A 115,343-nucleotide genomic window follows, 5' to 3' on the forward strand; every position below is an offset into this window, starting at 1 on the left:
CCTCAAGGGCACGACCCTGACCGAGCTGACGACCCGCATGCTGCGCCGCATCCAGGCCCAGGGCTTCACGGTGGCCCGCCTGGAGGACTACCTCTGACCCGCCCGCCGGGCGGCCGTCACGGCCCCCGGTGCGCCGAGGCGTACGAGGCGAGGACCAGGAGTCCGAGGATGGATCCGGCGACGGCCTGGACCCCCGCGGTGATCGGCAGTCCGGTGCGCCCGCCGAGGGCGAAGGCCGAGCAGAAGACCAGCACGGCGAGCGCCAGGAAGGCCCACAGGGCCCCGGCCGCGGGGGTGCGTGCGGCCGGCAGCCACACCGACGCGGTCACACCGGCGATCACGTCCGTGAAGAGCACGAACACGGCGAGCGCGGCGTCTCCCCAGCGGGAGCGCGGCGTGCGGTAGTGACCGGCCATGCGCCGAGCCTCGTACGGAATCCGGTACTCCGCCCGGCAGGCCCCGAACCGGGATCCTTCCGTGCCCTGTCGCAGGCCGCGAGCGGCGCGGGCGCGGGGAGGAAATCGGCCGCCGCATCGCAGTCGATTGGCACTCCGCTTGACCGAGTGCTAATCGCAGTCATAGTCTCGGCTCTGGCACTCCCCACCGGAGAGTGCCAACAGCGACGGGCAGGTCCGGCACCCGCGACGACGGATCCACCTGGTCGCCACCTCAGACAGTTAACCCCGTGAGATCTCCGAAGGGGGAGGTCGGATCGTGACGACCACCAGCTCCAAGGTTGCCATCAAGCCGCTCGAGGACCGCATTGTGGTCCAGCCGCTCGACGCCGAGCAGACCACCGCCTCTGGCCTGGTCATCCCGGACACCGCGAAGGAGAAGCCCCAGGAGGGCGTCGTCCTCGCGGTGGGCCCGGGTCGCTTCGAGAACGGCGAGCGCCTGCCGCTCGACGTGAAGACCGGCGACATCGTGCTGTACAGCAAGTACGGCGGCACCGAGGTCAAGTACAACGGCGAGGAGTACCTCGTCCTCTCGGCTCGCGACGTGCTCGCGATCGTCGAGAAGTAAGACCCCCGAAGCAGCCCGGCTGCTTCTGAACTGCGCCCCTGGCACCCGCGACCTTTAACAAGCCGGGGTCAGGGGCGCGGTTCGTTTACACCGAGCTCCACACCCAGCTTCACCCCGAGTTTTCCGAGAGGGCTGAATCGCTCCCATGGCGAAGATCCTGAAGTTCGACGAGGACGCCCGTCGCGCCCTCGAGCGCGGCGTCAACAAGCTTGCCGACACGGTCAAGGTGACGATCGGCCCCAAGGGCCGCAACGTCGTCATCGACAAGAAGTTCGGCGCCCCCACCATCACCAACGACGGTGTCACCATCGCCCGCGAGGTCGAGGTCGAGGACCCGTACGAGAACCTCGGCGCGCAGCTGGTGAAGGAGGTGGCGACCAAGACCAACGACATCGCGGGTGACGGTACGACCACCGCCACCGTGCTGGCCCAGGCCCTCGTCAAGGAAGGCCTGCGCAACGTCGCCGCGGGCGCTTCCCCGGCCGCCCTGAAGAAGGGCATCGACGCCGCGGTCAAGGCCGTGTCCGAGGACCTCCTCGCGACCGCCCGCCCGATCGACGAGAAGTCCGACATCGCCGCCGTCGCCGGTCTGTCCGCCCAGGACACCCAGGTCGGCGAGCTCATCGCCGAGGCGATGGACAAGGTCGGCAAGGACGGTGTCATCACCGTCGAGGAGTCCAACACCTTCGGTCTGGAGCTCGACTTCACCGAGGGCATGGCCTTCGACAAGGGCTACCTGTCCCCGTACTTCGTCACCGACCAGGAGCGTATGGAGGCCGTCCTCGACGACCCGTACATCCTGATCCACCAGGGCAAGATCGGTTCGATCCAGGACCTGCTCCCGCTCCTGGAGAAGGTCATCCAGGCCGGTGGCTCCAAGCCGCTCCTGATCATCGCCGAGGACGTCGAGGGCGAGGCCCTGTCGACCCTGGTCGTGAACAAGATCCGCGGCACGTTCAACGCCGTCGCCGTGAAGGCCCCCGGCTTCGGCGACCGCCGCAAGGCGATGCTCCAGGACATGGCCACCCTCACCGGTGCCACCGTCATCGCCGAAGAGGTCGGCCTCAAGCTCGACCAGGCCGGCCTGGACGTCCTCGGTTCCGCGCGCCGCGTGACCATCACCAAGGACGACACCACGATCGTCGACGGCGGCGGCAACAAGGCCGACGTCGACGGCCGCGTGAACCAGATCAAGGCCGAGATCGAGAACACGGACTCCGACTGGGACCGCGAGAAGCTCCAGGAGCGCCTCGCGAAGCTCGCCGGCGGCGTCTGCGTGATCAAGGTCGGTGCCGCGACCGAGGTCGAGCTCAAGGAGAAGAAGCACCGTCTGGAGGACGCCATCTCCGCGACCCGCGCCGCGGTCGAGGAGGGCATCGTCTCCGGTGGTGGCTCCGCGCTCGTCCACGCCGTCAAGGTCCTCGAGGGCTCCCTCGGCAAGGAGGGCGACGAGGCCACCGGTGTCGCCGTCGTCCGCCGCGCCGCCGTCGAGCCGCTGCGCTGGATCGCCGAGAACGCGGGCCTCGAGGGCTACGTGATCGTCTCCAAGGTCGCCGAGCTCGAGAAGGGCTTCGGCTACAACGCCGCGACCGGTGAGTACGGTGACCTGGTCAAGGCCGGCGTCATCGACCCGGTCAAGGTCACGCGCTCCGCGCTGGAGAACGCCGCGTCGATCGCCTCCCTGCTCCTGACGACCGAGACCCTGGTCGTCGAGAAGCCGGCCGAGGAAGAGCCCGAGGCCGGCCACAGCCACGGTCACTCGCACTGACCCGAACTGAAGTCGAGGCCCGTCTCCCCGCTTCGGGGCGGCGGGCCTCGTCCCATTTCGGGGCGCGTCCGCTATCGGGGAAATGCGACGCGAAGCGTCTGCATTTCAGGGGCGCGGGGCTGTGTCATTAGCGGCTCCGCCGCGGGGCGCGACCAGCCCCTACCGAACCCGCAGCCGAAAACCACCTACTGCGGCCCGTACTTGCGCCCAGTCCGAGACGTGATCCCGCCCAGTACAGATCGCGGCGTCACCTTCACCACCCCCATCAGCGCCTTGTACCGCGGATCCGGGATCGACAGCGACTTGCCGCGGGCCAGATCGGACAGCGCCGCAGCGACCAGCTTGTCCGCGTCGAGCCACATCCACTTCGGAATGTTGCCGGTGCCCATCCCGGCCCGCTCGTGGAACTCCGTACGGACGAACCCAGGGCACAGCGCCATCAGCCGCACCCCGCTGCCCGCGAGATCCTTCGCCGCGCCCTGCGTGAACTGCACGACCCACGCCTTCGAGGCCCCGTACGTGCCGCGCGGCACGAACGCCGCGACGGACGCCACGTTCACCACACCGCCCCGCCCGCGCTCCCGCATCACCGCGGTCGCCGCCGACGTCAGCCGCAGCACCGCCTCGCAGTGCACCTTCAGCATGGTCAGCTCGTCGGCCATGGGGACTTCCAGATACTGCCCCTTGTTGCCGAACCCGGCGTTGTTGACGAGCAGATCGACCGGCGACCTGCGGTCGCCGAGCCGCGCCTCGACCGCCTCGATGCCCTCGTCCGTGGACAGGTCGGCGGTGAGCACCTCGGCCTCGATGCCGTGTCCGTCGTGCAGCTCCGTCGCCTGTTCCCGCAGCCGCTTCGTGTCGCGCGCGACGAGCACCAGGTTGTGCCCGTCGGCGGCGAGGCGCCGGGCGAAGGCGGCGCCGATGCCCGCGGTGGATCCCGTGATCAGTGCCGTAGTCATGCACCAAGGTTAGTGACGATCAGTGGTGCCCGTGATCACCGGAGCCCGGCGTGCGCGCCCGCTGCCCCTTGTCGACGACCACGAACTGCCCCATCATTCCGCCGTCTTCGTGGTACAGCAGATGGCAGTGGTACATGAACGGCACCTCGGGATCGGCGAACTCGGGGCCGCCGTCGAACCGCAGCGCCAGCTTCATCGTCGTACCGCTCGGCAGGAACACGGTGTCCTTGCGGCCGCGCAGTTCGGGCGGCGGCGTCTTACCGTTCACCTCGACGACCCTGAACTGCACGTCGTGCACATGGAAGTTGTGCGGCATCCCGTTGTCGTTGCGCACGGTCCACACCTCGGTGGTGCCGCGCGTGACCGTGTCGTCGATCCGGCCCATGTCCATGGCCCGCCCGTTGATGCCGCCCATCTCCAGGTCGAAGTTCCGCCCCCGTACGGCGTCCTCGGCGTTCGGCAGCTCCAACTCGCCCAGTCTGGAAGGGACTTCGGGGGAGGACCGGAGCCGGTCCGCCGCGCGCAGTTGCAGGACGTCGAAGGAGTCGTCGCCGCCCGCGAACCGCCGCTGCCACCTGTCCCCGTAGTTGTCCTGCGGGAAACTGCGCAGCACGGCCCGCTCCCCGGCCTTCATCCGCACCACGATCTCGGCCCGCTCCCCGGGCGACAGCTGGATCCGGTCCGTCGTGGCGGGCCGTTCGAGCAGCCCGCCGTCCGTCCCCACGAGCGCGACATCGCGGCCGTCCGAGAAACCGAAGTCGTACGTCCGTGCCGTCGAGGCGTTCAACAGGCGCAGCCGGACCCGCTCGTCGCGCACCACTCGGTACGGGTCCAGGGTGCCGTTGACCATCGTGCGGTCGCCGAGGAAGCCGGTGGCCCGCATCAGGCCGTGCCCGTGGTCGAAGTCGGCCCCGTCGAACGTCACGTCCTGCACGATCACCGGCAGGTCGTCGACCCCGTACCGCTTCGGCAGCGCGAGCCGCTCGCTGCGCTCGTCGTCCACGAGGAACATCCCGGCGAGCCCCCGCTGGACATGCGCCTCGGTCCGCCCGTGCGGATGCGGGTGGTACCAGAGGGTGGCGGCGGGCTGGTCCACGGTCCACTGCGCGGTCCACTCGGCGCCGGGCTCGATCATCCGGTGCGGGCCGCCGTCCATCCGGGCCGGCAGATGCATGCCGTGCCAGTGCACGCTCGACGCCTCGTCGAGTCCGTTGCGGACCCGGACCCTGACCTTCTCGCCGCGCCCGGCGCGCAGCGTCGGTCCGAGGTAGTCCCCGTTGAATCCCCATGTGGCCGTCCGCAGCCCGGACTTGAACTCCTTCTCGCCCGCGCGCATCCGCAGGTCGAAGACGCGGGCGCCGTCCTTCTCGTCGATGTGCGAGGGCGCGAGCGGCGGCACCGCCATCTCGTCGCGGAACTCCGCCTCGCCCACCGTGCTCACCTTCGCGTCGCTCCACAGCCACAGCACGCCGCCGCCCACCGCGAGCGCGAGGACGGCGGCGAGCGAGCCGAGCACGAGGAGGACCCGCCGCAGACGGCGGGACGCGGGCCTTTTCCGGGTCCTGGGGGTCATGCGTCGAGCGTCGTGCCACCCCCGGCCCGCCCGCATCGGGGACGGCCCCCGATCCGCCCCCGACCCAACCCCCGTACGGAACCCGGGACTTCCCCGAGCCGTCCCCTACGAGCCGTGCTTCGCCACGTACTCCCGCGCCTGCCGTACGGACTCCGGGTGCAGCGTGTCCGCCGCCACGAGCAGCCGGGGCAGCAGCGGCCGCTCGGTCGTCACGGCGCGGAACTGGAAGCCCACCGTCACCTCGTGATCGGGGCGGTGGATCACCTCGATCGCGTCGCCCGCGCGGATCTCGCCCGGCTCGATCACCCGCAGATAGGCGCCCGGAACGCCCTCCTGCGTGAACCGCTTGACCCAGCCGCGCTCGCCCAGATGCCCCTGGAACGTCCGGCACGGGATCCGGCCGGAGGTGACCTCCAGGACCAGGTCGGGGCCGACCCGCCAGCGCTCGCCGATCTTCGCGCCGGTCACGTCGACGCCCTCGGTCGTGAGGTTCTCGCCGAACGCGCCGCTCGGGATCGGCCGCTCGAGCGCCTGCTCCCAGGCGTCGAGATCCTCGCGCGCGTACGCGTAGACGGCCTGGTCCTCGCCGCCGTGGTGGCGGGTGTCGCACACCGCGTCCCCGGCGAGCCCGCTCGCGCCGGTGCCCTTGGCGCCGGGCGCGGACACCCGCACCGGGCCCTCGACCGGCCGCTTGTCGATGCCGGTCACACCCTCCGGCTGGTCGGTGTACTCGACGGCCTCGCGACGGCCCAGGTTGAGAGACAGAAGCTTCATGGCACCGCACGCTACGGGACCCCGATCAAAGCCGCCACGCATTATTGGGCGTGAGACCCAAGCTCCGCTTATGCTTGAACCATGATCGAGGCCCGTCATCTCCGTGTCCTGCGCGCCGTCGCCGCCACCGGCTCCTTCTCGGCGGCGGCCCGCGAGCTGGGCTGCACCCAGCCCGCCGTGAGCCAGCAGATGAAGGCCCTGGAGACCTCGGCCGGCACCCCGCTCCTGATCCGCACGGGACGCGAGATGCGCCTGACCCAGGCCGGCGAGGCCCTCGTGCGGCACGCGGCGGGCATCCTCGCCGGGCTCACCGCCGCCGAGGAGGAGGTCGCCGCGATCGCGGGCCTGCGCGCGGGCCGGGTCCGCCTGGTGTCCTTCCCCAGCGGCAGCTCGACGCTGGTCCCGACGGCCCTCGCCGCCCTGCGCGCCGAGCACCCCGGCACCCGCGTCTCCCTGGTCGAGGCCGAGCCGCCGCGCTCGGTGGAGATGCTCCGCGAGGGCGACTGCGACGTCGCGCTCGCCTTTCGGTACGAGGGTGCGCACGCGGCGGAGGAGTGGGACGACCTCGTCGTACGCCCGCTGCTCGCCGACCGTCTCGTCGGCCTGGTCCCCGAGGGGCACGCGCTCGCGGACGCGGGCTCGGTCACCATCGACGCGTTCGCGGACGAGCCGTGGATCGCGGGCTGCCCGCGCTGCCGCCGCCAGCTGGTGGAGGTGTGCCGGGGCGCCGGGTTCGCCCCCCGCATCGACTTCGCGACGGACGACTACCCGGCGGTGGTCGGACTCGTCGGCGCGGGGCTCGGTGTTGCCGTCCTGCCCGAACTGGCCATCGAGTCCGTTCGGCCCAAGGGTGCACGGACAGTAACCGTGGAGCCCGCCGTCCAGCGCGAGATCGTCGCGCTCACGCTGCCCGATCTGGCCCAGGTCCCGGCGGTCGCCGCGACCCTCGACCACCTGGCGAAGGCCGCCGTCAGGACCGCGACGCGCTGATCACGGATGCGGGGGCGCCTCGGCGCACCCACGCCCCGTCATTGCAGAAACGTTCCTTCAGTTGCGTCCCGCGCCGGCCGCGGAGGTTCCACCGCCCATCGCCGACGCCGTGACGAGCCGGTTGCGGGCCCGTCCCATGAGCTCTTCGCGCTCGTCCTCGGTGAGCCCGCCCCACACGCCGTACGGCTCGCGCACCTGTAGGGCGTGAGCAGCGCACTCCGCGCGCACCGGGCACCTCATGCAGACCTCCTTGGCCGAGTTCTCACGGGCGCTGCGCGCCGCTCCCCGCTCACCTTCCGGGTGGAAGAAGAGCGAGCTGTCGACCCCGCGGCAGGCCGCGAGGAGCTGCCAGTCCCACAGATCTGCGTTCGGTCCGGGAAGGCGGGAGAAATCTGCCATTGCGTTGTCCCCTTGTAGCCGTTGTGACGCGGATACGGTGCCCATGACCGTACATCTACTGTCTAAGGAGATGAAAATATGACTCATTGCGAATCTAGCTACAGACACCAGCAAAAGGGAAGAAAAGGCGCTAAATGGGGCATAGCTTGTGATGAAACCTTGAGGGTCTGTTGCGCTGCCCCCGCTGTGTCCGGCCCCTCACGTAGAGTGCCGAACGAGGCCGACCGACCCGTAACTCTTTCGAGTGACCGTCGTTGAGAGTGCGGAGGCGGTTGAAAGAACAAGCGCTCGGGCATCTGTCCGAGAGCGTCGACCGCACAGGTGACGATTTCGTACCAGCCTGGAGGCTCAAGGTGACGCGCATCAGCTGCGGAGGACGGTCATGACATCCGTCCTCGTCTGCGACGACTCCCCGCTTGCCCGAGAGGCGCTGCGCCGCGCGGTAGCGACCGTGCCCGGCGTCGAGCGCGTGACGACCGCGGCCAACGGCGAGGAAGTCCTCCGCCGCTGGGGCGCCGACCGCTCGGACCTGATTCTGATGGACGTACGCATGCCCGGCCTGGGCGGCGTCGAGACAGTGCGGCGGCTGCTCTCCGCCGACCCCGGTGCGCGGATCATCATGCTCACCGTCGCCGAGGACCTGGACGGTGTGGCGCTCGCCGTCGCCGCCGGTGCCCGCGGCTATCTGCACAAGGACGCCTCGCGCGCCGAACTGCGGGCCACCGTGACGCAGGCGCTCGCGGACCCGACGTGGCGGCTCGCGCCGCGCAGACTGCGGTCGGCCGAGATGGGTGCGGCGCCGACCCTGACCGCGCGCGAGATCCAGGTGCTCGAGGGCATGAGCCACGGGCGGTCCAACGCCGAGATCGGGCGTGAGCTGTTCCTCTCCGAGGACACCGTGAAGACGCACGCGCGGCGTCTGTTCAAGAAGCTGGGTGCGTCTGACCGGGCGCATGCGGTTGCCCTGGGTTTCCGTTGGGGTCTGGTTCGGTAGAGCGCCGTGGGGGCGTTGCGCGCCCGGCCGTCCGTCGCTTCGTCGTGGCTGGCCGCGCAGTTCCCCGCGCCCCTTCGGGGGCGCGGCTCCTCGTTTCCGGCGCGATGCCGCATCCTTGATGTGTGGAGTTCCTCGGGGACGACGAGTCGGGCGAGCAGGGTCAGCGAGAGGGGAGGGCGCAGGAGATGAGTTCCGGCGCACCTGTCCATAACGCTTCAGTGCACAACGACGGGCGCAGCGACGCGGACCGCGCTTCGGCAAGGCACCATGGTCCGATGCGCGACGACGAGGCAGCCACCCCGCAGGGAGGCATCGGGACGCTCGTCGGCGCAGCCGTCGACGGTGACGAGCAGGCCACGCACGATCTGCTCGCGCACGTCCATCCCCTCGCCATCCGCTACTGCCGCACCCGTCTGTCCCGGCTTCCCGGTGACGCGCGGCACTTCGTGGAGGACCTCGCCCAGGAAGTCTGTGTCGCGGTGCTGCTCGCGCTGCCGCGCTACAAGGACACCGGGCGGCCCTTCGAGGCCTTCGTCTTCGCCATCGCCGCGCACAAGGTCGCCGACCTTCAGCGTGCGGCCATGCGCGGCCCCGGTTCGACGGCCGTGCCGTCCGACGAGATGCCCGAGCGGCCCGACGACTCCCTCGGTCCCGAGGAGCGCGCGCTGCTGAGCAGTGACGCCGAATGGGCCAAGAAGCTGCTCGCCAACCTGCCCGAGAACCAGCGGGAGCTGCTCCTGCTGCGCATCGCCGTCGGCCTCACCGCCGAGGAGACCGGGCAGATGTTGGGCATGTCACCCGGAGCCGTGCGCGTCGCCCAGCACCGCGCCCTCAGCCGCCTGCGGGCGCTCGCCGAGCAGTAGCACACGGCCCCGGTCGCGTACGTGTAAACGTACAAAGAAGTCCGATGATCTTGATCGTGGAATGAGACACCCCGTCTGGCCGTTAGCATGGACATCCGCACCGATCAAGGCCATTTGGGGAAGGTGTCATGACTGCAAACGTCGACGGAGTGCCCGAGAAATTCGCGACACTCGGGCTGACCTACGACGACGTGCTGCTGCTGCCGGGCTCGTCGGACATGGCGCCCGACCAGATCGACACCGCCTCGTACGTCTCGAAGAACGTGCGGGTGAACATCCCGCTCCTGTCCGCCGCGATGGACAAGGTCACCGAGTCCCGCATGGCGATCGCCATGGCGCGGCAGGGCGGCGTGGGTGTCCTGCACCGCAACCTGTCGATCGCCGACCAGGCGAACCAGGTCGACCTCGTGAAGCGCTCCGAGTCCGGCATGGTCACCGACCCGATCACGGTGCACCCGGACGCGACGCTCGGCGAGGCCGACGCGATCTGCGCCAAGTTCCGCATCTCCGGTGTCCCGGTGACCGACACGGCGGGCAAGCTGCTCGGCATCGTCACCAACCGCGACATGGCCTTCGAGAACGACCGCAGCCGTCAGGTCCGCGAGGTCATGACGCCGATGCCGCTCGTGACCGGCAAGGTCGGGATCAGCGGCGTCGACGCCATGGAGCTGCTGCGCCGCCACAAGATCGAGAAGCTTCCGCTGGTCGACGACGCGGGTGTGCTCAAGGGGCTCATCACCGTCAAGGACTTCGTGAAGGCGGAGAAGTACCCGAACGCGGCGAAGGACGCCGAGGGCCGGCTGCTCGTCGGTGCCGCCGTCGGCGTCGCCGGTGACGCCTTCGAGCGTGCCCAGGCGCTGGTCGAGGCGGGCGTCGACTTCATCGTCGTCGACACCGCGCACGGCCACTCCCGGCTCGTCGGCGACATGGTCGCCAAGATCAAGTCCAACGCGAGCGGCGTCGACGTCATCGGCGGCAACATCGCCACCCGTGACGGCGCCAAGGCGCTCATCGACGCCGGTGTCGACGGCATCAAGGTCGGTGTCGGACCGGGCTCCATCTGCACCACGCGTGTGGTCGCCGGTATCGGTGTTCCGCAGGTCACGGCCATCTACGAGGCTTCGCTCGCCGCCAAGGAGGCCGGGGTCCCGGTCATCGGCGACGGTGGCCTCCAGTACTCCGGTGACATCGCCAAGGCGCTCGTCGCCGGCGCGGACACCGTGATGCTCGGCTCGCTGCTCGCGGGCTGCGAGGAGTCGCCGGGTGAGCTGATGTTCATCAACGGCAAGCAGTTCAAGTCGTACCGCGGCATGGGGTCGCTCGGCGCCATGCAGACGCGCGGCGACCGCAAGTCCTTCTCCAAGGACCGCTACTTCCAGGAGGGCGTCGCCTCCGACGAGCAGCTGATCCCCGAGGGCATCGAGGGTCAGGTCCCGTACCGCGGTCCGCTGTCGTCCGTCGTCCACCAGCTGGTGGGCGGTCTGCGCCAGTCGATGTTCTACGTGGGCGGGCAGACCGTGCCGCAGCTCCAGGAGAACGGCCGCTTCGTGCGCATCACGTCGGCGGGGCTCAAGGAGAGCCACCCGCACGACATCCAGATGACGGTCGAGGCGCCGAACTACAGCCGTAAGTAATAGCAGGTCAGACGTGGTGAGGGGCGGCCCGGGCATTGCCGGGGCCGCCCCTCGCACGCGTGTCGGGGATACTGGACACGCAGACCCAAGAGGGACCCAATGGAAAGGCGCCCCACAACGTGACTGAGATCGAGATCGGGCGCGGCAAGCGCGGCCGCCGCGCGTACGCCTTCGACGACATCGCCGTCGTACCGAGCCGGCGCACCCGCGACCCGAAGGAGGTCTCGATCGCCTGGCAGATCGACGCCTATCGGTTCGAGCTGCCGTTCCTGGCCGCTCCCATGGACTCCGTCGTCTCGCCGCAGACCGCGATCCGCATCGGCGAGCTCGGTGGGCTCGGCGTCCTGAACCTGGAAGGGCTCTGGACCCGGTACGAGGACCCGCAGCCGCTGCTCGACGAGATCGCCGAGCTGACGCCCGAGGCCGCGACCCGCCGCCTCCAGGAGATCTACTCGGCGCCCATCCAGGCCGACCTGATCAAGCAGCGCATCAAGGAGGTGCGCGACTCCGGTGTCGTCACCGCCGCCGCGCTCTCCCCGCAGCGCACCGCCGAGTTCTCCAAGGCGGTCGTGGACGCGGGCGTGGACATCTTCGTGATCCGCGGGACGACCGTCTCCGCGGAGCACGTGTCCGGTGCCGCCGAGCCGCTGAACCTGAAGCAGTTCATCTACGAGCTGGACGTGCCGGTCATCGTCGGTGGTTGCGCCACGTACACCGCCGCGCTGCACCTGATGCGCACCGGTGCCGCCGGTGTGCTCGTCGGCTTCGGTGGCGGGGCCGCCCACACGACCCGGAATGTGCTGGGGATCCAGGTGCCCATGGCGACCGCCGTGGCCGACGTCGCCGCCGCGCGCCGTGACTACATGGACGAGTCCGGTGGCCGGTACGTGCACGTCATCGCCGACGGTGGCGTGGGCTGGTCCGGCGACCTGCCGAAGGCCATCGCCTGCGGCGCCGACGCCGTGATGATGGGCTCGCCGCTCGCCCGCGCGACGGACGCGCCCGGCCGCGGTCACCACTGGGGCATGGAGGCCGTCCACGAGGACGTGCCGCGCGGCAAGAAGGTCGACCTCGGCACGGTCGGGACGACCGAGGAGGTCCTGACCGGGCCTTCGCACACGCCCGACGGGTCGATGAACTTCTTCGGTTCGCTGAAGCGGGCCATGGCGACGACCGGGTACAGCGAGCTCAAGGAGTTCCAGCGGGTCGAGGTCACGGTCGCCGACTCGCACCACCGTCGCTGACGCTGTGTCGTAGCTGGACATGGGTTGGGCCCCGCCGAATCGTTCGGCGGGGCCCAACCCATGTGTGGGGAGCGGGAGTTACGCGCTCGCCTTGCGCGCCGCGCCGACCGAGGCGATGGCCGCGATGACGAAGAACAGGTAGCTGATGAAGTCCGAGTCGGCCTTCCACGCCTCGTTCAGCAGGCTGAAGTGGTCGAGGAACAGATCGGTGACCGAGACCGGCAGCTGCTTGGCGCCGATGATGGCCTCGCCGAGCAGCTGGCCGAAGTAGACGCCTATCAGCGAGAAGACGACGCTGACGCCGAGCGTCACCGGGTTGTTGCCGCCGACCTTGCCGGTCACCAGGCCCACGAGGAAGCCGACGCCGACAGCCGCGTAACCGATCTCGTGCTCGGTCGCCCCGATGATGCCGCCGTAGGCGCCGGCGACGACCAGCATCGTCACGAAACCGGCCAGGATGCCGAGGCCCAGGTTCCCGCTACGGGCGGCGGGCGGCGGGAAGCCCATCGGGGCGCCGCCCTGCTGCTGCGGGAACGGGGCGTACGGCTGGGGCGGCTGCTGCTGCGGGTAGCCGTAGCCGGGCTGCGGGGGCTGCTCCTGTGCGTACGGGTTGTTGTCCTGTGGCTGCGGCGGCTGGGTCATGCTGTCCCCCTGGGGTGTGAACGGTGGCACGTGTGTGCGCAGAGGGGCCGCACAGTAGCAGTCAGAGACGGTGGGCCGCTCCTACCGGAGTCGCACCCCTGGTGTCCAGCAGGAGTTGAGCCTTTACGGCCAGGCCCTGGAGGTCGTACGTGCGGTGGTGCTGGAGCAGGATCGTCAGGTCGGCGTCGGCCGCGGCCTCGTAGAGGGAGTCGGCGCGCGGGACGGGGCGCTCCAGGACTTTCCAGGACGGGATGAGCGGGTCGTGGTAGCTGACGGCCGCGCCGAGTTGCATGAGGCGGGTCGCGATCTCGTCGGCGGGGGCGGCCTGTTGGTCGGCGAGGTCCGGCTTGTAGGTGATGCCGAGGAGGAGGACGCGGGCGCCGCGGGCGGACTTGCCGTGCTCGTTGAGGAGCGTGGCCGCGCGCTGGACGACGTATCCCGGCATGTGGTTGTTGACCTGGCGGGCCAGTTCCACCATGCGCAGGGGGCGCGTGGGGACGTGGGGGCTCGTGAGGTCCTGGGGGAGCGCGTGGCCGCCGACTCCGGGGCCCGGGCGGAACGCCTGGAAGCCGAAGGGCTTGGTCTCGGCGCAGCGGATGACGTCCCAGAGGTCGACGCCCAGGTCGTGGCAGAGCACGGCCATCTCGTTGACCAGGGCGATGTTGACGTGGCGGTAGTTGGTCTCCAGGAGGTGGACCGTCTCCGCCTCGCGCAGGCCCCGGGCCCGTACGACCTTGTCGGTCAGGCGGCTGTAGAAGGTCGCCGCCGACTCGGTGCAGGCCGAGGTGTAGCCGCCGATGACCTTGGGGGTCGCGGAGTACGGGTGCGCGCGGTTGCCGGGGTCGACGCGGCCGGGGGAGTGGGCCAGGTGGAAGTCGCGTCCCGCGCGCAGGCCCGAGCCCTCTTCGAGGAGGGGGAGCAGCGCCGTCTCCGTGGTGCCGGGCGGGACCGGGGACTCGATGATCACCGTGGTGTGCGGGCGGAGATGGGCCGCGAGGGTGCGGGTCGCGTCGATCACCGGGGTGAGGGTGGGGGTGCCGTCCGGGCCCGGGGGTGTGGGGGCGCAGATCACGGCGGTGCGGACGCGGGCGAGTTCGGCGGGGTTGGCGGTGGGGCGGAAGCCGGTGGCCAGCATGCGGCGGACGTCGGCGGCGGTCAGGGCCGCGCCGTCGGCGTCGCACGGGAGCCGGCCCGCCGCGAGGTCCTGGGCGCGGGCCGGATCGTGGCCGACGGTCGCGATCCTTGCGGACACGGCGGCCTGGGCGAGGGGCAGGCCGAGGTGGCCGAGGCCGACGACGGCGAGATCTGCGGGCATGGCGGTTGCCGTCCTTCCCGGGAGGCGGTTCCGGGGCTAACCGGAGCGGGACGAGTACGCAAGCCCGGTGGACAGAACGAGCGAGCGTCCTGTCAGGTTAGGAGTAAATATGACCGATATGCCGGATTGGTTTGGTGTGAGTTGTGGAGTGTTGTCCCCGCTCCGTCTGTGGCTGGAACGGGGCCGGGCCGTCACAATCGGGACATGGGGCGTGCGGCTTGCGCTCTGTGAGCCCGGGTACGTCTGACGGGTGAGGCCGACGCCGACGACAGCGGGAGGCAGCAGTGAAGGCAGCGACACTGGGACCCGAGCAGCGCGCACAGGCCCTGGCGGCCATGGCGGAGCGCGAGCTGGACATTCTCGTCGTGGGCGCCGGGGTGGTCGGCGCGGGCACCGCGCTCGACGCGGCCACCCGAGGACTCGCCACCGGGCTCGTCGAGGCGCGCGACTGGGCCTCCGGCACGTCGAGCCGCTCCAGCAAGCTGATCCACGGCGGACTCAGGTACCTGGAGATGCTGGACTTCGCGCTCGTACGGGAAGCCCTGAAGGAGCGCGGGCTGCTCCTCGAACGGCTCGCCCCGCACCTCGTGAAGCCCGTGCCGTTCCTGTACCCCTTGCAGCACAAGGGCTGGGAGCGGCTGTACGCCGGATCGGGCGTCGCCCTGTACGACGCGATGTCCATGGCGCGCGGGCACGGGCGCGGCCTGCCGACGCACCGGCACCTGTCCCGCAAGCACGCGCTGCGCGTCGCCCCCTGCCTGAAGCGGGACGCGCTGGTGGGCGCCCTCCAGTACTACGACGCGCAGATGGACGACGCGCGCTACGTCGCCACGCTCGTGCGCACCGCCGCCATGTACGGGGCCCAGGTCGCCAACCGGGCGCGGGTCACCGGGTTCCTGCGCGAGGGCGAGCGGGTCGTCGGGGCGCGGGTGCAGGACGTGGAAGGCGGCGGCGAGTACGAGGTCCGCGCCAAGCAGGTCGTGAACGCGACCGGGGTGTGGACCGACGACACGCAGGCCATGGTCGGGGAGCGCGGGCAGTTCCACGTACGGGCTTCCAAGGGGATCCATCTGGTGGTCCCCAAGGATCGGATCAACTCGACGACCGGGCTCATTCTGCGGACCGAGAAGAGTGTGCTGTTCGTGATCCCGTGGGGGCGGCACTGGATCGTGGGGACGACCGACACGGACTGGGACCTCGACAAAGCGCATCCCGCCGCGTCCAGTGCCGATATCGACTATCTGCTGGAGCACGTCAACTCCGTGCTCGGCGTGCCCCTTTCGCGGGACGACGTGCAGGGCGTCTATGCCGGTTTGCGGCCGCTGCTCGCCGGGGAGTCCGACGCCACCAGCAAGCTGTCGCGGGAGCACACCGTGGCGCACCCCGTGCCGGGGCTCGTCGTCGTCGCCGGCGGCAAGTACACGACGTACCGGGTCATGGCGAAGGACGCCGTCGACGAGGCCGTGCACGGGCTCGACCAGCGGGTCGCCGAGTGCGTCACCGAGGACGTGCCGCTGGCCGGGGCCGAGGGGTACCGGGCGCTGTGGAACACGCGGGCCCGGATCGCCGCGCGGACCGGGCTGCATGTGGTGCGGGTCGAGCATCTGCTCAACCGGTACGGGGCACTGGCCGAGGAGGTCCTCGAACTCGTCGCCGCCGATCCCGGGCTCGGCGCTCCGCTCGGCGGGGCCGACGACTATCTGCGCGCCGAGGTCGTGTACGCCGCCTCGCATGAAGGGGCCCGGCATCTTGACGATGTGCTGACCCGGCGGACGCGGATCTCGATCGAGACGTTCGACCGGGGGACGCGGTCGGCCCGGGAGGCCGCCGAGTTGATGGCGCCCGTTCTGGGGTGGGACAAGGATCAGGTGGAGCGGGAGGTCGAGCACTACGAGAAGCGCGTCGAGGCCGAGCGGGAGTCTCAGTTGCAGCCCGACGACCTCACGGCTGACGCGGCTCGGTTGGGGGCGCCGGACATCGTGCCGTTGTAGGTGTGCGGGTTCGCCTGGTCGCCGTGGCTTGGTGGGCTCGTTCGGCGAGTGCGGCCTGCGTCGTGGCTGGTCGCGCAGTTCCCCGCGCCCCTGAGATGCGCACTGCGTGCGGCATCTCAGGGCTGGCAGAACTCCGCGTTCAGTAGGCGGTGTTCCAGTTGTGTGCTGTTTGTCAGGGATGACGTCGTCGCTCGGTACGTCAGGACTCTGGAGCCGTCCGGCGTCGTGGCCGTGCGGATGTACGTGTGCGCCATGCGGCCGTTGTGGCCCCAGACCGTGAGGCCGCAGGAGAGCCGCTCCGGGATCAGGGCCATGCCGTAGCGGCCTTGTGCGGGGCGGGTGTTGAGCATGGCGGAGAGCGCTCGGTGAGGGAGGAGGCGTCCTTTCAGGAGGGCCTGGTAGAAGCGGTTCAGGTCGGGGAGGGTCGAGATCAGTTCGCCGGAGGCGCCGGCCGTGCGCGGGTTCAGGCGGACGGCGTCGGGGCCGTGCGGGGCGGGGACTGATCTCCGGGTGCCGGGGAACGCGGTGTCGGTGAGGTGCAGCGGCGTGATGATGCGGCGGCGGGCTTCGGACGCGTAGGACCGGCCCGTGACCTGACGGATGATCATGCCGAGGAGCACGTAGTTGGTGTTCGAGTAGTGGTACCTGCCGGGAGGGGTGGGGCGGGCACGGGCGGTGGCGAGGGCTGCCACCGCCGCGGGAGTGAGAGGGATCTCTCCTCCGGTCGTCGACGTGAAGTCGTAGAGGCCGCTGGTCTGGGTGAGCAGCGAGCGGACCGTGAGGTCGCGGAGGGGCGGGTAGGAGGGGAGGTAGGTGGTGACCGGTGCCGCCAGGTTCAGACGGTTCTCCGCTGCCAGTTGAAGGATCACCGTCGCGATGAACGTCTTGGTGATGCTGCCCGCGCGGACATGATCGGCGCGGGTGAGGGCGGGGTCCGTGGTGGCGAAACGGGCGGCCGTGCCCTCGGTGACCAGGAGCGCGGCCGACGGGGCCTTGCCCTCGGTGACGAGCAGCGGAAGAGTGACCTCCGCGGATGGTTCGACGCGGGGCGCACTGCCCGGATTCACGCACAGAAGGACCGCGGCCAGAGGTATGGCCAGGAGTGTCCGGAGTGCGGGCATGACGGTCCCTTCACAGGTGCGGTCCATCATGCGGGACGTTCCTGGACGAGGTGTCCGAGGGGCGACCCTGGGCGTCGGGCGATCGCCGCGTGAGGGACAATGAATGCTCTGTCAGGGCGGGTTGCAGAGGGGAAGCATGTCGGAGGCGGAGCGGGCGGGCGAGGCCCGTCAGGACAAGAGCGCTCGTCAGGACTCTTCCGTTCAGGACGTATCGGAGGCTCCCGTTCAGGACACCAATGGCCGGCTGCTCGCGGGGCGCTACCGCCTCGGCGAGGTCCTCGGCCGCGGCGGCATGGGCACCGTGTGGCGCGCCAAGGACGAGACGCTCGGCCGTACGGTCGCCGTCAAGGAACTGCGCTTCCCGTCGAGCATCGACGAGGAGGAGAAGCGGCGCCTGATCACGCGGACGCTGCGCGAGGCCAAGGCGATCGCGCGGATCCGCAACAACGGCGCCGTGACCGTCTTCGACGTCGTCGACGAGGACGACAGGCCGTGGATCGTCATGGAGCTCGTCGAGGGCAAGTCCCTCGCCGAGGCCATCCGTGAGGACGGGCTGCTCGAACCCCGCCGGGCCGCCGAGGTCGGACTCGCCGTCCTCGACGTGCTGCGCTCCGCGCACCGCGAGGGCATCCTGCACCGCGACGTGAAGCCGTCCAATGTGCTGATCGCCGAGGACGGGCGCGTCGTACTGACGGACTTCGGTATCGCGCAGGTCGAGGGCGACCCCTCCATCACGTCCACGGGGATGCTCGTCGGCGCTCCCTCGTACATCTCGCCCGAGCGGGCCCGCGGGCACAAGCCAGGACCCGCCGCCGACCTGTGGTCGCTCGGCGGTCTGCTGTACGCGGCCGTGGAGGGCGTGCCCCCGTACGACAAGGGGTCGGCGATCGCCACGCTGACCGCCGTGATGACCGAGCCGGTCGATCCGCCCAAGAACGCGGGGCCGCTGGAGCCCGTGATCTACGGGCTGCTCGCCAAGGACCCCGACCAGCGGCTCGACGACGCCGGCGCGCGGGTGCTGCTCAACGACGTCATCCACGCGCCGGAGCCGAAGGCCGCGCCCCAGCCTGAGCCGGTCGACGCGACGAAGGTCGTGCCGCTGCCGCCCGTGCCGGAGCCCGCCACCTCGCTGCTCAAGAAGCGCCCCGGCAAGGGGAGTTCGGCCGCTGCCGCCGGTGCCGCGAGTGTCTCTGCCAAGGGCGAGGAGGCCGCGGAGAAGCTGCGCGGCGCCCTGAAGTCCGTACGCAAGGCCGCTGCCGCCGCCACCGCGACCCGCGAGAAGACCGCCGAGACCGGGGCCACCGCGCCCGCCGGGCCCGCGGCCTCGACCGCGCGGATCCCCGCGCAGCCGGGGACGCCGCCGCGCGCTCCGGGGGCCGGCCGCGCCTCGATCACGGACGTGGTGCCGCGCCGCACGCTGGTGATCGCGGCGATCGTGGTGGTGCTGGCGTTGCTGGGCACCATTCTGGCCGTCGCCCTCAGCGGTGGGGACGACAAGGGCTCCAAGGGTTCCGAGGGGGCGGGGGCCGACAAGTCCGCCGCCTCGTCCGCCGGGTCCGGGTCCGACTCCGGTGAGAAGGACAAGGACAAGAACAAGGGCGAGGGCAAGGCGAGTCCCAGCCCGTCGCCGAGTGCCTCGTCCGAGCCGGGGCAGGGGGCCTCGCCCAGCAGTGACGGGAAGGGCTCCGACCTCGGGTCCGGGTCCACCGCCGTACGCACGTACAAGCACTCCCAGGGGTTCAGCATCGGGCTGCCCAAGGGGTGGAAGTACGGGTCCACCAGCGCGGCCGGCGCCCGCTTCACCGGTCCGAACGGGCAGAAGCTGCTGGTCGGTTGGACCACCACGCCCAAGTCCGACCCGGTGGCCGACTGGCGCAGCCAGGAGCAGTACATGCGGCGCTCGCAGTACGACCGGATACGGATAGCCGGGGTGGAATACCGCGGCTGGAACACGGCCGACTGGGAGTTCACCTACGTCGACGGGGGCACCAAGTGGCGCTCCATAGACCGGGGGTTCGTGGTGAACGGCTCGCTGGGGTACGGGCTGATGTACACCGCGAAGGACGGTGACTGGGGCGGCACGCTGCGCAAGTCGACCTGGAAGACGTTCACGAAGACGTTCACGCCCAAGTCCTGAACCTGAGCGGTGTTCGGCACGTATCGTGAGTGCTTGCGAACCGTACGCAACCGTGCGCATCGGAGTGCGTCAGTTTGCTCAACGGGGCACATTACGAACGGAATTGACCGCCGGACCGGGTAGGGGGCGTTGTGGACGAGTATGCGGGGCGGGTGCTCGCCGATCGTTACCGCCTTCCCCTGCTGCCTTCCGACGCCTACGAGTTCGCCGCCGAGACCCGGGCCTTCGACACCTACAGCGGGCAGGAAGTCCTCGTCCGGCAGGTGCCGTTGCCGGAGGTCGTCGAGGCCGAAGTGCTCGACGCGGACGGGCTGCCGGAGGGGTTCAGGCCCGGGGGCTCCGCCGTGCGGGCGTCCGCCGAGCCCGCTGTCGCGCGGGCCATCGAGGCCGCGCAGGCCGCCGCCCAGATACCCGACCACCCACGGCTCGACCAGGTCTTCGACGTGTTCGCCGAGGGCGGGTCCCTGTGGATCGTCAGCGAGGTCGTGGCCGCGCGGCCGCTGGCGGCGCTGCTCTCCGAGGGGCCGTTGAGCCCGTACCGGGCCGCCGAGGTCGCCTCGGATGTGGTGACCGCGCTGCGGGCGCTGCACGCACATGGGTGGGTGCACCGGAACATCACCGCGCGGACCGTGCTCGTCTGTGACGACGGGCGGGTGGTGCTGACGGGGCTGGCCGCGGGGGCGGCGGAGGAGGCGTTGTGCGGGTACGACCCGCGGCCCCGTGCGGAGTCTTCCGAGGGTGCGGGGGGCGCGCCCGAGCCCGAGCCTGCGCCTCGGGGTGCTCCTGTGGTGCCTGCGCCTGCTGCGGCCCCCGAGCCCGGGGACTACCGGGCGGCCCGGGCCGGGGCGATCGCGGCGTATCGCGCGGGGGCGCGGGCCGCGGTGGGGCGGATCGATGATCCGTACGGGGTTCGGGGGGCTGGAGGTGTGGGGGCCGGGGGTGTGCAGCCTGCTCGGTGGCATGAGTTGATACCTGGGGATGATGCGTCCGCACCCGGTGACAGCGCTGAGGTCTCGGGGCTCCGCCCCGGGCCCCGCTCCTCAAACGCCGGAGGGGCTGAGAATGCGCTGGCCGGGGCTGGAAATGTGCTGGCCGGGGCCGGTCAAGGGGGGCTTCTTGCCGAGCGGGCTCGGCAGGTTCGGATGACTGTGGTGGGGCCCGTCACCGAGCGGTGGGCGCCCGAGCAGGCGTATCCCGTGCAGGAGAGCTGGCAGTTGGCCGCTCCCGTCGGGCCCGCCACCGATCTGTGGGCCCTCGGCGCGCTGCTCTTCCGCGCCGTGCAGGGGCATGCCCCGTATCCGGAGGAGTCCACCCCGGACCTCGTGCAGATGGTGTGCGCCGAGCCGCCCGCGTTCGCCGAGGAGTGCGGGCCGCTGCGGCCCGTCGTCGAGTCGCTGCTGCGGCAGGACCCCACCGAGCGGCTCGACTTCGAGGAACTGCGGGGCTGGCTGCGGTCGTTGGTGCGGTCGGCGCCCGAACCCGAGGCCGGGATGAACGTCGTGCCCGCGCCTCCCTTCGACGCCGCCCGGCTCCCTGTCGTACGGCGTCGGGGCGAGCTCGTCCGCAAGCGGCGGGGACGGGTTCCCGCGACCACCCGGCACGCGCGGCACAAGCACAAGCGCGGCCGTGTCGAGCCGCCGGTGCGTGAGCGGCGCGAGCGGCCGGTGCGGCGGGAGGCCCCGGGGCGCAAGCCGCGGGCGCTCGGGCGGTGGCTGGTCGTCCTGGTGCTGCTCGGGCTCGCCGGAGCGGTGGCGTACGCGATGGTGTTCATGCCGAAGGCCGGCAGCAGCGGGGCGGGGACCGGGGGCGCGGCGCGGGAGAACGCCAACTCCGTGGGCGGGGCACCGGAAACCTCCGCCACTCCTTCGTCCGGGGCTCCGTCGAAGCGGGCCTCCAAGTCGCCCGAGGGGCGCAGCAGTTCCAAGCCGTCCACCACACAACCCCAGTCGGACGTCGCCGCCGGGTTCACCCTGCGCAAGGACCCCGAGGGGTTCCAGGTCGCCGTCGCCAAGGGCTGGGACCGGCAGGGGAAGAACGGGCGCGGGCAGGTCCTGTACACCCACGGCGACTTCGAGCTGCTCGTCGTGCCGGGGCGGGACTCCACCGCCTCGTACGGCAGCGACCCGATGAAGTACCAGCGGGAGGACGAGCGCGAGTTGCAGCCGTTCCGCGACTCCACGTGGGCCACGTCGAGCGGCATGAAGAGCATCGACGTCGGCGGAAGGCCCATGGCCGAGGGCCAGTTCACGTGGCAGGGCGGCGACGGGCGCGAGGTGTTCGTGCGCAATCTCGCCATGGTCGTCGGCGGCAAGTACCACGTGGTGCAGGTGCGCGGTCCCGAGGCGGAGCGGGACGAGGTGTCGCGGCTGTTCGAGCAGGCCTCCGACACGTATCGGTACGGGGGTTGAGGCGGCCCGGGGCCTGAGCGGGCGGGCGCGACAAGCGTCACAGTGCTGTCTCCGTAGGCCCCCGCGTGTTCCCCGGGTGGGCCCTGCTCCCTAGTGTGACCCTGTCAAGACCATTGCGGGGTAACGTGAATCAGATGCAGGGCCAGCTGCTCGCGGGCCGCTACCGGCTCGGCGAGTCGATCGGGCGCGGCGGCATGGGCCGGGTGTGGCGGGCGCACGACGAGGTGCTCCACCGGGTCGTCGCCGTCAAGGAGCTGACCGCGGCCCAGTGGGTGGCGGAGGCCGATCGTGCGGTGCTGCTCGCCCGGACGCAGACGGAGGCGCGGGCCGCCGCCCGGATCAATCACCCCGCTGTCGTGACCGTGCACGACGTGCTCGAACACGATGACCGGCCGTGGATCGTCATGGAGCTGGTCGAGGGCCCTTCGCTGGCCGACGCCGTGAAGGAGCACGGACGTATCGTGCCCGCCGAGGCCGCCAGGATCGGGCTGTGGACGCTACGAGCGCTGCGCGCCGCCCACACCGCCGGGGTGCTGCACCGCGATGTGAAGCCGGGGAACGTGCTGCTCGCACGCGACGGGCGCGTCAAGCTGACCGACTTCGGGATCGCGCAGGTGGAGGGCGACTCCACCATCACGCGGACCGGCGAGATCGTCGGGTCCGTCGACTATCTGGCCCCCGAGCGGGTCAGCGGCGCCGAACCCGGACCCGCCTCCGACCTGTGGGCGCTGGGCGCGACCCTGTACACGGCCGTCGAGGGGCGCTCCCCGTTCCGCCGGACCTCGCCGATCAGCACGATGCAGGCCGTGATCGAGGAGGAGCCCGAGGTCCCCGAGTACGCGGGGGTGCTGGCGCCCGTCATCAGCGCGCTGCTGCGCAAGGAACCCGGCGCCAGGCCCACCGCCGACGAGGCCGAGGCCATGCTCGCGGAGGCGGCCGAGGGGCGGCGGTCCAGCGCGGCGCAGGCGTATGTGCCGACGCAGGTGCACGGGGCGACGCCGACGGCCGTGTCGCCCGCTCCGCCGCCGTCCTCGCACACCGTGCCGACGGGGGTGAGCGCCCCGCGCCGCCGAATATGGCCCCGGGTGGCCGGGACGGTGCTCGCCGCGCTGCTCGTGGGCGGCGGGGGCGCGTTCGGCGCCGTGTACTACCTCGACCACCAGGGCGACGGGGACTCCTCCGCCCGGCAGGACGTCGGCGGCAAGGACGGGGGCAGGGGGAGCGGGGAGAGTGGGGAGAGTGGGGAGAACGGCGGCGCGGGGAAGACCACCGCGCCCGTCGCCGGTGCCATCCCCGACGACTGGGTGCGGGTCACCGACGTCGAGGGGTTCAGCCTGATGCTGCCGCCCGGCTGGAAGCGGGAGCAGAACGGCTCGCAGATCGACTACACGCCCGACGGCGGGCAGCGCTTCGTGCGCATCGCCATCGACAGACAGTCCGACTGGCAGGACTCGTACCAGCACCAGCTCGACCTGGAGAAGGGCGTCCAGGGCAAGCTGCCGGACTACCAGCGGGTGCAACTGCAGTCCAACACCTTCCGGGACCGGCCCGGTTCGCAGTGGGAGTTCACCTGGACCGCCGGGAACAAGGACACGACGTCCGGGCCCCGGCACGCCATCGAGCAGACGTACCGGGACGAGAGCGGCACGGAGTACGCCATCTATCTGTCGGTGCCCGAGGCCCAGTGGCCGGCCGCGCGCCAGCAGTTCGACGCGATCAAGCGCGGCTGGCAGCCGCCGGCGGGCTGACCGGAAGGTGACCGTCCCGGTCCGGGGGCGTGCGGCATGATGGGGCGCATGGGGACCGAGGGGGGCAACGTCCGGGTGATCGCCGGGCGTTATCGGCTGGAGGCCAGGATCGGGCGGGGCGGCATGGGGGTCGTCTGGCGGGCCGCCGACACGCTGCTCGGACGGCAGGTCGCCGTCAAGGAACTCGCCGTCGACGAGACCCTCTCCGCCGACGAGGCGCGCCAGCAGCGCGAGCGGATGCTGCGCGAGGCGCGGGCCGTCGCCCAGCTGCGGCACCCGAACATCATCGTCGTGCACGACATCGTGGTGCACGACGAACACCCGTACATCGTCATGGACCTGGTGCGCGGCGGCTCCCTCGCGGACGTGATCGCGCGCGACGGGCCCGTCGACCCGCTGACGGCCGCCAAGGTCGGGCTCGCGCTGCTCGGCGCGCTGCGCGTCGCACACGCCGCAGGGGTGCTGCACCGCGACCTCAAGCCCGCGAACGTCCTGATGGAGGACGGCACCGGGCGCGTCGTCCTCACCGATTTCGGGATCGCGCAGGTAGAGGGCGCGACGACGCTCACCGAGACCGGCGGCTTCGTCGGCTCGCCGGAGTACACGGCGCCCGAGCGGATGGCGGGCGAGCGGGCCGGCGCGGGGGCCGACCTGTGGTCGCTCGGCGGGCTGCTGTGTGCCGCGCTGGCCGGCGAATCCCCGTTCCGCCGCGACTCGTTGGGCGGGATTCTGCACGCCGTCGTCTACGAGGAGATACACCCGCCGCAGGAGGCCGCGCCGCTGCTGCCCGTCATCCGGGGCCTTCTGGAGCGGGAGCCCGCGCGGCGGATGGGCGTCGACGAGGCCGAGCGGCTGCTGCGCGCGTACGTCGCGACGGGCGCGACCCCGCAACCCGCCGTCCCGCACGGCCCGTTCGCGGCGCATGCGCCCTACACGCCGACGCAGCGCGACGTGCCCGCGAAGCCGGCCGCCCCTCGTAGGCCGTCGACGCGGGTGCTCCTGATCGCGGCCGCGCTGGTCGCGGCGGTCGCCGGGGCCGGGATCTCGGCGGCCGTGCTGATCTCCGGGCGGGAGGACAACCCGCCCGGGACGCCGGTGAGTTCGACCGCCCCGTCGTCCCCGTCCCGTACCCCGTCCGCCTCGCCCACCCCGACCGTGACCGTCACCGAGCAGCAGACACGGACCGAGACGGCGCGCGCCCCGGTCCCCGCCGGGTACCGGATGGCCGAGGACAGCGCGGGGTTCCGGCTCGCCGTGCCGAAGGGGTTCACGCGCTCGCCCGACGGGCCGCGGATCTTCTACATGTCACCCGGCAAGACCTTCCGTATCGGCATCAGGGTGTCGCGGGCGGAGAGCGGCGGGCCCGGCGAGGTGCAGCGGCGGGCCGACGCCAAGGGGCCGACGTCCAACCCCGGTTACCGCGCGGGCAAGGTCACCGACACCTCGCACAACGGGCAGCGGGCGGCGCTGTGGGAGTTCACCTGGAACGGGTTCAGCGCGGCCGAAGGCGCCCGGCACACCGTCGACCTGTGCTGGGAGGAGGACGGCAGGCTCTACGACGTATGGGTGTCGGCCCCCGTCGGGCGGACCGGTGAGGCGCGCGCGTACTTCGACACCGCGCTCGACACGTTCGGGGCTTCCGCGGCTTCCGCTGCTTCTACGGGAGAATGACGGGCCCGCGCGCATCAGCGCGGTCACAACTGCGTGACCCGGGTGGAACCGGGAGCGCCCCGCACGGTACTGATGGGGACATGAGTAACAACGGGGGAGCCTTCCACGGCCCGAACGATCCCACCAGCTTCGGCCTGCAGCCACCGCAGCAGCAGCCGCACACGCCGCAGCAGGGGAACCCGTACGCCCAGGCCCCGCAGCCGACGCAGGTCGTGACACAGCCCGAACCGGGCGCGGGCCGGCTCGTCGCCGGGCGCTACCGGCTCCTGAGCAAGCTGGGGCACGGCGGCATGGGCACCGTGTGGCGGGCCAAGGACGAGACGGTCGACCGGGAGGTCGCGGTCAAGGAGCCGCGCATCCCCGACCACCTGCCCGCGCAGGAGCGGGCCAACGTCTTCGAGCGGATGCGGCGCGAGGCGCGCGCCGCGGCCCGGCTCGACCACCCGGCGGTGGTGAACGTCCACGATGTCGCCGTCGAGGACGGACAGCCGTGGATCGTCATGGAGTTCGTGCAGGGACGTTCCCTCGGTGACGCGCTCCAGGAGGGCACGCTCGGCGCGCGCGACGCCGCCCGGATCGGCCTCCAGGTGCTCGGCGCCCTGGAAGCCGCGCACGCCGCCGGCATCCTGCACCGGGACGTGAAGCCCGACAACGTCATGCTGGGCCGCCACGACCGCGTGATCCTCACGGACTTCGGCATCGCCCAGATCGAGGGCGAGACGAATCTGACCGACACCGGCGGCTTCGTCGGCTCGCCCGAGTTCATCGCCCCGGAACGGGTGCTGGGGCAGCGTCCCGGCCCGGCCTCCGACCTCTGGTCGCTGGGTGTCGTGCTGTACGCGGCCACCGAGGGCGTCTCGCCGTTCCGCCGCAACAACACTCCCGCGACCCTCCAGTCCGTCCTGAACGCGACCCCGGCCGCGCCCGCCGCCGCGCAGGGCCCGCTCGCCGAGGCCATCAACGGGCTGCTCCAGAAGGACCCGGCCCGCCGGCCGAACGCGGCACAGGTGCGCGCCCTCCTGGAGCGCGCCGCCGAACCGCCGGCCCCGCAGCCCACGCAGGTCGTGCGGATCGGCTCGGCGCAGGGCGGACTCCGCCTCGGCCGCAAGGCGCTGATCGGGATTGGTGCGGCGGTGGTCGCCCTGGCGGTCGCGGCCTACCTGGTGATCGCGAACCCGTTCGCGGGGCCGCTGCCGGACGGCTGGAAGAAGCGCCCGGAGAACGCGCTCGGCGTGACCGTGGCCGTGCCCGACACCTACCAGGTGGGCAGGCCCGAGGACACGGACACGTACAAGGACTGGGTCACGTACACCGACTGGAGCGGTGCCATCAAGGTCGGCGTAGAACTGCGGCGCAAGAAGGACGACACGCTGCACGAGATCAAGGACTCGGCGCGGTCCCAGATGTACGCCGACGACGAGAAGTTCAAGGCGGACGGCGACAGCGGCCGTGACATGCCCGAGGGCGCCAAGACCTCTCCGGACGACAAGTCCACGTACAAGGAGAAGCCCGCTGCCGAGAACACCGTCACGTACAAGACGGACGACATCGACGAGCCGAAGCCGCGCGAGCTGAAGGTCTTCTACTTCAAGACCACGAAGGGTGACATGTACCGGGTCACGATCGAGTACCCCGGCGACGGCGACTTCACCGAGCGCGGCCGCGAGGTCGCCAAGACGGTAATCGCCAACCTGGACATCGCGACACTCTGAGATGGCGTACACGGGGGAACAGGAGCGCGGCCGGCTCATCGGTGGCCGCTACCGGCTCGTCGAGCGGATCGGCTCCGGCGGCATGGGCACCGTCTGGCACGCCGTCGACGAACTCGTCGGCCGCGACGTCGCCGTCAAGCAGCCCCGGCTGCCCGGCGACCCGCACGGTGAGGCCCAACTGCGCGCCTACGCGCGGTTGCAGCGCGAGGCGCGGGCCGCGGCCCGCGTCGAGCACCACTCGGCGGTCGCCATTCACGACGTCGTCGTCGAGGACCAACTGCCGTGGATCGTGATGGAGCTGGTGCGCGGCGAGTCGCTGCACGAGGCGCTCAAGCGCGGGCCGCTCGCGCCGCAGGAGGCCGCCCGGATCGGTCTCGCCGTCCTCGGCGCGCTGCGCGCCGCGCACGCCAAGGGCATCGTGCACCGCGACGTGAAACCGGCGAACGTGCTGCTCGGCCCGCACGGCCGCGTCGTCCTCACCGACTTCGGCATCGCGCACATCCAGGGCGAGGAGTCGCTCACGGTCAGCGGCGAGTTCGTCGGCTCGCTGGAGTGCATCGCGCCGGAGCGCATGTCGGGCGAGGGCGCGGGGCCCTCAAGTGACCTGTGGTCCCTGGGAGTTCTGCTGTACGCGGCCGTGGACGGCTGGTCGCCGTTCCGCCGTACGACGCTGGAGTCGACGCTCGCCGCGATCCTCTCCTTCGATCCGCCGACGCCCGAGCGGGCCGGGGCGCTCGCCCCGCTGATCGCCCGGCTGATCGCCAAGGACCCGGCGGCGCGGCCGGCCGCGGCGGACGTCGAGGCGGGGCTCGCGGCGGCCGTCGACGGGCGCCCGCTGCCCGAGCCCTTCGGTGAACTCCCGGCCCAGGGCCGGTCCGGTGTCAGGGAGTCGGGTGAGGACGCGGGGACGGTACGGCTCAGGCGCGGGCCCTCGGAGCCCGGTACCGCCGCTGTGCCCGTACCGGCCGGCAAGCGCGGGAGCAGGCGCGCCCTCGCGGCCACCGTCCTGGCCGGTGCCGTGCTGATCGGCGGCGGGGTCTGGTTCGGTACGTCCCTTGCGGGCGGTGACGGGGACGGGAAGCCGCAGGGCGGGGAGTTGCGGGCCACCTTCCACGCCGCCTCGTCGGGCCGGGCGGCGGACCCGGACAAGGGCTGGACCGTCCACGACGAGACGGACCTCAAGGCCGTCATCGCCGTCCCGGAGAGCCTCACCGACGTCTACCACGACCCGTCCAAGGACGGCGTGCGGTACACCGACCCGAAGAGCGACGTGACGCTGAGCCTGAAGCGCTGGGCCCCGGCGCGGGGCGGCTCGTCCGCGCACGCCTGGGCGACGAGCGTGGCCGCGTCCTACGCCGCCAACGACTACAGCGACATCCACAGCACCGTCACGAGGACCAGCTTCCACGGCAAGGACGCCGCCCAGCTCGACATCACGTACACGGACGCGACGCAGAGCGGCGTCATGCGCGAGATGCGCCTGTACGTCGTCGACGCCAAGGGCCGCTACGACCTGGGCGTGGTCATGCCGAAGGGCGTGGCGGAGTACGAGAAGCAGGGCACCGCGACCTTCAAGGGGGCCCGGGACCGCCTCCGCCTCGAAAAGAGTTGACGGGCGGTTCGGCGCCCGGCCGGCTGGCAGCAAAGCCCCTGATCAGCGGCTTTGCTGCCAGCGATCACTGGCGCGGTGTGTGTAGTCGGTGAAGGCCGATTACCGATGGGTACCGAAAGTGTCCTCTTCGGCATACGCTCCCCTCCATGACGGACTCGCAGGCCAAGGCTCAGACGCAGGAAAAGACCGGCACGAACCCGGTCGCCCCCGCCCCCGAGGGTGCGCGCACCGCCGCCGACGTGGTCACGCCGGAGCTGGTCGCGCAGCTCACGCGCGGCGTCGTCGGCTCGGGCCGTACGGCGAACCACACGCCGTTCACCGGCGAGAAGCTGGCCGACCTGCCCGAGTCGACGCCGGAGGACGTGGCGACCGCGTTCGAGCGGGCCCGCGCCGCCCAGGAGGTCTGGGCGAAGACGCCGGTGCGGCAGCGCGCCGCCGTGCTGCTGCGCTTCCACGACCTGGTCCTCGCCCGCCAGGCCGAGGTCCTCGACCTGATCCAGCTGGAGACCGGCAAGGCCCGCCTGCACGCGCACGAGGAGGTGCAGGCCGTCGCCGTCGCGGCCCGGCACTACGGCCGCAAGGCCCCCGCGTACCTGAAGCCCAAGCGGCACACCGGCGCCGTCCCGACGCTCACCAAGGTGACCGAGCTGCGCCAGCCGCGCGGCGTCGTCGGCCAGATCGCGCCGTGGAACTACCCGCTGGAACTGTCGGTCGGCGACGCGCTCCCCGCCTTCGTCGCGGGCAACGCCGTCGTGATGAAGCCCGACACGGAGACCTGCCTCACGGCGCTCTGGGCCCGCGACCTGCTCATCGAGGCGGGCCTTCCGGCCGAGGTCTTCCAGGTCGTCCTCGGCGAAGGCCCGGTCGTGGGCCCCGAGTTGGTCAAGCACGCCGACTACGTCTCCTTCACCGGCTCCACCCGCACCGGACGCGAGGTCGCGCAGGGCGCCGCCGCGCGCCTGGTCGGCGTATCGCTCGAACTCGGCGGCAAGAACGCCATGCTGGTGCTCAAGGACGCCGACGTGGAGAAGGCCGCCGCGGGCGCGGTGCGGGCCTGCTTCTCGTCCGCGGGCCAACTGTGCATCTCCATCGAGCGGTTGTACGTCCACGAGTCGATCGCCGACGCGTTCCTGGAGCGGTTCGCCGCCCGGACCAAGGGCATGCGGCTCGGCAAGTCCCTCGCGTACGGCGCCGACATGGGCTCGCTCGTCGGCGAGCGGCAGCTGGAGACCGTGACGCGGCACGTCGACGAGGCCGTCGCCAAGGGCGCCGTGCTCGTCGCGGGCGGGGTCGCGCGCCCCGACATCGGCCCGTACTTCTTCGAGCCGACCATCCTGGACGGCGTCGAGGCGCCGATGGCGGTGTGCGGCGAGGAGACCTTCGGACCGGTCGTCTCCGTCTACCGGTTCACCGACGAGGACGAGGTCGTCGACATCGCCAACGCGACGCCGTACGGCCTCAATTCGTCGGTCTGGACGAAGGACGCCAAGCGCGGCCACGAGGTCGCGGCCCGCCTGCGCACCGGCACAGTGAACATCAACGAGGGCTACGCGCCCGCGTACGGCAGCGTCCAGGCCCCGATGGGCGGCATGAAGGACTCGGGCCTCGGCCGCCGGCACGGCTCCGAGGGCATCCTCAAGTACACCGAGGCGCAGACGGTCGCGCACCAGCGGGTGATGCCGATGGCGCCGTCGTTCGGCATGGACGACGAGAAGTACGCGCAGTTCATGACGCGGAGTCTGGCCGTGATGAAGCGACTCCGGCTCAAGTAGTCACCGCCAGGGGCGCGGGCCGTGTCGATCAGCGGCTCCGCCGCGGGGCGCGACCAGCCACGTACCAGCCGCACACGCACACAAGGAGAACCATCAATGGCGATGGGCGATGACGCCTCCGCGTACGACTACGACGTCCTGGTCATAGGCTCCGGCTTCGGCGGAGCCGTATCCGCCCTGCGCCTCACCGAGAAGGGCTACCGGGTGGGCGTGCTGGAGGCGGGACGCCGTTTCGCTCCGGGCACGCTCCCCAGGAACTCCTGGGACCTCAAGAACTACCTCTGGGCGCCGAAGCTCGGCATGTACGGCATCCAGCGCATCCACCTGCTCGGCAACGTGATGGTGCTCGCCGGCGCCGGTGTCGGCGGCGGTTCGCTGAACTACGCCAACACCCTCTACGTGCCCCCGAAGCCGTTCTTCGAGGACCCCCAGTGGAAGGACATCACCGACTGGGAAGAGGAGTTGAAGCCGTACTACGACCAGGCCGAGCGCATGCTCGGCGTCCGGCTCAACAGGACGATGACCCCGGCCGACGTGCACCTGAAGGCGGCGGCCGAGTCCATGGGCATCGGCGACACCTTCCACATGGCGCCGGTCGGCGTGTTCTTCGGCGACGGCGACGACGCCGACGGGACCGTGAAGGCCGGACCGGGCGAGCAGGTCGAGGACCCGTACTTCGGCGGCGCGGGGCCCGCCCGCAAGGCCTGCACCGAGTGCGGCGAGTGCATGACGGGCTGCCGCCACGGCGCGAAGAACACCCTGAACGAGAACTATCTGTACCTCGCCGAGAAGGCGGGCGCCGTCGTGCACCCGATGACCACGGTCGTCTCGGTGACGGACGACTCGCAGGGCGGCTACGCGGTCGCGACGCTGCCCACCGACAACAAGAAGAAGGACGCGGGCCGCACCTTCAAGGCCCGCAAGGTCGTCGTCGCGGCCGGCACCTACGGCACGCAGACGCTGCTGCACCGGATGAAGGCGGGTGGCCAACTCCCGTACATATCGGCCAGGTTGGGCGAGCTGACCCGGACGAACTCCGAGGCGCTCGTCGGCGCGCAGACCACCGACCGGCGCTACCGCAAGAAGCACGGCGCGGCGAAGGTCGACTTCACCAAGGGCGTCGCCATCACGTCCTCGATCCACCCGGACGCGCACACGCACATCGAACCGGTCCGCTACGGCAAGGGCTCGAACGCGATGGGCGGCATGTCCATCCTCCAAGTCCCGTACGCGGAAGGCTCGTCGAGGGTCGCGGGCTGGCTGGCGAACGTCGCGAAGCACCCGAGCCTGATGGTCCGCTCGCTCTCCAACCGCCGCTGGTCGGAGAAGACCATCATCGGCCTCGTCATGCAGTCCATCGACAACTCGCTGACGACGTACCTGAAGCCGGACGGCGTCGGCAAGGGCCTGCTCACCGCCGAACAGGGCCACGGTGCCCCCAACCCCAAGCAGATCAAGGCCGCTTCGCGGGGCGCGAGTGCGATAGCCGCCGAGATCAACGGCTTCGCCGGATCGAACGTCGGCGAGCTGATGGGCACCCCGCTGACCGCGCACTTCCTCGGCGGCTGCGCCATCGGCGACAGCCCCGAGACCGGCGTCATCGACCCCTACCACCGGCTCTACGGGCACCCCGGCATCTCGGTGGTGGACGGCGCCGCGGTCTCCGCGAACCTGGGCGTCAACCCGTCGCTCACCATCACGGCGCAGGCCGAGCGTGCGATGTCGTACTGGCCCAACAAGGGCGACGAGGACCCGCGCCCGGCGAGCGGCGAGGCCTACCGGCGGCTCGCGCCCGTCGAGCCGAAGAACCCGGCGGTCCCGGCGGACGCGTTCGGCGCGCTGAAGCTGCCGTTCCTCGGCATGCCGGCGGTACCGCCCAAGAAGTAGCCCCGGATACGCGAAGGACCCGCACCCCCCTCCGAGTGCGGGTCCTTCGCGTAGCGGCGACTGCTGGGGTCAGCTCACCTTGCGGCGGCGCACCGAGTAGACGACACCGGCACCGGCGACGACGGCGATCCCGCCGACGAGGCCGACGGTCGGCAGCATCGAGCTCGAACCGGTCTCGGCCATGGAGCCCGACAGCGGGGTGCTGCTGGACTGCGGCGCCGGCGTGTTGCTCGACGACGGCGTCGGCGCGGGCGTGGCCGGCGGGACCTTGCCCGGCTTGGTGCCCGCGGCCAGGATCTCGAAGCGGTACTCCTGGTCCTCGGGAACGCTGAAGCCGCAGACGCCCTCGGCGTTCACGCTGGTGGCGAAGGCCACCGAGCCGCCGATCCCCTTCGGGGCCTTGGCGTCGACCTGGATGCGGAGCTTGATGTCCGCGTGGGCACCGGCCGCGAGAGCACCGGAGGCCGGGAACGACACGTCGTCCGGGGAGTCGATGGAGGTGTCGAGGTCGTGCCAGCCGGCGCCGTCCTCGTACCACTGGACGTGCAGGTACTTGCTGATCTCGGTGGTGTTCGCGTCGTAGGCGTACGCGAACGCGTACATCTCCGCGGAGACGGACTCGAAGTCCTCGCCGGTGAAGTTCGAGACGCGGAAGGTGAAGCCGTGCCAGCCGGAGCCCGCGACGATCTTCGAGGGCAGGCCGCGCAGTTCGGCGAGCGTGCCGGGGCTGTCCTCGTAGTCGGTGCACTCGTCGTCGGTGGGCGACGCGGTGGCGGTGGCCGAGTCCGTGGCGCTCGGCGAGGTCTCCGCGGGCTTCGTGGTCGGGGCGACCTCGGCCGGCTTGGTCGTCTCGCCGGCGGTCGGGGGCGTCTCACCCGGCGTCTGTACGGGCGAGGTCGTCTCGGCGGGGGTGGTGCTCGCGGGCGGCGTCACCTCGGGGGACGTCGTCTGCGTCTCCGTGGCGCCGGTGTTCGGCGTCGCGTCGGCGAACGCCGCCGGCGCGGACAGGAGCGCGATCGGGGCTATGGCGGCCGTGGCGGCAGCCGTCACCAGTGCGCGGCGAAGCTTCATCAAGACCTCGGAAGTCTGGGGCACCGCCGCCGTGATGGGCGATGCGGGCGTGACCGTTGGTTCGATACGTGTGACCCGCCATGGCCGGAAAGGGTTGTGCCGCGCTTCACAGAATCTTTATGTGAGCTGAGACATAGCCGTGTGGGGGCAACCCTTTCGCCGATCTCCGATCGTTATGCGGAGCGGTCCTAAAGCAGTGGCAAAAGGCGCAGGTCACCGGCTTTGATTGCGCCTCGTGAAAACGAACATGAAGTCAGGCCTGGGGCGTGCTCTGGCCGGTGTCTGTGTGGCGGCGGCCCTCGCCGCCACGGCCGCGTGCGGTGCGGGGTCGGCGGACGACGCCGGCAAGAGCGCGGACAAGAGCGCGGACAAGGCGGCCGGGAAGCCGGCGGCGAAGACCGAACCGAAGCCGCTGACGAAGGCGGAGCTGACGCAGGCCGCCCTCACCAAGGCGGACGCGAAGGGCTACCGCGTCGGCACGACGCCCGACGACGAGATCCCGGACGTCAGCGTGCCCGCCGATCCCGCGTCCTGCCAGGCGCTCGCCGACATGACGCTGGTCGGCACCGAGCCCGACGCGAAGGCCCGCGTCTCGCGCTCGCTGACGAGCCTGACGGCGACGGACGCCACCGTGCTCCGGGTCGCGCTGCTCGCGCACGAGGAGAGCGACGCGAAGAAGGTCGTCGCGGACCTGCGCACGCAGAGCGAGAAGTGCGCCTCCTTCGAGCACGCCGAGGTCGAGTACGCGAAGGTCGCACCCCTGAAGGCCCCCGCGGCCGGCGACGAGGCCGTCTCGTACTCGCTGATCGGCAAGGTCGACGGGGACACCGTCCCGGCGACGTACACCGTCGTGCGCAGCGGTTCGACGCTGGCCGTCTTCTACGGCGCGAACCTGCTGAGCCCGAAGAAGGCGCTGATCCCGCAGAAGATCATCGACGCGCAGATCGCCAAGGTCGAGAAGCAGGCCTGACGGCGTCACGTCCGTACGCGTGAAGGGCCCCGCGGGAACGATCCGCGGGGCCCTTCACTGTCGGCTCCGACATCAGGGCGGCGTCGGAACCGTGGGGGGAAAGCGGCGCCGGGGGGGGGTAGCGCCGCGCTCTCAGGTTCGTGGTGGTCGTCAATTCATGTGTGGAGCAGGGGACTTGAGGCGCGGGCGTGGGGAGTTCCCGTGCTTCGTGCTCGGTGATGCGGGGGAGTGGGATACGGAGGCCGGCCGGCCCCGGGCGTCCCCGGGACCGACCGTTCTCTTGGGTGACCGGGCTGCTGTCCCCTGCCGTCCGGTCACTGCACTGGAGCGAGGTCCCACGACGTACGGCGTGACCGTGACGTCTTCATCGCTCCAGCGGAGCCACGCGTGGTTCGGTTGAGCCCGCCCCTGGCTGGCACGGACACCGGGACCAACGAAGCCCGCGGCGACCGGTCACGCGCCGTACGGGTGAGGACGGAACCGAACTGGGGTACGCCGCTCAGATCCGGCCGCGGCACAGCTCGAGGAGCGTCATCGCGAGGGCGGTGCCCGGCTTGCCGAGGGCGTCGCTGAAGTGGTTGAGGATCTCCATCTCGCGCGAGAGGTTCACGCGGCGTCCGCCGGAGGTGATCCGGGCCTCCTGGATGACGGCCGAGACGGCCATCCGCTCCTGGACGAGACCGATGATCCGGTCGTCCAGGGCGTCGATGCGGTCGCGGGCGCCGGAGATCAGATCGGCGGCCTCGGGGGTGCGGGCGCCGGTCGACTCGATGGCGGTGTCACTGGTCATGAGACTCATGGTGGGCTCCTGTCTGCTGGACGGCAGCCCCGGATCGGCAGGACCCGGACAACGCAGACGCCCCGGGCCTTGTCGGCCCGGGGCGCCTGGGAAGTCGCTTGTCAGTTGCTCAAGCAGCACGACCATGGCACCCGGCGGACCGGTTGCCATAGGTAAAGACGTACATCGCCTGAGAGAACATGCGGGCAACTATAGCCCCTCCGGCGATCGAGGAGCGGGGTCCGGGGCGGAGCCCCGCGACCTGAGGGCCAGCCGCCCCGAACCGTTAGAATCACTGGCACGACCCCCTGCTAAACGCCGCCGGAAGGCATCCCGTGTCATCAGCGACTTCCGCTGCCGCCGCCCCCGACACCGTCCTGGTCGTCGACTTCGGTGCGCAGTACGCCCAGCTCATCGCCCGCCGAGTCCGTGAGGCCCGGGTCTACAGCGAGATCGTGCCGAGCACCATGCCGGTCGAGGAGATGCTCGCCAAGAACCCGGCGGCGATCATCCTCTCCGGCGGCCCGTCGTCGGTCTACGCGGAGGGCGCCCCGCGCCTGGACCGCGCGATCTTCGAGGCCGGCGTCCCCGTCTTCGGCATGTGCTACGGCTTCCAGCTGATGGCCACGACCCTCGGCGGCACCGTCGACAACACCGGCGCCCGCGAGTACGGCCGCACCCCGCTCGCCGTCTCCAAGGCCGACTCGACCCTCTTCGAGGGCACCCCGGCCGAGCAGTCCGTGTGGATGTCGCACGGCGACGCCTGCTCCGCCGCCCCCGAGGGCTTCTCCGTGACCGCCTCCACCGAGGTCGTCCCGGTCGCCGCCTTCGAGAACGACGAGAAGAAGCTGTACGGCGTCCAGTACCACCCCGAGGTCATGCACTCCACGCACGGCCAGCAGGTCCTGGAGCACTTCCTGTACCGGGGCGCGGGCCTCAAGCCCGACTGGACGACCGGCAACGTGATCGAGGAGCAGGTCGCCCTCATCCGCGAGCAGGTCGGCGACAAGCGCGCCATCTGCGGTCTGTCCGGCGGCGTGGACAGCGCCGTCGCCGCCGCGCTCGTGCAGAAGGCCATCGGCTCGCAGCTGACCTGCGTGTACGTCGACCACGGCCTGATGCGCAAGGGCGAGACCGAGCAGGTCGAGAAGGACTTCGTCGCCGCGACCGGCGCGAACCTGAAGGTCGTCGACGCGAGCGAGCGCTTCCTGAACGCGCTCGCGGGGGTGTCCGACCCGGAGACCAAGCGCAAGATCATCGGCCGTGAGTTCATCCGCGTCTTCGAGCAGGCGCAGCTGGAGATCCTCCAGGAGGACGGCCCCGAGGTCGCGTTCCTGGTCCAGGGCACGCTCTACCCGGACGTCGTCGAGTCCGGCGGCGGCACGGGCACCGCGAACATCAAGTCGCACCACAACGTCGGCGGCCTGCCCGACGACATCGAGTTCGAGCTCGTCGAGCCGCTGCGCAAGCTGTTCAAGGACGAGGTCCGCATGGTCGGCGCCGAGCTCGGCCTGCCGGACGAGATCGTCCAGCGCCAGCCGTTCCCGGGCCCCGGCCTCGGTATCCGTATCGTCGGCGAGGTCACGCGCGAGCGCCTCGACCTGCTGCGCGAGGCCGACGCCATCGCCCGCGAGGAGCTGACGGCGGCGGGCCTCGACCGTGACATCTGGCAGTGCCCGGTCGTGCTGCTCGCGGACGTCCGCAGCGTCGGCGTCCAGGGCGACGGCCGCACCTACGGCCACCCGATCGTGCTGCGCCCGGTCTCGTCCGAGGACGCCATGACGGCGGACTGGACGCGGATGCCGTACGAGGTGCTCGCGAAGATCTCGACCCGGATCACGAACGAGGTCGCGGACGTCAACCGCGTCGTGCTCGACGTGACGAGCAAGCCGCCGGGCACCATCGAGTGGGAGTAGTCGGATGAAGGGGCCGTCCATCGTCACTGATGGACGGCCCCTTCTTCGTGCCCCCTTCTTCGTGCCCCCTTCTTCGTGCCCCCTTCTTCGTGCCCCCTTCTTCGGGCCCGCGTCTTCATGCCCGCTTCATCGTGCGCTCCGGTTCGCCCGGGTTCCAGACCTGCACGACCAGGTACGTCTCGTCCTCGACGTACGTCCTGGTGACCTCGGTCAGTTCGGTGCGGAACAGGTGGAAGTCGTTCGGGTCGGGGACCTCGACCTGACCGGTGTAGCGGGCGATCGTCGCCGGGTCCTCCACGAGGAGGGCGCGGCCCGAGATGCGCACGTCGCCGCCGCCCATGGTCTGGCCCTCGCCCGGGTTCGCCTGGATCGCGAAGCGCGGGTCGCGCAGCAGGTCGCGGGCCTTGAGGGAGTCGGGCATCATGCCGAGCCACAACTCCCCGTCCAGGAACCGGACTTCGAGCCCGGAGGTGCGGGGCGAGCCGTCCTTGCGCAGCGTCGCGAGGACGTGGTGGGTGTAGGCGGTGAAGCGGGCCTCGACGGTCTTGGCGAGGTCGGGTTCGGCGGCGGTCAGGGTTGCCCAGTTCGACGTCATACGTCGAGTCTCCCGCCGATACCCGACATCTTCTGTCGGGTATCGGCGGGTGTCCCCCGTGTCCTCCGTCCGCATTCCCTTCACGATTCTCTTCACCGCCCGGCTCTGTCGTCTTCGCGGCCGCGGAGGTACCTTCCGCTGCATGTCGACGCAGAACCCCACTCCCGTACCCACCGACCAGCTGCACTTCGCGATGCCGCCCGTCCACGCGTCCGCCGCCGACGAACGGCGCCACCGCAAGGAACGGCTCGCGGGCGCCCTGCGGATCTTCGGGCGGCTCGGGTACGAGGACGGGGTGTCGGGGCACATCACGGCCCGTGACCCCGAGTTCGAGGACTGCTACTGGGTCAACCCGTTCGGGATGCCGCTGCGCCACATCACCGTCGGTGACCTCGTCCTCGCCAACGGGGACGGGCAGGTCGTCGAGGGCCGCCACCACGTCAACCAGGCCGCCTTCACCGTGCACGCCGAGGTGCACCGGGCCCGCCCGGAGCTCGTCGCCGTCGCGCACTGCCACTCCACGTACGGGCGCGCCCTGTCCGCGCTCGGCGAGCTGATCGAGCCGATCACGCAGGAGGCGTGCGCGTTCTACGAGGACCACGCGCTGCTCGACGAGTACACGGGCGTCTCCGTCGACGCGGACGAGGGCAAGCGGATAGCGGTCGCGCTGGGCGCGTTCAAGGCGCTTGTGCTGCGCAACCACGGCCTGCTCACGGTCGGCGACTCCGTCGACGCGGCGGCCTGGTGGTTCATCGCGCTCGAGCGGTGCTGCGAGGTGCAGCTTGCGGCGCGCTCGGCCGGGCGTCCTGTCCTGATCGACCGGCGCAGCGCCGTGGAGACACGCGACCGCAGCGGCAGCGACCTCGTGGCCTGGATCAACTTCCAGAGCATGTGGCAGGACGTCAGCCGCAGCGAGCCGGAGCTGCTCGGCTGACGTCCGGTCGGGTCAGCGGAAGTCGCGCAGCACGACCCGCTTCGTCATCTCGAACTCCTCGTCGGTCAGGACGTGTTGGCGGTGCAGTTCGCCCAACTCCCGTAACCGGCGCAGCAGTACGTCGTGGTCGGCGTGCGGCAGGGCCGGGGGAGTGCCCGGCGGGGCCGACGGGTGCGGGAGGCGGGCCGTGACGGCGGCGGCGACGAGGGCGGTCAGCAGGTCCCTGCGGGTGTTGCCCCACAGGTCGAGGGCGTACGGGTCCTTCTCCGGCGGCAGCTTTCCGTGGGCGGAGCCCTTGACGAGGAAGCGCAGGACGCCGTCCTCGTAACCGGAGTTGGGTACCCAGTCGACGCCGTCCAGCTCGTCGAGGCCGATGACGCGCGGCCCCGTCGAGCGCTTCACGCGGTCCGAGGTGTCGCTCCAGTCGATCCGCACCCGGCTGCCGTCGAAGGAGACCATGCCGTCGCTGGAGCGTACGGAGACGGGGACGGCGGGGCCCGGCACCAGGTACGACTCGGCCGGGCCCGCCGGGAGTTGTTCGAGGAGGAGCGCCTGGCGGATCTCCTCGGCGACGTACTCGGCGACGCCCGAGCGGTCCGCGTCGACCGCGAGCCGGTACGGGTCCGCCGGGTCCGGCAGGCGTCCGCCGGTGGCCTGGAGGAGCGGGTCGGCGGCCTCGCGCAGGGTCAGGCGGAGCCGGCCGCGGCGGCGCTCGGGCTCGTAGGAGACGCCCGCGACAGCGGTCAGCGGCACGTCGATCTCGCCGTACGTCTGCCGCAGCAGGGCCACGCTGCGGTGCAGACCTGGGGTGATGCGGATCGTGCTGCCGTCGAAGGCCCAGGTTCCGTCACGCTGGATGATCTCGGCCATGGGGAAATTCTCCCAGCCGGGTCAACAGTCCGGTCAATGCGGACGAAAGCCGTTCACCCCGTGGGGGTGGCCCTGCGCGCCGGAGTGTGCGCCGCGTACGGCACAATTCCCTCTCATCACACGGAAGTTGACGACACCCACGGGAACCACGACATCTGAGGGCGGGGGCGCGGCGGTGGCTGTGCAGGAAGCGCGACAAGGGCAGGGCACGCACGGGGGCGGGTGCACCTGCGGCGACTGTCCGCACGGGGCGCGCGAGGGGCACCGCAGGGCAGTCGCCGCCTTCCTCGCCAAGCGCGACGGGCTGGCGTCCGGCGACGGTCTCCCGGCGGCCGTCGCGCACTCGGCGGGTGCGTCCCGGCAGTGGATCTCCGACGAACTCACCCAGTCCGCCCAGGCGGTCGCCGACCGCGGCCGCGAGGAGGGCGCCGCCTGGCTCGCCGGCCTGTGGCCGCGCACCCTGTACGCGGTGTGGGGCGGCGTCGGCGTCCTGCTGCTCGTCCAGGCGCTCACCGCGATCGGCGCGGGCTGGACCGCGGCGCGCACCGCCGGGCTCGTCGCCGCGGTCGTCGTCGGCGGGCTGCTCAGCGGCGCCGCGTATCTGCACCGGGCGCGCGGCGGCGTCCTCGCGCCCGTCATCGGCGAGGACAACCGCCTGTCGACGTCGCGCGCGGTGGCCGGCGGCGTGGTCGTCCTGACCGTGTACGCGGTCCTCGTCCTCGCCGGTGAACTGGCCCTGGCGTCGGCGCCCGGCCGCCGCGACGCCCTCATCGACGCCCTCGAACTCGCCAGGGGCGCAGGCCTGTTGACCGTACTCGCGGTGGTCTGCGCGGTCGCCGTCCTGGTCCGCAGGGTCGTCGGCCTGCGCGTCCTCGGACAGCGGCTTCAGAAGGTGCGGGCCGCCCGGCCGCGCGCCGCCGACCTGCTCACCGACGACTCCGGGCGCGGCAGCTTCACCGACACGCAGTACGTCGCCGTGTGCGCCGCCGCCGTCATCTGGTCGTGCGCCCGGCTCGCCCGCCGCCCCGACCAGCTGCCCGACCTGCCGTGGGGCCTCGCCGTCCTCGTGGCCGTCTCCGCGGCGACGTATCTGACCGGGAAGTACGCGGAGGGCGGCCGGCCGGTCGTGCTCTCCGTCGTGCGCGCCCGCGAGGCCGGCGACCTGGACGCGCCGATCCGCACCGGCGACGACATCGAGATCCGCGGTGCCGGGTTCGTGCCGCCGGGCGCGGGCACCGCCGACCAGCTCGCCCGGCTCGCCGTGCGCATCGGCCCGGTCCACGTCCACGTCCCGCTCGTCCCCGTCCCCGGCGGCTTCACCAACCCGAGCGACGCGCTGCTCACCGTGCCGGTGCCGGTCGACGTGGAGCCGGGGCGGGTCGAGGTGCAGGTGATCACGGCCGCCGGGGTGGAGACGAACCGCTGCGCGATCGACGTCGTCGACTGAGCGGTTCGGCTCAGTGATTGAGCCGGTCCGCACTCACGTACGTATGGTCAGGTAAAGGTCCCTGGTACCAGGCGCGAGAGGCGGCGGGTCGGCGATGGCGCACGGCATCCGAAGCGGCATGCACACGAGTTACGTCGAGGGGGGCGGTGACTGGCGCGAGACCGCTCAGCGGTACGCCCTGGTGCCGCTGCGGATCTTTCTCGGCGTCACGTTCATCTACGCGGCCTTCGACAAGCTCACGGACAGTGCGTTCTTCAAGGCGACCGGGGACGGGTCGATCGGGGCGCAGATGTCCGGGGTGCGGGACATCTCCGCGTTTCCGGAGCTGGTGGATCTGGCGTTGAAGGCGCCGGTCGGGTTCGGGTACGCGATCGCTCTCGGCGAGCTCGCGGTGGGGATCGGGACGTTGCTGGGGGTGCTGGCGCGGGTCGCCGCGCTGGGCGGGGCGTTGATCTCGCTGAGCCTGTGGCTGACGGTGAGCTGGGCCACCGAGCCGTATTACCTGGGGAACGATCTGGCTTATCTGATGGCCTGGGTGCCGTTGGTTCTGGCGGGGGCGGCTGTGTGGTCGGTGGATGCGTGGTGGCTCCGCCGGAAGGGTGGGGTCGCGCCGTAGGTCGGTGGGTTCGTTGCCGGGTGCGGCGCGCGTCGTGGCTGGTCGCGCAGTTCCCCGCGCCCCTGAGATGCGCACTTCGTGCGCCATCTCATGGGGCGCGTTCGCGTGGGGGAAATGCGACGCGAAGCGTCTGCATTTCAGGGGCGCGGGGAACTGCGCGAGCAACCCCCACCGGGCCGCAGACGCCCGACCTCAGGCGGACCTACGGCGGCGGGCCCGTACCGCCCCGGTGACCGCGCCGACCACCCCCGCCACGATCAACCCCCCGCCCACCAACGGGACGACGACGAACCACGGAGTCTCCCAGGCCCCGCCCGCGTCGCCGAAGTAGACGACCGCCGTCAGCATCAGGACCAGGCCCGCGATCAGCCGCCCGGGAGAGAAGTCATGCCGCACGGGACACCTCCACCTGGCCGAGTCCGACCTCGACCGTCAGTTCCAGCGTGCCGACGTCCTTGCTGCCCGCGGCCGGCGCGAGCGTGACCGTCTTCGACTGGTCCGGCTGGACGTCCACGTCATGGGACGTGTCGTCGGGGAGCTTGATGTCGCCGACACCCACCTCGATGTGCAGCTTCACCGTCTCGTCCTTCGGCAGCACGATCTTCGCCTGGCCCGCGCCGACCTCGACGTGCGTGTTCCGCGTCTTGCCCTCGGCGACGTCCACCTTCGTCAGGTCGAGCGTGCCGACGCCGGTGCCCAGTTCGTACCGCGGCCGCAGGTCCGTCGCGCTGGCCGGGGTCCAGTCCGTACGGACCCAGTCGGTGCTGATGTTGGCGGGCAGTGCGGCGGCGCCGGCGAGGAGGCCCGCCGTGAGCAGCGCCAGGATGATCGACCCGCCACTGGTGCGGCCGCGGAACGCGCTGATCGCGATGCCCAGGCCGAAGACGCCGAGGGCGCAGGCGAGCCCGGTCTGGAGGCTGGTGCCGAGTGTGCGGTCGTCCCAGGTCAGGCCGGTGCCGAGGGCGCCCGCGACCAGCGCGCCGAGGAAGGTGAGGGCGCCGATGCCGCGGGGTCCGCGCGGGGCGGGCGGGCCCGCGGGCCGGCCGGGTGCGGCGGGGCCGCGGGCGGCGGCGTACGCGGGGGAGAGGTCCTCGCTGCCCGCCGGGCCCCAGAAGTAGCCGGTGCCGCCGATGTGCGAGCCGTCCTTGACGATCGGGTCGCGCCACCACGACGGTGCCCCGGTGACGGGCGGTGCCTTGGCCTCCGGCGGCGCGTCGGCGACGGCCTGCGCGGCGGCCGGGTCGGGGACGGCGGTGCGGCGCTGCTGCGACCAGTAGCCGGCGCCCGCGAGCAGCAGGGCGAGGACGACGGCGAAGGTGAGGGCGCCGCCGTTGTTCAGCATGGAGAGGAAGACGCCGCAGCCGACGAGGGCGGTGACGATGGCGGCGAGGCCGGGTCCGTCGACGCGTCCGGTGAGCAGTTTGCGGAACTCGTTCTCGTCCTCGTCGTCGTACGGGACGAAGAGCCACGCGAAGCCGTAGAAGATCAGGCCGACGCCGCCGGTCACGGCGAGCACGGCCAGGCCGATCCGGAAGATCACCGGGTCCATGTCGCAGTGCCGGCCGAGCCCTGAGCAGACCCCGCCCAGCGTCTTGTACCGCCGGTCCCTGCGGAATCTGCGCGGCGGGGCGGGCGCTTCCTTGTCCGGCGCGGCGGGGTGGGCCGCCACCGCGTCCTGAGGCTCCTGCGTCATACGTCCATGGTGACGGTCCCGGTCCGCCGGCGGCAGTCGGGACAACCCTGGCCGAACCCTGAGATCGCCCCGGAGGCGGGCACGGGGATCAGGGAAGTTTCCGGGGTCGACCCTGATGCCCCGGCTCGTACCGCATGTGACGATCGGTGGCATGCCGGAAGCAGCCACCGCCCCTCTCACCGAAGACTCGCGAGACCCGCGGCCGCCGCGCAAGCTCTACCGCAGCAGCGACGGACGCTGGCTGGGCGGGGTCGCGCGGGGGCTCGCCGGGCATCTCGGGCTGCCGGTGGTCTGGGTGCGGCTCGTCTTCGTGGGCCTGTTCATGGCGGACGGGCTGGGGGCGCTGCTCTACGCCGCGTTCTGGTTCTTCGTGCCGCTCGGGCTCGGCGGTGTCGGTGAGGACCGCCCCACGGTCCTCACCACGGAGACGGCCCCCGACGGCCGCCGCCGACTGGTCGCGCGCCGCCCCGACAAGGGCCAGATCCTCGCGCTGCTCCTGATGGTCGTCGTCGCGATGATCTTCGTACAGAACGTGAACCTCACGGGCAACACCAAGGCGTACCTGGTCCCGACCGTCCTGGTCGGCGCGGGTGTCGCCCTGGTGTGGCGGCAGGCCGACAATGCGCGCCGGGCCCGCTGGATGGAGGCGGGCCGCCGACGGCGCACCCTGAGCGTGGCGCGCGCGGCGGCCGGGATCGTGCTCGTCGGCGCCGGGATCACCGGCATCTTCGTCACGCAGGGCGCCACCGAGCACCTCGGCCCGATCCTCCAGGCCGCGCTCGCGGTCCTCGTCGGCATCGCGCTGCTCGCCGGCCCCTACCTGGTGCGGATGACGCAGGACCTGTCCGAGGAGCGCCTGATGCGCATCCGGGCGCAGGAGCGGGCGGAGGTCGCGGCCCACGTGCACGACTCGGTGCTGCACACCCTCACGCTGATCCAGCGCAACGCGGACAGCGCCGCGGAGGTACGCCGCCTCGCCCGCGCCCAGGAGCGCGACCTGCGGGCCTGGCTGTACAAACCGGCCGCCGCGGAGGACCCGCAGGAGCCGCAGACGGTCGCCGAGGCGGTCAAGCGCAACGCCGCCGAGGTCGAGGACAAGCACGGCGTCCCCCTGGAGGTCGTCGTCGTCGGCGACTGCCCGCTCGACGACGGCCTCGCCGCACAGATGCAGGCCGCGAGGGAAGCGATGGTGAACGCCGCCAAGTACGGTGGCGAGGGTGGCGCGGTCCAGGTCTTCGCGGAAGTCGAGACAACATCGGCGGGCGACGAGGTCTTCGTCTCCGTACGGGACCGGGGCCCCGGCTTCGATCTCGACGCGATCCCCGCGGACCGTATGGGCGTAAGAGAATCGATCATCGGCCGGATGGAGCGCAACGGCGGGACGGCCCGGCTGCGGGCGGTCCCCGACGGTGGCACCGAGGTCGAACTGACCATGAAGAGGGCGGAGAAGACGTCATGACGGAACAGACCGAGGCAGTGGAGCAGGGGCCCGGGCGCCATGTGCGGGTCGTCCTGGTCGACGACCACCGCATGTTCCGCACCGGCGTCCAGGCGGAGATCGGCCGTACGGAGACGACGGGCGTCGAGGTCGTCGGCGAGGCGGCCGACGTCGACCAGGCCGTCACGGTGATCACGGCGACGCGACCGGAGGTCGTGCTCCTCGACGTTCACCTCCCCGGCGGCGGCGGGGTCGAAGTCCTGCGCCGCAGCGCCCAGTTGATGGCGGACGCGGAGAACCCGGTCCGCTTCCTCGCCCTGTCCGTCTCGGACGCGGCGGAGGACGTCATCGGCGTCATCCGCGGCGGCGCCCGCGGCTACGTCACCAAAACGATCACCGGCACGGACCTCGTGGACTCGATCTTCCGCGTCCAGGACGGCGACGCGGTGTTCTCGCCGCGGCTGGCCGGCTTCGTCCTCGACGCGTTCGCCTCGACGGACGCGCCGCCGGTCGACGAGGACCTCGACCGCCTCACGCAGCGCGAGCGCGAGGTGCTGCGCCTGATCGCCCGCGGCTACGCGTACAAGGAGATCGCGAAGCAGCTCTTCATCTCGGTGAAGACGGTCGAGTCGCACGTCTCGGCGGTGCTCAGGAAACTCCAGCTGTCGAACCGGCACGAGCTGACGCGGTGGGCTACGGCGCGGCGGCTGGTCTGAGCCTAATCGGGCGGCGTGAGTCCGAGTTCGAACCACACCACCTTGCCCACGCCGCCCTCGCGGACCTCCGCACCCCACTCATCCGCCAGCATCTCCACCAGCGCCAGCCCTCGCCCCGACTCCTCCTCCGCGGACGCCGTACGCGGAGCCGGGAGCGCGCCACTCGCGTCCGTCACCAGGACCCGGAGCCGGTCCTGCGTCAGGACTGCTCGGGCCCTGATCTCCCGGCCGGCCGGGACCTTCGCGTGGCGGTAGGCGTTGGTCATCAGCTCGCTGAGCAGGAGTTCCGCCGTCTCCGTAACGTCCTGCGGCAGCTCCCATGAACCCGCCTGTTCCCGGAACAGCATCCGCGCCCGGCCCACGCTCCGTGCGTGACGCGGCAGGCGCCATTCGATGTCCTGCGGGGGCTTCACCGTCTGCGTCGTGTGCATGCGCGCTTCATTTCCTGGGGGTGGAGATCCGGGTGGAGATTTCGGCGTTTGCCACGTTCACCTTCCCGACTCGTGCCTACGCTCGGGAGTAACAACCCCTGTACGGTGGGTAGTTGTACCTGCCGTGTACACGGTGATCCGGCGGAGGCGCGCGTGACGACGTCAATGGAGACGAATCTCGCCTGGCGGTACTGCGGCAACCAGATCAAGATGTGGCGCGAGCAGGCGGGCGTTACCAGAGAGGCCCTGGTCAAGGAGACCGGCTACGGCCACGAGTACGTCAAGTCGATGGAGACCGGGCGACGCAAGCCCACGATGCGGTTGCTGCAAACCGCCGACCAGATGTGCGGGGCGGGTGGAAAACTCATCGCCGCGCAGGAGTTCCTGAAACCGGAGGCGCACCCGCAGCGGGCCCAGGAGTTCATGGCCCTGGAGAAGGACGCGATCGCGATCAGTTCGTACGAACCGCTGCTCATCCCCGGGCTGTTGCAGACTGAGGAGTACGCGCGTGCGTTGATTGGCGAGAGCATTCCGCTCCTCGATGACGAGACGGTCGAGGAACGCGTGGCGAGCCGCCTCAAGCGGCAGCGGATGCTGACCGAGCGCCAGACGGTCATGTTCAGTTACGTGCTGTACGAGGCGTCATTGCGGACGGTGGTCGGTAGTGGCGAGGACATGAAGCGACAGCTCCAACAGATCTTGGACTTCGCGAAGTTGAGGAACGTCACGATCAAGGTGCTGCCGTACGGGAGAGTGTCCGGGGTGGCACTCAACGGGGGCATCACGCTCCTGGAGACCACCGACCATGAGCACTACGCGTACGTGGAGGCGCCGAAGACCAGCGCCCTGTACGCCGACGGAGGCAAGGCCAGTGAGCTGGCCCTGGCCCATGACATGATCCGCATGCACGCCCTCAGCCCCGAGGAGTCGGCCGAGTTCATCAGAAAGGTGGCGGAGGAACTGTGAACGCCCGCCTGACATGGTTCAAGTCCAGCTATAGCGACAGCGAGGGCGGCAACTGCCTCGAAGTCGCCCTGGATTGGCGCGAGTCCGCCCCCCGCGCCATCCATATCCGAGACTCGAAGCTCGGCCCCCAAAGCCCGACCTTCGCCGCCGCCGCACCCGCCTGGAACGCCTTCCTGGCGCACGCTCGTACCGTCTGAAATCGCCTGAGCTCCGAGCCGCGAAATCCGAGCTCTGCTTGTAGGGAATGGGTGGATGGGTCTCTACCCACCACCCACCCGCCCCGCTGCCGCGCGCCCAACTCCCGCCGCAGCCAGCGCACATGACTTTCCGCGATCGAGTTGCGACGCACGGTCGCGACCCCTTAGCGTTCGCGGCAACAAACAACCCCGGCCGGGTGTTACCAGCACCCGCCGGGGTCTGACCGCCAAGATCGAACAGGACGATCCCGTGGCTGCTGAAGAGCTTAGTCCCGCCCTGCCTTCCCCCGCACACCCCATGGCCAGTCCCGGCTACGGAAAACGCGGCACCCCCGACCAAGACCCGCTCCGCCGCGACACCTTCGCCCACCTCCCCCTCCGCGCCCGCTATCTCGCCGGTTTCATCGACGCGCTCTGCGAGAACGCCGCCATGGACGCGAAGACCCTCGCCAAGGAGCAGCCCCTCTACGGCCAGGCCGCCGTCCGCTCCGCGCTCAACGAACTCTCCGTCGCCGGACATCTGCGCCGCGTGCGCCGCGTATCCGACACCGGCACCGAGGACGGCACCACCCGCTGGGTGTTCCACACCTACTGGTCCCGCACCGCACGCAGCAACGAATGGTGGACCCGCTTCCTCAACGGTGACGTACCAGAGCCAGAGCCAGAGCCAGAGCCAGAGCCAGAGCCCGAGGCGTCCGCGCCCGTGCCGCCCGCCCGCTCCGACGCCTACCGTCGCCTTGCTCAACTCGGGCTGCATGACCCACGATTGACCCTCTCGGCGGCCGACTGTACGGCTCTGGAGGCGACGGCAGCCGAGTGGCTGGCCCGCGAACCCGACCCGCAGATCTTCACGCGGGCCATGACCGGTGGGCTGCCCGACGCCGTCCACTCACCCCGCGCCTTCGTCGCCTGCCGCCTGCGCGACAAGCTGCCGCCCGAGCGGCCCAGGTTCACGAACGCGATGCCCCCGGCGGAGCGCCCCCGCAACCTCGTCGAGTGCACGGACTGCGGTGTCCCCGGCCGACCCGAAGCGGTTCCCGACGGCCTGTGCCGGACGTGCCGACCCGCCACCATCCGGACGCCCGCCCGGATCTAGCACGGCGTCTGGTGTGATCTCCTGAACGACCTGTCGGATCGCGTGACTTGAGGGGGATTCATGGCGCTGGAGATGCGTGACGTCTGTGAGCGGTGCGAGACGGCGAAGCTGCCGTGGGACGCCGCCGCCCGGATCTGTTCGTACGAGTGCACCTTCTGCGTGCCGTGCGGCGAGGCCATGGGCGAGGTCTGCCCGAACTGCGGCGGCGAACTCGTCGCCCGGCCCACCCGCGCGCCGCAACAGGCGGGGTGAGCGGTTCACGGCGTGTGCAGGGTCCTGCGGTACGTGGCCGGAGGCGCTCGGTAGCGCGTGCGGAAGATGGTGTCCCTCGTCGTGGTGTTCTGGATCGGCAGTCGGGAGTGCGCGGGCGTCTGTGCGGGGCGCACTTTCACAGGTGGGTGTCGCTCCCTGAACAAGAGGCGGGCCACCCGGCCGCGGGGGAGCGGTGGCATGGCTCCCCGCTACCAGTCAACTGAGCGCGTCGGCGATCTTCTGGATGCGGACCCCGAGGTGACGCTCGCCCGGCGGACCCGCTCGTTGGGCCTCTTCGAATTCGACCGCTGCTCGGGCCCTGCCCCGGATGCGCGGCGAGCGATCGCCGACCGAACTTCCGGCCTGTCGTGTGTTCTTGATCACTAAAACTGGAGGGAACCACTCCGTAAAAATCTCTGTTCACAGCTACTTCACATCAGGTACGTTCCGTCTTCACTGATCGTCTTCTGTGGTGAGTGCAGTCCGTGCTGGGGAGCACGCCCGCTACATCGGCCGACAGTTTCTTCATTGGACTGCGGCGCGTACCCGGCTTGTTGGGCGGCCGCTTGGGGCGGGAGTTCGGGTGTCAGCTCGGCGTGCGCGTGTGGTGCGCTATGTCTCGACGGGTGTGGCGAGTGCGTTGCTCGCAGGCCTGTTGTCAACGTTCACGGTGGTGTCTCCGCAAGAAGCGGGTGCGGCGGATGATCCGACGCCGGTGGTGCCGTCGCAGTCGTTGGGCTCTGTGCCCGCCCAGCAGGCCGAAGAGGTTGGCAAGACCTTGCCGACACCCGAGTGGCCGTCCGCGGCCGAGGCGAGCGTGGACCTGTCGGAAGCCGCGCCCGGCGTGGCGGGCGAGGTCAGCTCGTCGCCGTCGGCGTCGGCTAGCGGTGACACTCCTACGCAGGTCGGCGGAGTGGTCGAAGTTGCGCCGCCTCCTGCCGAGCAGGCCGCTGAGCCTCAACTAGGCGGCGCCCAACGGCTGGACGGTGAGGACACTCCGTCGCCCAGCGCGAGTACCTCCGTGAGCGCCGAGCCGTCCCCCAGCGCGAGCGCCGGCGAGGCATCGCCCTCCGCGTCTGGGTTGCCAGAGGCCTCTGCCTCTCCGTCGGACGAGCCGACAGATGATGTCGCGGACACGATCTCGCCGGACCAGGTCGACGTACGGATCCTGGACCGCAAGGAGGTTGAACCCGCGGGAGGCGTGGGCCTGGGACTGCAGGTCCTGCGCACCGACGGTGCTGAGGAGCCCGGTCAGGTACAGGTTGACATCGACTACTCCGGCTTCAAGTACGCCTACGGCGGTGACTTCGCCGACCGGCTGCGCCTGGTGAAGCTGCCCGCCTGCGCCTTGCAGACGCCCGAAGCAGCCGAGTGCGCGAAGCGGGAGTTCGTCGAGGCCGACAACGACACCGCCAAGGGCACCCTGACCGCGACGGTCACTGCGGAGCCCGACACCCAGGGCGCCACCACCCAGTTGGGCGGCGCGGAATCCGGGGCGGGGGTGAGCGTGTACGCGCTGACCACCGGCTCGTCCTCGGATCAGGGCGACTACCGTGCTTCTACCCTGCCGTCGACCGGCTCGTGGAGCGTGTCGACCGGGTCGGGTGCGTTCACCTACAACCTGCCCATCCAGCTGCCTACTCCACCGATGGGTGAGGCGCCGCAACTGGCGATGACCTATAACTCGCAGTCTGTGGACGGCCGTACCTCGGCCTCCAACAACCAGGCGTCGTGGGCCGGCATGGGCTGGGACCTGAGCGTCGGCTTCATCGAGCGGCGTTACCGCAACTGCTCCGATGACGGCCTCAAGACCATCGGTGACCTGTGCTGGGACTCCCCGAACAGCACCAAGGAGCCGTCGGGCGCCGTCTACGTCATCAACCTCAACGGGGTGTCCTCGGAGCTGATCCAGGACAACACCGGCACCGGCTCGTACCACGTCAAGGACGACCCGGGCTGGCGCGTGCAGCGCCTGACGGGCGGTTATGGCGCCGGCCGCGATGGCGAGTACTGGGTGATCTCTTCGCAGGACGGTCACCGCTACTACTTCGGCTGGGGCCGCTCCGAGCGCACCACTACCGCGACCGCCTCCGTGTTCACCGTCCCCGTCGTGGGCAATGACGCCGGGGAGCCGTGCCACGACCAGTTCCCCGAGCCGTGTACCCAGGCCTGGCGCTGGAACCTCGACCGCGTCGTCGACAAGGACGAGGTCGAGTCGATGTACTTCTACGACAAGGAGTACAACCACTACCGCTCCGTCGCGAACGCTGACAAGGCCCGCTCGTACGTCTCCTCCGGCTACCTGAAGGAGATCCAGTACGGCTGGGCCTCCCAGATCACCGATGGCAAGGTCCCCGCCAAGGTTGAACTGTCCCATGTCAACCGGTGTATCGAGCGGATGGCGCAGAACGATCCACTGCGCAATGCGGTCGCGGAGTGTCCGACGTTCAAGGACAAGCCCGGATCATATCCGGATGTACCGATCGACTTGATGTGTGACGGAACGTCGGCTGACTACAACTGCGCGGGCAAGACCTACTACCCGACGTTCTTCTCTACCGACATGCTCTGGGACATCAAGACCTACGTCGCGGACACCGCCGGGACAGGCTGGGACCTGGTGGAGCAGTTCCAGACCAAGCACGGCATGCCCAACCCTGACGGGGCGATCGGCAAGACGCTGTGGTTCGACTACCTGCAGCGTGAGGTCTATGGCAACGACCCCGACCTGGTGCTGCCGGTGATCAACTTCAATGGTACGGATCTGGATAATAAGGTCGGTTCCACTGAGCTCAACTTCCGTCGCGTGTCCGAGATCCACGGCGACACCGGTGCCACCACCACGGTGAACTATGGCTCGGCGAATCCATGTGATGCGGACGCTCTGCCTTCCCAGTCCGGCAACGGCACGGACTGTTACTGGCAGAAGTGGACGCCCGAAGGGGCGACCGAGGCGAAGACCGGCTGGTTCCGCAAGTACCTGGTAAAGAAGGTGGAGGTGGACCCCACGGTCACCACCAACCAGGACGGCGCCCCGGTCATGACCACCACCTACGACTACGTGGGCCAGGCGGGCTGGCGTTTCACCGCCGATCCGCTCACCCCGGACGACGACGAAACGTGGTCGGACTGGCGCGGCTACCAGGAAGTCGAGGTCACCTCCGGTGCCGGCACCAACAAGCACTCCACCAAGACTTGGCTCTACCGCGGCCTCGACGGCGACCGCACCTCTAAGACGGACCCAGCGGCAACGAAGTCGGTAACCGTCAACGACGGCTACACCGCCACCAAATACACCGACTCCGACTGGCTGGCCGGCAAGACCATCTCCACCACTAGCCGCGACGACGCGGGAAAGGGATGGGCCCACACGCTCTACTCGTACTGGAGTCACAACACTGCCCAGTACGACGGCCTGCCCGATGCCCGGTTCGTGCGTGAGTCCAAGGCCCTGAACTACACGCTGCTGTCGGACGGCACCTGGCGTGAGCACGGCGTGGAGCAGGAGTACGACGATTCCGAGGGCGCCTCGACCACCTTCGGCCTGCCTATGCGCACCGACGACTGGGGCGAAAGCAGCGTTTCCGACAATCGGTGCACCGCGTACGGGCGTGCCTACAACACCGACAACTATGACTCCACCGGTGCCCAGCGTTGGACCGTCCTGCAAGACCAGGTCAAGCACTACAGCGTGGGATGCTCCAGCATCGCCGACACCAACCAGGACGGCTACACCACCACCCTCTACGACAACTCGACTGCGGTCGCGGACAACCACCCGGCCGACGGCGATCCCACCGAGGTTCGTACCTACACCAAAGCCGGCACGTACAACACTGTAAACACGGGCTACGACAACGCGGGCCGCACCGTCTGGAAGGAAGACGGCCAGCACAACCGCACCACGCTTGTCTACAGCCCGGCCAACTCCTGGCCGGTGGACGGCATCACCACGACGACGCCCGACCCCGACGGCAGCATCTCCGCACGAGGTCCATTGGCGTCCACGCAGTGGATATCCCGGTTCTGGGGCGTGCCCTATCAGAGCCGAGACGTGAACGGGAACCTGACCAAGATCACGTTGGACGCGGCCGGTCGCATCACTGAGGTTTGGAAACCGACCGAGACCGGATCGAACCCGTCGATGAAGTTCGGCTACCGGATCCCGACATCGACCAACGGCTCTGGTGTTCCCGACAGCGTGGACGGCTACCCCCACATCACGACCAGCCTGCTGCAGTCGGGCTCCACCTACCTGACGTCGCACGAGTTCACCGATGCGCTTGGTCGCACCCGTGAGAAGCAGGTCGCACTGCCCGATGACGTGCCGCCGAACGGAACCGATCCGGTGGCGTACCGACAGGCGTCGGTGACTCGTTATGACTCCTCCGGCAATGTCGCTGGTACCTCGGCGGTCTTCCGTAATCAGGGTGTCGCGGGTGCCACTGGCCCCTCCAGCCCGCTGGTCAAGGACATTCCCTCCTACACCGATGTCGCCGTCGACTGGGCCGGACGCACCACGCTCTCCCAACTCCAGGCACTTGGCGTCCCGCAGGAACAAGGCAAGGTGGCGACGACCTACGGGGGGGAGAAGACCACGGTGAAGACCGCGGTGAAGCCCGCACCGGCCGGGACCACCGAACCTGTGGGCGGGACCACCGACACCTACACCGATGTGTACGGGCAGACGTCCAAGATCGTCGAGCACAACGGCACCAGCCTGTACACCACCAGCTACGGGTACACCGGCAAGGGCGAGCTCGCCAAGATCACCGACGGTCGCGGGAACAACACCCTCTACGGGTACGACTGGGCTGGGCAGCGCACCTCGACCGATGACCCCGACGCGGGCGTCTCGTCCACCACCTACGACGTGAACGGCGGGATCGACACCGTCACCAGCAACGCTGGCAAGAACGTCGTCTCCTACGGTTACGACAATCTGGGCCGCAAGACCAGCATCCGTTCTGGCAGCGACGAATTGGCCACCTGGTCCTGGGACGGCATCGGCATTACCAACGGCAAGGGCAAGATCTACCAGAGCACGAACAAGGACACGCTAGGCAACATCTACACCACCAAAACAAGCGCCTTCGACACCCGGGGCCGTCCCACCTCGACCACGACCACGATTCCGGCGAACGTGACCGGTCTTGTGGGCAGTTACACCACCACCCTCGGATACGACGCCGCCGACCACGTCACCACTGTCGGCTATCCGGCCGCGGGTGGCCTGGCAGCCGAGACGGTCACCACCGCCTACGACGTGTACGGGCACCCCAACCGCACCACCTCCAGCCTGAACGGCACCGTCTACGTCGACAGCACCGCCTACGACGCCTACGACCGCATTTCCGAGCGCCTCTACGGCCAGGAGATCGGCGGCAACGGCGTCAACGCCATGCGCACCTACGACTACGACGACGCCAACGGCACCCGCTGGCTGAACAAGATCGCCACCACCACCAGCATCAACGAACTGGTCAGCTCGCAGCAGGTCGACACCTACAAATACGACCTCGCCGGGAAGATCACAGAGGTGCGGGAGCAGGCGGGCGGCCAGACGGCGACATCCCAGTCGCAGTGCTTCACGTACAACGACATTGACATGCTCAAGAAGGCCCTGACCACCACCGCGGCCTCCTGCACCGGTGTGACGGCCTCCGACTTCAAGGGCACCGCGCCCTACCAGACCACCTACAACCACGACCTGCTTGGCAACCTACAGATCGTCACCGACACCAACAGCAGCGGCCAGACAACGGACCGCGACTACCTGTACCCCGGCTACGACGACAACAACAACTGGACCACCGCCAACGCTGACCAGCCCCACGGCGTCCGTGCCGTCAAGAACCTCACCGACGGCACTCTTACCTCGACCGACACCATCACGTACAACGCCGACGGCACCATGCTCAAGCGCACCGAACCTGGTACCGGCGCATCCACGGCCAAGACCACCGACTACACCTGGACCAAGCAGGCCCAGCTCGCCACCGTTACGACCACCAAGTCCACAGGCAGTGAGCTGACCCGCTACGCCTACGACGCCGACGGCAACCTCCTGGTACGCACCAGGCCGGCCGAGACGGTTGCCTACCTCGGCGGCACCGAACTCACCACCACCGACGGCAAAACTGCCACCGCGACCCGCTACTACACCTCCGGCCCCACCACGATCGCGATGAGGACCACCAACTCCGGATCCGGCAAGGTCACTTACCTCACCGCGGACACCCAGGCATCCACCCAACTCGCCATCGACGCGGGCACCGGAGCCACCACACGGCGCCGCTACACGCCCTTCGGCGACGAGCGCTCCGGCAATCTCCCAGCAGGAACCGACCACGGTTTCCTCGGCAAATCCGAAGACAAATCCACTGGCCTCTCCCTTCTCGGCGCCCGCGCCTACGACCCCGCCCTCGGCCGCTTCCTCAGCCCCGACCCCCTCTCCACCCCCTACAACCCCCAGAACCTTTCCGCTTACAGCTACAGCAACAACGATCCTGTCAACAACAGCGATCCCAGCGGCCTGCAGTACCAGGCTGATGGCACAGGGTTCGAGAAGTGCACGAAGCCCGGTGGTTGCGTCCACGATGTACCTGACGGCGTATCAAATCTTCCGGAACCGATATGGACCTATGAAAGCGTCACCGGCGGAGACGTGAACAATGACGGTGTCGTATCCGTTTACCCCGGCGTGGATATACCCGCAACATGGGCAAAGGGCGATCAGTTCATTCAGGCATTCCATATCGTCCAAGAGGAATGGCCGAATGGCTGGACTGACCCCGTACCCGGGTCCGCATATTCTGCAGGACAGGTTGCCGCGGCAGTCAATGAAGCATGCCTGGATGTCGGCGGCTGCCCGAAGCAGATGATGGTCGAGGCAAATCTCATGTCTGCCGCGATCAACGCTGAGCTCACCTATGGAGGCGGAACCGGGCACTCAGGGCGAGCGAAGAATGGGAAGGAAAAGGGCAGAGGCAGCTGCAACGGCAATAGCTTCACGGAGTCAACGCAGGTCCTACTCGCCAACGGCAAGCACAAGAAGATCAAGGACATTAAGCCGGGCGACAAAGTTCTGGCGGCAGATCCAGATACCGGATCGAAGGAAGCGAGACAAGTGTCCGCCACCATCATTGGATCTGGCACCAAACATCTTGTTGATCTGACGATCGCGACCAAGAAGAATCGCCGCTCAGTTATCACAGCCACGGACGGACACCTCTTCTGGATTCCAGAGCGAGAAGCCTGGATCGAAGCTGGCCACCTTAAGGCGGGCGAATGGCTGGAGACTCCCTCGGGTGAGCAGGTAAGAATTGATTCGCTCGCTCACCGCACGAAGCGAAACGTTGTGGTTCGGAATCTAACCGTTGACGGGCTGCACACGTACTACGTCATGGCGGACGAGACGCCGATCCTTGCGCACAACGCAGGAGAATGTCCCGAGGATGGTTTGCCGCATGGTGCCCTGGGTGAAGCTGCCACCCTTGATCGACTTCAGAATGAGGGATACACGAATATCACCAGAGAGGTCCGCTTCAAGAACAGTAACGGCGACGTCTTCCGAGCTGACTTCGTGGCACAAGACCGCACGGGAACATGGGTAGCTGTAGAGGTGAAGACAGGTAAGGGCGCTAAACTGACCGACAATCAGTCGCTGGGATATAGTGAGCTTGGGGCCAGCGGTGCCGAGTTGAACAGCAGTAGACTGCCAGGACTGAAGAAGGGTTCAACGGTCATCATGAAGGTTCAAATTGACCTTTGGAGTTGCGGCGTTTGCAACATGTAGGAAATTTCGTGAACTAAAAGGCACGCCTCTGCGGAAAGGGGGAAATCGTGGGATCAAAAGCTGCCATGGTCGCCTTCATCGGGAATGGGAGCAAAAAAGCTTTCCAGGATTCGATGATCGATCATGTAAGCTCAAAGCGTCTCGCAGGGCGAGCCTTCGGGGGGGCACCCAGCGAAGCTGGCCTTCTCCCGCTTGATCTCGCTGTCTGGCCTGACGGTGGAAATGTGTGCGCTGCGAGCATGCCCGAATGTGAGGTTGTCTGTTCCCGCGACCTCGCCAAATATAGGCCTAGCGAAATGAGTGATTGGGTAGCTCGCATTGCAGGCGAGCGAGATGCTTTTGCGGTCTTCATGCAAAGCGCTGAAGACTGGGCTGCATTCGCCGTTTGGTCGGGCGGGAAATTGGTTAGGTCGCTGAGCCTCAATCCAAGTTCTGGCATCATCGAGGATGTGGGTGAACGGCTAGCTTTCGAAAACGATTTTTGGGCAGGCCGGAAGTCGGTGCGTTCTGCTGAGAGCTACGATCTCCCATTCCATCCGATCGATCTTGGCAACGAGGCGCTCAGGGAGTTCTTTGGGTTCATCTTGGAGGGTCGCGAAGACGAGTCCTGTATTGATCCCGAAGAGGTGGAGATTCCGGCATTTCGAATTCTCTGAAGATTCGTGCTGCTGGCCTGGGTGAGTACGGATGCGACGGCGTGCTCGGCCAGGCCTGCGGTGCCAGCGGTGACGATTATCATCGGCCCGTCCTCGACTGTGTCGCTGACGAGCTGTGTGCGCTCGGCGGCGGTGCTGGTGGACAATTCGGCGACGGCAGGCACGGCACTCTCGCCAGAGCATGGGTACGGACCGGTCCAGTGCACCACCGGACCGGGTGGCGGGGTACGGGAACTGTGCAGGCGGCCGGGTACGCGCGAGCGGTTTGACAAGGTGAGGTGTTGAGGGGCGAGTTGGTCGAGGTCGGTGCGGCGCCGGTGGTGAGTTTTATCGGCGCAGCGGCCTACCTATCAGCCGCTGCTCATTCCGGGGTTGTTGCAGACGCAGGAGTACGCGCACTCGCTGATCGGTGCGAGCGTCCCGTCGCTCGACGATGAGGTCGTCGAGGAACGCGTGGCGGGTCGCCTCAAGCGGCAGGAGGCGCTGACCGAGCGCAAGAACGCCATGTTCGGCTTCGTGCTGTATGAGGCGACGTTGCGCACGGTTCTCGGGAGTGGCTGGCCCGCGAACCCGACCCGCAGATCTTCACGCGGGCCATGACCGGTGGGCTGCCCGACGCCGTCCACTCACCCCGCGCCTTCGTCGCCTGCCGCCTGCGCGACAAGCTGCCGCCCGAGCGGCCCAGGTTCACGAACGCGATGCCCCCGGCGGAGCGCCCCCGCAACCTCGTCGAGTGCACGGACTGCGGTGTCCCCGGCCGACCCGAAGCGGTTCCCGACGGCCTGTGCCGGACGTGCCGACCCGCCACCATCCGGACGCCCGCCCGGATCTAGCACGGCGTCTGGTGTGATCTCCTGAACGACCTGTCGGATCGCGTGACTTGAGGGGGATTCATGGCGCTGGAGATGCGTGACGTCTGTGAGCGGTGCGAGACGGCGAAGCTGCCGTGGGACGCCGCCGCCCGGATCTGTTCGTACGAGTGCACCTTCTGCGTGCCGTGCGGCGAGGCCATGGGCGAGGTCTGCCCGAACTGCGGCGGCGAACTCGTCGCCCGGCCCACCCGCGCCCCGCAACAGGCGGGGGGAGCGGTTCACGGCGTGTGCAGGGTCCTGCGGTACGTGGCCGGAGGCATGCCGTAACGGGTGCGGAAGGCGCGGCTGAAGTGGAAGGGGCTCGCGAAGCCCGACGCGGCGGCGACCCGGTCGACCGGCAGGCCGGTCGCTTCCAGGAGGTGCGCGGCGTGCGCCAGGCGCGCGTCGCGCAGGGTCCGCATCGGGGTGGAGCCCAGTTCGCCGGAGAAGAGATGCGCCAGCCGGGACGGGGAGAGGGCGACCGTTGCCGCGAGGGAGGCGACGGTGTGCTCGGCGCCGGGGTCGGCGGCGATCACGTCGAGGACGTGGGCGAGCCGTGGGTCGAGCGGGCCCCGGGGCCGGTCCGTGGCGAGCAGCACGGCCTGTTCCAGGCGCCCGAGGGCGAGTTCGCGGGCGGTCTCCGTACGGGCGACGGCGACCCGGGCCGGATGCGGGCCCGGGCCCGGCGCCACCGGATACGACGCGTCGGCGTGCGCTTCCCGGAAGGCGGCCGTGATCCGGTCGCGGACGGCAGCGGACAGGGTGCCGGTCACCTGGACCCCGTCGCCCAGGTGGTGATCGCGCAGGCGTCTCGTCCACAGGGGGCGCAGTCGGCAGTGGGCCCACCACAGGGTCCAGTGGCCGGCCCCGGACGCGATCCGGTAACGCTGCGGGACGTCGGGGCCGAGTACCGCGAGCGTGCCCGGTTCCAGTACGCGGTGCACCGCGCCCTGCCACACCTCTCCCGCGCCACCCGTCGTCCACAGGAGCAGCGCACTGCGTGACCCGTCGGGCCGCTCGACCCGGTACCCGGGGCGCTCGTCGAACCGGGCCACCGTCACCAGGCCGGCCGGCGGCGAGTCCGCAGCAGGGACAGGCAGATCGTCAGCACGCACGGACATCCCCTCCGCTCAGCCGCCCCTTCTAGCGTGGTCACGGCCTGCGAACACACCGGCCACGAGCGGCCTTTGGAGGAAGCGGAGACATGACCGTCGACGGCAAGGACACGGTAAGGGACGCGGCTGGTGAGCCGGTCGGGCAGTCGTTCGGTGAGCCGGTCGGGGAGGCGTTCGCCGAGCAGGGGTACGTCGTGCTGCGCGCCCTGTTCGACGCGGACGAGATCGCCGCGCTGCGCGGCCGCTTCGACGCGCTGCCCGCGCAGGGCCCGCGCCCGGGACTCTTCGAGCCCGACCCGGACGCCGCCGACCCGCTGCGCCGCTGGCCCCGCGTGATGCACCCGCACCGTTTCGACCCGCTCGCACGCGGCGTGCTGCTCGACGCCCGGCTGCGCGGGGTGCTGCGCGCGCTGCTCGGGGAGGAGCCGCTGGCCGCGCAGAGCATGTTCTACTTCAAGCCGCCGGGCGCCCGCGGCCAGGCCCTGCACCAGGACAACTTCTATCTGCGGGTCGAGCCGGGCACCTGCGTCGCAGCCTGGCTGGCCTGCGAGCCGATCGACCGGGACAACGGCGGCCTGGAGGTGGTCCCCGGCACCCACCGGATGGACCTCTTCTGCCCCGAGGAGGCCGACCCCGAGGTGTCCTTCGCCCGCGAGTACGTGCCGCCGCCGCCCGGCCTCGCCCCCGTCCCGGTCGACCTCTCCCCGGGCGACGTCCTCTTCTTCAACGGCAGCCTGGTCCACGGCTCGGGCCCCAACCGCACCGCCGACCGCTTCCGCCGCTCCTTCATCTGCCATTACGTGGGGGAGTCGGCCCGGAGCATCGGACGCTTCTACGACGCTCTGACGATGGATGACGGCACGGCCGTGGAACTGGCGGAGAGCGCCGGGGCGGGACCGTGCGGCACGGAGTTCACCGCGGCGGGCCCGCACTGAGCGGCGTCAACTGCTCGATGTCGTAACGGAGTCGAAGCTCGGCGACCGCGTCCGGAGTGGGCGCGCCGGACGCGATGAGCTCGCCCATCTCGGCCAGGTACTGCTCGTGCCCGGCCGGGGCGACCAGGAACAGCAGGCGGGCGGGGGCCGGGCCCGGGTTCGCGAAGGCGTGGGGGCAGCCGGCCGGGACGTACATGGCGCTGCCCGGGCCGCCGCGCAGCGCCTTCGTGCCGTCCCGCGACTCCCAGGTCTGCCAGTCCGCGCCCGTGCGCCGCAGGGGCTCGAAGGCGAGCAGGTCCAGTTCCCCGTCGAGGACGTAGAAGACCTCCTCGGCCTCCCGGTGCAGATGCGCGCCCACGTCGAACCCGACCCCGATCTCGGCCTCGAACATCGACCACCGTGGCGTCTCGTGCGCGCCGACCTTGAGCGTCATCCCGGCCGTCTCGATCCTGCGACCGGCGCCGGGGGAGAGCAGAAGTCCGTCGGTCATGCAGGGCAGCGTGCGGGCGGGCGGGGGCGGTTGGCAATGCGCAGGGGTACGTAAATTCGATGCCCTCGGAAATGGTGGTGCGGCCGGGCGCCGGGCTGTGGCTCCATGGACTCATGATGTCCACCGACAGGCTGCTCGCCTTCGCGGCGATGTCCTTCCTCCTCATCGTGATCCCCGGACCGAGCGTCCTCTTCGTCATCGGGCGCGCCCTCGCGCAGGGGCGTCGCGCGGCCCTGACGACGGTCGCGGGCAACACGCTCGGCGCGTACGTCCTCGTCGTCGCCGTGGCGCTCGGCGTCGGGTCGGTCGTGGAGCGTTCGATCGTCGTCTTCACCGCGCTGAAGCTGCTGGGCGCGGCGTATCTGATCTACCTCGGCGTGAAGGCGTTCCGTCAACGCCGGGCGTTGCAGGAGGTGTTCGCGCGGACCGGCGACGGGGAGTCCGAGGCGGTCGGGGGTCTTCGCACGTTCTGGGAGGGGTTCGCGGTCGGGGTCGCCAACCCGAAGACGATCGTGTTCTTCGCCGCGGTGCTGCCGCAGTTCGTCGACCGGGAGGCGGGCCACACCGTGGTCCAGATGCTCGTCCTCGGCCTCGTCTTCAACGCCATCGCCGTCGCGTCCGACAGCGTCTGGGGCCTCGCCGCGTCCACGGCCCGCTCCTGGTTCGCCCGCTCCCCGCGCCGCCTCGCCGCGGTCGGCGGCACGGGCGGACTTGCGATGGTGGGGCTCGGAGTGAGCGTGGCGGTCACGGGGCGGGCGGATTGACCGGGGAGCCGCTGGCGGGCGGCCTCGCCAACGCGGGGGCCGTCACCCGGCACGGCTCGGTCGTCGAACGCCCGGCACCACCGCACGCGCCGGCGCTCCACGCCCACTTGAACGGCCTGCGCCGCAGGGGCTTCGATGGCGCCCCAACTCCCGTATGCCTTACGGCAGATGGGGTGAGGGAGCGGCTCACGTACATCCCCGGTGACGTCGCACTCCCGCCCTTCCCCCACTGGTCGATGACCGACGACGCCCTCCGCTCGGTCGGGACGCTGCTGCGGCGGATGCACGACGCGGCGCGGGCGTTCCCGGCGGGCGAGGAGTGGTCCGGGGAGTTCGCGGACCCGTCGGCGGCGGACGCCGAGAACCTGGTCCTGTGCCACAACGACGTCTGCCCGGAGAACGTCGTCTTCCGCGCCGGACGCGCCGCCGCCCTCATCGACTTCGACATGGCGGCACCGGGCCGCCCCCTCTGGGACGTCGCCCTGACAGCCGGCTACTGGGCCCCGGTCCTCGACCCGCTCTCCGCATCCCTCCACTACCCGCCGGGCCTCGACCCCGTCCACCGCGTGACGGTCCTCGCGGACGCGTACGGCCTCACCCCGCCCGACCGCGCCGCCCTCCCCGCCACCATCGAACAGGCCGTCGCCGTCTGCCGCGCCTTCGTGGAACGCCGCCTCGCGGCCGGGAACGAGGCATTCGTCAACGTGCATGCGGAGAAAGGGGGTTGGGCGCGGTGGGACCGACGGCAGGAGTGGCTTGCGGGGCGTCGGGGGGAGTTCGAGGCGGCGCTACGCCGGTGAGCTCGCCGTCAGCCGCCGGGTCAGCTCGGTCAGTTCCGGCAGGCGCAGTACGCGGTCGTCGAAGCCGGGCAGCGGTACGTGCAGCGGGTCGGTCCAGCGTCGGGGGATCGCCTCGGCCCCGTACACGGCGCCCGCGAGCGCGCCGGTGACGGCGGCGACCGTGTCGGTGTCGCCGCCGAGGTCGATCGCGGCGCGCAGCGCGTCCTCGTACGAACCGGTCGTGCGCAGCGCCCACACCGCCGAGCCGAGGCACGGCCAGACCGCGCCGTTGAACTCGGTGGCGTGGTCCGGGTGCCAGTCGGCGGCGAGGACGGTGGCGTAGCGGTCGCGGTGGTCGGGGTGGACGAGGCCGACGACGTCGGGGAGGCCGGCGACCGGGTCCGCGCCGTTGAGCGCGCGGCGCACCAACTCGTGCAGGACGGCGGTGCCTTCCCAGGCCGCGCGGTCGCCGTGGGTGAGAGCGGCGATGCGGCGGGCCGCGTCCATGGTGACCTCGGTGCCGTGCGGCGCGAAGTACACGGCGGACGTGGCGGCGCGCATCAGGGAGCCGTTGCCCGCGGCGCGCCCCGTGACCTGGAAGTGGATCGCGGCGGCCAGGTCCCACGGGTGGCCGTTGGCCAGGACGTCCTCGGTCTGCAGGCCGATGTCCTTGGGGTCGGCGGCCGCCCAGCGCTGGAAGCGGGCGAAGAGGTCGGCGGGGTCGAGGCCGCCGCGGTCGAGCAGCGACTCGGCGACGATGACCGCCATCTGCGTGTCGTCGGTCGCCTCGCCCGCGTCCCAGCCGCCGCCCCCGCACATCTCGTTCTCCGGGGAGCCGGGCCCCGCCGGGAACCGCGCGGAGAAGACCCCTTCGGGGCCGAACTCGAACGGACCGCCCAGAGCGTCGCCGACGGCGGAGCCGATTACGGTGCCGAGGGCGCGTTGCGGACGGGGGACGGTCATCGCGGCAGTCTGGCAGATCTACTCACCCGTACGGCCGATATGTCCGTTACGCTCCATTCGTATGGCTGTGAGGAGCGACACACCCCCGACCCCCTGGCTGACCCAGGCCCTGCCCCGGCTGCGCGGGCTCGAGCCGACGCGTAGTTACGGGTACGCCGGTGAGCTGCTGCACGACGACGGGCGCGGTGACATGCAGGCCTACGGGGCCCGCGTCGGCGATCTCGCGTTGCGGCTCGGGGAGGCGTTGCTCGCGTACGGGGGGTCCGCCGAGGAGGCGGTTGCCGGGATGCTCGTCGTCGCCGAGACGTACGGGCTGAGCTACTGCGAACCCGGGGTCACCCTTGCGACCGTGTCGCTGTCCGGGTACGCGCCCGGCGAGCTCACGCCGCTGCACGCGAGCCGCGTCATCCGCAAGCACGCCACCGACTTCCGCACCCTGAGCCGCATCCACCGGCTTGTCGACCGGATCAGCGCGCGCGAGCTCGATCTGGACGAGGCGCGCGCCGAGACCGCCCGGGTGCTCGACGGGCCGCCCGCGCCGGGCGGGCGGTGGCGGGTGCCGGTGCAGACCGGGCTCGTGGCGGCGGGTGGCAGTGTCGTGTTCGGGGGCGGGCCGCAGACCTCGCTGGTGTCGTTCGTCGCCGGGCTGCTCGGGGCGTTCCTCGCCGGGTGGCTCGGCCGCCACGGAGTCCCCGCCTTCTACCGGTACGCCGTCGCGTCGATGCCCGCCGGAGCACTCGCCCTCGCCGTCAGCGGGACCGCGCCGCCGTCCGCCGTGCAGGCCATCGTGGTCGCGGGGGTGCTCGGGCTGCTGCCCACGGTGACCTTCGTGAGCGCCATCCAGGACGCGCTGACCGGCCACTATCTGACCGCCCTCGGCCGACTGTGCGACGCGCTGCTCGTGTTCGCCGCCGTCGTCACCGGTGTCGTGGTGGTCCTCGGGCTCGGCGATCTGGCGGGCATCAAGGTGCCGATCGTGCCGACCACCGTGCGCGCGGACTACCTCGGCGCCCCGGCCGTCGGCGCCGTCGTCTTCGCGGTCGCCGTGGCCGCACGCGCCCGCACCCCGCGCCGCGACTGGCTCCCGGCCGCCGCGCTCGGGCTCGGCGCCTTCGTGGTCTCGGTCGAGTTCCGCGCGTTCGGCTTCTCGTCCCTCGTCGGTACGGCCCTGGTGGCATCGGTGGTCGGCGGCGCCGGCTACCTGGTGGCCCGCCGCCGCAGGGAGTCCGCGCTCCCCCTCGTCGTCCCCGGCATCGCCCCGCTCCTACCGGGCGGCGCGCTCTACGCCTCCCTGAGCGCGCTGGCCTCAGGCCGCACCACGGTGGGCATCGCGGGCCTGGTGAACGTCGCGGCCGTCACGCTGGCGCTGGCGGTGGGGGTCGGCCTTTCGGGCGAGGTGGGGCAGTTGGTGCGGCGGGTCCGGGGGCGTGCGGCGTGACCGGGCGCCCCCGAAGCGCGGCAGGTTACGCGTGGCCGCCGTACGCGAAGCTGCAGGACGAGTAGTCGCCGTTGACGGCGCAGAGCTGGATGTAGACCGTGGTGCCCTCCGCCAGGTTTCCGCTGTTCCACTTGCTGTAGTAGACGGCCGCGTACCCGCGAGTGGTGGCGGTGCGCGACGAGGTGGGAACGATCATCGAGGCCTCCATCCCCCATCCGTCGGTCGCCACGTCCCCCACCTGGAACGCGTCACCGGGGATGTCCCCGACGGGGTCGGCGTTCCACACCATGACGCCCGCGTAGGAGCCGTTGTGGTAGGCGGCGATGGTGAAGCCGCCCTCGGAGTCCACGGGGCTCTTGCTGAACGTCCAGTCGGATTCCGCCGCCGCGTCGCTCGCCCCGAGGGTGAGGGAGGTTCCGCCGATGAGGGCGCTCGCCGGTCGGGGAGTCACGCCCCGCCGGCGGTCACCGCTTCCAGCCCGCCCACGCCGACGCCACCATCTCCCGTACGTCCCGCTTCGCCCGCCAGCCCAGTTCCTCCGCGATGCGGTCGGCCGACGCGACCACGCGGGCCGGGTCGCCGGGGCGGCGCGGGGTGGTGACCGGGGGAGTGGTGTGGCCTGTTTCTTCGTTGATGAGGTCGATCATCTCGCGGACCGAAACGCCCACCCCGCGGCCGATGTTGAGGGTCAGGTCCGTGCCGGCGGGGGCGGTGGCGAGGCGTTGGGCCGTGGCCACGTGGGCCTCCGCCAGGTCGGTCACGTGGATGTAGTCCCGTACGCACGTGCCGTCCGGGGTCGGGTAGTCGTCGCCGAAGATGCGGGGGGCCGCGCCCTCGGTGAGCTTCTCGAAGACCATGGGGACCAGGTTGAAGACACCGGTGTCGGCGAGGTCGGGGGATGCCGCTCCCGCCACGTTGAAGTAGCGCAGGGACGCGGTGCGCAGGCCCGTGGCGCGGCCCGTCGCGCGGACCAGCCACTCGCCCGCGAGCTTCGTCTCGCCGTAGGGGCTCATCGGCACGCACGGCGTCTCCTCGGTGACGAGGTCGACGTCCGGCATGCCGTAGACCGCCGCCGACGAGGAGAACACGAACGAGCGCAGGTCCGTCGCCGTCGCCGCTTCGAGCAGGACTCGCAGGCCCTCGACGTTCTCCCGGTAGTAGCGCAGGGGCTGGTCGACGGATTCGCCGACCTGCTTCTTCGCCGCCAGGTGGATGACACCCGTCGGGGCGTGCTCGGCCAGCGTGCGGTCCAGGAGGTCGCGGTCGAGGGTCGAGCCGGTCACCAGGGGGACGTCGGAGGGGACGCGGGCGGCCACACCGGTGGACAAGTCGTCGTAGACGACGGCCTGTTCGCCCGCCGCGCGCAGCGCGTGCACCACGTGCGCGCCGATGTAGCCCGCCCCGCCGGTGATCAGCCAGGTCATGTCGGTGAGGTCCCCTCGTTCGTGGTGATGGGTGCGTGCGAGTCGCACACGAATGGTCAGTGAAGCAGGCGGGCCGCCCTGCGGCGCACCACCGACGCCACCCCGCGCGGCCCCGACGCCGTGCGCAGCGCGAGGGCCCCGGAGTGGGTCGCGTACGGCTGCGCGAGCAGGATGCCGTGGCGGCGGCTCGGTACGGCGACGCGGCGCAGCAGGCCGGGGCGGCGCACCGCGTGGGCCGTGCAGTCGCGGACGCTGCCGTCGGCGAAGCGCAGGCGCAGGCGGATGTCCCAGGTGCCGGCGCGGCCGAGGGCGGACAGGTCGAGGAGGGTCGTCGCCGTCCAGAGGTCGTCGTCGTCCGGGACGGGGGCGAAGGCCGTCGTGCGGCGCTGGGCGATCGTGCCGTGTTGCCGGTCGACCACCTCGACGTCCACCGAGCTGGGGCCCGCGTCGGCCACGCGGCCGTACAACTCGTGCAGGACGAGGCGGAGTCGGGTGCCCCGCGCGCTCGGGCGCAGTTCACCGTCGACGGCCAGCGGGAGCAGGGACATCGGGCGGTGCAGGAGGTGGTCCAGGGGCACCTGGGGGAGGTCCGCGGACCAGACGGGCGTGCCGTCGGGGGTGCGCGCGTACGGCGGGCGCAGTCGGGCCGGGCGTGCGGCGACCTCCCTGACGCGCGGCAGGTCCCGGGGCTCGGGCGCGGCGAGGATCAGGCGGCCGACGACGCGGCCCGGCGCCGGGGCCGCCTCGAAGTCGGCGGTGTCGAACGTCTCCAGGTAGGCGCGGGTGCGGCGCCACCACTCGGCGGTGTACTCCGGTCCGCGCAGGTCGAGTTCACGTGCGTACATGCGCAGCGAGTGGTCGAGGAAGTGGGCCCGCGCCGCCCGCGCGAGCCGCTTCTGCGACGCCCCGAGGAACGTGTCGACGGCGATGCGGTGGGCGTCGAGGCGGGCCTGCCAGTTGTCGATGCCGGCCCGGTCGAGGGAGAGGGAGAGGCGGGCGGCCGAGCGGCGTACGTGCCATACGTAGACCGGGTCGGGGACGAGGGCGAGGCGCGGGCCCGCGGCCAGGACGCGCGCCGTGAAGACGAAGTCCTCGTAGACGAACCGCCCGTCGGGGAAGCGGATGCCGTGCTCGCGCAGGAAGTCCGTGCGGTACAGCTTGTTGACGCAGAGCGTGTCGTGGACGAGGCGCGGGCGGCGCGTGGGGTGGGCGACGAGGGACGCCTTCGCGTACAGCTCGGGCTGCCACGGGACCTCGCGCCCGGACGGGAGTTCGCGGCGCACGCACAGCCCGGAGGCGACCTCGGCGTCGTGCTCGACCGCCGCGTCGAGCAGCGCCCGCACCGCGCCCGGCGGCAGCACGTCGTCGCTGTCGAGGAACATCACGTACGGGGACGAGGCGCGGTCGATCCCGTCGTTGCGGGGGGTTCCGCAGCCGCCGCTGTTCGTCGGGCGGTGCACCACCGTCAGACGCGGCTCGTGGGCGGCGAGGGCGTCGAGGAGCGCGCCGCTGCCGTCCGTCGAGCAGTCGTCGACCGCGAGCACCTCGCGCACCTCGGGCCCCTGCGCGAGCGCCGAGCGGACCGCGTCGGCGACATGGGCCGCGTCGTCGTACCCGATCACGACGACGGTGACCGAGAGGGTGGTGGGCTGTGCGCGGGGCGTGATCGGTTCGGGGTCCACAGAGTGAATAGTAGGGGTTTCTGTTAATTGTCCGGTAAGGGGGGTCGTGCCCGATTTCTTTTACTCTTTCGTGGCCTTCCAGAGGGAACGGAAGGAGATCAACGCCCCTCCGAGGAGAAGGACGTTGCGTACGGTCATCACCGCGCACCCCAGCCACGTACCGGCCATCACGTCCTCGTAGAGCACCGGATACGCGAGCGCGCTCACACCCGCCGCCGCGACGATCAGGAACGCGACCGCGCGCTGCGTCGTGCGCCGCGAGGTGAGGCAGACCGCGGCCAGGCCGAGCAGCCAGATCAGGTACTGCGGGCTGATCACGCGGCTGGTGACGGTGAACATCAGGACCGCGCACAGCGCCGCGTCGAACGGCGTCGCCTCCGAGTAGTGGTGCGCCCGGACCCGCCACCACAGCAGCGCGCCGAACGCCGCGGCCGTCAGCGCCACGGAGACGGTCGCGACCAGGTGCACGTGCGGGCCGACGAACTCCATCGCCCCGTACCGGTAACGGACCTCGCCGGGCCAGCCCGCGAGCCGTGCGTACGACAGGACCGTTCCGCCCAGCGACTCGATCTGCACGCCCCGCTCGCCCTGTTCGCGCAGGAACGAGAACGGCGCGCGGAACGCGACCGCGAGGACCAGGAGCATGGCCGCCGCCGATACGAGGGCCGAGCCCCAGGCCTGCCGTGTCGTGCGGCCGCGCGGTGTGCCGAGGAGGGTGAGCGCCGGCCAGACCTTCACCAGCGCGCCGAACGCCGCGAGGGCGCCGCTGACGCGGGGTGCCCGGCGCATCGTGAGCAGCGCGAGCACCGCGAACGCGGTGACCTCGACGTCGTAGCGGGCCAGCGGGATGTGGAGGAGGAGCGGGAGTCCCGCCGTCCACAGCCAGGCGCCGCGCGGGTCGTGGTCGCCGCGCGCGAGGGCGTACGTGATGACGGCGTCGGCGGCGAGGGTGAGCGCGACGAACGCCTGGAAGTAGGTCAGGCCCGGCAGGGCGCCAGGGGCGAGGAGGAGAGGGCCCGCGCCCGGCGGGTACTGCCACAGGGGGTCGTCCTGCGGGAACGTGCCCTGGGCGAGGATCGCGTACCAGTGGGCGTACAGGCCGTGGACCTCACGGGTCACGCCGCCCACGCCCAGGCCGTCCCGGATGAGCAGGTACAGCATTCCGGCGCGGGTCAGGAGCCAGACCGCCGGGAGCGCGAAGCGGGTGCGTCTGCCGGTGGGGATCCAGGTGGCGTGGACCGGGGTGTTGGTGGTGGGGCGTTGCTGGGCGTCGAGGGTCACGGTTTGGGAGGTTATGTCCCAGTTGTTGCGCCGTGAGGGTTTCGGCGGGTGTGTTGTCCGACGGTTGTGCGTGGCCGGGCGCGCAGTTCCCCGCGCCCCTGGAGGCTAGAGCTCTGCCCCGTCCAAGGCTTCCGTCAGGCGGTTGAGGCGTTCGCGCAGGTCCTCGATCTCCTTGAGGTCGAAGCCCGTCGCCTGGGCGATCTTCAGGGGGACCTGGGCCGCCTGCGGCTTGAGGGTCTCGCCCGCCTCCGTGAGCGTGATCGTCACCGAGCGTTCGTCCTGCGCGCTGCGCTCGCGGTGCACGAGGCCGTTCGCCTCCAGGCGCTTGAGGAGCGGGGAGAGCGTGCCGGAGTCGAGGCGGAGGAGTTCGCCGAGCCGCTTGACCGGGAGGCCCTCGTCCGCGGGTGCCTCCCAGAGGGCCAGCATGACCAGGTACTGGGGATAGGTCAGGCCCAGGTCCTTGAGGAGCGTGCGGTAGACGCCGCCGAACGCGCGCGACGCCGCGTTCAGGGAGAAGCAGATCTGCCGGTCGAGCCGCAGCTGGTCGTAGTCACTGGCCATGCCCTCAGGGTACCCCTTCGCGTCATTGAGTTGTGCGCAATTGAATTGCGTGCTCTACTTGTGGTCGTAGGGACGAGCACACAGCAGCCACCACCGAGAGGCAGGTCCTCATGGACGCCATCTACACCGCCGTCGCCACCGCCACCCACGGCCGCGACGGACGCGCCGTCTCCAACGACGGTGTCATCGACCTTCAGCTCGGCATCCCGACGGCGATGGGCGGCAACGGCCAGGGCTCGAACCCGGAGCAGCTCTTCGCCGCCGGCTACGCCGCCTGTTTCGGCAGCGCGCTCGGCCTCGTCGGCCGCGCCGCGAAGGTCGACGTCGCCGACGCGGCCGTCACCGCCGAGGTCTCCATCGGCAAGCAGGGCGAGGGCTTCGGCCTGGCCGTCGTGCTCCGCGTCGAGCTGCCCGACTCGGTCGACGCCGAGACCGGCCGCAAGCTCGTCGAGCAGGCGCACCAGGTGTGCCCGTACTCGAACGCGACCCGCGGCAACATCGACGTCGACCTCGTCATCGAGTAGTCGTCCGCTCAGTTGCCGATGCAGGCTTCAACCGCGCCTGGGAGAGCCCCCGTTGATCCGTGCGAGCACCTCGCCGGTCCGGGGGCTCCATGCGACCAGGACCGCTTCCGGCGGCAGCTTCTGGCTGCGGTCGAGCAGCAGCCAGTGCACGCCGTAGCGGTGCGCGATCGTCATCCGCTCCGAGCGCGTGGAGTCGGGGGCGAGGTAGGCGCGGACCGCGGTCAGGCGGCGCTGCCGTTCGTGCTCGTCGAGCGCCGGGTCCGGCCAGGCCGGGGCGACCAGGTTCGGGCCGAAGCCGGGCAGCGAACGGGTCGGCCGGTAGCCGTTCGTCAGGACCACGTCGCCGGGCGGGATGTGCTGCGCCGCCCACGTGTACGTCGGCCACATCGGCGGCTGGTCGAAGACCCGGGGGACGACCGCGCCGGCCTGCACCGCGAGGAAGCCGATGGCCGCGCCCGCCGCCGCGACGGCACCGAGCGCGCGCCGCGGCCAGGCCCACGGGCGGGGGGCCGCCAGCGCGATCGCCAGCGAGAACTGGAGCGGGATCAGGGCGAGGCCCATGATCCTGCCGTACGTGTAGTGCCCGGTCGCCCAGCCGTACGCGATCACGGCGACGTCCGCGGCGAACATGAGGGCGAGCGGGTCTCGGGGGTTGCGGCGGAAGCGGAGGCAGAGGGCGGGGAGGCCCAGGGCGGCCAGCCAGAAGTGGGCGGGCATGTCTGTGTAGAGCTGGCGGTGGATGCTGTCGACGCTCGGGTCTCCGACCAGGGACAGGACGTTGTAGTAGGGCCAGATCAAGGTGATGGCGGCTGTTGTGGAGAGCGCCGTTGCCCAGCGGGTGAGTTGGTTGAGTGTCGCGCCGTCGTGCCTGGTCGCGCAGTTCCCCGCGCCCCTAGCCGCGACTCCGATCACCGCCGCTACAGAGGAGATGGGATGGATCAGCAAGATCGCGCCCAGTAGTGCTCCCAGGCCCGCATAACCCCAGTACGAGCCGGCCGGTCGCAGCCGCGCCGTCCAGGCCCAGGCCCAGAACGACAGGCCGATCGCGAACGTCGACGGGTAGCCGAGGTTGCCCGTCATCGACAGGAGGCCCAGGTAGCCGCTCCACCAGGCCGTGCGCGTGCCCCACAGCAGGGTCATCGCCAACAGGGCCAGGACCGGCGCCCATTGACGGGGTGTCAGGGTGCGGACGAAGCGGTTGAGGCCCGTCAGGAGGACCAGGAGGTTGACGGGGCCCGCCAGCTTCACGACCTCCCAGCCCGCCAGGCCCGTCACGCGGGCGAAGACGCCCTGGGCCACCGCGTACGGGGAGTAGTACGGGCTGCCCGCGCCCGGCAGGTCGGCCATCGGGTGGCGGGGGTGGAGCAGGCTCGCGCGGAGGCGTTCGACGACCGCCGCGTGCTGGCCGAAGTCGCAGCACATCGGGACCCGCCAGTACGCCAGCGTCATCACCAGCCAGAACAGGCCGCCGAAGACGAAGAACGGGGTGGGGCGCCAGGCGCGGCCACCGCGCAGCGCGGTGGCGCCGCGGACCACGCGCCCGGCGAGTGTGGTGACGGTCATCGCATCAGCCGTTCGGCGACCCGCGCCGCCGCGCGCCCGTCGTCCAGGTCGCAGTAGGCGGTACGGAATCTCTCGTACGCCGGCGCGTGCCGGTCCCGTACGGTCTCCAGCTCCCGCAGCGCGCCCACCACTTCGTCCGTGGAACGGAGGAGCGGACCGGGGGCGCTCCGCTCGAAGTCGAGGTAGAAGCCGCGGACCGTGTCCCGGTAGTGCTCCAGGTCGTACGTGTGGAAGAGCATCGGGCGCCCGGTGTGCGCGAAGTCGAACATCAAAGACGAGTAGTCCGTGATCAACACGTCGGCGAGGAGCAGGAGTTCGGCCGCGCTCGGGTGGCCGGTGACGTCGTGGACGAAGGGGGCGCGGGCGCCCGGGAGGCGGCCCGTCGACTGCGGGTGCTTGCGGACGAGGAGGACGTGGTCCGCGGCCAGTTCGCGTTCCGCCGCCGCGAAGTCGAACGCCGGCTCGTGGCGGAAGCGGCCGGGGGAGTGGGCGAGGTGGTCGCGGTAGGTCGGGGCGTACAGGACGACGCGCTTGCCCGGGTCGATGCCGAGGTCGCGGCGCAGCCGTTCGGTGCGCTTGCGGCGGTCGTCGGGGGCGGTGAACAGGACGTCGTTGCGCGGCGATCCGGCCTCCAGGACCTCGCCGTCGTAGGCGAGGGCGCGCGACAGGTGCGGCGCCGACCAGCGCGTCGGGGCGACCAGGACGTCCCACTGGCGGGCCAGGCGCGGCAGTTGGGCGAGGTGGTCGTGGTCGGCGTAGAGCGTGTCCGTGAGGTCCGTGCCGATCCGCTTGAGCGGCGCGCCGTCCCAGGTCTGGACGACGGTCTGGCCCTCGCGGCGCTCGAAGAAGTCGGGCAGCTGGTGGGCGGTGACGATACGGCGGCAGCGGGCGAGGGCCGCGTACCAGTGGGCGGAGAACTCCTCGACGCCGCTCGCCGAGGCCGGGACCTGCGTGCGGCCGTCCCTGGTCACCCACAGGTGCTCGACGTCCGTGCCGCGCCGCACCAGCTCCTCGTGGATGGCGCGCGGCGAGTCCCCGTCCACGTAGAGGATCGCGTCCCGCAGCGGGAGTTCGCGCTGCGCCGGGTAGAACTCGGTGCGCAGGCGGTGTCGGCGGTAGGCGCCGCGGTCGGCGGGCGGCAGGGCCGGGCCCGCCTCGACGAGCAGGCGGTCGCCGAAGCGGCGGTCGAGGGTGAACTCGCGGGCGCCGGGCCGGTCGCCGGACGGGCGGTGGCGGGGCAGCCCGCCGGCCACCGACGTCAGGACGCGCACCGGGACGCCGTCCCCGTGCCGGTCGTCGGCCTCGCGCAGGAACCCGTACCAGCGGCCCTCCCAGAGCGCGGACGGTGCGACGACCGCGCGGAAGCGGTCGCCGTCGCGGTCGACGGGGACGGTCAGCTCCTCGGTCGTCGAGCTGTGGCGCAGCACGAACTCCGGCTGGCGCCAGGAGAGTTCGGGCGCGGTGCCCTCGACGACGAAGGAGTCGCCGCCCGACCAGCTGACCAGGTCGGCGATCGGCTGCCGGGTGAGTTCGACGACGAGCTGCCCCTGGTCGTTGGCGGTCGCGCACAGCTCGCGTCCGGCCGCCGTGTACCGGGCCGGGGGCAGGTCGAGGGCGGCGGCCACGGAGCGCGTCTTTCCGTCCGGCAGCACGAAGTTGACCTGCCAGCGGTCGCCGTGCGGCGGCTCGACCTCCTTGGGCGCGCGGTGCTCCGGCGCGGGCACCCCCGCGAGGTCCGCGAGCGCGATCCGCACCAGGAACCGGCCGCCCGCACACGTCACCGGATACGCGAACTCGGTGCCGGAGTGCTTGTGCGTGAGGCGCAGCGTGCGTGGTTCGAGCCCGCCGAGCAGGCGGCCCGCGAGGACCATCGAGCCGTCCTCGGCGTGGTGGTCGTCGGCGAGCGCCGCGTACGCGACGACCTTCAGAACCAGGCGCCCCTTGGTGTGTCCGACGACGAGACGGGTGCCGTCGCCGAGGTCACGGACCAGGTTCTGCTGGGCGGAGCCGTCGAGTGCGCGCAGCGCCGCACGGCGCAGCCGGCCGTGCCCGGCGACGACGACCCCGAGGTTCCAGGTGCCGGGCCGCCACTGCCCCTTCACCTTCAGCTTCTCCGGGTCGATCGTCATGGTGAAGCCCGCGTGGTCGTAACTGTGCAGCTCCTGGCGGGAGTTGACGGTCGCGGAGGGGTCGGGCCCGGTGCGGGTCGGCACCCGGCGGACCTGGGTGCGGCTGTTCGCCGCCTTCAGCAGGCCCGTCTTCACCGAGTGGCCGGGCTTGGCCGCCGCCAGGTTCTGGACGTACGCGTATCCGCTGATCCGCAGTTTCCCGTCGGCGCCCCACGCGCTCTCCCGCACCCGTGCCACCACCGGCAGCTCGCGCTTGCCGACCTTCACGAGGTGCTCGGGGACGCGGGTCACGCCCGGGTAGGAGGCGGTGCGGCGCAGCGAGCCGCGGACGTGGAAGGCGGTGCCGTTGCGGCGCTCGAAGGAGAGCAGCCGCACCAGGTCGTCGAGGCGGCGCTCGCGCACCAGGTGCCACTTCACGCGCAGGTCGAGCGGGAGGCCCTCGGCGATGTCCGCGTCGGCGCGGCGCAGGAACGCGGCCGTGTCGTCGAGGAACGCCTGCCGGTACTCGGGCCCGCCCATCGGCAGCCCGTCGAGGAAGTAGACGAAGTCGTCCCGCAGGCAGGACGCGTCGTACGTGCGCTTCAGCTCGGGCCGGTCGGGGAAGTGCCCGGCGAGGAACCGGCTGACGTGGTCGCAGGCCGCGATCCGGTCCCGTACGCCCTTCACGTCGGTGCGGCGCCGGGTGATGCTGCCCTCGCGGACCCGCCAGTAGTAGACGTGGTCGCGGAGCACGTCGACCGCCTCGGCGAGGAAGTGGGCCGGGATCATCACCGGCGTGTCCTCGTACAACTTCCCTTCCGGGAAGGTGAATTGGTGCTTGTCCCAGAAGGAGCGCCGGAAGACCTTGTTCCAGGCGACGCGGTCGGAGAGCAGTTGCCGGTCACGGGTGATGTGGGTGCGTTCGCGGCTGCGGGCGAGCCATTTGTACTGCCAGGCCTGGGAGCGGCCGCGCTCGTTCAGGCGCCAGACGTTGCCGGTCGCGAAGTCGGAGCCGGTCCGCTCCAGGCTGGCGGTCATCCGCTCGTACGCGTCGTGCGGCACGATGTCGTCACTGTCGACGAACGTCAGGAACTCGGTGCCGGGGGTCGCGTGGCGCACGCCGGTGTTGCGGGCGGCGCTCAGCCCGGCGTTGTCCTGCCGGACGTAACGGAACCGGGGGTCGCTCGCGGCCCGGGCCCGCGCGATCGCCGGGCCGGAGTCGGTCGAACCGTCGTCGACCAGGATGACTTCGAGGTCCGTGAGGGTCTGGGCGGCGATGGAGTCGAGGCATTCGGGCAGGTAGTCCTCGACGTTGTAGACGGGCACGATGACGCTGAGGCGGGGGGTGCGAGGCTTTTGCGGCATTCATCTGATCTGCCCGATTGCGTCAACTGTTTTGCCTTGCCTAACCCTTCTGGGTGACGTGGCGAGCCCCTTCGGTGCTGGGGGAGTGGGCCTGGGCACATCAAGCCCCTGCGGCGATTGAGCAGCGGGGTCTGGGGCAGAGCCCCAGGCCTCAGTGCCGTTGCCGGTTGCGCTTTGTCGGCGGGCGCGACGCCGTCGTGGTTGCTCGCGCAGTTCCCCGCGCCCCTTACGGGGCTCCCGGCGAAGCCCCAGGTACCGTCGACCTTTATGTCCCGATTCTCCGTAGTCATCCCCGCCTACCGCGCCCAGGGCTACCTCCGTGAGTGCCTGGACTCCGTACTCGCCCAGAGCCACCGCGACTGGGAGGCGATCGTCGTCGACGACGGCTCGCCCGACGCCTGCGGCGCGATCGCCGCGGAGTATGCGCAGCGCGACCCGCGCGTGCAACTCGTCCGCCAGGCAGAGCGCACCGGCCCCGGCGCGGCCCGCACCGCCGGCATCGCCCGCGCCACCGGCGGCCACCTCCTCTTCCTCGACGCCGACGACATGCTGCTGCCGGGCGCCCTCGCCGCGATCGACGCCGCGCTCACCGCCGCCGGCGACCCCGACCTCCTGCTCTACGGCCACGACCGCACCGACTGGTGGGACAAGGTCTGGTCCCCGGCCGACGCCCTCGACGCCGAGGACCTCGACCCGCTGACCGTCACCCCGGCCGCCTGGAACCGGGCCGTACGCCGCGACTTCTGGACGCGGCAGGGCCTCGCCTTCACCCCCGATGGCCCGTACGAGGACGTCGTCGCCGTGCACCGCGCCGTCCTGGAGGCGGACACCCTCGGCGTGCTGCCCCGCACCTGCGTCCGCTGGCGCAAGCGCCGCGCGGGCAGCGTCAACGGCACCCCGGGGCGCCGGCACTTCGCCGTCGTCGAGCGGTACGGGGACCTGCTCGCCGCGTCCGCCGCCGACCGCGACCGGCTCTTCCCCGTCGCCGTCGCCCGGGTCCTCGCCGTCCTCGACGACACGGGCCGCGTGCCCGCCGCCGACCGCCCCGAGTTCTTCCGCCTCGCCGCCGAACTCCACCGTGCCCACCGCCCCGCCGGGCACACCCCCGAAGGCCCGCGCGAAGCGGCCCTCGCGGCCGGGTCCTGGTCCTCGTACCAGAAGCAGGAGAAGGTCAACGACCGCAAGAAGACGGTGACTTCACGCCTCGCCCGGCAGAAGAAGAAGCTGCGCTCCCGGCTGATGAAGGCCGCCTACCGCACCGACCTGCGCACCGCCCGCCTCGACCCCGACCTCGCCGTCTACGGCGCGTACTGGAACCGCGGCGTCAGCTGCAACCCGGCCGCCATCCACGCCAAGGCCCGCGCCCTCGCCCCGCACATCAAGGGCGTCTTCGTCGTCTCGTCCCGGCACAAGGACCGCGTCCCGAAGGGCGTCCCGTACGTCATCGAGGGCTCGCGCCGCTACTGGCAGACGATGGCGACGGCCACGTATCTCATCAACAACTCGTCGTTCCCCGGCGGCTTCACCAAGCGGCCCGGCCAGATCTACCTCCAGACCCACCACGGCACCCCGCTCAAGCGGATGGGTCTCGACCAGCGCCGCTACCCGGCCGGCACGCACGGCATCAGCTTCGCCAAGGTCCTCGCCCACACCGACCAGTGGGACTACAGCCTCTCCAGCAACCCGCACTCCACGCAGGTCTGGGAGCGGGTGTACCCGTCGGCGGCGTACGCCCCGCTGGAGGCCGGCTATCCGCGCAACGACGTGTACTTCCACACGCCGGACGAGGAAATCCTGCGCATCAGGAGGGAGTTGGGGATCGCCGACGGTCAGCGCGCCCTGCTCTACGCGCCCACCCACCGCGACTACCAGAAGGGCTTCCTGCCCCGCCTCGACCTCGCCCGGTTCGCCGACGCCCTCGGCGACGACACCGTCGTCCTCGTCCGCGCCCACTACTTCTACGGCAGTGAGGCCGGACTCGCCGACACCCATCCGCGCCTGATCGACGTCACCGGACACGACCGCGTCGAGGACCTCTGCCTCGCCGCCGACGCCCTGGTCACCGACTACTCGTCCCTGATGTTCGACTACGCGTGCCTGGACCGCCCGATCGTCACGTACGCCCCCGACTGGCAGGCCTACCGGCTCGCCCGCGGCACCTACTTCGACCTCCTGTCGGGGCTGCCCGGCGACACCCCGGGCGCCGTCGCCACCTCGGAGGACGAACTGATCGCCCACTTCCGGGACGGCACCTGGGACACGGCGGCGACGACCCGGCTGCGGTCGGCGTTCCGCGAGCGGTTCTGCGCGTACGACGACGGCGGCGCGGCGGAGCGAGTCGTGCGGAAGCTGTTTCTGAACGGGTGACGTTCGGGCGGCACGGGACGGGCACACCGGGCCTTTCGTTACTAGTCGTACAAACTCGCCCCATGCTGCTGAACTCCCAGCCGGGGCCCGCCCGCGCCCGGGCCCTGGCCGTCGCGGTCCCCGGCGCCACCGCGCTCGCCCTGGCCCTGTGGCACCTGGACCGGGGCACGATGTGGCGGGACGAGGCCGCCACCGTCATGGTCGCCTCCCGGTCGCTGCCGCAGCTGTGGCACGTGCTCGGTTCGATCGACGCCGTGCACGGGCTCTACTACCTGCTGATGCACTTCGTGCTGCCGCTGCACCCGGGCGAGTTCATGCTCCGCCTGCCGTCCGTCGTCGGCGCGAGCGTCACGGCCTGTCTGGTCGCCGCGCTCGGCAGCCGCCTGGCGCGCCCGCGCGTCGGCCTGTGGGCGGGCCTGCTGTACGCCGTCGCGCCCTTCGCCCAGTACTACGCGCAGGAGGGCCGCTCGTACGCCCTGGTCGCGGCCGGGGCGGCGGGCGCGACGCTGCTGCTCACGCGCTGCGTCGAGCGGCCGGCCGCGCGCCGCTGGGCCGCGTACGCGGCGGCCGTCACCGTCACGGCGTGGCTGCACGAGTTCGCGGTCCTGCTGCTCGCGGCGCACGCCGTGACGCTCGCCGCGACCCGGGTGCCGTGGCGGACCTGGCGCGGCTGGGGGTGCGCGGCGGGCTGCTCCGCGCTGGCCCTGCTGCCGCTCGTCGCGCTGACCCGCGGACAGAGCCGGCAGGTGGCCTGGATCCGGCGGCCCGGCTGGGCGGACGCCGAGACGCTGCTGCGCGCGGCGACCGGACGGCACGGACCGCTGTACGTGATCACGCTCGCCCTCATCGCCGTCGCGGTGTCGCGCCCCGTCGCCCGCAGGGCGCGCGGCGCGTGCGGCCTGGTCGCCGTCGCGCTGCCGCTCGCGCTCGTCCCGCCGCTGGTCCTCTTCGCGGTCTCGCAGTGGCATCCGCTGTACGCGTCCCGGTACGCGCTCTTCGCGTTCGCCGGGGTGCCGCTGCTCGTGGCGGCGGGCGCGGAGGCCGTGCTCGCCCGGCTGCCCAGGCCCGCCGCCCTCAAGTCCGGCACGGCACCGGCCCTCGCGGGCGCCGGCCTGGTCGCCGTCGCCTTCCTCGCGCAGCTCCCGCTCCAGGAGCAGCAGCGCTCGGCGAACGCCCGGCGCGACGACCTCGGCGCGGTGGCGCGCATGCTCTCGGACCGACTCCGGCCCGGCGACCCGCTGTTGTACCTGCCGAAGACCGGACGCCGCTACACCGAGGCGTACCCGTCCTCGGTCGCGGGCGTCCGCGACGTCTCGCTGCGCACGTCGGGCGCGGCCTCCGGCACCCTCTACGGCATCGACGTCCCCCGCGGCGAACTGGCCGCCCGCATGGACTGCCTGCCCCGCGTCTGGGTCCTGTTCGATGCCGAGGCCGGCTACCCGGGCTGGCGCACCCGCTCCTGGGGCGAGCGCGCCAAACTCGACATCCTGCAAAGGGAGTTCACGCCCCTGAGGGACGTGCGGCGCAAGAGCGGGCGGCTCGTGCTGTACGCGCGGGTGGGCGGGCCCGTGGCGGGATGTTCACCACGGTGAGCGGGCTGTTCAGCACTGTGACAGGAAGGGCAGCTCGCCCAGATGGTCGCGGACGACCGCCGCGTCGGGCCGCAGATTCTCCTGCCGCGCCAGCCGCGCCGCCCGCTTCAGGCCGGGAGCCGGAGCGCCGGGCCTGACCAGGACGCTCTGCCAGGCCGTGTCGGTGAACTGAAGGCGGCCCGCGGGCTCGAACCCGGCCGCGTACGCGTGCTTCACCAGGGGGAGCGACGTGGGCGTGGTGGCGCGCAGCCCCTTGGGGTCGTACGGGCGGCCCACCGCCACGACCATCTGCACCTTGCGGTCGAGGAGTTCCGCCGGGAGCGGCCCGCGGCCCAGATACGGGTCGGCGAGGCCGCGCAGGTCGTACACGTCGTGCCGGGCGCCCAGGCAGAACGGCATGATCCCGGCGTCGCCGATCGCGACCGTGCCCCGGAACTCCTTGTCGTCCGCGACGGCCCGGCCGAGCGCCTGGTGCGCGTACTCCAGGCGGTAGCGGTAGGCGGCGATGGCGGTGAGTTCGCGCGGCGGGGTCACCGAGACCAGGGCCACGGCGACCGCGGCGAGGGCGAGGACCGCGGGGACGCGCAGCCGGGCGCCGCCGAACACGGCGGCCGCGCCCGCCAGCGCCCCCGCCGCCGCGAGGACCGGATGCCACTCCAGGGACAGCGCGGTGGCCGCCGCGAGCGCGCAGGCCGCCGCCGACCAGGGCGCGGTCCGGGCCGTGAGCGGCCGCACCAGGGCCACCACCGCCACCGGGAAGAGGATCTGCCAGGAGAACCGGTCCGCGTAGTTCATGGCGAGGACGGACGCCTGGTAGAGCCCCAGGTGGATGACGGCGGCGCAGACGGCGAGCACCAGCGGCGTCGCGTCGCGCAGCCGTTCCCGGTCCGCGCGCAGCAGCCACCGACCGGCGAGCGCGGCCACCGCGAGAACGGCGGCGCCCACCGGCAGCCACACCACCGGGCCCGCCCCGAGGGCGCCGTCGATCCAGCCGCCGTGCCCGGTCGACTTCTGGTAGAAGGTGTTCGGGAAGAACCGGCCGAAGTACCAGGCGCGCAGCAGCCAGTACGCGGCCAGCGCGCCGCCGAGCGCGAGCGCGCCCCACAGATCCCGGCGCCGCCGCCCCACCACGAGCCCCCACGCCTGCGCGGCGGCCGCGAGCGCGATGCCCTCGGGACGGCTGAACGCCAGCCCCAGACAGGCGAGGTGACCGAGCCGGCCGAGCCGCCCGTGCCGGGCGACGAGCGCGAACGGGGCGGCGGTGAGCAGCGCGAACGACACCGTCTCCAGACCGCTGAAGAGATGCACGAAGAACACCGGGCTGAGCAGCGCGAACGCGCACAGCGCGAGACGCTGGCGGCGCGGCACGTCGAGCCTGACCACCGCGACGACGTATCCGGCGAGCACCCCGACCGAGACCAGCTTGAAGAACAGCTCGACCGGCATCCCGAGCAGCGCGGGCACCACGGACAGGGCCGTGTAGAGCGGATTGGTGTACGCCTCGACGCGCACCGCGGACGGCGACGGGTTCCAGTTCCAGACGCCGGAGCCGACGAGGTTCGCGCCGTAGCGCCAGGAGATGAAGGCGTCGTCGACGGTGTACGGGGCGAAGCACAGGGCGAGGGCCGCGCCCGCCGCCGCGAGCGCGGCGAACAGGGCGGGGGCGGTGTAGCGGTGAAGTCTCACGGAGGCACTGTGCGGCCCCGTCGCAAAAACGGCCAAATCCCTTAATCGGATACATCAGTCGATGGGGTGATTGCGTAAAGCACCGGAAAACCCCGCCCGAGGCTCGGGAGTTGAGATCGCGCCAAGTTGTCACCTCCGGACGGAGTGATGTTCATGAGCGGGGCTCCCGCACCGATCCCGCCCGCACGCCCGGTCATCGGAGAAGCCGAGATCCAGGCGGCCGTACGCGTCCTGCGCAGCGGCCGTGTCGTGCAGGGCCCCGAAGTCGCCGCCTTCGAGGAGGAGTTCGCGACCCTGGTGGACGGCCGCCACTGCGTGGCCGTCAACTCGGGCACCTCCGCCTTGCAGTTGACACTCCTCGCCCTCGGCATCGGGCCCGGCGACGAGGTGATCGTGCCGTCGTTCTCGTTCGCCGCCACCGCCAACGCCGTCCGTCTGGTGGGCGCCGATCCGGTCTTCGCGGACATCGACCCGCGCACGTACTGTGTCGACCCGCGCGCGGTCGCCTCGCTCATCGGCCCCCGCACGGCGGCGATCATGCCCGTCCACCTCTACGGTCACCCCGCCGCGATGGACGAGCTCACCCCGCTGGCCGAGCGGCACGGCCTTGCCGTCGTCGAGGACGCCTGCCAGGCGCACGGCGCCGCGCTGGACGCCCGCCCGGTCGGCGCGCACGGCACGGCGGGCTGCTTCAGCTTCTACCCGACGAAGAACATGCACGCGCTCGAGGGCGGCATGGTCACCGTCGCCGACGCCGAGCTCGCCCGCACCCTGCGCCTGTTGCGCAACCAGGGCATGGAGGCGCGCTACGCCAACGAGATCGTCGGCGCCAACATGCGCATGACCGACGTGAACGCCGCCGTCGGCCGCGTCCAGCTCGGGCACCTCGCGGAGTGGACCGAGCGCCGCCGCTCCCACGCCAAGCGCCTCGACGCGCTCATCACGACGGACGCGGTGACGACGCCGTACGTCGCCGACGGCGCCCGGCACGTCCACCACCAGTACACGGTGCGGATCGGCGAAGGACTGCGGGACGCGTTCCGGCGGGAGCTGGAGGTGCGGGGCGTCGGCAGCGCCGTCTACTACCCCACCCCGATCCACCGCCTCACCCCGTACGAGACGGGCGACCGGCTGCCCGAGACCGACCGGGCCGCAGCCGAGGTGCTCTCGCTGCCGGTCCATCCGACGCTGACGGACCGCGAGATCGAGCGCGTCGCCGAGGCGGTCGACTCCGTCGCCGGGAGCCTGTGATGAGCAAGCTGACAGCGGTCCTGATCGGCCTCGGCGCCATGGGCCGCAACCACGCCCGCGTCCTCGGCCTCCTCGACGGCGTCGACCTCGTGGGCGCGATGGACCCGGCGGGCGGCACCCTGCCGAGCGGGGCCCCGGTGGTGCGCGCCCTGGACGAACTCCTCGCCCTGCGCCCCGACTACGCCGTCGTGGCGTGCCCCACCGCGCTGCACGAAGAGATCGGCATGGCCCTGGCCGTGCACGGGGTGTGCGCCCTGATCGAGAAGCCGCTCGCGCACTCCGTGGTCGCGGCCCGCCGTCTCGTCGACGCGTTCGAGACGGCGGGCCTGGTCGCGGGCGTCGGCCACATCGAACGCTTCAACCCGGCGCTCCAGAACCTGCGTTCGCGCCTGGAGGCCGGCGAACTCGGCGAGGTCTTCCAGGTCGTCACCCGCCGCCAGGGCCCCTTCCCGCACCGCATCGCGGACGTCGGCGTGGTGAAGGACCTGGCCACGCACGACATCGACCTCACGGGCTGGGTGACGGGCCAGGAGTACGCGTCGGTCTCCGCCCGCACCCTGTCCAAGTCGGGCCGCGAGCACGAGGACATGGTGACGGTCACGGGCGACCTCACCGACGGCACCCTCGTCAGTCACCTCGTGAACTGGCTCAGCCCGCTCAAGGAGCGCTTCACGGCGGTCACGGGGGAGCGCGGCTGCTTCGTCGCGGACACCCTGACGGCCGACCTCACGTACTACGCCAACGGCGCCGTGACCACCGAGTGGGAGGCGCTGCGGGCGTTCCGCGGGGTCAGCGAGGGCGACATGATCCGCTACGCGACGCCGAAGCGGGAGCCGCTGCTCGTGGAGCACGAACGGTTCCGCGACGCGGTGGACGGCAAGGACGCCGCCGGGATCGTGTCGCTGCGGGAGGGGCTGCGGACGGTGGAGGTGGCCGCCGCCGTCCTGGAGTCGGCGCGCGAGCGGGTCTCCGTACGGCTTCCCCAGGCGCGACGCGAGGGCGACGCCCGGCCCCTGCCGCAGCCGGGCGCCCCGGGCGGCCGGCCTTAGCCACCCCGCACGAGCGGCCCGGCGACGGCACGCGTCCGTCCGGGTGACGCCGCGTTGCCGCCCGCGTACGCCGTTCGTTGCTCCGCGCAGGGCCCAGGTCCTGGCGTCACGGGCCCGGCTCAGCCCCCGCCCCGGCCCCGGGCGGTCCGACACGACCCCGACACGACAAGGACATCGCGTGCGACCTCACCCCGCCCCCGACCCGGCAACACCCCCCGAGGGCGGCGGGCGCCGCGTCGTGATGCTCGTCGACAACGGGGTCAACGGAGACTCCCGCGTACAGAAGGCGGCCCGCTCGATGGCCGACGCCGGCTGGCGGGTCACCCTGCTCGGCCAGTCACCGGACCGCAGGCAGCGCACCTGGATGCTGGGGGAGGCCGACGTCAGGCTGCTGCCGATGGCGCGCCAACTCGACCGCAGACGCCACCAGTTCCGCCGCCCCTGGCTGCGCCGCCCGCTCGCCTACCGGCCCGGCGGCATCGACACCTACCGCGTCGCGCAGGCCAAGGCGTGGCGCGCCGACCTGCTGGCCCGGCGGGCCGCCGAGGGCCGGAACTTCCTCGTCCGGCGCGCCGCCGCACAAGCCCTCGTGCGCTGGACCCAGTTGCGCCAGCGGCAGTTGACGCAGGCCCGGGCCGCGCGCAAGAACCTCGACGGCGCGACCGACCGGCTCTGGGCGTGGACGGTGCGCACGCTGATGGGCGTACGGTCCTGGCGCAGGCTCGAACCGTACTTGTGGGACTACGAGTTCACGTTCGGGCCCGTGATCGACGCACTGCGGCCCGACCTGATCCACGCCAACGACTTCCGGATGATCGGCGTCGGCGCCCGCGCCGCCGCGCGCGCCCGCGCCAAGGGCCGGGAAGTCAAGCTCCTCTGGGACGCCCACGAGTACCTGCCCGGCATCAAACCCCGCGCGGACCACGGGCGTTGGCTGCCCGCGCACTGTGCCCACGAGCGGGAGTACGCGCCGTACGCGGACGCCGTCGTGACGGTCTCCGAGACCCTCGCCGACCTGCTGCGCCGCGACCACGGGCTGCCCCGCACCCCGGCCGTGGTCCTCAACGCCCCCGGCGGCGAGCCGCCCGTGGACCAGGCCGGTGAACCGGCGCCCGACCTGCGTGCCATGTGCGGCGTCGGCCCTGACACCCCCCTGCTCGTCTACAGCGGTGCGGTCGCGCAGCAGCGCGGCCTGGACACGGTCGTCGAGGCGCTGCCCCGCATCCCCGGCGCGCACGCCGCGTTCGTCGTCCTGTCCCCGCAGAACGCGTTCATGAAGGGCCTGCTCGCCCGCGCCGCCGAACTCGGCGTCGCCGACCGGGTGCACCCGCTGCCCTACGTCCCGCACTGGCAGGTCGTCGACTTCCTGTCCGGCGCCGACGTCGGCCTCATCCCGATCCACCACTGGCCCAACCACGAACTGGCCCTCATCACCAAGTTCATGGAGTACGCGCACGCCCGCCTGCCCATCGTCGTCAGCGACGTCAGGACCATGGCGGGCAAGGTGCGCGAGACCGGGCAGGGCGAGGTGTTCCGGGCCGAGGACACCGACGACTTCGTGCGAGCGGTGCGCGCCGTCCTCGCGGACCCGGCCCGCTACCGGGCCGCCTACGACGCCCCCGGCCTGCTGGAGGCCTGGACCTGGCAGGCGCAGGCCGAGGTCCTGGACGGCGTCTACCGCCGCCTGCTGCCGCACGCCGTGCCCCGGCCGGCATCACAGCTCACCGCCTCATCAGGAGTCAACTGACCATGCGTATCTGCGTAGTAGCCCTCGGGAAGATCGGCCTCCCCCTCGCCGTTCAGTTCGCGTCCAAGGGTCACGAGGTCGTCGGCGCCGACGTCGACGAGCGCGTGGTCTCCCTCGTGAACGACGGCGCCGAACCGTTTCCCGGCGAGCACGACCTCGACACCCGCCTCAAGAAGGCGGTGGCACAAGGGTCGTTGAGCGCGACCACGGACACCGCGGCGGCCGTCGCGTCCGCCGACGCCGTCGTCCTCGTCGTCCCGCTGTACGTCGACGCCGACGGCACGCCCGACTTCGGCTGGATGGACGCGGCGACCCGCGAGGTCGCGCAGGGGCTGCGCCCCGGCACGCTCGTCTCGTACGAGACGACGCTGCCCGTCGGTACGACGCGTACGCGCTGGGCGCCGATGCTGGAAGAGGGCTCCGGGCTGCGCGCCGGCCGCGACTTCTCCCTCGTCTTCAGCCCCGAACGGGTCCTGACCGGACGGGTCTTCAGCGATCTGCGCCGCTATCCGAAGCTGGTCGGCGGGCTCGACGCGGCGTCTGCCCGCGCGGGCGTCGACTTCTACGAGGCCGTCCTCGACTTCGACGTACGGGACGATCTGCCGCGCCCGAACGGCGTCTGGGACCTCGGCTCGGCGGAGGCCGCCGAGCTCGCCAAGCTGGCGGAGACGACGTACCGCGACGTGAACATCGGCCTCGCCAACCAGTTCGCGCGGTTCGCGGACCGGTCCGGCATCGACGTCCTCAAGGTCATCGAGGCCTGCAACTCCCAGCCGTACAGCCACATCCACCAGCCCGGCATCGCGGTCGGCGGCCACTGCATCCCGGTGTACCCGCGCATGTACCTGTGGAACGACCCCGAGGCGACCGTCGTGCGCGCCGCCCGCGAGGCGAACGCGGCGATGCCCGCGTATGCGGTGTCCCAACTGGCCCGCGCGTACGGTGACTTGTCCGGCGCCGAGGTCCTCGTGCTCGGGGCCGCGTACCGGGGCGGGGTCAAGGAGACCGCGTTCTCCGGGGTGTTCGGGGTGGTCGGCGCGCTGCGTTCGGCCGGGGCCGTGCCTTATGTCTCCGACCCGCTGTACGACGATGCCGAGCTGGCCGCGCTGGGCCTCACCCCGTACGCCGGGCAGGCCGTGACCGCCGCCGTCGTGCAGGCCGATCACGCGGAGTACCGGGAACTGGGGGTGGGGGACTTCCCGGACGTACGGGTGCTGGTCGACGGCCGTCGGGTCACGGATCCGGCCCGCTGGGAGGGCGTCCGGCGCGTTGTGCTGGGGGCGCCTCAGTAAGGGGGTGCCGGGGCGCGTCGTGGCTGGTCGCGCCCCGCGGCGGAGCCGCTGATGGATACAGCCCCGCGCCCCTGGGATGCCGCACCGAAGGTGCGCATTCCAGGGGCGCGGGGAACTGCGCGACCAGCCACACTCAACCGGCGCCCGCCGACGACTCAACAACCCGGCAGACGCCCACGCGCCGGACCCGGGCTCACCCCTCCACCAGCCCCGACGGAGTCTCCCGGTACAGATCCCCGGAGCGCCCGCACCGCCAGACACCGGGCTCGACCTCCTCCAGCCGCTCCCCGGACGGGCCCACCCACCCGATCCGCCGCGCCGGCACCCCCGCCACCAGCGCGAAATCCGGCACGTCCCGCGTGACCACCGCCCCGGCCGCCACCATCGCCCAGCGCCCGATCCGCACCGGCGCCACGCACACCGAACGCGCCCCCAGCGAGGCGCCCTCGGCCACCGTCACCCCGACCGGCTCCCAGTCGGACGCCCGCTTCAGCTTCCCGTCGGGGGAGACGGAGCGCGGGTTGTGGTCGTTGGTGAGGACCACCGCGGGGCCGACGAAGACGCCGTCGGCAAGGGTCGCCGGCTCGTAGACGAGGGCGTAGTTCTGGATCTTGACGTGGGAGCCGATCGAGACGTCCGTACCGATGTACGCGCCCCGGCCCACCACGCACCCCTCGCCGAGCCGCGCCCCTTCCCTGATCTGCGCCAACTCCCAGACGGACGTGCCCGACCCGAGCGACGCGGTGGCGTGGACCTGTGCGCCCTCCGCGATCCGGACACCTGTGGGGGAAACACTCGTAGTCGTCATGAAGTAAGCAACGAGCGAGGCGGTCGGTCGTTTGCATGGCATGCAGAACACCGCCGGCGGTGAGCCGGACGTCAGCGTCGTCGTCGCCGTCTACAACACGATGCCGTATCTGACCGAGTGCCTTACCTCCCTGGTCGAGCAGTCCATCGGACACGAACGGCTGGAGGTCGTCGCCGTCGACGACGGCTCCACCGACGGCAGCGAGAAGGAGCTGGAGCGGTTCGCCGACCAGTATCCGGAGGTGTTCACCGTGCTGCACCAGCCCAACTCCGGTGGCCCGGCGGCGCCCAGCAACCGCGCCCTTGACGTGGCGCGCGGCCGGTACGTGTTCTTCGTCGGCGCCGACGACCACCTGGGGACCGAGGCGCTGGAACGGCTCGTCGACGCCGCCGACCGGCTCGAGTCCGATGTGGTCCTGGGGCGCATGGTCGGGGTCAACGGACGCACCGTGCCCCGGGCCGTCTTCACCTCCTCCCAGGACGACGTGCGGCTGGAGGACTCGGCGCTCCCATGGGCGCTGTCCAACACCAAGCTGTTCCGCCGGGAGCTGATCGAGCGGCACGGGTTGCGCTTCCCGGAGGAGTACCCGGTCCTCAGCGATCAGCCGTTCACCCTGGAGGCGTGCTTCCGGGCCCGGCGGATCTCCGTGCGCGCCGACTACGACTACTACTTCGCCGTACGCCGTGAGGACGGCAGCAACGTCACCTTCCGGCACCGGATGACCGACCGGCTGCGCGCCACCGCGGCGATCATGGCGCTCACCGAGCGGATGACCGAGCCCGGGCGCGGCCGGGACTGGATCAACCAGCGGCACACCACCTGGGAGCTGGCGGCCCTTGTCGAGCCGCAACTCCTCGAACTGCCGCCCGAGGAACAGAAGTTCGTGTGCGAGGGGCTCGGCGATCTCATGCGCAAGTACGCCAACGCGTACGTGCTGCGCAAGCTCGACCGGCGGCAACGACTGCTGGTCGGGCTGGCCGAACGCGGGCACACGCAGGCGCTGCTGGACGTCGTGCGCGACCCGCAGCCGCCGCTCCGGCTGGACGGCGACCGCGCCTATGTCGCCCACGCCTGTTTCCGCGACCCCGAACTCGGCCTGCCCGACGCCTGGTTCGACGTCACCGAGGAACTGGCCGAACCCTGGACCGAGCAGACCTTCGGGCCCGCCGAGGCGTCCTGGTCCGACGACGGGGAGCGGCTGTTGATCCGGGTGCGCGGGTCGCTGCCCGAGCTGGCACGGGTCGGGGCCGGGGCGGTGCGGGTGCGGGTCGAGTCCCGCAGGGGGGAGGAGCGGCAGCCGCGTCCGTGTGCGGTCTCCCTCACGGCGGCCGACGGAGAAGAAGGGGTCTGCGTCGAACTCGCCTTTGACGTCGCCGAGTTGTTCCCGGCGAAGGGTGCCGCCTGGGGGACGTGCGCCTTCGCCCTGAAGGTGACCGGGCTCGGTGTCACGCACGAGGTGCCGCTGACCGCCGAACTGCCCGCGCTGCGCCGCTGGCACCGGCTGCGCCCGCACCGGGTCACCGTCAGCACGCGGGGCACGGTGCCCGGGGCGTTGACGCTGCGCGTGACGCGGGTCCCCGTACGGCAGTTGGTGGGGCGCTGCCTCGGCCCGCTGCGCCGACGCACCTGAGCCGACCCGTCTGGGCCGACGCTTCTGAGCCGAGAGGACCCCCGCCCCATGCACCCCTCCGCCTACGCCCACATGAAACTCTGCGTCGAGGAGTACCTCCCGGCCGAGGGGCGGCACCGTGTCGTCGACCTGGGCGCGCGCGTGTCCGACAAGCAGACCCGCACGCATCGCTCGCTGCTCACCGGGCGCGACATCGAGTACGTGGGCGTGGACGTGCTCGACGGGCGCAACGTCGACCGGGTGATGACGAAGCCGTACCGCATCCCGGTGAAGTCGAGGAGCGCCGACTTCGTGATCTCCGGGCAGGCGTTCGAGCACATCCCGTTCTTCTGGGCGACGATGCTGGAGATCGCCCGGGTGCTCAGGCCCGGCGGCACGGCCGTCGTCACCGCGCCCTCGCGCGGCCACGCCCACGACGCGCAGGACTGCTGGCGCTACTACCCGGACGGCATGCGGGCGATGGCCGCGTACTCCGGGCTCGAACTGCGCGAGGTGCACACGGACTTCCCGCCGCTGCGGGGCATCCGCCACGACTACCCGGCGATCGACGCCAAGCACGCCTACTGGGGCGACACCGTCGGCGTCTTCCGCCGTCCCCCGCACTATCCGGCGCTGCGGATGCGGGTGGTGCGCGGGGTGACCTGCTGGTGGGCGAACAAGGTCGGCGGCGTCGACGGCATCGCGATCCCCGCGCCGCTCGACGGCAGGGAGCGGTGCGGCCGGGCGCCGCGGGCCGTGCCCGCGCAGACCGGCTGACGGGCCCGGTGGGCCGGGCGGGCCTGGCAGGGCCCGGTCACCCGGGTGGACCAGCTCAGGTGACCGAGGCGCCGGTCGGGTGTTGGACCCTGGATGAAGATCTTGAACCGGCCCCAGGACCACCCGTCCCGTTCCCTCCTCCCCGCGGCCCGCAGGCCCGGGGCACCGCCGGGCTCGCGCGCCGCCGCCCGGCCCTGGGCGACCGCCGCGGCCGTCGCCGCCGGGACCGCGCTCGTCGGCTGGCGGGCCGCAGGGCTCGGGCAGTGGATCGTCGACGACGCCGCCGTAACCTTCGCGTACGTACGCAGCGTCGGTGACGGGCTCGGGCCGGTGCAGCAGGCCGGGGCCGGGCCCGTCGAGGGGTACTCCAACCCGGCCTGGCTCGCGCTGCTGCTCGTGGGGCGGGCGCTCGGCCTGTTCGACCACGGGGCCTGGTTCGGGGTCGCCGACCTCGCGCTCTTCCCGAAGGCCCTCGCCCTCGTCTGCGTCGCCGGGACCCTGGCGTGCGTCGGCGGCATCGCACGCGTGGCGCTGCCGGAGCGGGCCTGGCTCGTCGTGCTCGGCACGGGCGGGCTGCTCGCCGCCTCGTACGCGTACGTCGTGTGGTGCTTCTCCGGTCTGGAGAACTCCCTGTACGGGCTTGCCGCCGCCGCCCTCGCGCTGCTGCTCGTCCGGCGCGGTGCCGGGACCGGTCCCGCGTGTGCCGCCGCCGGGCTCGCCCTGCTCGCCGCGCTGACCCGGCCGGACGGCGCCGTGCTCGCCGCCGCGTACCCGGCCGTCGCGCTGCTGCTGCGGCGCCGGGCCGCCGTCCGCGACGTCCTCGTGCACTGCGCGGTCTTCGCCGCCGGATACGGGGGCTTCCTGCTGTGGCGGCACGCCACGTTCGGCCTCTGGGTGCCCAACACGGCCGTCGCCAAGGCCCAACAGGCGCCGGACACCGCCGAGTTCGCGAAGGTCGGCGAGCTGATCGGGTACGCGGGGTGGGCGCTCGTCCTGGTCTGCGCCGGATGCGCCGGGCTCGTCCTGGCCCGCCCCGGCCCCGTGCGGCGGGCGGCCGGCGTGCTGTGCGTGCCGCTCGCGCTGAGCCTGTTCGCGTACGGGGCGCTCGCGCCGGACTGGATGCCGCTGTACCGGTTCGCGACGCCGGTGTGGGTGCTCGGCTCGGCCGTCGCCGCGCTCACCGTCACCGCGGCGTGGCGCTCCGCGCGGGTGCGGGGCCGGGTGCTGCTCGGCTGCGCGCTCGGCGGGGCGCTCACCCTCTCCCTCGCCGGACAGGGCGTGCGCGACGAGCAGTTCAGGGCCGAGCCGACCCTCTCCATGTGCTGGGTCGCCGAACGCTACGGCCGCACGTTCACCGCGTACGCCGACCGGCTCGCCCTGCGCCCCGGGGCGACCGTGGTCCTGCCTGACCTGGGCGGCACGCTGCTCACCAGCCGGCTGCGGGTCGTCGACCTGGCGGGTCTGACCGACCGCCGGATCGCGTCCGCGTACGCCTCCGGGGACCGGGCGGGGGTGCGGGGTTACGTCCTGGACGAGGTCCGTCCCGCGCTGCTGCACGCGCATGCCGCGTGGGTCGGCCGTACGGGGCTGACGCCGGCGCGGCTGGCAGCGGCGGGGTACGTCCCGTTGTACCGGGAGGAGAACGGGGGCGACTTCGTGCTGGCGTCCGCGGTGCCCGGCGGGGCGGAGCGGATCGCCGCGGTCCGTGCGTGGGCGAAGCCCCGTATCGACCGGATGCGGCATCTGAAGCACGCGGAGAGGGGGTACCTGGGCGGGTGCGGTTCCCGGTTGGTGCCGGGTTCTTCGGTTGCGGGTCCGGCTGTGGCTCCGGTGGGGGCCGGCCGCGCAGTTCCCCGCGCCCCTGAGATGCAGGCCCTTCGGGCCGCATCTCATCGGGGGAAGGCTGCGCGCAGCGCATGCCTTCCAGGGGCGCGGGGCCGCATCGATCAGCGGCTCCGCCGTGGGGCGCGACCAGCCACGACGCAACCCGCACCCGCCAATGCACCGCAACTCGGCACACGCCCCGCGCCCCCCGGCACCGCCCACCCCATCCCCCTGGCCCCCCTCCGCTCCGCCCCCGTCACCCTCGCGGAGGCCCGGCGATGAGCACCGCCGTTCTCCCGCACCAGCCACCCCTGCGGCAGCGCGCCCGCGTGCCCCGCAGTGACCGGCTCGACTCGCTGACCGGTCTGCGGTTCCTCGCCGCGTTCGCCGTCTTCACGCACCACTTCACCGGGGCCAGTCCTTCCGGCGGCGTCGCGCACAGCCCCGTTCTGTTCCCGTACTCGACGATGGGTGTCAACGGCGTCGGGTTCTTCTTCGTGCTCTCCGGGTTCCTGCTGGCCTGGGGGCACCGCACGGGGACGCGGGCCCGCGTCTTCTACCGGCGGCGGGCCGCCCGCATCCTGCCGCTGCATCTGGCCGCGACCGTGCCGTGCATCTGGGTGTTCCACGTGTGGGGAGGCGTGCCGTGGGACCTGCCGAGCTTCCTCGCCTCGCTGGTCCTGCTCCAGACCTGGCTCCCGGACGCCGTCCCGATGTTCCCGGGCAACGGGGTGTCGTGGACCTTGAGCGTCGAGGCGTTCTTCTATCTGCTGTTCCCGCTCGTCATCCGGGGCGCCTACCGGCTGCGCACGCGCACGCTGTTCGTCGTCGCGGGCGCGGGCCTGACCGGCATGTGGGGCGTCAACTGGTGGGCGGCCGCGCACCTTTCGCCGTCGCGGTGCGAGTGGCTGATGCGGCTCCCGGTGACCCGGCTCCCCGAGTTCGCGCTCGGCCTCGCCCTCGCGCTGGCCGTCGGCCGGGGCCTGCGCATTCCGCTGCGGCCGGGCGTCCTGGCCGCCGTCTTCGCCGCGTACACGGTCGTGTACGTGCACCGCGGCGCGTGGCTCCCGGACCCGGTGGCCGGTCAACTCTCCTGGTCCGTACGGCCGTTGGTCGCGCTCTTCTCCGTACTCGTGATCGTCGCCTATGTGCAGCGCGAGCGCGACGGATGGCGCGGCTGGCTGTGCACGCCGCTGATGGTGCGGCTCGGCGCGTGGTCGTACGCCTTCTATCTGCTGCACCAGACCGTGAACCGGCTGATCCTCGACCACTGGGGGCGGCCCGCCCCGACGAACGTCTCCGTGTTCACCCTGCTCGGCGTCGCGACCGTCACCGTCGCCCTGTCCTGGGCCGCGTACCGGTACGTCGAGGAACCCGCCCGGAGAGCGTGGACGCGCCGCCAATCCACTTAAAGTGACGGACAGTTGACTGAGCGTGACAAGAAGGGTGAATTGCGCGTAGTGTCCCGCCCCATGGCATGGAAGAAAGCCGTCAACGGCGCACTCCGGACGCTCACCGGATACCAGCTGACCCGCCCGCGGGTGCCCGTCCCGCGCGCCGCCACCGCCTCGAAGCCCGCGCCGCAGCCGAAGGAGCTCAAGCTCCCCGTCGACTACGACGACGAGGCCAAGGAGACGATCCGTACGGTCAAGCCGTGGACGATGACGTCGCCGGAGCGGCTCAACGCGTTCATCCTCGCGACCCGGCACGTCGTCAAGCACGGCATCCCCGGCGACATCGTCGAGTGCGGTGTGTGGCGCGGCGGTTCGATGCAGGCCTGCGCCAGGACGCTGCTGAGCTGCGGTGTCGCCGACCGTGACCTGTACCTCTTCGACACGTACGACGGGATGACCGAGCCCACCGAGGAGGACCTGCGGCGCGACGGCACCCCGGCCGCCACCATCCTCGCGCGCAACGGCAAGGACAAGGCGGTCTGGGCGTACGCGACCCTCGACGACGTCAAGTCCGGCTTCCAGAACGTGCCTTACCCCGCCGAGCGCGTCCACTACGTGCAGGGCAAGGTCGAGGAGACGGTGCCCGGCGAGGCCCCGGAGAAGATCGCGATCCTGCGGCTCGACACCGACTGGTACGCCTCCACCAAGCACGAACTCGACCACCTCTACGACCGGTTGGTGCCCGGCGGCGTCCTGCTCATCGACGACTACGGCTACTGGCAGGGTTCCCGGCAGGCCGTCGACGAGTTCCTGGAGGAGACCGGCGAGCGGCTGCTGCTGCTCCGGATGGACGAGGGGCGCATCGCGGTCAAGCCGTGAACTGTTCCTGAACTGCACGGATCCGAATCCCGGCCCCCGCGCCCCGTGGCGCGGGGGCCGGTCCGCGGTCACCCGTATGGCGCAGGACGGGTGACCGGGGGCGGTGGCACGGGTTGTTAACGAGTAGGTCCCTCGAAGGTCCACCGCCGGTCCCTCGCCGTTCGCCGGAAGGAATGTGCGCAGCGCATGACACCCCGCCTCACCGTCGTCGTCCCCATCTACAACGTCGAGAACTACCTCGGCACCTGTCTGGAATCGCTGGCGGCGCAGACCATGCCGGACCTCGAGGTCGTGATGGTCGACGACGGTTCCACCGACGGCAGCGGGAGCATCGCGCGCCAATTCGCCGCGGGGGACGCCCGGTTCCGCCTCGTCGAGCAGGCCAACGCCGGTCTCGGCGCGGCCCGCAACGCCGGCGCCCGGCACGCCACCGGCACCCATCTCGCCTTCGTGGACAGCGACGACGTGATCCCCGAGAACGCCTACGAGCTGATGCTGGACACCGTCGAGGCGTCCGGCTCCGACTTCGTCACCGGCAACGTCTTCCGGCTGCGCGCGGGCGGCGCCACCGAGCAGTCGCCCATGTTCCGCAAGGTGATGGCCACCACCCGCACCGCCACGCACGTCACCCGCGACTGGGACCTGCTGGCCGACCGCATCGCCTGCAACAAGGTGTTCCGGCGCGCCTTCTGGGAGGAGCACTCCTTCGCGTTCCCCGAAGGCGTGCTGTTCGAGGACATCCCTGTCGTGCTGCCCGCCCACTTCCTGGCCCGCTCCGTCGACGTCCTGTCCGACACCGTGTACCTGTGGCGCGACCGCGACGGATCCATCTCGAACCGGCGCGCCATCCCGCGCGCCGTGCGCGACCGCACCGCCTCCGTCTCCCACGTCAGCCGGTTCCTCGGCGAGCGCGCACAGTGGCGCGAGGGCAAGCGGCGCTACGACGCGTCCGTCGTCTCCGGCGACCTGTGGATGTTCATGGAGGCGCTGCCCGACGGGGACAGCGCCTACCACGAGGCGTTCCTCGACCACGCCAACTCCTTCGCGGACACGGTGGACCCGGCCGTCCTCGCCGAGCTGCCGCTCGGCCTGCGCGTGCGCTGGCGGCTGATCCGCGAGCGCCGGATGTCCGAACTCCTGGCGTTCATGGCGTACGAGAAGGCCAACCCGGGCGCCTTCCGCACCCGCCGCGGCCTGCGCGGGCGCCGCGCCGACTTCCCGGTGCTCGACCGGCGGCTGCCGCGCGGCGTCGCCGGACTCGGCAAGGCCGAGCTGCCCCTTGACGCCCGGATCACCCAGGCCGCCTGGGGCGAGGACGGCAGGCTCCGGCTCAAGGGCTACGCCTACGTCCGCAACCTGCCCGCGGGCCGCATCGCCGCCCGTGCCCGGATCGCCTGGCTGCGCGCGGGCAAGCGGCGCGCGGTGCCCGTGCGGCTGCGCACCGTACGCTCGCGCGAGGCCACGCTCGCCTCGCGGCAGGGGCTGCACAGCTACGACCGGGCCGGTTTCGAGGCCGTCGTCGACCCGGCGAAGCTGGTGACCGCACGGGCCAGCACCACCTGGAACCTGGAACTCGGCGCGTACGCCGGAGGCCTGCTGCCGCGCACCGGGCCGGTACGGATGAGCGGCCCCTGCCCGGTGCCGGTCCGCCACCTCGACGACTTCCTGCGCCTCGTGCCCGCCCTGAGCGAAGGGCGGCTGCGGCTGCGCGTGGAGCGCCTCAAGGCCCGCCTCGTCGACCACGCGCGCGACGGTGAACACCTGCTGATCGAGGGCGAGTTGGCGCCCGGAGCGCCCGGCGGCCTGATCGCGCTGCGCGTCGAGAACTGGCGTACCAAAGAGGCCCACGACCTCCCGGTCATCGTCGACGGCCGTGCCTTCGCCGCGCGCGTGCCCCTCGGTCTGTTCGGCGGCGTCGAGGACGCCGCCGACCCGTGGGGCGTCGGTCTCGTCCGCGACGGCGGCACGTGGAGCCCGCTGCCGGTGCGGCCCGACATCGCGCCCGGCCGGCACGCCCTGGGCGGCGGCCGCGAGCTGATGGTGCTCGCCAACCCGACCGGCAACACCGAACTGCGCGACCAGACGGTGCGCCCCGTCGTCGACACCCTGCGCTGGGAGGAGTGCGCGGCGGACAGCGCGTGCCGGGTCTGCGTCGACGGCGACGACGCCGGGCACCTGCTGCTCGCGGGCAGCTACCCGGGTGCAGGGCGCCGCGAGCTGGTGCTCGTGCACAGCGGCCACGACGAGGAGGCCGTGCTGCCGGTGACGCTCGCCGACGGCCGCTTCGAGGCGCTGGTGCGGCCGCACGCCGTCGCGGGCCCGGCGGGCACCCTGCCGCTGGCCGAGGGCAACTGGTACCTGTTCCTGCGCGAGCCCGGCGAGAGCGACCCCGAGCGCCGCGTGCCGCTCCTCGTCGCCCCCGCGCGCCACGCCGACCTGCCGCTCCCGCGCACCCTGCGCGGGCGGAACGTCACGGTGCAGCGCCGCCACCACGACCAGCTCCTGATCACCTCGGGCTCCTCGCTGCCCGAGCGGGACCAGGGCCGCAGCGCCCAGGCCGCACTGCGCGAGCGCTACAGCGAGCAGCGGACCCTGCCGCGCCGCGACGCCGTCCTCTACGTCAGCTTCGACGGCCGCCAGTACTCCGACTCGCCGCGCGCCGTCCACGAGGAACTCCTCGCCAGGAACACCGAGTTGGAGCACCTGTGGGTGGTGCGCGACCAGCAGGTGGACGTGCCGCCGGGCGTCGCCACCGTCGCCCTGTGGAGCGCCGAGTGGCACGAGGCGCTGGCCCGCTGCCGCTACATCGTCACCAACACGCACCTGCCCGAGTGGTTCGAGCGCGCCGAGGGCCAGTACGTCGTCCAGACCTGGCACGGCACCCCGCTCAAGCGCATCGGCCGCGACCTCGCGGGCAGCGCGTCCGCCGACCGCAAGTACATCGCGACGCTGCCCTCGCGCGCCGACCAGTGGTCGCTGCTCGTCTCCCCGAACAGCTTCTCCACACCGGTCCTGCGCGGCGCCTTCGGCTACGAGGGCGACGTCCTCGCCTCCGGCTACCCGCGCAACGACGTGCTGCACGCCGCCGACCGCGACAAGCTCGCCGCGTCCGTGCGCGAGCGGCTCGCGATCCCCGAGGACCGCCGGGTCATCCTCTACGCCCCGACCTGGCGCGAGAACCAGCCCCGCAAGTCCGGGCGCTACGGACTCGACCTCCACCTCGACCTCGCCGCGGCGCGCGCCGCGCTCGGCGACGACCACGTCCTGCTCGTCCGCCGCCACTACCTGGTCGGCGGCGCCGTCCCCGGCTCCGACTTCGTACGCGACGTCTCCCGCTACCCGGACGCGGCCGAACTCCTGCTGATCGCCGACGTGTTGGTGACCGACTACTCCTCGATGATGTTCGACTTCGCCCAGACGGGCCGGCCGATGCTCTTCCACACCTACGACCTCGACCACTACCGCGACACCCTGCGCGGCTTCTACTTCGACTTCACCGCCAAGGCCCCAGGACCGCTGCTGCGCACCAGCGACGAGGTGATCGCGGCGCTGCTCGACCCGGACGCCGCCGTCGCCGGGCACCGCGACGCGTACGAGCGGTTCCGCGAGGCGTTCTGCGACCTCGACGACGGCACGGCCGCCGCGCAGGTCGCCGACGCCATGCTCGGCCAGGCCGAGGACGGAGGCCGTCGATGAGCAGCGCCGTCGCCGAACTCTTCGACGTCAGCGTGGTCGTGGACTGCCCCGCGGGCACCGATCCGCAACGGCTGCGCGCCACCGTCGCCTCCGTCCTCGACCAGACCCTCGCCGGTACGGAGGCCGCGCTCACCGGCGAAGGCACCGGCGCGACCGGCGCCGCCCTCGCCGCCGACCACCCGCACCGGGTCCGCGTCGGAGCGCCCCGCGGCACCTACGTCCTGCCGCTCGCGCCCGGTGAACTCCTGGAGCGCAACGCCTGCCGCAACCTCTTCGCGGCCGCCCGGCGCACCGACGCCGACCTCGTCGCGGGCCGCTGGACGCGGCTGACCGGCACCGGCGCGAAGGAGAAGGCCCCCGAGTGGCACAGCGGCCTGTACGGGAGGACGCGGACGCTGACCGACGCCGCCGAGGCGCCGGAGCTGGTGACGCGGGAGGCGCTGAGCGCCGGGTACTGCGTGCGCAGGGCCTGGGCGGACGGGGTGAGGGCGGGCGCCGCCGGTCCTGCCCCCGTGGGCCTCGCCCTCGCCGCGCGCCGCATCACCCTCGTCCCCAACCTGATCACCACGCGCCGCGCCGCCCCCGACCCGCTGCGCGACCTGCCCGCCGCCGTCGAGACCCAGCGCCGCGCCCTCGCCCTGCTGACCGACCCCGGGCTGCGCACCGGCCGCGCCGTCGCGTTCCTCACCGACCACGTGCTGCCGTGCGCCCGCGCCTTCCTCGGCCTCTCCCGCGATCAGCGTGCCCAACGGGCCGCAGAATGCGCCGAGTTGCTCGACGGGCTCGTCCCCGACGACGCGCTGAGCGCGCTGGACCCGGCCGAGCGCACCGCCGTCGCCCGGCTCGCCGACGGTGACGCCGACGGCGTGCACACCGCCGCGTACGCCCTGGAGCACCCCGGCCACCTCAACCGCGTCACCCGGTGCGCCCGCGAGAAGGGCCGCCTCGTCATCGAGGGCACCCTCATGGCGCCCGCCGGGCTGATCGACGGCGAGCGCGCCGCCGTCCTCACCGCAGACCTCGCCCTCAAGGTGCGCGGCGCGAGCGCGCGGACGGTGACCGTGCCCGTCGACGACGTCCGGCTCACCGGCCGCACGATCACCTGGCGCGCCGACGTGCCGCTCACCCGGGCGGTGCGCCCGCGCGGCATCGGCGACCGGGTCTGGGACCCCCGGCTGCTGCTCACCGTCGACGGCGAGCCGCTGCCGCCGCTCGACCTGTTCGCGGAGAAGGACACCGTCCCCGCCCAGGGCACCGCGCTCCCGGCCCGCCCCCGCCTGAGCCGCCTCACGGCCGACACCTGGCAGCCGTACGTCACCGCGAAGCACCACCTCGCGCTCTGCCTGCTGCCACGCCGCCGCCCGGCCCGCAAGGCCAACGCGCTGGCCCGGTACGCCACGAACTTCCGCCCCGCCCGCAAGGCCAAGCGGCTGTGGAAGAAGCTCCGCACGGCCTACGAGGCCCTGCACACCCAGCGTTTCAAGACCCGGGTCTACCGCCGGATCCTGTGCCGGCTGCCCGTCAGCCGCGGCACCGTCGTCTTCGAGAGCCACATGGGCACGTGCTACGGCGACAGCCCCCGCGCCATCCACGAGGAACTGGTCGCGCGCAGGCGCGGGGCGCGCGTGGTGTGGTCGTACGCGAAGGATCCGGCCGGGTTCCCGAAGGACGCCACGCTGGTGCGCCGCTGGTCGTGGCGGTATCTGTGGGCGCTGGCCCGCGCCGAGTGGTGGGTCGACAACCAGGGCTTCCCGCACGCCCTCGACAAGCCGAAGCACACCACGTACCTCCAGACCTGGCACGGCTCCGCGTACAAGCGTATGGGCTACGACGAGATCCGGCACAAGACGCAGAACGCACCGCAGCGCGAGCAACTCATGCGCGCCGTGAGCCGGTTCGACCGCTTCCTGGTCCGCTCCGAGCACGACGTGCACACCCTCGCCCGCGCCTACCGCATCCCCGAGGAGCGGCTGATGCGCGTCGGCTACCCGCGCAACGACCGTCTCGTGGCCGCCCGCGAGCGCGACGAGCGCGAGGGCCGCTTCCCGCGCCCCGGCCTCGCGACGCGACTCGGCATCCCGGACCACCGGACGATCGTCCTGTACGCGCCCACGTTCCGCGGCACGCCGAAGAACAAGAAAGCCCAACTCCTGCTGGACGTCGCCGAGTTCGCCGAGCGTTTCGGTGACACGCACGTGCTGCTCGTGCGCGCCCACTACATGGAGGTCGCGACCCTCCCGGACACCCCGCCCGGCACCGTCGTCGACGTGTCCGCGCACCACGACGTCAGCGAACTCCTCTGCCTGGCCGACGTCTTGATCACCGACTACTCGTCGATCATGTTCGACTACGCGCTCCTCGACCGGCCGATCGTCCACTTCGCCCCCGACCTCGACACGTACGCGGCCGAACGCGGCAGCTACTTCGACCTGCGCGCCCGCGCCGGAGGCCCGGTCGTCGAGACCCAGGACGAGCTGCACCGCGCCCTCGCCGGGATCAAGGAGACGGACGCGGACTGGCAGGAGGCGCGGCGGGCGTTCGCCGCCGAGTTCGGGACGTACGACGACGGAGGCGCGGCCCGCGCCGTCGTCGACGCCCTCTTCACCCGAAAGGCAGCCACGTGACCAGGGATCTGTTCCTCGTCGCCAACACCACCGACGAACTCGGCGGCGTCACCGCCTGGACCCACCAGATGGCCCGCCTGTTCCGTTCGGCCGGGCATCGGGTGCATGTCATCGGCGTCCACGAGTCCGACCTGAAGATGGCGGTGCCCGAGGCCCCCGACTACCCCGTCACCAGCCTCTACAAGGCACACCCGCCGACCCCGCGCCCGCTGCGCGGCGCCCGCCGGTTCAGCGTGCCCGCCCGGCTCCGCGAGTCCCGCAGGATCGCCGCGAGGAAGCAGGCCGTGGCCCGGCTCGACGCCATCCTGGGCCCGGCGCCGGCCGGCTCCGTGGTCGTCGTCACGCAGGTGTGGCCGATGGAGTGGCTGCGCGAGATCGACACCTCGCACCTCACGGTCATCGGCATGAGCCACGAGTCGTTCGCGTACTCCCGCGCCTGCCACCGCTACCACTGGGTCAAGCGGCACTACCCGCACGTGGACCGCTGGCTGGCGCTCACCCAGGAGGACGCCGACATCTGGACCGCCGAGGGCCTGAACAACGTGGGCTTCATGCCCAACGCCCTCGCCCACCTGCCCGCGATCCCCTCGCCCCGCACCGACAAGGTCGTCGCCTCCATCGGCCGCCTCGCCGACCAGAAGGGCGTCGACATGCTCCTCGACACCTGGGCGAAGGTCGCGCCGCAGCGCGCCGACTGGCAGCTGCACGTGTACGGGGCGGGCGCCGACGAGCCCCAACTCCGCAAGCAGTGCACGGAGTTGGGGCTCGACACGTCGGTGAAGTGGCTCGGCCGCACGGACGACGTGCCCGGCGCCCTGGCCGCGTCCTCCGTGTTCGTCCAGTCCTCCCGCGGCGAGGGCTTCCCGCTCGCCCTCATGGAGGCGATGGCCAGCGCCGTCCCGTGCGCCGCGTTCGACTGCGCCCCCGGCGTCCGGGAGATCGTCCGCGACGGCGAGGACGGCCTGCTCGCCCCGCTCGGCGACCTCGACGCCCTCGCCGACCGCCTCCTGCGCCTCACCGGCAACCCGCGCATGCGCGACGCGATGGGGGAGCGGGCCCGCGTGAACGTCCAGCGGTTCTCGCAGGAGCGGGTGCTGGAGATGTGGGAGGACCTGTTCGCCCTGCTGGAGCGGTGAGCGGGAACCGGCGGTCCCCCTTCGGTGACGCCGGAGGGGGACCGGGTGGTGGGGCGGCCGGTCAGCCCCCGGCGGGGTGGGGCGCGCCCTGCGGTGCGGAGATCGTCTGGTGGGGGAGTGCCGTGCCGCCCGCGGCCGGTGCGGGCACCTGCTCGCCGAGGACGACGTGGCGTACGACGCGTTCGCCGGCGCGCCCGTCGTCGTAGGAGCAGAAGCGCTCGCGGAACGCGGCCCGCAGCTGCGCGGAGCGTGAGCCGCGCCAGTGGCCCGTGGCGAAGATGTCGATCAGCTCGTCCTCGGAGCGCGCGACGGCGCCGGGCGGGAAGGACCGCAGGTCGAAGTAGGTGCCGCGGGCGGCCTCGTACGCGTCCCAGTCGTCGGCGTGGACGACGATCGGACGGTCCAGGCACGCGTAGTCGAACATGAGCGACGAGTAGTCCGTGACCAGCGCGTCCGCCGCCAGGCAGAGCGACTCGACGCGCGGGTGGTCCGACACGTCGATGAGGCGGCCGCCCGCCGCGCGCGCCAGCGGGGCGTCGTACGCGTGGTGGGCGCGGGTCAGGATCACGAAGCGCGGGCCGAGCGTGCGCAGCATCCGCTCCAGGTCGAGCGTGAGGCGCTGGGTGACGCGGTAGTCCCGGTGCGTCGGCGCGTACAGGATCGCGGTCGAGCCCTCGGGGATGCCGAGCGTCTCGCGGATGTGCGCGATCTCCCGCGAACTCGCCTTCAGGAGGCGGTCGTTGCGCGGGTAGCCGTACTCCAGCGTGGTGTACGAGGAGGGGAAGACGCGCTCCCACACGAGGGTGGAGTGGCGGTTGGAGGACAGGACGTAGTCCCACTTGTCGACGTTGCGCAGCAGCGCCGCGAAGTCCGTGCCGCGGGCCGCCGCCGGGTGGTCCTGGAGGTCGAGGCCCATCTTCTTCAGCGGTGTGCCGTGCTGTGTCTGGATGAGGATCTGCGTGGGGCGCTTGACCAGGCGCCGGTCGAAGTTGACGTTGTTGACGAGGTACTTGGAGCGGGCGAGGGCCGTCCAGTACGCGGCGGTGCCGGGGGTGAGGCGGCGGGTCGCCGTCGGGATCGTGTGGTGGTGCGCGGGCTCCGCGATCCAGGACGTCCGCACGTGCGGGGCGTGCTCGCGGAACGCCTCTTCGAGGGCGCCCGGGTTGCAGCCGTGCCCGCGCCCCCAGTACGCGGCGAACACCGCCTCGTTCTCCCGTACGGGCAGCCGCAGCTGGACGCGGTAATGGAGCTGGAGGGCGGCCGCCTTGAGGGTGCGGCGGGCCCGCGTCGCGTACCGGCCCGCGCGCCGCGTGACGCGCAGCGCCGTCCACAGCGCACGGTAGGTGCGGTGCGTGCCGAGGCGGACCAGGGCGTGGCGCAGCCGGCTGCGGCGCGGCAGGCGGGCGCCCGGGGTGCGGTAACGGGCGTAGTGGGCGCGGGACCTGCGCAGGAACTCGGCGCGGCTGCGGCGCGGCAGCCGGCCCCGCTTGGTGAAGATCGTGGACAGGTGGTCGACCATGCGGGCGAACATCAGCGGCCGCCACTCCGCGTCCAGGTCAGGGTGCTGGTCGAGGAACTCGAAGACCCGCTCGTACTGCTCGAAGATGTCGAAGTGCTTGCGGGACGTGGTGCCCAGGATGTTGCCCTGGCGCCGCTGCCGGTAGTGCACGCAGACCCGGTCGAGCGTCGCGAGGGACTCGGCGGCCATCAGGGCCGGGTAGGTCCAGGGCGTGTCCTCGTAGTAGCCGGGCGGGAAGGTGAAGCCCTCGCGCTCGATGAACTCGCGGCTGTACGCCTTGTTCCAGACCACCATGAGCAGCTTCAACAGGCCGGGACGGTCGGCGAGTTGGAAGGACGCCGGGCCTTCCTCGGTGAGCAGGTACGCGTACTGGTTGCGGACCTCGCGGCCGTCCCAGAAGGTGCGCGCGTAGTCGTAGACCAGGATGTCGGGGGAGCCCGTCTCCTTGACGCGGTCCGCGATCGCCTGGAGCGCGCCCGGCGTGAGCGTGTCGTCGCTGTCGAGGAAGAGGACGTAGTCGCCGGTGGCGTGGCGCAGGCCCGCGTTGCGGGCGCGGCCGAGTCCCACGTTCTCGTCGAGGTGGACGGCGCGCACCCGGGCGTCGCGCGCCGCGAACTCGTCGATGATCTGCCCGCAGGCGTCCGGTGAGCAGTCGTCCACCGCGATCACCTCGACGTCCCCGAAGGACTGTTCAAGGACCGAGGCGAGGCACTCGTGCAGATACGCCTGCACCTTGTACACGGGGACGATGACACTGAACCGGGGCAAGGTGGCACATCCATGGGTCGGCGCGGGCATACTGCCCGGGAACGGCCGACGGATGAGATCGGTTACGCCGAATGCGGCATACGGGGGACGTGCGAAAGGGGCAGGCCCACGTGGCGGACCCGCCCCTCAACAGCACGTGCGTACGGGCTACTTCACGGCGCCCGCCATCACGCCGGACACGAACTGTCGCTGGAACGCGAAGAACACGGCCAGCGGGATCACCATCGAGATGAACGCGCCGGGGCCGAGCACGTCGACGTTGTTGCCGAACTGGCGTACCTGCGTCTGGAGGGCGACCGTGATCGGCTGGTTGCCGGTGTCCGCGAAGATCAGCGCGACCAGCATGTCGTTCCACACCCACAGGAACTGGAAGATGCCCAGCGAGGCGATCGCGGGTGCGCCGAGCGGCATCACGACCCGGACGAACAGGCGCAGTTCACCGGCGCCGTCGAGCCGGGCCGCCTCCAGGAGCTCCCGGGGGATCTCCGCGAAGAAGTTCCGCAGCAGGAACACCGCGAACGGCAGCCCGAAGCCGACATGGAAGAGGATCACGCCGAACAGCGAGCCGAAGATGCCGATGTCGCCGAAGAGCTTCGCGATCGGTACGAGTGCCAACTGCACCGGCACCACGAGCAGGCCCACCACGATCAGGAACCACCAGTCGCGCCCCGGGAACTCCATCCACGCGAACGCGTACCCGGTCAGCGAGCCGATCACGATGACGAGCAGGGTCGCGGGCACCGTGATCAGGGCGGTGTTGACGAGGGACTGGGTGATGTCGGAGTTCTCCAGGAGGCTGCTGTAGCTCTTGAAGGTGAGCTGGGACGGCTCGCTGAGCACCTTCCACCAGCCGGTCTCCGCCATGTCCTCCGGGGAGCGCAGGGAGGACAGGAGCAGTCCGATGGTGGGCAGCAGCCACACCGCGCCGACCACGAGCAGCACGAACTGGAGCAGGCCGCCGCTGACCGCGTCGCCGATCCGCCGCGCGAGCGACCGCTCGCCCTTCACGCTCTCGTCCACGGTGGTCATCGCCGTACCTCCCGCCGCAGTCGCCGCATGTTGAACCACATCACCGGGATCACGAGGAGCAGCAGAAGCACCGCGATGGCGCTGGCGAGACCCTCGTTGCTCTCGCTGAACGCGGAGCGGTACAGCTGGAGGGCGAGCACGTTCGCGTCGTCCTGCGAGGAGCCCGGCGCGATGATGAAGATCAGGTCGAAGATCTTCAGCACGTTGATCATCAGCGTCACGAGGACGACGGCGAGCACGGGCGCGAGCAGCGGCACCGTGACCCGTCGGAACACCTGCCACTCGGAGGCGCCGTCGACCCGGGCCGCCTCCAGGAGTTCCCGCGGGATGGAGGCGAGGCCCGCGCCGATCAGGACCATCGCGAACCCGGCCCACATCCACACGTACGCGACCATGATCGCGGTCGTCACGATGTTGAGGTAGAGGTCGAAGCCGCCCAGGTGGATGGTGAAGAACTTCTTGTCGCCGAGCCAGTCGACGCCGTTGTACGGCTCCGCGAAGTTGGCCTCGGGCAGGCGGAGCCGAGCCCCGTCGGCGGCGGCGGGCAGCGTGAACGTACCGTCGCTCGCGGCCGTCGTGGACGCGACGACCTTGCCGTCCTTCACGGCCTCGATCCGCATCCCGGGATAGCCGACCTCGCTCGCGTCGACCTGGTTCTTCTTCCCCGCCCCCTTGCCGAGCGTGAAGTCCTGCCAGGTCGTGCCGGTGACCTTCCCCGCTGTGGTCGGCGCCGCCTTCGGGGCTTTCGCGCCGTCCGGCATCTGGTCCGGCGCGACGCCGACGAGCGGCAGCAGGACGGGTGTTCCGGCCCGGACCGGATCCTTGGTCAGGAACGGGCCGCCCGCCTTTCCGGCGATGCCCGCGTCCGGCCGCGGATGCGCCTTCGGGAACGCGGACGACGAGACGAACGTGTCGTGCACCGAGGTGACGACCGCGTTCGCCGCGCCCTTCTCCGGGTCCTGGTCGTACACGAGGCGGAAGATGATGCCGGCCGCCAGCATGGAGATCGCCATCGGCATGAAGACGACCAGCTTGAACGCCGTGCCCCAGCGGATGCGTTCGGTGAGCACGGCGAAGATCAGGCCGAGCGCCGTGGCGACCGTCGGGGCGAGCACCACCCAGAAGATGTTGTTGTTGATCGCTGCTTTGGTGTCCTCGCGCGTGAACAGCGTCTCGTAGTTGTCGAACCCGATGAACGAACTGCCCGACGCGTTGAAGAAGCTGCGCACCACCGAGTACCCGATCGGGTACACGACGAGCGCGCCGAGCAGCACGAGCGCCGGCAGCAGGAACAGCAGCGCGATGGACTTACGGGTTCCGGTCACGCTCTTGACGCGGCCCGGAGGGCCGGCGGCCGTGGTCATCGCCGCGTCAGTCCTTGTACGCCTTGGCCGCGTCGGCCTCCAGTGTGCGCTGGGTGCCCGCGATGTCCTTCGGGTTCATCAGGAAGTCCTGCAACGCCTTCCACTCGCCCTTGCCGGGCGTCCCGCCGAACGCCTGCGGGGTCTGGTCCGACATGTCGAAGCGGAAGTCGTCGCCCGCGTCGATGACGGCCTTGGCGATCGTGCGCTGCACGTCGTTCGGGTACGCCGACAGGTCCACGTTCTTGTTCGGCGAGACGTAACCGCCGAGCTTGGCCTGGATCGTCGCCGCCTCCGGCGAGGCCAGCCAGGTCACCAGCGCCTGCGACGCCTTGGAGTCCTTCAGGATGACCGCCGCGTCACCGCCGCTGACCACCGGGGGCTCCCCGGACCCGACCGCGGGGAACGGGAACACCTTCGCGTCCGTGCCGATCTTCGCCTTGGTCTGCTGGATGTTGACCTGCGCGAAGTCGCCCTCGTAGACCATGGCGCCCTTGGGCTGGTCGCCGCCGGTGAACGTCTGCTCCACCGACTTGGTGAACTCGGTGCCCACCGCACCCTTGTTGCCGCCCGCCATGAACTCGCTCTTGCCCCACAGCTGCGCGAGCGTGGTCAGCGCGTCCTTCACGGACGGGTCGGTCCACTTGATCTCGTGCTTCGCCAGCTGGTCGTACTTCTCGGGGCCCGCCTGCGAGAGGTAGATGTTCTCGAACCAGTCGGTCAGCGGCCAGCCGTCGGCGCCGCCCACGGACACCGGCGTCACACCGGAGTCGGAGATCGCCTGCGCCGTCTTCAGGAACTCGTCCCAGGTCTTGGGCTCCTTGGCCGCCGCGTTCTCGAAGACCTTCGCGTTGTACCAGACCAGGGACTTGTTGGCCGCCTTGTAGTACGCCGCGTACTGCGTCCCGTCGACCGTCCCGAGGTCCTGCCAGCCCTTGCTGTAGTTCTTCGCGAGCTGGTCCTTGGCCTCCTTGCCGAGCGGCTTGGCCCACTTCTTGTCGACGGCCTGCTTGATGGCGCCGGGCTGCGGCAGCATCGCGACGTCCGGCGGGGCGCCGCCGGCCACCTTCGACCCCAGGAAGTTGATGATCGGGTCCTGTGCCGGTACGAACGTGACCTTGGCGCCCGTCCGCTTCTCGAACTCCGAGAGGACCTGCTTGAAGTTCTTCTGCTCCTCACCGGTCCACACGGCGGCGATCTCCACCGACTCGCCGTTCAGCTTGGGCAGTTGGAGCGAGGAGCCGGAGCTCTTCTCGCCTCCGCCACTCGGCTTCTTGCCGTCGTCGTCGTCCCCGCAGGAGGTCAGCGCGAGGGCCAACGACCCTGCGGTGACGGCTATGACGGCCTTGCGGAAGGTGCGTGTCCGAAGAGTGCTGCGCATCACTGCCCCGTTCTCGTCCTGAACGCTGAACGTACGTACTGAGCGCTTGTGTCCCGTGCGCTCTGGTCTACGCCCGGCCAGGGAGACCCGGCAAGAGTGCCGGTCATGTCAAGACGGTGATCGTGACGGGGTCGTGATGGGCGGCCCCTCCACCTAGGGCGATCTGGCCGCCGCCCCGCCTTGGGCAATCTGCCGCCAAGGGCGGCAGGGTGGGCAAGGCGGCCCCCCAGCGCGGGGCGAGCGCCCCGACAGGGCCCGCACCACAGCCCCGCCCGGCACGCACAGCCCCGCCCGGCCCGGCTAGAGCAGCGACGGCACCTCGCGCGCCGACACCGACCGAGCAGCCCGCTCCAGCGCACTCGCCAGCAACGCCAAGTCCGTAGGCCCGTTCCCCAGTTCCCGTACGGGCCGCCGGTCCGGCGGATCCCCCATCCGGGCCCAGTCCAGCGCCACGACAGTGGGCCGCTGCGTAGCGGTCCGGGGAATCCTCCCGGTCACCCGCCCCGCCTGCAACCCCACTTCACGCCCATCGCCCCCGAACACCCGCCCCCGCCCGGGCGCGACCTCCTCCGCCCCGGCGGAGCCCACCGCGTCGAGCACCACATACGGCCGCCCCGTCCACCCCGGCGCCCCGCCGGAGGCGAACGCCGCGACGAGATGCACCCCGAGCCGCTCCCCGTCCCGCGCCACGGCCTCGAGGGCCCGCACCACGGACCCCGCGGCGGGCCGCCCCGGCGAGCCGAGCGGCGGCGAGAGCAGCGCGTCCAGATCGTCCACGACGACCACCAGACGCGGCAGCGGCGGCGCGGTCTCGGTCTTCTCCCGGGCCGCCCCCGGCCGCAGCCGCATCGTCGAACTCGGCGGCGCGTCCAGGTCGGCCGCCCCGCCACCGCCCGCCGTGGGCACCGTCCGCTGGGCGACCATCCGCCCCGACACGGCCCGCTGGGTGTGCCACTCCGTGAAGTGCGTACGCCCTATGAGCTCGGCCCGCCGCTTCAGTTCCGTACTCAGCGACTGCGCGAACTCCCGCATCCGCACCGGGTCGTTGGCCGCGAGATGCGTGGTGACATGCGGCAGATCCGTGCAGACGCGCAGCCCGTCGGCGCGCTCGCTGCCGCCGCCCGCACCGCCCTGCCCGTCGACGAGGACGAGCCCGAGCCGGTCGGGCCGCTCGGCGGCGGCCAGGGACGCGGCGACCGCGCGCAGCAGTTCCGTACGGCCACTGCCCGCGGGCCCCTCGATCAGCAGGTGCGGCCCTTCGGCGGCCAGGTCGATGCCGACGGGGCCGCGCGGTCCGGCGCCGAGCACGGCCCACACCCGCCCGCCGAGCGACTCCGGATCGTCGGCGGCCGCGGCCCAACGCGCCATCAGGGACGCGGGGGTGGCCCGCGCGAGCCCCAACTCGTCCAGCAGGCGGGCGGATTGAGGCAGCGGCGCCGTCACGCGCGCGCCCGGCCTGCCGCCGGGACCGGCCGCCGTGTCCGTGCGCAGCGGGGCGAGCGCCCGCGCGAACCGCTCGGCCCAGGCGAGCGACACCGCGTCCACCGTGGCGACCGTGCCGTGCCCGACGAGCTGCCCGCGCGCGGCACGGTGCAGCCGCAGGGCCGTCGCCACGTCCCCGCTGAGCAGGGCCACGGCGCCGCACGCGCGGAACGCGGGCGACTGCGCGCACGCCTCCTCGAAGGTCCGCTCGACCGGCGACGCGGGGGAGGTGGCCGGGGTCTCCGCCAGGCACACCACATGGATGCCGGCCGCGGCGCCCTCGGCGGCGAGCCGCACGGTGGCCTCGCGCAGCGCGGCGGAACCGGGGTCGCCGTCGACGACGACGACCGTCGCGGTCTCCGCCTCCCCGGGGCGGTGCCCGGCGACGTGGTCGTCGAGGCGGCGAAGGAGTTCGCCGGTGCGCGCGGCCGCCTGCTCGCGGTCGTAGGCGAGCAGGAGGCGGCAGTCCTGGCCGTGCGCCGGACGCACATGGGGCAGCCAGCCGAGCCACGACCACTCGGCGACCCGCTGCTGCACGGTGCGGTCCCGGTCCGTGCTGATCAGGACGAGCTCCAGGCGGTCCGGCGCGTGCAGCCCCGCGAGCTGGGCGACGACGCAGCGGGCCAGGCCGGTCAGACGCGCCCGCGGGCCCGCGAGGCCGAGCGCCCCGGCCTCGGCGAGGCCCACCGTGACGGGGACCGCGGGCAGCAGCCCCGCCCCGTCCGGCGTGGGCCGGTCGACCGTGCCGAGCCGCAGGGCCAGCGACTCGGGGTGCCCGGGGCCGCGCTCCCACAGCCGGGGTCCGGGGCCGAGCGCGGTGAGCAGCAGCGCGGCGGCGTCCGGCCAGGTCTCGGCGGCGGCCTGGGGGCCCGGGGCGGGCTCCTCCTCGTACGACTGCGAAGAGGTGGGCGTGGACGGGGTGCGCAGGGCGTACGGCTCGTGGATCTCGTGGTGCTGGTCCTGCTCCTCGCGGCCGCCGCGGCGCAGCAGCCGGCCGAGGCCGCCGCGCTTACGAGGGGCGCGCGGCAGCGCGGTGCCGCGCGGTGGTGTGCCCACGCGCGTGCTCTCCGCGGCGGGCGCCGTGCCCTGCTCCGGCACGACCGGTTCGGGGACCACGGGCTCCGCGGGGTGCTCTCCCGCGGCGCCCCAGGACGCCTCCCCGTAGGCATGCCGCGTCTCGTCGTCTGTGGGCCCGGTCGCGTCGGCCTCGCCCTCCGGTGCGGTCCTGGGGCCGCCGAACTCCACCCGCACGTGTCCCTCGCCGTCCGGCGCCGTGCCCAGGGGCGCCGTGCGGGTCGCGTCGCCCGCGCCCGCGACGCGCAGCGCCGATTCGCCGAGGCGCAGCAGTGCGCCGGGGGAGAGGCGCACGGGGCGGGCGCCGAGGGGGCGGCCGTCCACCGTCGTACCGTTCGTCGAGCCCAGGTCGACGACCGTGACCCGGCCGTCGGCGGCCAGCGTCACCGCGCAGTGCAGCCGCGACACGTCCGGGTCGTCCAGCGGCACGTCCGCCTCGGCGGAGCGGCCGATGCGGATCTGCCCGCCGTGCAGCAGGTGCACCCCGCCCGCGTCGGGCCCGGCCACCACATGGAGCTGCGCCGCCGCGCCGTCCGGCTCGGGGCCGGGATCGGTCGGGGCGCCCAGCGAGAGCACCGCGCCGTCGGTCAGCGGTGGCTCCCCGAGCAGACAGCGCTGCGCGTCGAGCCGCTCGCCACCCGCGTACAGAACGGAAGAAGGGGCGTCGCCGCCCGCGACGGTCGCGGCGAGACCGGAGGCGACGGCCGCGAGCGCGGTGCCGGCGGGGGCGGTGACCAGGACGTCCGCGCCGTACGCGGTCGCGTCGGGGCGCATGCCCAGGGGGTCTACGACGGTAAGCCGGATCTGCATCGCCGTCTGCGGTCCCTTCTGCGCGGGCACCCGGGACGGGACAGCCCGCGGTCCCCCACCGCAGATTCCCCCACCACTACGGGCACGTCAGCCAGTGCTGGAGGCATCCTCGCACCTGCCACTGACAACACGCCCACCACCCACTCGTAAGTGATCTTGATTGGTCGGCTCTGCCCGCAAAAGTGCCTGCTCGGTGCCCGCTTGAGATCGGTCACGTCGTCCGGCGGCAACCAACGGCCCCAGCCGTGCGTCTTTCCGTCGAACACGGGTAGGGCGGGCTGCGAGGCCGCAGGGGAGGCCGTGGAAGATCGACAGCCTGTCCGGGGATGTCCGCCACTAGAGTGGGTCGGAACACCCGGAGACGGGTCGTCGATCAGCAGGACCGACAGCAAGTCCATCAGCAGTAGGCAAGCAGGGAGCGCATGACGTGCGGCCGGTAGGCAGCAAGTACCTGCTCGAGGAGCCGCTCGGACGCGGCGCCACGGGCACCGTCTGGCGAGCCCGCCAGCGCGAGACCGCGGGCGCCGAGGCGGCCGTCGCCGGGCAGCCCGGCGAGACCGTCGCCATCAAGGTCCTCAAGGAGGAGCTGGCGAACGACGCGGACGTGGTGATGCGCTTCCTCCGCGAGCGCTCCGTCCTGCTCCGCCTCACGCACCCCAACATCGTGCGCACCCGCGACCTGGTCGTGGAGGGCGAGCTCCTCGCCCTCGTCATGGACCTGATCGACGGCCCCGACCTGCACCGCTACCTGCGCGAGAACGGACCGTTCTCGCCGGTCGCGGCCTCGCTGCTGACCGCGCAGATCGCCGACGCGCTCGCCGCCAGCCACGCCGACGGCGTCGTCCACCGCGACCTCAAGCCGGCGAACGTGCTGCTCAAGCAGGACCACAGCGGGATGCACCCGATGCTCACCGACTTCGGCATCGCGCGCCTCGCCGACTCCCCGGGCCTGACCCGTACCCACGAGTTCGTCGGTACGCCCGCCTATGTGGCGCCCGAGTCCGCCGAGGGCCGCCCGCAGACCAGCGCCGTCGACATCTACGGTGCGGGAATCCTGCTGTACGAGCTGGTCACCGGGCGTCCGCCGTTCTCCGGCGGCAGCGCCCTCGAAGTCCTCCACCAGCACCTCAGCGCCGAACCGCGCCGCCCCTCCACCGTCCCTGACCCGCTGTGGACGGTCATCGAGCGCTGCCTCCGCAAGAACCCGGACGAGCGGCCGAGCGCGGAGAACCTGGCGCGTGGCCTGCGGACCGTCGCCGAGGGCATCGGCGTGCACGCGAACAGCGCGCAGATCGCCGCCGCCGAGGGCGTCGGCGCTCTGCTGATGCCGGACCCGGACCCGGCGCAGGTCCCGGGCATCCCGGGCGCCGCCGACCCGACGCAGGTGCTGCCGAGCAACGCGGGCTCGTACGACCCGAACGCGGCCACCAGCGTCATGCAGCACCAGTCCGGCAACCAGTATGCGGACGCGGACCCCACCTCCGTGCTGCCGAACAACCGCGGCGCCGCCGACCCGACCGCCGTCATGCCGCCGGTCCCGCAGGACCCGCCGCAACAGCAGCAGATGCCGGACGCGTGGGGCAATCAGCTGCGCGCGGCCCGCGACCGCAACGAACAGACGCAGATCCAGTACCTCGACCCGAACGACGACCCCCTGCGCCGCCGTCCGCAGCGCCAGGTCGCCCGCCCGCAGCAGGAGCCGCGCAGGCAGCAGCCGCAGCAGTACGCGCAGCGGCAGCAGCGTCCCGCGCCGCGCCAGGCCCCGCAGCCCCAGCAGCAGCCGCAGCAGTACGCGCCGCCGCAGGCACCGCCGCCCCAGCAGCCGCGGCCGCCGCGCGAGCCGCGTCAGCGCAGCGCCAACCCGATGAAGATCCCGGGCCTCGGCTGCCTCAAGGGCTGCCTGTTCATGATCGTGATCCTCTTCGTGGTGAGCTGGCTGGTCTGGGAGTTCACCCCGCTCCAGGACTGGATCGGCACGGGCAAGGGCTACTGGGCCCAGCTGTCCGACTGGTTCGACACGGTCACCGGCTGGATCGGCGACCTGGGCGGCAATTCCGGCAACTAGACAGCAACTTGTAGGTGGCGTTGGAGATTTGTCGACATCCGACGGGTGATTTCCCCCGCTGATGCGTTGGTTGGCGTCCGAGCCGCGTAGCTTGGGCGCCAACACGCGTCTGTAGGAGCAGTCTTGGCACGGAAAATCGGCAGCCGGTACACCGCACACCAGATCCTGGGTCGCGGCAGCGCCGGCACCGTGTGGCTGGGCGAGGGACCCGACGGTCCCGTCGCCATCAAACTTCTGCGCGAGGACCTCGCCTCCGACCAGGAGCTGGTCGGCCGCTTCGTCCAGGAGCGCACCGCCCTGCTGAGCCTCGACCACGCGCGCGTGGTGGGCGTCCACGACCTCGTGGTCGACGGAAACGACCTCGCCCTGGTCATGGACCTCGTCCGGGGCACCGACCTGCGCACCCGCCTCGAGCGCGAGCGGCGCCTGGCCCCCGAGGCCGCCGTCGCCATCGCCGCGGACGTCGCCGACGCGCTGTCCGCCGCGCACGCCGCGGGCATCGTGCACCGCGACGTGAAGCCCGAGAACATCCTCCTGGACATGCAGGGCCCCATCGGCCCCGGCGGCGCGCACCCGGCGCTGCTCACGGACTTCGGCGTCGCGAAGCTGATCGACACCCCGCGCCGCACCAAGGCCACGAAGATCATCGGCACCCCGGACTATCTCGCCCCCGAGATCGTCGAGGGGCTGCCGCCCCGCGCGGCCGTCGACATCTACGCCCTGGCGACCGTCCTGTACGAGCTCCTGGCCGGCTTCACGCCGTTCGGCGGCGGCCACCCGGGAGCGATCCTGCGCCGCCACGTCACGGAGACCGTCGTCCCGCTCCCCGGCATCCCGGACGAGCTGTGGCAGCTGCTCATCCAGTGCCTCGCCAAGGCCCCGGCCTCCCGTCTGCGCGCCTCCGAGCTCGCCGCGCGGCTGCGCGAGCTCCAGCCCCTCGTGGCGGGCATGGCCCCCCTGGACGTCGACGAGCCCGACACCGAGCCGCTCCCCGACGAACCCGAGATCACGGACCCGGAGCCGTCCGAGTCGCCGGTCCCGCGCCGCGGTGCCGTCTCCCTGGTCCCCGGCTCCACGCCCACCGACTCCAACCGCGACACCCATACGTCGATGAGGGTCCCGGCGCCGGACGAGCTGGCCGGCGGCGCCCGCGGCACGGCCCGCGCCCCCCGCGCCAGCGGCGCCCCCCGCCCCGGTTCGGCCCGCAACCGCTCCTCGGCCCGCCGCCGCCGGATCACGCTGGGGGTGGCCGGGGTGGTCCTCGCCGCGGCGATCGGCGGCGGCATCTACGCGGCAACGTCGGGCGGCGACCAGTCACCGCCACCGGACAGCGAGAACTCGGCACCGGCGTCGCCGTAGGCGGTGCGTTGTCGTCCGCGGGTGGGCGGGGGCTGGTCGCGCAGTTCCCCGCGCCCCTGCGGCAGCGGCTTCGCCGCTCAGCCATACGTCGGGGAAATGCGCGCGAAGCGCATGCATTTCAGGGGCGCGGGGAACTGCGCGACCAGCCCCCACCGGACCCGCACCCGACCACGCACCCCGAAACCCCAGCCCCGGGCCCCCGGACCCGCACCCGGCGGAGACCACTTGCCCCAGCCGTTAGGCTGGTCTCGTGGCAGTCGTCGATGTTTCCGAAGAGCTGAAGTCCCTCTCCTCGACCATGGAGTCGATCGAGGCCGTCCTGGACCTCGACAAGCTGAGGGCAGATATCGCCGTGCTCGAGGAGCAGGCGGCCGCGCCGTCCCTCTGGGACGACCCCGAAGCGGCACAGAAGATCACCAGCAAGCTGAGCCACCTCCAGGCGGAGGTGCGCAAGGCCGAAGCGCTGCGCGGCCGTATCGACGACCTCGGCGTCCTCTTCGAGATGGCCGAGGAGGAGGACGACCCCGACACCCGCGCCGAGGCCGAGTCCGAGCTCGTGTCCGTCAAGAAGGCGCTGGACGAGATGGAGGTCCGTACGCTGCTGAGCGGCGAGTACGACTCCCGCGAGGCGCTGGTCAACATCCGCGCGGAGGCCGGCGGCGTCGACGCCGCGGACTTCGCCGAGCAGCTCCAGCGCATGTACCTGCGCTGGGCCGAGCGCCACGGCTACAAGACCGAGGTCTACGAGACGTCGTACGCGGAAGAGGCCGGCATCAAGTCGACCACCTTCGCCGTCCAGGTCCCGTACGCCTACGGCACGCTCTCCGTGGAGCAGGGCACGCACCGCCTGGTCCGCATCTCCCCGTTCGACAACCAGGGCCGCCGCCAGACGTCCTTCGCGGGCGTCGAGGTGCTCCCCGTCGTCGAGCAGACCGACCACGTCGAGATCGACGAGTCGGAGCTGCGCGTGGACGTCTACCGTTCCTCGGGCCCCGGCGGCCAGGGCGTGAACACGACGGACTCCGCGGTCCGTCTGACCCACATCCCCACCGGCATCGTGGTCTCCTGCCAGAACGAGCGCTCCCAGATCCAGAACAAGGCCACGGCGATGAACGTGCTGCAGGCCAAGCTCCTGGAGCGCCAGCGCCAGGAGGAGCGCGCCAAGATGGACGCCCTCAAGGGCGACGGCGGCAGCTCCTGGGGCAACCAGATGCGGTCGTACGTCCTGCACCCGTACCAGATGGTCAAGGACCTGCGTACGGAGTTCGAGGTCGGCAATCCGCAGGCCGTTCTCGACGGTGAGATCGACGGTTTCATCGAGGCCGGAATTCGCTGGCGCAAGCAGACCGAGAAGTAGTCACCGCTTTATCGACAAGGCAACTGCCGCTCTGTGAGCGGCAGTTGCCTTTTGTTGTGCGTGAAATGTGAAGGCGTTTGCGCCTTTTACGTCACAGTCACATGTCCGTACGACGGTCAAGTCGCTCTATTGCGGACATTGCGTGCGCAACGACCTTGACGTTGATCTGAAAACTGGGAAGGCTGGCGCGCGGCATGCGTATCAGTGGGACGTGTGTGAACGGGGGAGGGTCGAACGCGACCCCTGCTGCCCCTGAACGAACGCCGTCCCGGGCGCTGCTCCATTGACGATTGGCTACTGGGGGTAGCAGACAGATGACCAAGAAGACGCGTATCCGTGTGGCGCGTATAGCCGCCGGCGCGGTGATCGCTGCCGGTGCGTCCCTGACCGCCGCGGGTGCCGCCTCCGCGCTTGAGATCGACGTCCCGGGGCTGGCTGGTGTCAGCGCGGGTGAGGACGGTGTCGGCATCACCGTGACCGGTGGCGCCGAGGGTGGCGGGACCGAGGGCACGGTCGGCGGCGGCGCCGTCGCCGGGGTCGACGCCGGCGCGACGACCGGCGGCGCAGCCGCGGCGGGCGGTTCCGCTGCCGCGGGCGGTTCCGCCGCGACCGGTGGCTCGTCGTCGACGGGCGGTTCGGCCGCGACCGGTGGTTCGTCGTCGACCGGTGGTTCGGCCGCGACCGGTGGTTCGTCCTCCACGGGCGGTTCGGCCGCGACCGGCGGCTCCTCCTCGACCGGCGGCTCGGCCGCGACCGGTGGTTCGTCCTCCACGGGCGGCTCCTCCACCGGCGGTTCCTCCTCGACCGGCGGTTCCTCGTCCACCGGCGGTTCCTCCTCCACGGGCGGCTCCTCCACCGGTGGTTCGTCCTCCACGGGCGGCTCGTCC

At 71.5% G+C, this 115,343-nt stretch carries 88 protein-coding genes (2 of these 88 running past the window's edge); 56 read left to right on the forward strand and 32 right to left on the reverse strand.

From position 1 onward, the window contains the following. On the forward strand, nt 1–97 hold the 3' end of the coding sequence (locus AB0L37_RS08015; protein WP_365501555.1) for a polysaccharide deacetylase family protein. Its footprint begins 815 nt before the window's first position; the window shows 97 of its 912 coding nt (coding positions 816–912); its start codon lies off the left edge, out of view; the stop codon is at nt 95–97. A 19-nt stretch (nt 98–116) separates the two neighbouring features. Here the strand turns inward: AB0L37_RS08015 and AB0L37_RS08020 are convergent, their stop codons facing one another. Next, nucleotides 117–416: a hypothetical protein gene (locus AB0L37_RS08020; protein WP_365501558.1), complete on the reverse strand. Its 300-nt coding sequence runs from the start codon at nt 414–416 to the stop codon at nt 117–119. Nucleotides 417–714: 298 nt separating this feature from the next. Here AB0L37_RS08020 and groES point away from each other — a divergent pair, with 298 nt between their 5' ends. Both groES and groL read left to right on the forward strand, forming a co-directional pair. Next, nucleotides 715–1,023 carry a co-chaperone GroES gene (gene groES / locus AB0L37_RS08025; RefSeq protein WP_017239619.1) on the forward strand — a complete coding sequence of 103 codons (309 nt, stop codon included), beginning with the start codon at nt 715–717 and terminating at the stop codon, nt 1,021–1,023. Nucleotides 1,024–1,168: 145 nt separating this feature from the next. Beyond that, entirely contained in the window at nt 1,169–2,791 is a 1,623-nt protein-coding gene (gene groL / locus AB0L37_RS08030; protein ID WP_365501560.1) for a chaperonin GroEL, read from the forward strand. Nucleotides 2,792–2,976: 185 nt separating this feature from the next. Here groL and AB0L37_RS08035 read toward each other — a convergent pair whose 3' ends face one another. The 3 genes from AB0L37_RS08035 to AB0L37_RS08045 all read right to left on the reverse strand — a co-directional run bounded on the left by AB0L37_RS08035 (nt 2,977) and on the right by AB0L37_RS08045 (nt 6,097). After that, nucleotides 2,977–3,750 carry an SDR family oxidoreductase gene (locus tag AB0L37_RS08035; RefSeq protein ID WP_365501563.1) on the reverse strand — a complete coding sequence of 258 codons (774 nt, stop codon included), beginning with the start codon at nt 3,748–3,750 and terminating at the stop codon, nt 2,977–2,979. A gap of 19 nt (nt 3,751–3,769) precedes the next feature. Then, on the reverse strand, nt 3,770–5,323 hold the full coding sequence (locus AB0L37_RS08040; protein ID WP_365501565.1) for a multicopper oxidase domain-containing protein: 1,554 nt from the start codon (nt 5,321–5,323) through the stop codon (nt 3,770–3,772). 105 nt (nt 5,324–5,428) lie between these two features. Then, a complete protein-coding gene (locus tag AB0L37_RS08045) occupies nt 5,429–6,097 on the reverse strand; it encodes an MOSC domain-containing protein (protein ID WP_365501567.1) in 669 nt (222 codons plus the stop codon). Between the two features lie 81 nt (nt 6,098–6,178). Here AB0L37_RS08045 and AB0L37_RS08050 point away from each other — a divergent pair, with 81 nt between their 5' ends. Further along, entirely contained in the window at nt 6,179–7,087 is a 909-nt protein-coding gene (locus AB0L37_RS08050; RefSeq protein ID WP_365501569.1) for a LysR family transcriptional regulator, read from the forward strand. Between the two features lie 57 nt (nt 7,088–7,144). On the opposite strand, the gene AB0L37_RS08055 is transcribed toward AB0L37_RS08050, so the two are convergent. Further along, complete coding sequence (locus AB0L37_RS08055) at nt 7,145–7,486, reverse strand: WhiB family transcriptional regulator (protein WP_365501571.1); 342 nt, start codon at nt 7,484–7,486, stop codon at nt 7,145–7,147. Nucleotides 7,487–7,868: 382 nt separating this feature from the next. On the opposite strand from AB0L37_RS08055, the gene AB0L37_RS08060 reads away from it, so the two are divergent. The 4 genes from AB0L37_RS08060 (at nt 7,869) to AB0L37_RS08075 (ending at nt 12,221) form a co-directional block, all read left to right on the forward strand. Further along, complete coding sequence (locus AB0L37_RS08060; RefSeq protein WP_003948568.1) at nt 7,869–8,480, forward strand: response regulator transcription factor; 612 nt, start codon at nt 7,869–7,871, stop codon at nt 8,478–8,480. Between the two features lie 275 nt (nt 8,481–8,755). Then, entirely contained in the window at nt 8,756–9,343 is a 588-nt protein-coding gene (locus AB0L37_RS08065) for a sigma-70 family RNA polymerase sigma factor (RefSeq protein WP_365501573.1), read from the forward strand. Nucleotides 9,344–9,471: 128 nt separating this feature from the next. Beyond that, nucleotides 9,472–10,977 carry an IMP dehydrogenase gene (gene guaB, locus AB0L37_RS08070; protein WP_365501575.1) on the forward strand — a complete coding sequence of 502 codons (1,506 nt, stop codon included), beginning with the start codon at nt 9,472–9,474 and terminating at the stop codon, nt 10,975–10,977. Nucleotides 10,978–11,096: 119 nt separating this feature from the next. Then, a complete protein-coding gene (locus AB0L37_RS08075; RefSeq protein WP_365501577.1) occupies nt 11,097–12,221 on the forward strand; it encodes a GuaB3 family IMP dehydrogenase-related protein in 1,125 nt (374 codons plus the stop codon). A gap of 78 nt (nt 12,222–12,299) precedes the next feature. Here AB0L37_RS08075 and AB0L37_RS08080 read toward each other — a convergent pair whose 3' ends face one another. After that, nucleotides 12,300–12,863, reverse strand: a complete 564-nt coding sequence (locus AB0L37_RS08080) for a hypothetical protein (RefSeq protein ID WP_365501579.1) — start codon at nt 12,861–12,863, stop codon at nt 12,300–12,302. Between the two features lie 61 nt (nt 12,864–12,924). Further along, a complete protein-coding gene (locus AB0L37_RS08085; RefSeq protein WP_365501581.1) occupies nt 12,925–14,178 on the reverse strand; it encodes a nucleotide sugar dehydrogenase in 1,254 nt (417 codons plus the stop codon). A 284-nt stretch (nt 14,179–14,462) separates the two neighbouring features. On the opposite strand from AB0L37_RS08085, the gene AB0L37_RS08090 reads away from it, so the two are divergent. Next, nucleotides 14,463–16,169, forward strand: coding sequence for a glycerol-3-phosphate dehydrogenase/oxidase (locus AB0L37_RS08090; protein WP_365501583.1), 1,707 nt, complete (start codon nt 14,463–14,465; stop codon nt 16,167–16,169). 116 nt (nt 16,170–16,285) lie between these two features. On the opposite strand, the gene AB0L37_RS08095 is transcribed toward AB0L37_RS08090, so the two are convergent. Then, a complete protein-coding gene (locus AB0L37_RS08095) occupies nt 16,286–17,290 on the reverse strand; it encodes a serine hydrolase domain-containing protein (RefSeq protein WP_365501585.1) in 1,005 nt (334 codons plus the stop codon). Nucleotides 17,291–17,426: 136 nt separating this feature from the next. Between AB0L37_RS08095 and AB0L37_RS08100 the strand changes: the two genes are divergently transcribed. The 8 genes from AB0L37_RS08100 (at nt 17,427) to AB0L37_RS08135 (ending at nt 32,237) form a co-directional block, all read left to right on the forward strand. Beyond that, nucleotides 17,427–19,427: a serine/threonine-protein kinase gene (locus AB0L37_RS08100; protein ID WP_365501587.1), complete on the forward strand. Its 2,001-nt coding sequence runs from the start codon at nt 17,427–17,429 to the stop codon at nt 19,425–19,427. 131 nt (nt 19,428–19,558) lie between these two features. Then, nucleotides 19,559–21,835 (forward strand): protein kinase, encoded by a 2,277-nt coding sequence (locus AB0L37_RS08105; RefSeq protein WP_365501589.1) that lies wholly within the window; start codon nt 19,559–19,561, stop codon nt 21,833–21,835. A 134-nt stretch (nt 21,836–21,969) separates the two neighbouring features. Further along, a complete protein-coding gene (locus AB0L37_RS08110) occupies nt 21,970–23,583 on the forward strand; it encodes a serine/threonine-protein kinase (protein WP_365501591.1) in 1,614 nt (537 codons plus the stop codon). Nucleotides 23,584–23,631: 48 nt separating this feature from the next. Next, nucleotides 23,632–25,254: a protein kinase gene (locus tag AB0L37_RS08115; RefSeq protein ID WP_365501593.1), complete on the forward strand. Its 1,623-nt coding sequence runs from the start codon at nt 23,632–23,634 to the stop codon at nt 25,252–25,254. 80 nt (nt 25,255–25,334) lie between these two features. Then, nucleotides 25,335–26,966 carry a serine/threonine-protein kinase gene (locus AB0L37_RS08120; RefSeq protein WP_365501595.1) on the forward strand — a complete coding sequence of 544 codons (1,632 nt, stop codon included), beginning with the start codon at nt 25,335–25,337 and terminating at the stop codon, nt 26,964–26,966. A 1-nt stretch (nt 26,967) separates the two neighbouring features. Continuing rightward, entirely contained in the window at nt 26,968–28,578 is a 1,611-nt protein-coding gene (locus tag AB0L37_RS08125; protein ID WP_365501597.1) for a serine/threonine-protein kinase, read from the forward strand. Between the two features lie 146 nt (nt 28,579–28,724). Continuing rightward, nucleotides 28,725–30,350 carry a succinic semialdehyde dehydrogenase gene (locus tag AB0L37_RS08130; protein WP_365501599.1) on the forward strand — a complete coding sequence of 542 codons (1,626 nt, stop codon included), beginning with the start codon at nt 28,725–28,727 and terminating at the stop codon, nt 30,348–30,350. A gap of 96 nt (nt 30,351–30,446) precedes the next feature. After that, nucleotides 30,447–32,237, forward strand: coding sequence for a GMC family oxidoreductase (locus tag AB0L37_RS08135; RefSeq protein WP_365501601.1), 1,791 nt, complete (start codon nt 30,447–30,449; stop codon nt 32,235–32,237). 69 nt (nt 32,238–32,306) lie between these two features. Here the strand turns inward: AB0L37_RS08135 and AB0L37_RS08140 are convergent, their stop codons facing one another. Further along, on the reverse strand, nt 32,307–33,308 hold the full coding sequence (locus AB0L37_RS08140; protein WP_365501603.1) for a peptidase: 1,002 nt from the start codon (nt 33,306–33,308) through the stop codon (nt 32,307–32,309). Nucleotides 33,309–33,555: 247 nt separating this feature from the next. On the opposite strand from AB0L37_RS08140, the gene AB0L37_RS08145 reads away from it, so the two are divergent. Next, nucleotides 33,556–34,278: a hypothetical protein gene (locus tag AB0L37_RS08145; protein ID WP_365501605.1), complete on the forward strand. Its 723-nt coding sequence runs from the start codon at nt 33,556–33,558 to the stop codon at nt 34,276–34,278. Nucleotides 34,279–34,777: 499 nt separating this feature from the next. Here the strand turns inward: AB0L37_RS08145 and AB0L37_RS08150 are convergent, their stop codons facing one another. After that, on the reverse strand, nt 34,778–35,068 hold the full coding sequence (locus AB0L37_RS08150; protein WP_365501607.1) for a chorismate mutase: 291 nt from the start codon (nt 35,066–35,068) through the stop codon (nt 34,778–34,780). A 323-nt stretch (nt 35,069–35,391) separates the two neighbouring features. On the opposite strand from AB0L37_RS08150, the gene guaA reads away from it, so the two are divergent. Further along, nucleotides 35,392–36,972 (forward strand): glutamine-hydrolyzing GMP synthase, encoded by a 1,581-nt coding sequence (gene guaA / locus AB0L37_RS08155; RefSeq protein ID WP_365501609.1) that lies wholly within the window; start codon nt 35,392–35,394, stop codon nt 36,970–36,972. Nucleotides 36,973–37,087: 115 nt separating this feature from the next. Here guaA and AB0L37_RS08160 read toward each other — a convergent pair whose 3' ends face one another. Continuing rightward, entirely contained in the window at nt 37,088–37,567 is a 480-nt protein-coding gene (locus tag AB0L37_RS08160; protein WP_365501611.1) for a pyridoxamine 5'-phosphate oxidase family protein, read from the reverse strand. A 142-nt stretch (nt 37,568–37,709) separates the two neighbouring features. Between AB0L37_RS08160 and AB0L37_RS08165 the strand changes: the two genes are divergently transcribed. Continuing rightward, nucleotides 37,710–38,501 (forward strand): class II aldolase/adducin family protein, encoded by a 792-nt coding sequence (locus AB0L37_RS08165; RefSeq protein WP_365501613.1) that lies wholly within the window; start codon nt 37,710–37,712, stop codon nt 38,499–38,501. Between the two features lie 12 nt (nt 38,502–38,513). On the opposite strand, the gene AB0L37_RS08170 is transcribed toward AB0L37_RS08165, so the two are convergent. Beyond that, nucleotides 38,514–39,371, reverse strand: a complete 858-nt coding sequence (locus AB0L37_RS08170; RefSeq protein WP_365501615.1) for a DUF4429 domain-containing protein — start codon at nt 39,369–39,371, stop codon at nt 38,514–38,516. Between the two features lie 175 nt (nt 39,372–39,546). On the opposite strand from AB0L37_RS08170, the gene AB0L37_RS08175 reads away from it, so the two are divergent. Together AB0L37_RS08175 and AB0L37_RS08180 are read left to right on the forward strand one after the other, a co-directional pair. Beyond that, the gene (locus tag AB0L37_RS08175) at nt 39,547–40,818 is read left to right on the forward strand and encodes a hypothetical protein (protein ID WP_365501617.1); all 1,272 of its coding nucleotides are present in this window, start codon (nt 39,547–39,549) and stop codon (nt 40,816–40,818) included. A 94-nt stretch (nt 40,819–40,912) separates the two neighbouring features. Then, nucleotides 40,913–41,434 carry a DoxX family protein gene (locus tag AB0L37_RS08180; protein ID WP_365501619.1) on the forward strand — a complete coding sequence of 174 codons (522 nt, stop codon included), beginning with the start codon at nt 40,913–40,915 and terminating at the stop codon, nt 41,432–41,434. A gap of 192 nt (nt 41,435–41,626) precedes the next feature. On the opposite strand, the gene AB0L37_RS08185 is transcribed toward AB0L37_RS08180, so the two are convergent. Both AB0L37_RS08185 and AB0L37_RS08190 read right to left on the reverse strand, forming a co-directional pair. Next, the gene (locus AB0L37_RS08185; RefSeq protein ID WP_365501621.1) at nt 41,627–41,830 is read right to left on the reverse strand and encodes a hypothetical protein; all 204 of its coding nucleotides are present in this window, start codon (nt 41,828–41,830) and stop codon (nt 41,627–41,629) included. Further along, nucleotides 41,820–43,127, reverse strand: coding sequence for a PspC domain-containing protein (locus AB0L37_RS08190; RefSeq protein WP_365501623.1), 1,308 nt, complete (start codon nt 43,125–43,127; stop codon nt 41,820–41,822). Before AB0L37_RS08190 ends, AB0L37_RS08185 begins: the two co-directional genes overlap by 11 nt. Nucleotides 43,128–43,278: 151 nt before the next feature. Here AB0L37_RS08190 and AB0L37_RS08195 point away from each other — a divergent pair, with 151 nt between their 5' ends. Together AB0L37_RS08195 and AB0L37_RS08200 are read left to right on the forward strand one after the other, a co-directional pair. Further along, complete coding sequence (locus AB0L37_RS08195; RefSeq protein WP_365501625.1) at nt 43,279–44,586, forward strand: PspC domain-containing protein; 1,308 nt, start codon at nt 43,279–43,281, stop codon at nt 44,584–44,586. After that, nucleotides 44,583–45,281 carry a response regulator transcription factor gene (locus AB0L37_RS08200; RefSeq protein ID WP_365501627.1) on the forward strand — a complete coding sequence of 233 codons (699 nt, stop codon included), beginning with the start codon at nt 44,583–44,585 and terminating at the stop codon, nt 45,279–45,281. The genes AB0L37_RS08195 and AB0L37_RS08200 overlap by 4 nt, the downstream gene beginning before the upstream one ends. A gap of 2 nt (nt 45,282–45,283) precedes the next feature. Here AB0L37_RS08200 and AB0L37_RS08205 read toward each other — a convergent pair whose 3' ends face one another. Then, a complete protein-coding gene (locus tag AB0L37_RS08205; protein WP_365501629.1) occupies nt 45,284–45,712 on the reverse strand; it encodes an ATP-binding protein in 429 nt (142 codons plus the stop codon). Nucleotides 45,713–45,865: 153 nt separating this feature from the next. Here AB0L37_RS08205 and AB0L37_RS08210 point away from each other — a divergent pair, with 153 nt between their 5' ends. The 9 genes from AB0L37_RS08210 to AB0L37_RS08250 all read left to right on the forward strand — a co-directional run bounded on the left by AB0L37_RS08210 (nt 45,866) and on the right by AB0L37_RS08250 (nt 57,816). Then, nucleotides 45,866–46,678: a helix-turn-helix transcriptional regulator gene (locus tag AB0L37_RS08210; RefSeq protein WP_365501631.1), complete on the forward strand. Its 813-nt coding sequence runs from the start codon at nt 45,866–45,868 to the stop codon at nt 46,676–46,678. Continuing rightward, nucleotides 46,675–46,875 carry a DUF397 domain-containing protein gene (locus AB0L37_RS08215; protein WP_365501633.1) on the forward strand — a complete coding sequence of 67 codons (201 nt, stop codon included), beginning with the start codon at nt 46,675–46,677 and terminating at the stop codon, nt 46,873–46,875. The genes AB0L37_RS08210 and AB0L37_RS08215 overlap by 4 nt, the downstream gene beginning before the upstream one ends. Nucleotides 46,876–47,173: 298 nt before the next feature. Further along, complete coding sequence (locus AB0L37_RS08220) at nt 47,174–47,971, forward strand: hypothetical protein (protein ID WP_365501635.1); 798 nt, start codon at nt 47,174–47,176, stop codon at nt 47,969–47,971. A gap of 60 nt (nt 47,972–48,031) precedes the next feature. Beyond that, a complete protein-coding gene (locus tag AB0L37_RS08225) occupies nt 48,032–48,223 on the forward strand; it encodes a DUF1272 domain-containing protein (RefSeq protein ID WP_365501637.1) in 192 nt (63 codons plus the stop codon). 604 nt (nt 48,224–48,827) lie between these two features. Next, nucleotides 48,828–56,021 (forward strand): RHS repeat-associated core domain-containing protein, encoded by a 7,194-nt coding sequence (locus AB0L37_RS08230; RefSeq protein WP_365501639.1) that lies wholly within the window; start codon nt 48,828–48,830, stop codon nt 56,019–56,021. Nucleotides 56,022–56,317: 296 nt separating this feature from the next. Next, complete coding sequence (locus AB0L37_RS08235) at nt 56,318–56,677, forward strand: hypothetical protein (protein ID WP_365501641.1); 360 nt, start codon at nt 56,318–56,320, stop codon at nt 56,675–56,677. A 375-nt stretch (nt 56,678–57,052) separates the two neighbouring features. Further along, the gene (locus AB0L37_RS08240) at nt 57,053–57,277 is read left to right on the forward strand and encodes a Scr1 family TA system antitoxin-like transcriptional regulator (protein WP_365501643.1); all 225 of its coding nucleotides are present in this window, start codon (nt 57,053–57,055) and stop codon (nt 57,275–57,277) included. Beyond that, nucleotides 57,274–57,510 (forward strand): hypothetical protein, encoded by a 237-nt coding sequence (locus tag AB0L37_RS08245; protein WP_365501645.1) that lies wholly within the window; start codon nt 57,274–57,276, stop codon nt 57,508–57,510. Before AB0L37_RS08240 ends, AB0L37_RS08245 begins: the two co-directional genes overlap by 4 nt. A 60-nt stretch (nt 57,511–57,570) precedes the next feature. Beyond that, the gene (locus AB0L37_RS08250; RefSeq protein WP_365501647.1) at nt 57,571–57,816 is read left to right on the forward strand and encodes a DUF1272 domain-containing protein; all 246 of its coding nucleotides are present in this window, start codon (nt 57,571–57,573) and stop codon (nt 57,814–57,816) included. Here AB0L37_RS08250 and AB0L37_RS08255 read toward each other — a convergent pair. Continuing rightward, nucleotides 57,768–58,649: a helix-turn-helix domain-containing protein gene (locus AB0L37_RS08255; protein ID WP_365501649.1), complete on the reverse strand. Its 882-nt coding sequence runs from the start codon at nt 58,647–58,649 to the stop codon at nt 57,768–57,770. The two genes, AB0L37_RS08250 and AB0L37_RS08255, sit on opposite strands and share 49 nt — an antisense overlap. An 83-nt stretch (nt 58,650–58,732) precedes the next feature. On the opposite strand from AB0L37_RS08255, the gene AB0L37_RS08260 reads away from it, so the two are divergent. Next, a complete protein-coding gene (locus AB0L37_RS08260; RefSeq protein WP_365501651.1) occupies nt 58,733–59,578 on the forward strand; it encodes a phytanoyl-CoA dioxygenase family protein in 846 nt (281 codons plus the stop codon). Here the strand turns inward: AB0L37_RS08260 and AB0L37_RS08265 are convergent. After that, a complete protein-coding gene (locus AB0L37_RS08265; RefSeq protein WP_365501653.1) occupies nt 59,556–60,068 on the reverse strand; it encodes a cupin domain-containing protein in 513 nt (170 codons plus the stop codon). The genes AB0L37_RS08260 and AB0L37_RS08265 overlap by 23 nt on opposite strands. Before the next feature lie 113 nt (nt 60,069–60,181). On the opposite strand from AB0L37_RS08265, the gene AB0L37_RS08270 reads away from it, so the two are divergent. After that, entirely contained in the window at nt 60,182–60,832 is a 651-nt protein-coding gene (locus AB0L37_RS08270; protein WP_365501655.1) for a LysE family translocator, read from the forward strand. After that, nucleotides 60,829–61,632 carry a phosphotransferase gene (locus AB0L37_RS08275; protein WP_365501657.1) on the forward strand — a complete coding sequence of 268 codons (804 nt, stop codon included), beginning with the start codon at nt 60,829–60,831 and terminating at the stop codon, nt 61,630–61,632. Before AB0L37_RS08270 ends, AB0L37_RS08275 begins: the two co-directional genes overlap by 4 nt. On the opposite strand, the gene AB0L37_RS08280 is transcribed toward AB0L37_RS08275, so the two are convergent. Then, entirely contained in the window at nt 61,621–62,574 is a 954-nt protein-coding gene (locus tag AB0L37_RS08280) for an ADP-ribosylglycohydrolase family protein (protein ID WP_365501659.1), read from the reverse strand. The two genes, AB0L37_RS08275 and AB0L37_RS08280, sit on opposite strands and share 12 nt — an antisense overlap. Before the next feature lie 61 nt (nt 62,575–62,635). On the opposite strand from AB0L37_RS08280, the gene AB0L37_RS08285 reads away from it, so the two are divergent. After that, complete coding sequence (locus AB0L37_RS08285) at nt 62,636–64,012, forward strand: threonine/serine exporter family protein (protein ID WP_365501661.1); 1,377 nt, start codon at nt 62,636–62,638, stop codon at nt 64,010–64,012. A gap of 25 nt (nt 64,013–64,037) precedes the next feature. Here the strand turns inward: AB0L37_RS08285 and AB0L37_RS08290 are convergent, their stop codons facing one another. The 5 genes from AB0L37_RS08290 to AB0L37_RS08310 all read right to left on the reverse strand — a co-directional run bounded on the left by AB0L37_RS08290 (nt 64,038) and on the right by AB0L37_RS08310 (nt 68,960). After that, entirely contained in the window at nt 64,038–64,463 is a 426-nt protein-coding gene (locus AB0L37_RS08290) for a hypothetical protein (RefSeq protein ID WP_365501663.1), read from the reverse strand. Nucleotides 64,464–64,476: 13 nt separating this feature from the next. After that, entirely contained in the window at nt 64,477–65,436 is a 960-nt protein-coding gene (galE, locus tag AB0L37_RS08295) for a UDP-glucose 4-epimerase GalE (protein WP_365501665.1), read from the reverse strand. Between the two features lie 56 nt (nt 65,437–65,492). After that, the gene (locus AB0L37_RS08300; RefSeq protein WP_365501667.1) at nt 65,493–67,118 is read right to left on the reverse strand and encodes a glycosyltransferase family 2 protein; all 1,626 of its coding nucleotides are present in this window, start codon (nt 67,116–67,118) and stop codon (nt 65,493–65,495) included. 60 nt (nt 67,119–67,178) lie between these two features. Beyond that, nucleotides 67,179–68,342 carry a glycosyltransferase family 87 protein gene (locus tag AB0L37_RS08305; protein ID WP_365502101.1) on the reverse strand — a complete coding sequence of 388 codons (1,164 nt, stop codon included), beginning with the start codon at nt 68,340–68,342 and terminating at the stop codon, nt 67,179–67,181. Between the two features lie 162 nt (nt 68,343–68,504). Beyond that, the gene (locus tag AB0L37_RS08310) at nt 68,505–68,960 is read right to left on the reverse strand and encodes a MarR family transcriptional regulator (protein WP_365501669.1); all 456 of its coding nucleotides are present in this window, start codon (nt 68,958–68,960) and stop codon (nt 68,505–68,507) included. Nucleotides 68,961–69,070: 110 nt separating this feature from the next. Between AB0L37_RS08310 and AB0L37_RS08315 the strand changes: the two genes are divergently transcribed. Beyond that, a complete protein-coding gene (locus AB0L37_RS08315) occupies nt 69,071–69,484 on the forward strand; it encodes an organic hydroperoxide resistance protein (protein ID WP_365501671.1) in 414 nt (137 codons plus the stop codon). A 27-nt stretch (nt 69,485–69,511) separates the two neighbouring features. Here the strand turns inward: AB0L37_RS08315 and AB0L37_RS08320 are convergent, their stop codons facing one another. Together AB0L37_RS08320 and AB0L37_RS08325 are read right to left on the reverse strand one after the other, a co-directional pair. After that, nucleotides 69,512–71,047, reverse strand: coding sequence for a hypothetical protein (locus AB0L37_RS08320; RefSeq protein WP_365501673.1), 1,536 nt, complete (start codon nt 71,045–71,047; stop codon nt 69,512–69,514). Next, nucleotides 71,044–74,520, reverse strand: a complete 3,477-nt coding sequence (locus AB0L37_RS08325) for a CDP-glycerol glycerophosphotransferase family protein (RefSeq protein WP_365501675.1) — start codon at nt 74,518–74,520, stop codon at nt 71,044–71,046. The genes AB0L37_RS08320 and AB0L37_RS08325 overlap by 4 nt, the downstream gene beginning before the upstream one ends. A 267-nt stretch (nt 74,521–74,787) precedes the next feature. Between AB0L37_RS08325 and AB0L37_RS08330 the strand changes: the two genes are divergently transcribed. Further along, nucleotides 74,788–76,887 carry a CDP-glycerol:glycerophosphate glycerophosphotransferase gene (locus tag AB0L37_RS08330; protein WP_365501677.1) on the forward strand — a complete coding sequence of 700 codons (2,100 nt, stop codon included), beginning with the start codon at nt 74,788–74,790 and terminating at the stop codon, nt 76,885–76,887. A 62-nt stretch (nt 76,888–76,949) separates the two neighbouring features. Continuing rightward, complete coding sequence (locus tag AB0L37_RS08335; protein WP_365501679.1) at nt 76,950–78,479, forward strand: glycosyltransferase family 39 protein; 1,530 nt, start codon at nt 76,950–76,952, stop codon at nt 78,477–78,479. A 9-nt stretch (nt 78,480–78,488) separates the two neighbouring features. Here AB0L37_RS08335 and AB0L37_RS08340 read toward each other — a convergent pair whose 3' ends face one another. Further along, on the reverse strand, nt 78,489–80,165 hold the full coding sequence (locus AB0L37_RS08340; protein ID WP_365501681.1) for a hypothetical protein: 1,677 nt from the start codon (nt 80,163–80,165) through the stop codon (nt 78,489–78,491). A 153-nt stretch (nt 80,166–80,318) separates the two neighbouring features. On the opposite strand from AB0L37_RS08340, the gene AB0L37_RS08345 reads away from it, so the two are divergent. The 4 genes from AB0L37_RS08345 to AB0L37_RS08360 all read left to right on the forward strand — a co-directional run bounded on the left by AB0L37_RS08345 (nt 80,319) and on the right by AB0L37_RS08360 (nt 85,504). Then, nucleotides 80,319–81,416 (forward strand): DegT/DnrJ/EryC1/StrS family aminotransferase, encoded by a 1,098-nt coding sequence (locus tag AB0L37_RS08345; protein WP_365501683.1) that lies wholly within the window; start codon nt 80,319–80,321, stop codon nt 81,414–81,416. Next, entirely contained in the window at nt 81,416–82,465 is a 1,050-nt protein-coding gene (locus AB0L37_RS08350; protein ID WP_365501685.1) for a Gfo/Idh/MocA family oxidoreductase, read from the forward strand. The genes AB0L37_RS08345 and AB0L37_RS08350 overlap by 1 nt, the downstream gene beginning before the upstream one ends. 178 nt (nt 82,466–82,643) lie before the next feature. Next, nucleotides 82,644–84,212, forward strand: coding sequence for a glycosyltransferase family 4 protein (locus AB0L37_RS08355; protein ID WP_365501687.1), 1,569 nt, complete (start codon nt 82,644–82,646; stop codon nt 84,210–84,212). Between the two features lie 2 nt (nt 84,213–84,214). Beyond that, nucleotides 84,215–85,504: a nucleotide sugar dehydrogenase gene (locus tag AB0L37_RS08360; RefSeq protein WP_365501689.1), complete on the forward strand. Its 1,290-nt coding sequence runs from the start codon at nt 84,215–84,217 to the stop codon at nt 85,502–85,504. A gap of 193 nt (nt 85,505–85,697) precedes the next feature. Here AB0L37_RS08360 and AB0L37_RS08365 read toward each other — a convergent pair whose 3' ends face one another. Continuing rightward, entirely contained in the window at nt 85,698–86,312 is a 615-nt protein-coding gene (locus AB0L37_RS08365; protein ID WP_365501691.1) for an acyltransferase, read from the reverse strand. 40 nt (nt 86,313–86,352) lie between these two features. On the opposite strand from AB0L37_RS08365, the gene AB0L37_RS08370 reads away from it, so the two are divergent. The 8 genes from AB0L37_RS08370 (at nt 86,353) to AB0L37_RS08405 (ending at nt 100,251) form a co-directional block, all read left to right on the forward strand. Then, nucleotides 86,353–87,942 (forward strand): glycosyltransferase, encoded by a 1,590-nt coding sequence (locus tag AB0L37_RS08370; RefSeq protein ID WP_365501693.1) that lies wholly within the window; start codon nt 86,353–86,355, stop codon nt 87,940–87,942. Between the two features lie 48 nt (nt 87,943–87,990). Further along, nucleotides 87,991–88,698 carry a methyltransferase domain-containing protein gene (locus AB0L37_RS08375; RefSeq protein WP_365501695.1) on the forward strand — a complete coding sequence of 236 codons (708 nt, stop codon included), beginning with the start codon at nt 87,991–87,993 and terminating at the stop codon, nt 88,696–88,698. Between the two features lie 93 nt (nt 88,699–88,791). Beyond that, complete coding sequence (locus AB0L37_RS08380) at nt 88,792–90,804, forward strand: hypothetical protein (RefSeq protein WP_365501697.1); 2,013 nt, start codon at nt 88,792–88,794, stop codon at nt 90,802–90,804. Beyond that, nucleotides 90,801–91,934 (forward strand): acyltransferase, encoded by a 1,134-nt coding sequence (locus tag AB0L37_RS08385; protein WP_365501699.1) that lies wholly within the window; start codon nt 90,801–90,803, stop codon nt 91,932–91,934. Before AB0L37_RS08380 ends, AB0L37_RS08385 begins: the two co-directional genes overlap by 4 nt. Before the next feature lie 60 nt (nt 91,935–91,994). Further along, nucleotides 91,995–92,795 carry a TylF/MycF/NovP-related O-methyltransferase gene (locus tag AB0L37_RS08390; RefSeq protein WP_365501701.1) on the forward strand — a complete coding sequence of 267 codons (801 nt, stop codon included), beginning with the start codon at nt 91,995–91,997 and terminating at the stop codon, nt 92,793–92,795. A gap of 186 nt (nt 92,796–92,981) precedes the next feature. Then, entirely contained in the window at nt 92,982–96,491 is a 3,510-nt protein-coding gene (locus AB0L37_RS08395; protein WP_365501703.1) for a CDP-glycerol glycerophosphotransferase family protein, read from the forward strand. Then, on the forward strand, nt 96,488–99,115 hold the full coding sequence (locus tag AB0L37_RS08400) for a CDP-glycerol glycerophosphotransferase family protein (RefSeq protein ID WP_365501705.1): 2,628 nt from the start codon (nt 96,488–96,490) through the stop codon (nt 99,113–99,115). Before AB0L37_RS08395 ends, AB0L37_RS08400 begins: the two co-directional genes overlap by 4 nt. Continuing rightward, the gene (locus tag AB0L37_RS08405; RefSeq protein WP_365501707.1) at nt 99,112–100,251 is read left to right on the forward strand and encodes a glycosyltransferase; all 1,140 of its coding nucleotides are present in this window, start codon (nt 99,112–99,114) and stop codon (nt 100,249–100,251) included. Before AB0L37_RS08400 ends, AB0L37_RS08405 begins: the two co-directional genes overlap by 4 nt. Before the next feature lie 61 nt (nt 100,252–100,312). On the opposite strand, the gene AB0L37_RS08410 is transcribed toward AB0L37_RS08405, so the two are convergent. The 5 genes from AB0L37_RS08410 to AB0L37_RS08430 all read right to left on the reverse strand — a co-directional run bounded on the left by AB0L37_RS08410 (nt 100,313) and on the right by AB0L37_RS08430 (nt 109,675). After that, a complete protein-coding gene (locus tag AB0L37_RS08410; RefSeq protein ID WP_365501709.1) occupies nt 100,313–102,538 on the reverse strand; it encodes a bifunctional glycosyltransferase family 2 protein/CDP-glycerol:glycerophosphate glycerophosphotransferase in 2,226 nt (741 codons plus the stop codon). 147 nt (nt 102,539–102,685) lie between these two features. Continuing rightward, the gene (locus tag AB0L37_RS08415) at nt 102,686–103,567 is read right to left on the reverse strand and encodes a carbohydrate ABC transporter permease (protein ID WP_365501711.1); all 882 of its coding nucleotides are present in this window, start codon (nt 103,565–103,567) and stop codon (nt 102,686–102,688) included. Beyond that, nucleotides 103,564–104,892 carry a sugar ABC transporter permease gene (locus AB0L37_RS08420; RefSeq protein ID WP_365502103.1) on the reverse strand — a complete coding sequence of 443 codons (1,329 nt, stop codon included), beginning with the start codon at nt 104,890–104,892 and terminating at the stop codon, nt 103,564–103,566. Before AB0L37_RS08420 ends, AB0L37_RS08415 begins: the two co-directional genes overlap by 4 nt. A gap of 46 nt (nt 104,893–104,938) precedes the next feature. Further along, nucleotides 104,939–106,309, reverse strand: coding sequence for an extracellular solute-binding protein (locus AB0L37_RS08425; protein ID WP_365501713.1), 1,371 nt, complete (start codon nt 106,307–106,309; stop codon nt 104,939–104,941). A 300-nt stretch (nt 106,310–106,609) separates the two neighbouring features. Then, nucleotides 106,610–109,675: an FHA domain-containing protein gene (locus tag AB0L37_RS08430; protein WP_365501715.1), complete on the reverse strand. Its 3,066-nt coding sequence runs from the start codon at nt 109,673–109,675 to the stop codon at nt 106,610–106,612. 427 nt (nt 109,676–110,102) lie between these two features. Here AB0L37_RS08430 and AB0L37_RS08435 point away from each other — a divergent pair, with 427 nt between their 5' ends. The 4 genes from AB0L37_RS08435 to AB0L37_RS08450 form a co-directional block, all read left to right on the forward strand. Continuing rightward, nucleotides 110,103–111,740 (forward strand): serine/threonine-protein kinase, encoded by a 1,638-nt coding sequence (locus tag AB0L37_RS08435; RefSeq protein ID WP_365501717.1) that lies wholly within the window; start codon nt 110,103–110,105, stop codon nt 111,738–111,740. Between the two features lie 123 nt (nt 111,741–111,863). Further along, nucleotides 111,864–113,099, forward strand: a complete 1,236-nt coding sequence (locus tag AB0L37_RS08440; protein WP_365501719.1) for a serine/threonine-protein kinase — start codon at nt 111,864–111,866, stop codon at nt 113,097–113,099. A 250-nt stretch (nt 113,100–113,349) separates the two neighbouring features. Then, on the forward strand, nt 113,350–114,456 hold the full coding sequence (prfB, locus tag AB0L37_RS08445) for a peptide chain release factor 2 (RefSeq protein ID WP_365501721.1): 1,107 nt from the start codon (nt 113,350–113,352) through the stop codon (nt 114,454–114,456). A 314-nt stretch (nt 114,457–114,770) separates the two neighbouring features. Then, nucleotides 114,771–115,343: the 5' portion of a hypothetical protein gene (locus AB0L37_RS08450; RefSeq protein ID WP_365501723.1), read on the forward strand. The gene runs 291 nt beyond the window's last position; 573 of the gene's 864 nt are visible here — the first part of the coding sequence; it begins with the start codon at nt 114,771–114,773; its stop codon lies beyond the right edge, outside the window.

The sequence above is a fragment of the Streptomyces sp. NPDC052225 genome (genome assembly GCF_040679615.1).
Taxonomy (GTDB): Bacteria; Actinomycetota; Actinomycetes; order Streptomycetales; family Streptomycetaceae; genus Streptomyces.

Bases quoted from the DNA above. Each gene is read 5' to 3' on its own strand.
- AB0L37_RS08020 (WP_365501558.1), bottom strand. From the start codon at position 416: ATGGCCGGTCACTACCGCACGCCGCGCTCCCGCTGGGGAGACGCCGCG.
- groL (WP_365501560.1), top strand. From the start codon at position 1,169: ATGGCGAAGATCCTGAAGTTCGACGAGGACGCCCGTCGCGCCCTCGAG.
- AB0L37_RS08035 (WP_365501563.1), bottom strand. From the start codon at position 3,750: ATGACTACGGCACTGATCACGGGATCCACCGCGGGCATCGGCGCCGCC.
- AB0L37_RS08040 (WP_365501565.1), bottom strand. From the start codon at position 5,323: ATGACCCCCAGGACCCGGAAAAGGCCCGCGTCCCGCCGTCTGCGGCGG.
- AB0L37_RS08045 (WP_365501567.1), bottom strand. From the start codon at position 6,097: ATGAAGCTTCTGTCTCTCAACCTGGGCCGTCGCGAGGCCGTCGAGTAC.
- AB0L37_RS08050 (WP_365501569.1), top strand. From the start codon at position 6,179: ATGATCGAGGCCCGTCATCTCCGTGTCCTGCGCGCCGTCGCCGCCACC.
- AB0L37_RS08055 (WP_365501571.1), bottom strand. From the start codon at position 7,486: ATGGCAGATTTCTCCCGCCTTCCCGGACCGAACGCAGATCTGTGGGAC.
- AB0L37_RS08060 (WP_003948568.1), top strand. From the start codon at position 7,869: ATGACATCCGTCCTCGTCTGCGACGACTCCCCGCTTGCCCGAGAGGCG.
- AB0L37_RS08065 (WP_365501573.1), top strand. From the start codon at position 8,756: ATGCGCGACGACGAGGCAGCCACCCCGCAGGGAGGCATCGGGACGCTC.
- guaB (WP_365501575.1), top strand. From the start codon at position 9,472: ATGACTGCAAACGTCGACGGAGTGCCCGAGAAATTCGCGACACTCGGG.
- AB0L37_RS08080 (WP_365501579.1), bottom strand. From the start codon at position 12,863: ATGACCCAGCCGCCGCAGCCACAGGACAACAACCCGTACGCACAGGAG.
- AB0L37_RS08085 (WP_365501581.1), bottom strand. From the start codon at position 14,178: ATGCCCGCAGATCTCGCCGTCGTCGGCCTCGGCCACCTCGGCCTGCCC.
- AB0L37_RS08095 (WP_365501585.1), bottom strand. From the start codon at position 17,290: ATGCCCGCACTCCGGACACTCCTGGCCATACCTCTGGCCGCGGTCCTT.
- AB0L37_RS08100 (WP_365501587.1), top strand. From the start codon at position 17,427: ATGTCGGAGGCGGAGCGGGCGGGCGAGGCCCGTCAGGACAAGAGCGCT.
- AB0L37_RS08110 (WP_365501591.1), top strand. From the start codon at position 21,970: ATGCAGGGCCAGCTGCTCGCGGGCCGCTACCGGCTCGGCGAGTCGATC.
- AB0L37_RS08115 (WP_365501593.1), top strand. From the start codon at position 23,632: ATGGGGACCGAGGGGGGCAACGTCCGGGTGATCGCCGGGCGTTATCGG.
- AB0L37_RS08120 (WP_365501595.1), top strand. From the start codon at position 25,335: ATGAGTAACAACGGGGGAGCCTTCCACGGCCCGAACGATCCCACCAGC.
- AB0L37_RS08125 (WP_365501597.1), top strand. From the start codon at position 26,968: ATGGCGTACACGGGGGAACAGGAGCGCGGCCGGCTCATCGGTGGCCGC.
- AB0L37_RS08130 (WP_365501599.1), top strand. From the start codon at position 28,725: ATGACGGACTCGCAGGCCAAGGCTCAGACGCAGGAAAAGACCGGCACG.
- AB0L37_RS08135 (WP_365501601.1), top strand. From the start codon at position 30,447: ATGGCGATGGGCGATGACGCCTCCGCGTACGACTACGACGTCCTGGTC.
- AB0L37_RS08140 (WP_365501603.1), bottom strand. From the start codon at position 33,308: ATGAAGCTTCGCCGCGCACTGGTGACGGCTGCCGCCACGGCCGCCATA.
- AB0L37_RS08145 (WP_365501605.1), top strand. From the start codon at position 33,556: ATGAAGTCAGGCCTGGGGCGTGCTCTGGCCGGTGTCTGTGTGGCGGCG.
- AB0L37_RS08150 (WP_365501607.1), bottom strand. From the start codon at position 35,068: ATGACCAGTGACACCGCCATCGAGTCGACCGGCGCCCGCACCCCCGAG.
- AB0L37_RS08160 (WP_365501611.1), bottom strand. From the start codon at position 37,567: ATGACGTCGAACTGGGCAACCCTGACCGCCGCCGAACCCGACCTCGCC.
- AB0L37_RS08165 (WP_365501613.1), top strand. From the start codon at position 37,710: ATGTCGACGCAGAACCCCACTCCCGTACCCACCGACCAGCTGCACTTC.
- AB0L37_RS08170 (WP_365501615.1), bottom strand. From the start codon at position 39,371: ATGGCCGAGATCATCCAGCGTGACGGAACCTGGGCCTTCGACGGCAGC.
- AB0L37_RS08180 (WP_365501619.1), top strand. From the start codon at position 40,913: ATGGCGCACGGCATCCGAAGCGGCATGCACACGAGTTACGTCGAGGGG.
- AB0L37_RS08190 (WP_365501623.1), bottom strand. From the start codon at position 43,127: ATGACGCAGGAGCCTCAGGACGCGGTGGCGGCCCACCCCGCCGCGCCG.
- AB0L37_RS08195 (WP_365501625.1), top strand. From the start codon at position 43,279: ATGCCGGAAGCAGCCACCGCCCCTCTCACCGAAGACTCGCGAGACCCG.
- AB0L37_RS08200 (WP_365501627.1), top strand. From the start codon at position 44,583: ATGACGGAACAGACCGAGGCAGTGGAGCAGGGGCCCGGGCGCCATGTG.
- AB0L37_RS08205 (WP_365501629.1), bottom strand. From the start codon at position 45,712: ATGCACACGACGCAGACGGTGAAGCCCCCGCAGGACATCGAATGGCGC.
- AB0L37_RS08220 (WP_365501635.1), top strand. From the start codon at position 47,174: ATGGCCAGTCCCGGCTACGGAAAACGCGGCACCCCCGACCAAGACCCG.
- AB0L37_RS08225 (WP_365501637.1), top strand. From the start codon at position 48,032: ATGGCGCTGGAGATGCGTGACGTCTGTGAGCGGTGCGAGACGGCGAAG.
- AB0L37_RS08235 (WP_365501641.1), top strand. From the start codon at position 56,318: ATGAGTGATTGGGTAGCTCGCATTGCAGGCGAGCGAGATGCTTTTGCG.
- AB0L37_RS08245 (WP_365501645.1), top strand. From the start codon at position 57,274: ATGACCGGTGGGCTGCCCGACGCCGTCCACTCACCCCGCGCCTTCGTC.
- AB0L37_RS08250 (WP_365501647.1), top strand. From the start codon at position 57,571: ATGGCGCTGGAGATGCGTGACGTCTGTGAGCGGTGCGAGACGGCGAAG.
- AB0L37_RS08255 (WP_365501649.1), bottom strand. From the start codon at position 58,649: ATGTCCGTGCGTGCTGACGATCTGCCTGTCCCTGCTGCGGACTCGCCG.
- AB0L37_RS08260 (WP_365501651.1), top strand. From the start codon at position 58,733: ATGACCGTCGACGGCAAGGACACGGTAAGGGACGCGGCTGGTGAGCCG.
- AB0L37_RS08265 (WP_365501653.1), bottom strand. From the start codon at position 60,068: ATGACCGACGGACTTCTGCTCTCCCCCGGCGCCGGTCGCAGGATCGAG.
- AB0L37_RS08270 (WP_365501655.1), top strand. From the start codon at position 60,182: ATGATGTCCACCGACAGGCTGCTCGCCTTCGCGGCGATGTCCTTCCTC.
- AB0L37_RS08280 (WP_365501659.1), bottom strand. From the start codon at position 62,574: ATGACCGTCCCCCGTCCGCAACGCGCCCTCGGCACCGTAATCGGCTCC.
- AB0L37_RS08285 (WP_365501661.1), top strand. From the start codon at position 62,636: ATGGCTGTGAGGAGCGACACACCCCCGACCCCCTGGCTGACCCAGGCC.
- galE (WP_365501665.1), bottom strand. From the start codon at position 65,436: ATGACCTGGCTGATCACCGGCGGGGCGGGCTACATCGGCGCGCACGTG.
- AB0L37_RS08310 (WP_365501669.1), bottom strand. From the start codon at position 68,960: ATGGCCAGTGACTACGACCAGCTGCGGCTCGACCGGCAGATCTGCTTC.
- AB0L37_RS08315 (WP_365501671.1), top strand. From the start codon at position 69,071: ATGGACGCCATCTACACCGCCGTCGCCACCGCCACCCACGGCCGCGAC.
- AB0L37_RS08320 (WP_365501673.1), bottom strand. From the start codon at position 71,047: ATGACCGTCACCACACTCGCCGGGCGCGTGGTCCGCGGCGCCACCGCG.
- AB0L37_RS08325 (WP_365501675.1), bottom strand. From the start codon at position 74,520: ATGCCGCAAAAGCCTCGCACCCCCCGCCTCAGCGTCATCGTGCCCGTC.
- AB0L37_RS08330 (WP_365501677.1), top strand. From the start codon at position 74,788: ATGTCCCGATTCTCCGTAGTCATCCCCGCCTACCGCGCCCAGGGCTAC.
- AB0L37_RS08335 (WP_365501679.1), top strand. From the start codon at position 76,950: ATGCTGCTGAACTCCCAGCCGGGGCCCGCCCGCGCCCGGGCCCTGGCC.
- AB0L37_RS08345 (WP_365501683.1), top strand. From the start codon at position 80,319: ATGAGCGGGGCTCCCGCACCGATCCCGCCCGCACGCCCGGTCATCGGA.
- AB0L37_RS08350 (WP_365501685.1), top strand. From the start codon at position 81,416: ATGAGCAAGCTGACAGCGGTCCTGATCGGCCTCGGCGCCATGGGCCGC.
- AB0L37_RS08360 (WP_365501689.1), top strand. From the start codon at position 84,215: ATGCGTATCTGCGTAGTAGCCCTCGGGAAGATCGGCCTCCCCCTCGCC.
- AB0L37_RS08365 (WP_365501691.1), bottom strand. From the start codon at position 86,312: ATGACGACTACGAGTGTTTCCCCCACAGGTGTCCGGATCGCGGAGGGC.
- AB0L37_RS08370 (WP_365501693.1), top strand. From the start codon at position 86,353: ATGCAGAACACCGCCGGCGGTGAGCCGGACGTCAGCGTCGTCGTCGCC.
- AB0L37_RS08375 (WP_365501695.1), top strand. From the start codon at position 87,991: ATGCACCCCTCCGCCTACGCCCACATGAAACTCTGCGTCGAGGAGTAC.
- AB0L37_RS08380 (WP_365501697.1), top strand. From the start codon at position 88,792: ATGAAGATCTTGAACCGGCCCCAGGACCACCCGTCCCGTTCCCTCCTC.
- AB0L37_RS08385 (WP_365501699.1), top strand. From the start codon at position 90,801: ATGAGCACCGCCGTTCTCCCGCACCAGCCACCCCTGCGGCAGCGCGCC.
- AB0L37_RS08390 (WP_365501701.1), top strand. From the start codon at position 91,995: ATGGCATGGAAGAAAGCCGTCAACGGCGCACTCCGGACGCTCACCGGA.
- AB0L37_RS08395 (WP_365501703.1), top strand. From the start codon at position 92,982: ATGACACCCCGCCTCACCGTCGTCGTCCCCATCTACAACGTCGAGAAC.
- AB0L37_RS08400 (WP_365501705.1), top strand. From the start codon at position 96,488: ATGAGCAGCGCCGTCGCCGAACTCTTCGACGTCAGCGTGGTCGTGGAC.
- AB0L37_RS08415 (WP_365501711.1), bottom strand. From the start codon at position 103,567: ATGACCACCGTGGACGAGAGCGTGAAGGGCGAGCGGTCGCTCGCGCGG.
- AB0L37_RS08425 (WP_365501713.1), bottom strand. From the start codon at position 106,309: ATGCGCAGCACTCTTCGGACACGCACCTTCCGCAAGGCCGTCATAGCC.
- AB0L37_RS08430 (WP_365501715.1), bottom strand. From the start codon at position 109,675: ATGCAGATCCGGCTTACCGTCGTAGACCCCCTGGGCATGCGCCCCGAC.